90 protein-coding genes and 2 pseudogenes (1 of these 92 running past the window's edge) are annotated in these 115,343 nt (G+C 46.3%); 44 read left to right on the top strand and 48 right to left on the bottom strand.

From position 1 onward, the window contains the following. From QUA80_RS05605 to QUA80_RS05595, 3 genes are all read left to right on the top strand, one after another. A protein-coding gene (locus QUA80_RS05605; RefSeq protein WP_333422200.1) for an MASE1 domain-containing protein crosses the window boundary here: on the top strand, positions 1 to 245 show its end. The gene continues 2,971 nt to the left of window position 1, outside the view; only the last 245 of its 3,216 coding nucleotides appear in the window; the start codon falls outside the window, past its left edge; the stop codon is at positions 243 to 245. A gap of 399 nt (positions 246 to 644) precedes the next feature. After that, the gene (locus QUA80_RS05600; RefSeq protein WP_333422198.1) at positions 645 to 2,501 is read left to right on the top strand and encodes a PAS domain-containing sensor histidine kinase; all 1,857 of its coding nucleotides are present in this window, start codon (positions 645 to 647) and stop codon (positions 2,499 to 2,501) included. 220 nt (positions 2,502 to 2,721) lie between these two features. After that, complete coding sequence (locus tag QUA80_RS05595; RefSeq protein WP_333422196.1) at positions 2,722 to 3,207, top strand: hypothetical protein; 486 nt, start codon at positions 2,722 to 2,724, stop codon at positions 3,205 to 3,207. A 67-nt stretch (positions 3,208 to 3,274) separates the two neighbouring features. Here QUA80_RS05595 and QUA80_RS05590 read toward each other — a convergent pair whose 3' ends face one another. Beyond that, positions 3,275 to 3,766 carry a WbuC family cupin fold metalloprotein gene (locus QUA80_RS05590; RefSeq protein WP_333422194.1) on the bottom strand — a complete coding sequence of 164 codons (492 nt, stop codon included), beginning with the start codon at positions 3,764 to 3,766 and terminating at the stop codon, positions 3,275 to 3,277. Positions 3,767 to 3,842: 76 nt separating this feature from the next. Between QUA80_RS05590 and QUA80_RS05585 the strand changes: the two genes are divergently transcribed. Then, the gene (locus QUA80_RS05585) at positions 3,843 to 5,066 is read left to right on the top strand and encodes a tetratricopeptide repeat protein (protein WP_333422192.1); all 1,224 of its coding nucleotides are present in this window, start codon (positions 3,843 to 3,845) and stop codon (positions 5,064 to 5,066) included. A gap of 123 nt (positions 5,067 to 5,189) precedes the next feature. Here the strand turns inward: QUA80_RS05585 and QUA80_RS05580 are convergent, their stop codons facing one another. Continuing rightward, positions 5,190 to 6,062 (bottom strand): S-methyl-5'-thioadenosine phosphorylase, encoded by an 873-nt coding sequence (locus QUA80_RS05580; protein WP_333422190.1) that lies wholly within the window; start codon positions 6,060 to 6,062, stop codon positions 5,190 to 5,192. Between the two features lie 209 nt (positions 6,063 to 6,271). On the opposite strand from QUA80_RS05580, the gene QUA80_RS05575 reads away from it, so the two are divergent. Further along, a complete protein-coding gene (locus tag QUA80_RS05575) occupies positions 6,272 to 6,472 on the top strand; it encodes a hypothetical protein (protein ID WP_333422188.1) in 201 nt (66 codons plus the stop codon). Between the two features lie 145 nt (positions 6,473 to 6,617). On the opposite strand, the gene QUA80_RS05570 is transcribed toward QUA80_RS05575, so the two are convergent. The 3 genes from QUA80_RS05570 to QUA80_RS05560 form a co-directional block, all read right to left on the bottom strand. Continuing rightward, positions 6,618 to 7,457 (bottom strand): Tab2/Atab2 family RNA-binding protein, encoded by an 840-nt coding sequence (locus tag QUA80_RS05570; protein ID WP_333422186.1) that lies wholly within the window; start codon positions 7,455 to 7,457, stop codon positions 6,618 to 6,620. 305 nt (positions 7,458 to 7,762) lie between these two features. After that, positions 7,763 to 8,968 carry an adenylate/guanylate cyclase domain-containing protein gene (locus QUA80_RS05565; protein WP_333422184.1) on the bottom strand — a complete coding sequence of 402 codons (1,206 nt, stop codon included), beginning with the start codon at positions 8,966 to 8,968 and terminating at the stop codon, positions 7,763 to 7,765. A gap of 21 nt (positions 8,969 to 8,989) precedes the next feature. Then, positions 8,990 to 9,532, bottom strand: coding sequence for a carboxymuconolactone decarboxylase family protein (locus QUA80_RS05560; RefSeq protein WP_333422182.1), 543 nt, complete (start codon positions 9,530 to 9,532; stop codon positions 8,990 to 8,992). Positions 9,533 to 10,114: 582 nt separating this feature from the next. On the opposite strand from QUA80_RS05560, the gene QUA80_RS05555 reads away from it, so the two are divergent. After that, positions 10,115 to 11,446: a valine--pyruvate transaminase gene (locus QUA80_RS05555; protein ID WP_333422180.1), complete on the top strand. Its 1,332-nt coding sequence runs from the start codon at positions 10,115 to 10,117 to the stop codon at positions 11,444 to 11,446. 228 nt (positions 11,447 to 11,674) lie between these two features. Here the strand turns inward: QUA80_RS05555 and QUA80_RS05550 are convergent, their stop codons facing one another. The 4 genes from QUA80_RS05550 to QUA80_RS05535 form a co-directional block, all read right to left on the bottom strand. Further along, positions 11,675 to 13,846 carry a caspase family protein gene (locus QUA80_RS05550; RefSeq protein WP_333422178.1) on the bottom strand — a complete coding sequence of 724 codons (2,172 nt, stop codon included), beginning with the start codon at positions 13,844 to 13,846 and terminating at the stop codon, positions 11,675 to 11,677. Between the two features lie 430 nt (positions 13,847 to 14,276). Continuing rightward, a complete protein-coding gene (sat, locus tag QUA80_RS05545; protein ID WP_333422176.1) occupies positions 14,277 to 15,458 on the bottom strand; it encodes a sulfate adenylyltransferase in 1,182 nt (393 codons plus the stop codon). A gap of 163 nt (positions 15,459 to 15,621) precedes the next feature. Then, a complete protein-coding gene (locus tag QUA80_RS05540) occupies positions 15,622 to 16,695 on the bottom strand; it encodes a DUF6745 domain-containing protein (protein ID WP_333422174.1) in 1,074 nt (357 codons plus the stop codon). Positions 16,696 to 17,093: 398 nt separating this feature from the next. Continuing rightward, entirely contained in the window at positions 17,094 to 18,575 is a 1,482-nt protein-coding gene (locus QUA80_RS05535) for a site-2 protease family protein (RefSeq protein ID WP_333422172.1), read from the bottom strand. A gap of 31 nt (positions 18,576 to 18,606) precedes the next feature. On the opposite strand from QUA80_RS05535, the gene QUA80_RS05530 reads away from it, so the two are divergent. The 4 genes from QUA80_RS05530 (at position 18,607) to QUA80_RS05515 (ending at position 23,459) form a co-directional block, all read left to right on the top strand. Continuing rightward, a complete protein-coding gene (locus tag QUA80_RS05530; RefSeq protein ID WP_333422171.1) occupies positions 18,607 to 19,281 on the top strand; it encodes an MBL fold metallo-hydrolase in 675 nt (224 codons plus the stop codon). 142 nt (positions 19,282 to 19,423) lie between these two features. Continuing rightward, complete coding sequence (locus QUA80_RS05525; RefSeq protein WP_333422169.1) at positions 19,424 to 19,984, top strand: sugar O-acetyltransferase; 561 nt, start codon at positions 19,424 to 19,426, stop codon at positions 19,982 to 19,984. A 185-nt stretch (positions 19,985 to 20,169) separates the two neighbouring features. Beyond that, entirely contained in the window at positions 20,170 to 20,634 is a 465-nt protein-coding gene (locus QUA80_RS05520) for a hypothetical protein (protein WP_333422167.1), read from the top strand. Positions 20,635 to 21,065: 431 nt separating this feature from the next. Next, positions 21,066 to 23,459, top strand: a complete 2,394-nt coding sequence (locus QUA80_RS05515) for a cache domain-containing protein (protein ID WP_333422165.1) — start codon at positions 21,066 to 21,068, stop codon at positions 23,457 to 23,459. A 275-nt stretch (positions 23,460 to 23,734) separates the two neighbouring features. Here QUA80_RS05515 and QUA80_RS05510 read toward each other — a convergent pair whose 3' ends face one another. Further along, the gene (locus QUA80_RS05510; RefSeq protein ID WP_333422163.1) at positions 23,735 to 24,334 is read right to left on the bottom strand and encodes a cytochrome b/b6 domain-containing protein; all 600 of its coding nucleotides are present in this window, start codon (positions 24,332 to 24,334) and stop codon (positions 23,735 to 23,737) included. A gap of 197 nt (positions 24,335 to 24,531) precedes the next feature. Here QUA80_RS05510 and QUA80_RS05505 point away from each other — a divergent pair, with 197 nt between their 5' ends. Further along, a complete protein-coding gene (locus QUA80_RS05505) occupies positions 24,532 to 25,113 on the top strand; it encodes a manganese efflux pump MntP family protein (protein WP_333422161.1) in 582 nt (193 codons plus the stop codon). 133 nt (positions 25,114 to 25,246) lie between these two features. Then, complete coding sequence (locus QUA80_RS05500; RefSeq protein ID WP_333422159.1) at positions 25,247 to 25,801, top strand: glutathione S-transferase family protein; 555 nt, start codon at positions 25,247 to 25,249, stop codon at positions 25,799 to 25,801. Positions 25,802 to 25,885: 84 nt separating this feature from the next. On the opposite strand, the gene QUA80_RS05495 is transcribed toward QUA80_RS05500, so the two are convergent. From QUA80_RS05495 to QUA80_RS05485, 3 genes are all read right to left on the bottom strand, one after another. After that, on the bottom strand, positions 25,886 to 26,023 hold the full coding sequence (locus QUA80_RS05495) for a photosystem II reaction center protein K (RefSeq protein WP_006634808.1): 138 nt from the start codon (positions 26,021 to 26,023) through the stop codon (positions 25,886 to 25,888). Positions 26,024 to 26,083: 60 nt separating this feature from the next. Then, a complete protein-coding gene (gene tgt / locus QUA80_RS05490; RefSeq protein WP_333422157.1) occupies positions 26,084 to 27,214 on the bottom strand; it encodes a tRNA guanosine(34) transglycosylase Tgt in 1,131 nt (376 codons plus the stop codon). A gap of 366 nt (positions 27,215 to 27,580) precedes the next feature. Further along, positions 27,581 to 28,030 (bottom strand): hypothetical protein, encoded by a 450-nt coding sequence (locus tag QUA80_RS05485; protein ID WP_333422155.1) that lies wholly within the window; start codon positions 28,028 to 28,030, stop codon positions 27,581 to 27,583. A 259-nt stretch (positions 28,031 to 28,289) separates the two neighbouring features. Between QUA80_RS05485 and cobS the strand changes: the two genes are divergently transcribed. After that, complete coding sequence (gene cobS / locus QUA80_RS05480) at positions 28,290 to 29,087, top strand: adenosylcobinamide-GDP ribazoletransferase (RefSeq protein WP_333422154.1); 798 nt, start codon at positions 28,290 to 28,292, stop codon at positions 29,085 to 29,087. 172 nt (positions 29,088 to 29,259) lie between these two features. After that, positions 29,260 to 29,559 (top strand): hypothetical protein, encoded by a 300-nt coding sequence (locus QUA80_RS05475; protein WP_333422152.1) that lies wholly within the window; start codon positions 29,260 to 29,262, stop codon positions 29,557 to 29,559. A 60-nt stretch (positions 29,560 to 29,619) separates the two neighbouring features. Here QUA80_RS05475 and QUA80_RS05470 read toward each other — a convergent pair whose 3' ends face one another. From QUA80_RS05470 to QUA80_RS05455, 4 genes are all read right to left on the bottom strand, one after another. Then, positions 29,620 to 33,744, bottom strand: coding sequence for an amino acid adenylation domain-containing protein (locus tag QUA80_RS05470; RefSeq protein ID WP_333422150.1), 4,125 nt, complete (start codon positions 33,742 to 33,744; stop codon positions 29,620 to 29,622). A 271-nt stretch (positions 33,745 to 34,015) separates the two neighbouring features. Further along, positions 34,016 to 39,115 carry an aminotransferase class III-fold pyridoxal phosphate-dependent enzyme gene (locus QUA80_RS05465; protein ID WP_333422148.1) on the bottom strand — a complete coding sequence of 1,700 codons (5,100 nt, stop codon included), beginning with the start codon at positions 39,113 to 39,115 and terminating at the stop codon, positions 34,016 to 34,018. Then, entirely contained in the window at positions 39,112 to 42,531 is a 3,420-nt protein-coding gene (locus tag QUA80_RS05460; protein WP_333422146.1) for an amino acid adenylation domain-containing protein, read from the bottom strand. Before QUA80_RS05460 ends, QUA80_RS05465 begins: the two co-directional genes overlap by 4 nt. A 1,004-nt stretch (positions 42,532 to 43,535) precedes the next feature. After that, complete coding sequence (locus QUA80_RS05455) at positions 43,536 to 45,284, bottom strand: hypothetical protein (RefSeq protein WP_333422144.1); 1,749 nt, start codon at positions 45,282 to 45,284, stop codon at positions 43,536 to 43,538. Positions 45,285 to 45,638: 354 nt separating this feature from the next. On the opposite strand from QUA80_RS05455, the gene QUA80_RS05450 reads away from it, so the two are divergent. Beyond that, positions 45,639 to 45,869, top strand: a complete 231-nt coding sequence (locus QUA80_RS05450) for a hypothetical protein (RefSeq protein WP_333422142.1) — start codon at positions 45,639 to 45,641, stop codon at positions 45,867 to 45,869. A gap of 47 nt (positions 45,870 to 45,916) precedes the next feature. Next, positions 45,917 to 46,132, top strand: a complete 216-nt coding sequence (locus QUA80_RS05445; protein ID WP_333422251.1) for a hypothetical protein — start codon at positions 45,917 to 45,919, stop codon at positions 46,130 to 46,132. 596 nt (positions 46,133 to 46,728) lie between these two features. Here QUA80_RS05445 and QUA80_RS05440 read toward each other — a convergent pair. From QUA80_RS05440 to QUA80_RS05425, 4 genes are all read right to left on the bottom strand, one after another. Further along, positions 46,729 to 47,130, bottom strand: a complete 402-nt coding sequence (locus QUA80_RS05440) for an MgtC/SapB family protein (protein ID WP_333422140.1) — start codon at positions 47,128 to 47,130, stop codon at positions 46,729 to 46,731. Between the two features lie 107 nt (positions 47,131 to 47,237). Continuing rightward, positions 47,238 to 47,894, bottom strand: coding sequence for a hypothetical protein (locus tag QUA80_RS05435; RefSeq protein ID WP_333422138.1), 657 nt, complete (start codon positions 47,892 to 47,894; stop codon positions 47,238 to 47,240). Between the two features lie 280 nt (positions 47,895 to 48,174). Beyond that, positions 48,175 to 49,140 carry a BadF/BadG/BcrA/BcrD ATPase family protein gene (locus QUA80_RS05430; protein ID WP_333422137.1) on the bottom strand — a complete coding sequence of 322 codons (966 nt, stop codon included), beginning with the start codon at positions 49,138 to 49,140 and terminating at the stop codon, positions 48,175 to 48,177. Positions 49,141 to 49,212: 72 nt separating this feature from the next. Continuing rightward, entirely contained in the window at positions 49,213 to 49,569 is a 357-nt protein-coding gene (locus QUA80_RS05425) for a zinc ribbon domain-containing protein (RefSeq protein WP_333422135.1), read from the bottom strand. 216 nt (positions 49,570 to 49,785) lie between these two features. Here QUA80_RS05425 and QUA80_RS05420 point away from each other — a divergent pair, with 216 nt between their 5' ends. Both QUA80_RS05420 and QUA80_RS05415 read left to right on the top strand, forming a co-directional pair. After that, complete coding sequence (locus QUA80_RS05420) at positions 49,786 to 50,112, top strand: phasin family protein (protein ID WP_333422133.1); 327 nt, start codon at positions 49,786 to 49,788, stop codon at positions 50,110 to 50,112. 241 nt (positions 50,113 to 50,353) lie between these two features. Then, positions 50,354 to 50,941 carry an FKBP-type peptidyl-prolyl cis-trans isomerase gene (locus tag QUA80_RS05415; protein WP_333422131.1) on the top strand — a complete coding sequence of 196 codons (588 nt, stop codon included), beginning with the start codon at positions 50,354 to 50,356 and terminating at the stop codon, positions 50,939 to 50,941. A gap of 164 nt (positions 50,942 to 51,105) precedes the next feature. On the opposite strand, the gene topA is transcribed toward QUA80_RS05415, so the two are convergent. Next, positions 51,106 to 53,829, bottom strand: a complete 2,724-nt coding sequence (gene topA / locus QUA80_RS05410; RefSeq protein ID WP_333422130.1) for a type I DNA topoisomerase — start codon at positions 53,827 to 53,829, stop codon at positions 51,106 to 51,108. 305 nt (positions 53,830 to 54,134) lie between these two features. Here topA and QUA80_RS05405 point away from each other — a divergent pair, with 305 nt between their 5' ends. Genes QUA80_RS05405 through QUA80_RS05395 form a run of 3 tightly spaced genes read left to right on the top strand, consistent with a single transcriptional unit; the run spans position 54,135 to position 54,995 of the window. Beyond that, a complete protein-coding gene (locus QUA80_RS05405) occupies positions 54,135 to 54,290 on the top strand; it encodes a hypothetical protein (protein WP_333422128.1) in 156 nt (51 codons plus the stop codon). Between the two features lie 34 nt (positions 54,291 to 54,324). Further along, entirely contained in the window at positions 54,325 to 54,819 is a 495-nt protein-coding gene (locus tag QUA80_RS05400) for a hypothetical protein (protein ID WP_333422126.1), read from the top strand. Then, a complete protein-coding gene (locus QUA80_RS05395; RefSeq protein WP_333422124.1) occupies positions 54,798 to 54,995 on the top strand; it encodes a hypothetical protein in 198 nt (65 codons plus the stop codon). Before QUA80_RS05400 ends, QUA80_RS05395 begins: the two co-directional genes overlap by 22 nt. A gap of 282 nt (positions 54,996 to 55,277) precedes the next feature. Here QUA80_RS05395 and QUA80_RS05390 read toward each other — a convergent pair whose 3' ends face one another. Genes QUA80_RS05390 through QUA80_RS05375 form a run of 4 tightly spaced genes read right to left on the bottom strand, consistent with a single transcriptional unit; the run spans position 55,278 to position 59,627 of the window. Beyond that, positions 55,278 to 57,389 carry a SpoIIE family protein phosphatase gene (locus tag QUA80_RS05390; protein WP_333422122.1) on the bottom strand — a complete coding sequence of 704 codons (2,112 nt, stop codon included), beginning with the start codon at positions 57,387 to 57,389 and terminating at the stop codon, positions 55,278 to 55,280. Next, positions 57,386 to 58,387 carry an ABC transporter substrate-binding protein gene (locus QUA80_RS05385; protein WP_333422120.1) on the bottom strand — a complete coding sequence of 334 codons (1,002 nt, stop codon included), beginning with the start codon at positions 58,385 to 58,387 and terminating at the stop codon, positions 57,386 to 57,388. Before QUA80_RS05385 ends, QUA80_RS05390 begins: the two co-directional genes overlap by 4 nt. After that, complete coding sequence (locus QUA80_RS05380; protein ID WP_333422118.1) at positions 58,384 to 59,376, bottom strand: ABC transporter substrate-binding protein; 993 nt, start codon at positions 59,374 to 59,376, stop codon at positions 58,384 to 58,386. Before QUA80_RS05380 ends, QUA80_RS05385 begins: the two co-directional genes overlap by 4 nt. A 5-nt stretch (positions 59,377 to 59,381) precedes the next feature. After that, positions 59,382 to 59,627, bottom strand: a complete 246-nt coding sequence (locus tag QUA80_RS05375) for a hypothetical protein (RefSeq protein WP_333422116.1) — start codon at positions 59,625 to 59,627, stop codon at positions 59,382 to 59,384. 265 nt (positions 59,628 to 59,892) lie between these two features. On the opposite strand from QUA80_RS05375, the gene QUA80_RS05370 reads away from it, so the two are divergent. The 4 genes and pseudogenes from QUA80_RS05370 (at position 59,893) to QUA80_RS05355 (ending at position 64,388) form a co-directional block, all read left to right on the top strand. Continuing rightward, positions 59,893 to 61,464 carry an NAD(P)H-quinone oxidoreductase subunit N gene (locus tag QUA80_RS05370; RefSeq protein ID WP_333422249.1) on the top strand — a complete coding sequence of 524 codons (1,572 nt, stop codon included), beginning with the start codon at positions 59,893 to 59,895 and terminating at the stop codon, positions 61,462 to 61,464. A 149-nt stretch (positions 61,465 to 61,613) separates the two neighbouring features. Continuing rightward, a pseudogene (locus QUA80_RS05365) lies at positions 61,614 to 62,219 on the top strand (Uma2 family endonuclease). A gap of 140 nt (positions 62,220 to 62,359) precedes the next feature. After that, positions 62,360 to 63,970 (top strand): cyclic peptide export ABC transporter, encoded by a 1,611-nt coding sequence (locus QUA80_RS05360; protein ID WP_333422114.1) that lies wholly within the window; start codon positions 62,360 to 62,362, stop codon positions 63,968 to 63,970. Further along, positions 63,960 to 64,388: a GNAT family N-acetyltransferase gene (locus tag QUA80_RS05355; RefSeq protein WP_333422112.1), complete on the top strand. Its 429-nt coding sequence runs from the start codon at positions 63,960 to 63,962 to the stop codon at positions 64,386 to 64,388. Before QUA80_RS05360 ends, QUA80_RS05355 begins: the two co-directional genes overlap by 11 nt. Before the next feature lie 11 nt (positions 64,389 to 64,399). Here the strand turns inward: QUA80_RS05355 and QUA80_RS05350 are convergent, their stop codons facing one another. The 3 genes from QUA80_RS05350 to QUA80_RS05340 all read right to left on the bottom strand — a co-directional run bounded on the left by QUA80_RS05350 (position 64,400) and on the right by QUA80_RS05340 (position 65,516). Beyond that, on the bottom strand, positions 64,400 to 64,750 hold the full coding sequence (locus QUA80_RS05350) for a Spx/MgsR family RNA polymerase-binding regulatory protein (protein ID WP_333422111.1): 351 nt from the start codon (positions 64,748 to 64,750) through the stop codon (positions 64,400 to 64,402). A 73-nt stretch (positions 64,751 to 64,823) separates the two neighbouring features. Further along, positions 64,824 to 65,267 carry a DUF4332 domain-containing protein gene (locus tag QUA80_RS05345; RefSeq protein ID WP_333422109.1) on the bottom strand — a complete coding sequence of 148 codons (444 nt, stop codon included), beginning with the start codon at positions 65,265 to 65,267 and terminating at the stop codon, positions 64,824 to 64,826. Between the two features lie 81 nt (positions 65,268 to 65,348). Further along, on the bottom strand, positions 65,349 to 65,516 hold the full coding sequence (locus QUA80_RS05340; RefSeq protein WP_333422108.1) for a hypothetical protein: 168 nt from the start codon (positions 65,514 to 65,516) through the stop codon (positions 65,349 to 65,351). Positions 65,517 to 65,664: 148 nt separating this feature from the next. On the opposite strand from QUA80_RS05340, the gene QUA80_RS05335 reads away from it, so the two are divergent. The 7 genes from QUA80_RS05335 to QUA80_RS05305 all read left to right on the top strand — a co-directional run bounded on the left by QUA80_RS05335 (position 65,665) and on the right by QUA80_RS05305 (position 75,059). Next, positions 65,665 to 67,074 (top strand): aminopeptidase P family protein, encoded by a 1,410-nt coding sequence (locus QUA80_RS05335; RefSeq protein WP_333422106.1) that lies wholly within the window; start codon positions 65,665 to 65,667, stop codon positions 67,072 to 67,074. A gap of 162 nt (positions 67,075 to 67,236) precedes the next feature. Further along, positions 67,237 to 68,799: an adenylate/guanylate cyclase domain-containing protein gene (locus tag QUA80_RS05330; RefSeq protein ID WP_445302206.1), complete on the top strand. Its 1,563-nt coding sequence runs from the start codon at positions 67,237 to 67,239 to the stop codon at positions 68,797 to 68,799. A 208-nt stretch (positions 68,800 to 69,007) separates the two neighbouring features. Beyond that, positions 69,008 to 69,991, top strand: coding sequence for a GntR family transcriptional regulator (locus QUA80_RS05325; protein WP_333422102.1), 984 nt, complete (start codon positions 69,008 to 69,010; stop codon positions 69,989 to 69,991). 269 nt (positions 69,992 to 70,260) lie between these two features. After that, positions 70,261 to 70,935, top strand: a complete 675-nt coding sequence (locus tag QUA80_RS05320; RefSeq protein WP_333235537.1) for a nitroreductase family protein — start codon at positions 70,261 to 70,263, stop codon at positions 70,933 to 70,935. A gap of 159 nt (positions 70,936 to 71,094) precedes the next feature. Then, a complete protein-coding gene (locus tag QUA80_RS05315) occupies positions 71,095 to 72,987 on the top strand; it encodes a hypothetical protein (protein WP_333422100.1) in 1,893 nt (630 codons plus the stop codon). A gap of 169 nt (positions 72,988 to 73,156) precedes the next feature. Continuing rightward, on the top strand, positions 73,157 to 74,290 hold the full coding sequence (locus tag QUA80_RS05310) for an AAA family ATPase (protein ID WP_333422098.1): 1,134 nt from the start codon (positions 73,157 to 73,159) through the stop codon (positions 74,288 to 74,290). Then, positions 74,283 to 75,059, top strand: a complete 777-nt coding sequence (locus QUA80_RS05305; RefSeq protein WP_333422097.1) for a hypothetical protein — start codon at positions 74,283 to 74,285, stop codon at positions 75,057 to 75,059. Before QUA80_RS05310 ends, QUA80_RS05305 begins: the two co-directional genes overlap by 8 nt. Positions 75,060 to 75,172: 113 nt before the next feature. Here QUA80_RS05305 and QUA80_RS05300 read toward each other — a convergent pair whose 3' ends face one another. After that, on the bottom strand, positions 75,173 to 75,814 hold the full coding sequence (locus tag QUA80_RS05300; RefSeq protein WP_333422095.1) for a Uma2 family endonuclease: 642 nt from the start codon (positions 75,812 to 75,814) through the stop codon (positions 75,173 to 75,175). Between the two features lie 135 nt (positions 75,815 to 75,949). Beyond that, entirely contained in the window at positions 75,950 to 76,729 is a 780-nt protein-coding gene (locus QUA80_RS05295) for an ABC transporter permease (RefSeq protein ID WP_333422092.1), read from the bottom strand. Positions 76,730 to 76,856: 127 nt separating this feature from the next. Here QUA80_RS05295 and QUA80_RS05290 point away from each other — a divergent pair, with 127 nt between their 5' ends. The 5 genes and pseudogenes from QUA80_RS05290 (at position 76,857) to QUA80_RS05270 (ending at position 81,828) form a co-directional block, all read left to right on the top strand. Beyond that, positions 76,857 to 78,017, top strand: a complete 1,161-nt coding sequence (locus QUA80_RS05290; protein ID WP_333422090.1) for a DegT/DnrJ/EryC1/StrS family aminotransferase — start codon at positions 76,857 to 76,859, stop codon at positions 78,015 to 78,017. A gap of 99 nt (positions 78,018 to 78,116) precedes the next feature. Further along, positions 78,117 to 78,281, top strand: a complete 165-nt coding sequence (locus QUA80_RS05285) for a hypothetical protein (RefSeq protein ID WP_333422088.1) — start codon at positions 78,117 to 78,119, stop codon at positions 78,279 to 78,281. Between the two features lie 151 nt (positions 78,282 to 78,432). Further along, on the top strand, positions 78,433 to 80,109 hold the full coding sequence (locus tag QUA80_RS05280) for an AarF/ABC1/UbiB kinase family protein (protein ID WP_333422086.1): 1,677 nt from the start codon (positions 78,433 to 78,435) through the stop codon (positions 80,107 to 80,109). Between the two features lie 97 nt (positions 80,110 to 80,206). Continuing rightward, positions 80,207 to 80,695 carry a hypothetical protein gene (locus tag QUA80_RS05275; protein ID WP_333422084.1) on the top strand — a complete coding sequence of 163 codons (489 nt, stop codon included), beginning with the start codon at positions 80,207 to 80,209 and terminating at the stop codon, positions 80,693 to 80,695. A 245-nt stretch (positions 80,696 to 80,940) separates the two neighbouring features. After that, a pseudogene (locus tag QUA80_RS05270) lies at positions 80,941 to 81,828 on the top strand (NAD-dependent epimerase/dehydratase family protein). 3 nt (positions 81,829 to 81,831) lie between these two features. Here the strand turns inward: QUA80_RS05270 and QUA80_RS05265 are convergent. The 12 genes from QUA80_RS05265 to QUA80_RS05210 form a co-directional block, all read right to left on the bottom strand. Beyond that, positions 81,832 to 82,854: an Npun_R2821/Npun_R2822 family protein gene (locus tag QUA80_RS05265; RefSeq protein ID WP_333422082.1), complete on the bottom strand. Its 1,023-nt coding sequence runs from the start codon at positions 82,852 to 82,854 to the stop codon at positions 81,832 to 81,834. A gap of 158 nt (positions 82,855 to 83,012) precedes the next feature. Next, the gene (locus QUA80_RS05260) at positions 83,013 to 83,885 is read right to left on the bottom strand and encodes an Npun_R2821/Npun_R2822 family protein (protein ID WP_333422080.1); all 873 of its coding nucleotides are present in this window, start codon (positions 83,883 to 83,885) and stop codon (positions 83,013 to 83,015) included. After that, positions 83,882 to 84,856 carry an Npun_R2821/Npun_R2822 family protein gene (locus QUA80_RS05255; RefSeq protein ID WP_333422079.1) on the bottom strand — a complete coding sequence of 325 codons (975 nt, stop codon included), beginning with the start codon at positions 84,854 to 84,856 and terminating at the stop codon, positions 83,882 to 83,884. The genes QUA80_RS05260 and QUA80_RS05255 overlap by 4 nt, the downstream gene beginning before the upstream one ends. Positions 84,857 to 84,922: 66 nt before the next feature. Then, positions 84,923 to 86,050: a formylglycine-generating enzyme family protein gene (locus QUA80_RS05250; RefSeq protein ID WP_333422077.1), complete on the bottom strand. Its 1,128-nt coding sequence runs from the start codon at positions 86,048 to 86,050 to the stop codon at positions 84,923 to 84,925. Between the two features lie 126 nt (positions 86,051 to 86,176). Further along, on the bottom strand, positions 86,177 to 87,214 hold the full coding sequence (locus QUA80_RS05245) for a DUF2278 family protein (protein WP_333422075.1): 1,038 nt from the start codon (positions 87,212 to 87,214) through the stop codon (positions 86,177 to 86,179). 130 nt (positions 87,215 to 87,344) lie between these two features. Beyond that, positions 87,345 to 88,319, bottom strand: a complete 975-nt coding sequence (locus QUA80_RS05240; RefSeq protein ID WP_333422073.1) for a glycosyltransferase family 10 domain-containing protein — start codon at positions 88,317 to 88,319, stop codon at positions 87,345 to 87,347. A 118-nt stretch (positions 88,320 to 88,437) separates the two neighbouring features. After that, positions 88,438 to 89,709 carry a glycosyltransferase family 4 protein gene (locus QUA80_RS05235; protein ID WP_333422071.1) on the bottom strand — a complete coding sequence of 424 codons (1,272 nt, stop codon included), beginning with the start codon at positions 89,707 to 89,709 and terminating at the stop codon, positions 88,438 to 88,440. A gap of 110 nt (positions 89,710 to 89,819) precedes the next feature. Then, positions 89,820 to 91,823, bottom strand: a complete 2,004-nt coding sequence (locus QUA80_RS05230) for an ABC transporter ATP-binding protein (RefSeq protein ID WP_333422069.1) — start codon at positions 91,821 to 91,823, stop codon at positions 89,820 to 89,822. A gap of 92 nt (positions 91,824 to 91,915) precedes the next feature. Continuing rightward, positions 91,916 to 93,067 carry a glycosyltransferase family 4 protein gene (locus QUA80_RS05225; RefSeq protein WP_333422067.1) on the bottom strand — a complete coding sequence of 384 codons (1,152 nt, stop codon included), beginning with the start codon at positions 93,065 to 93,067 and terminating at the stop codon, positions 91,916 to 91,918. A 1,164-nt stretch (positions 93,068 to 94,231) separates the two neighbouring features. Next, a complete protein-coding gene (locus QUA80_RS05220) occupies positions 94,232 to 95,068 on the bottom strand; it encodes a hypothetical protein (protein ID WP_333422065.1) in 837 nt (278 codons plus the stop codon). Positions 95,069 to 95,263: 195 nt separating this feature from the next. Further along, the gene (galE, locus tag QUA80_RS05215) at positions 95,264 to 96,265 is read right to left on the bottom strand and encodes a UDP-glucose 4-epimerase GalE (protein ID WP_333422063.1); all 1,002 of its coding nucleotides are present in this window, start codon (positions 96,263 to 96,265) and stop codon (positions 95,264 to 95,266) included. Between the two features lie 54 nt (positions 96,266 to 96,319). Next, positions 96,320 to 96,523 (bottom strand): hypothetical protein, encoded by a 204-nt coding sequence (locus QUA80_RS05210; protein WP_333422061.1) that lies wholly within the window; start codon positions 96,521 to 96,523, stop codon positions 96,320 to 96,322. Positions 96,524 to 96,640: 117 nt separating this feature from the next. Here QUA80_RS05210 and gloB point away from each other — a divergent pair, with 117 nt between their 5' ends. From gloB to QUA80_RS05190, 4 genes are all read left to right on the top strand, one after another. Then, a complete protein-coding gene (gloB, locus tag QUA80_RS05205; protein WP_333422059.1) occupies positions 96,641 to 97,414 on the top strand; it encodes a hydroxyacylglutathione hydrolase in 774 nt (257 codons plus the stop codon). A gap of 376 nt (positions 97,415 to 97,790) precedes the next feature. Then, complete coding sequence (locus tag QUA80_RS05200) at positions 97,791 to 102,890, top strand: PAS domain-containing protein (protein WP_333422057.1); 5,100 nt, start codon at positions 97,791 to 97,793, stop codon at positions 102,888 to 102,890. 277 nt (positions 102,891 to 103,167) lie between these two features. Continuing rightward, positions 103,168 to 103,626 carry a 50S ribosomal protein L9 gene (rplI, locus tag QUA80_RS05195; protein WP_015177225.1) on the top strand — a complete coding sequence of 153 codons (459 nt, stop codon included), beginning with the start codon at positions 103,168 to 103,170 and terminating at the stop codon, positions 103,624 to 103,626. Between the two features lie 525 nt (positions 103,627 to 104,151). Continuing rightward, the gene (locus QUA80_RS05190; RefSeq protein WP_333422055.1) at positions 104,152 to 106,770 is read left to right on the top strand and encodes a replicative DNA helicase; all 2,619 of its coding nucleotides are present in this window, start codon (positions 104,152 to 104,154) and stop codon (positions 106,768 to 106,770) included. 596 nt (positions 106,771 to 107,366) lie between these two features. Here QUA80_RS05190 and QUA80_RS05185 read toward each other — a convergent pair. After that, positions 107,367 to 108,587, bottom strand: a complete 1,221-nt coding sequence (locus QUA80_RS05185; RefSeq protein ID WP_333422053.1) for an acetate kinase — start codon at positions 108,585 to 108,587, stop codon at positions 107,367 to 107,369. Between the two features lie 229 nt (positions 108,588 to 108,816). Here QUA80_RS05185 and psaK point away from each other — a divergent pair, with 229 nt between their 5' ends. Then, entirely contained in the window at positions 108,817 to 109,077 is a 261-nt protein-coding gene (psaK, locus tag QUA80_RS05180; protein WP_333422050.1) for a photosystem I reaction center subunit PsaK, read from the top strand. Positions 109,078 to 109,119: 42 nt separating this feature from the next. Here the strand turns inward: psaK and QUA80_RS05175 are convergent, their stop codons facing one another. From QUA80_RS05175 to QUA80_RS05160, 4 genes are all read right to left on the bottom strand, one after another. After that, positions 109,120 to 109,758 (bottom strand): histidine phosphatase family protein, encoded by a 639-nt coding sequence (locus tag QUA80_RS05175; protein WP_333422048.1) that lies wholly within the window; start codon positions 109,756 to 109,758, stop codon positions 109,120 to 109,122. Positions 109,759 to 109,786: 28 nt separating this feature from the next. Further along, on the bottom strand, positions 109,787 to 110,473 hold the full coding sequence (locus QUA80_RS05170; RefSeq protein WP_333422046.1) for a DUF3226 domain-containing protein: 687 nt from the start codon (positions 110,471 to 110,473) through the stop codon (positions 109,787 to 109,789). Then, entirely contained in the window at positions 110,466 to 111,470 is a 1,005-nt protein-coding gene (locus QUA80_RS05165) for an AAA family ATPase (protein WP_333422044.1), read from the bottom strand. Before QUA80_RS05165 ends, QUA80_RS05170 begins: the two co-directional genes overlap by 8 nt. A gap of 144 nt (positions 111,471 to 111,614) precedes the next feature. After that, positions 111,615 to 114,086 (bottom strand): phosphoketolase family protein, encoded by a 2,472-nt coding sequence (locus tag QUA80_RS05160; RefSeq protein ID WP_333422042.1) that lies wholly within the window; start codon positions 114,084 to 114,086, stop codon positions 111,615 to 111,617. A gap of 460 nt (positions 114,087 to 114,546) precedes the next feature. Between QUA80_RS05160 and QUA80_RS05155 the strand changes: the two genes are divergently transcribed. Beyond that, positions 114,547 to 114,954: a Tom37 metaxin N-terminal-like domain-containing protein gene (locus QUA80_RS05155; RefSeq protein WP_333422247.1), complete on the top strand. Its 408-nt coding sequence runs from the start codon at positions 114,547 to 114,549 to the stop codon at positions 114,952 to 114,954. Between the two features lie 56 nt (positions 114,955 to 115,010). After that, positions 115,011 to 115,328: a glutathione S-transferase C-terminal domain-containing protein gene (locus QUA80_RS05150; protein WP_333422245.1), complete on the top strand. Its 318-nt coding sequence runs from the start codon at positions 115,011 to 115,013 to the stop codon at positions 115,326 to 115,328. Positions 115,329 to 115,343: the final 15 nt, after the last annotated feature.

The raw sequence follows: 115,343 nt of genomic DNA, 5'->3' as shown, positions 1-115,343 counted from the left end.
GCTGTACTGTAACAGATAATGGAGTGGGAATCAGCGCCAAACAGCGGGAATCTCTGTTTGAACTTTACGTTCAAGACCCTAATAGCCGACAATTAACAGGGCTGGGTTTAGGACTGTACCTCTCCAAGCAAATTATCAAAGCTCACGGTGGCGAAATCGGCGTCGAAAGCACTCCCGGCGGTGGTTCGACTTTCTGGTTTTCGCTACCTGCTGTCAACTCGGACGAGCTCTCTTTCTCAATCTAAAATCTCAAATCTAAAATCTACAATGGATGGAGTGGGAATCAGCGCCAAACAGCGGGAATATCTGTTTGAACTTTACGTTCAAGACCCTAATAGCCGACAATTAAGCTGTCGCGCATTTAAATTGTATATTCTGGGCGGCCTTTCTGGCCCAACCCCTACTCCCCACAAGACGGGGAATGGTTTTTTAACAGACAATTTCAATGTAGAACAGCTTAACAGGGCTGGGTTTTGGACTGTACCTCTCCTTTGCAAATTATCAAAGCTCACGGCAGCTCATCGGCGTCGAAAGCTCTCCCGGCGGTGGTTTGACTTTCTGGTTTTCGGTACCTGCTGCCAACTCGGACGAGCTGTCTTTCTCAATCTAAAATCTAAAATCTAAAATCTAAAATCTAAAATGGTATGACCTATTTGGGCAATGCAAAATCAGTTCAGGCGTTAACGGTTTACGAGGTGTGGCGCGATCGCTTCCTCCGAGAGCGGCTGCGCCCTGCTGTCGGAATTGCCATCTTTTTTGCCTTCACAATAACGGTCTATTTTCTGGGCGAAAGATTCTTCGCTCGCCAGGAGTTTAAAAGTGTTTATTTGTACACGAGTGCTGCTGTAGAATTGGGTTTGTTGACCTGTTTTGTGTTGCAAAAAACCTCCTTCGGACAGCGCTATCCCGGTTTGCTATTTTTGGGTTCTTCGTGGTCGCTGACGGTGGTTGTACAGCTTGGGCTAGCTGTCGCACAAGCCGGGGAATTACCAATTTTTACCTGGAGTTTAGCGTTTCTGATCCAAGCTACGCTGATGCCCGTCCGCTGGCGCCTCCACCTGATTTCTCAACTCGGCGTTTTGTGCTGCCACGTCGGGATAAATTTGGCTTTAAATCTAAGTTTTGCTAAGTATACTCCTTTTAAGTTAACCGGGTTGTACTTATATTTGTTTTGGTTTTGTTTGATATGTGACTTATCTGTTTATTGGTACGAATGTCTGCAACGGAAAGAGTTTAGTACGAGGCGCGAGTTGGAATCTGCTTACCAGCAGTTGGAGGCGGCGGAGGCGAAGTACCGCAGCATTTTTGAGAATGCCGACGAGGGGATTTTTCAAAGCACTCCCGATGGCCGTTATATTACTGCAAATCCAGCTTTGGCGCGGATTTACGGCTGCGATTCCCCGGAAGAAGTGACGGCAAAGTTTACTGATATCGAGCGGCAGTTGTATGTCGATCCGGCTCGCAGAAATGAGTTTTTGCGGGCGATCGAGGAAAGCGGCACAGTGTCGGATTTTGAGTCTCAAATTTACCGCTCAGACGGCAGTATTGTCTGGATTTCCGAGAAGGCACGGGCAGTAAGGGACAGGAGTGGCTCCGTGCTTTATTATGAGGGTTTAATTGAGGATATCACGCAGCGCAAACAGGCACAAGAATCGCTGCGGCTGTTTATTCACGCTCTTTCTCACGACTTGCGAAACCCGGTGGCGGGAATGTTAATGGTGCTGAAAAATTGGCAGAGTAAAACAGGGGATTCGATCGCAATTCCCCGTTCTGTTTTGGATCGGATGATTCAAGGTAGCGAGCAGCAATTGCGTTTGATAAATTCGCTGTTGGAAGTTCACGCCGGGGAATTGCGCGGTTTGGTTTTGCACTGCGATGCGGTTAGTTTGAGGGCGATAGTTGAAGCTGCTGCAACCGATTTGGAGCCTTTAATAAATGATAGTAAAGCTACTTTTAAAAATTTGGTTTCTGATGACTTGCCAGCCGTGAATGCTGACAAAACTCAGTTGTGGCGAGTGTTCTCTAATTTAATAGCTAATGCTTTAAAACACAATCTGCCGGGACTGAATTTAACGGTTTCGGCTAAAGTAATCGAGGCGGAAGAATTCATTAGAAATCACAGCAAAGCGAAAGAGGATATCGATAAATTACCAATTATCAATACTTCGGCTACGCACTTCGGCTACGCTCAGCACCAGCTTAGTACAAGTTCCCAAATATCAATTACCAATCCCCAATCCCCAATCTCCAATTCCCCAAGTAGTATGATTCGCTGTACAGTTGAAGATGACGGGGTGGGAATATTGCCGGAACAGTGCGAACATCTTTTTGACCTTTACGTTAGGGGCGATCGATCCCGACACTCGGTTGGTTTGGGTTTGGGGCTCTATCTTTGTCGGCAAATTATTGGCGCTCACGGCGGGGAAATTGGGGTAATTAGCAGTGCCGGTGCTGGGGCAAGTTTTTGGTTTACTTTGCCGCTGGCTGACAATTCTCGGTGATTTTTTGTCGGTTTAACTACATTTGATACTTTGGCTGTACCGTTGCAGGTTGTTTTGAGTGGCTCCCGCCAAATTAGCGGATAGAACTATTGATATTAATTTAAAACCGTGCTATAATTACCGGAATGTTTTTCAATAAAAAAATCCCATATTCACATTTTATTTAGAAATACCATTTAATCTAGAAAATCTCTAAAACTAGATAAAAGACCTGCAATTTATGGTCCACAAAAGCTCAGAAAATATAGCTAAAGACGATGCAGCTAAGTACGACTCAGCTAAATACAACGAGCGGTCGTTCTCAACTTTAACTCGGACCCTCCGTCTTTCCCAAGGTTACTTTTCTTTTGTTTTAGTCAACTGCAACTCGCTGGCTTTGCGGCAGCAAATAGTCGATCGGCTGCAAGCAAATTGTGCCGTGAAACCGCAGCAACTGTTTTTGCCCAAATCGGCGACAACTCTCTACGCGACAATCGCAGCAGAACTAGATGGCGAACAGCCTCCAGCTTTAATGCTCCTCGGTTTGGAATCAGTGGAGACGATCGATCGATTGCTCGTTTCTACCAACCTACTATGTAGCGAATTCAGCAAAAAATTTTCCTTTCCCCTCGTCTTTTGGGTGACGGATGAACTTCTGAGAAAAATCATTCGCACCGCCCCGGATTTATACAATCGGATGACGACAATTAGATTCATCAGTAATTAGTAATCAATCGATCGATTTTAGATTTTAGATTTTAGATTTTAGATTTTTAACAGTCAACAGTCATTAGTCAATTGTTAAATTCCGCTTCCCAAATCAGGACTAATTCCCGCGCCGCCGCAGTTCCCTCAGCAGGAAAATCGGTCAAAAAGTCTTTATCCGCTGCCACGTCGTAAGGCCCTTCCTTGAACTCCAAAATCACAGTATCGGGTGCCAAAGCGACTAACGTGTGAATAGTGCCCTCTGGCAGTTCGACAGCGCGAGTCGGCCCCGCAGCGCTGACTAGCAAGGAGCGCAGGATTTGACCGTTTTCGTTCAAAATAATCATACCGAGTTCTCCTTGAATCACTACGAAAAACTCAAAACCGTTAATCGCAGGCGGGCGCAGGTGTCGGTGAGGGCGGACGTAAGTGCCCGGTTGCAGGACGTTGACAAACCGCTGCACTTTTTCAGACAAATCGTGGAAATTGTAGTTTTGTCGCTGGCGGGGACTGCGGCGGGAGGAAGCGGCAACTTCGTCTAGCAATTCTTGCGTCAGCAATTTGATCGGAGGGGGCTGCACAACAGATATCCTGTATTTAATAGTTTTTGAACAAATGGGCTAGTCTGGGATCATCTTTACCTGCATCTCTTGACATATGAAAATCGCAAATCAGGTGCTTATCACTAAGGCAATGCGTTTGTCAAGTATTTTTAGAACAAGTATTAGCCCGATCGCCCTTTCGACTATTCTAGTCTGCGGCAGTAACGTTTCTGCATCTGAACTGAAGCCTGCGGCACTGTTTGTTCAGCAGCAATTGCAACAACAGCAACAGAAAGAGGAAATTCGCGATCGAGTTCAAGAAGAAGTTGACATTGCTTTTGGACGCACGGCGGTACTGCTTAACGGACTGGTAATTGCCCTAACTGTGTTTCCGACAGCAGCCGGAGTAGGGGTTTGGTTTCTGTTTAGCAAATTGTCCAAGCAGACAACAATTGCTCGCCAAGAAATTGAAAGTCTCCATTACGATACAATCTCTCAATTAAAACTATTAATTTCCGATGCAGAAACTATCTTAGGCGAAATCCAACACCAAAGTCACCCGGATGCAGAAACAGACTTGTTATTTCCCGATGCTCAAATTCAAGAATTTGCTCCGGTTAACTACGGCAATTACCAACAGTTATTGACAGCCGCCGACTATGCCAAACAGGGAGATGCTTGTTTCTTTGAAAACCGTTATGAAGATGCGATCGCTGCTTACAATCTTGCCTTGCAAATTCAGCCCGATTTAGCCGATACTTGGAATAACCGGGGAGTAGTGCTCACGAGAATGCAGCGGTATCCAGAGGCGATCGCCTCTTACGAACAAGCTACTACAATTCGCCCCAATTATCCCGACGCTTGGAACAATCGAGGTGTGGTATTGTTGGAGTTGCAGAAGTACCAGGAGGCGATCGGCTGTTACGAACAGGCAATTCAAGCCAAACCCGATTATGCCGATGCTTGGAACAACCGAGGCGTTGCTTTTTCCAAAATGCAGGAGTACGAACAAGCAGTAATTTCTTACAATCAAGCCCTACAAATTAAAAACGATTATACTGACGCTTGGAACAATCGAGGCGTTGCACTCTCCAAATTGCAAAAATACGAAGCTGCCATTGATTCCTACGACAATGCTGCTAAAATCCGGCCGGATTTTTACAGAATTTGGTACAACAAAGCCCGATGTTATGCGCTACAAGGTAAAATTGAATTAGCAATTGAAAATTTAAAGCGCGCCCTCAATCTCAATCCGAATGTGTGTAAAGAGTTGGCAAAAAGTGAAGCTGATTTAGATAAAATTCGCGAATACGATGCGTTCAAGCAGTTGATAAATTAATCATTCAGAAACAATCGTAAACTATAGGATGATGAATAGGTCGTAAGATTAAATTAACCGAGAAGACGCTAAGGACGCGAAGGAAGAGAAAGAAGCGATGCAGTTCTTCCTTCGCAACTCGTCTTACAAATATTTCTGCAACAACAAACCCATTTTCTCCTTAGTTGCGGTCGGCACTCGATCCAGCCGAGTCAGAATTGCATATTTCAAAGCTGAATGTGCATCAGAGACTGGGGGATTTTCTGTTAGTCTACGGACTGTTTCTTGAATGACTTTTTGAGCATTCTCTGCATTGCGGTGCAAATTTGCTATTACCATTTCTACTGTTACGCTGTCGTGTTCGGTATGCCAGCAGTCGTAGTCTGTGACTAATGCTAAAGTTGCGTAGGCAATTTCAGCTTCTCTGGCTAATTTTGCTTCCGGCAAATTTGTCATCCCAATGACTGTGGCATCCCAACTGCGGTAAAGGTTTGATTCTGCTTTTGTGGAAAATGCGGGGCCTTCCATACAGACGTAAGTGCCGCCCCGGTGCAGCGAAACCTCGGGGAGGTTCAATGATTCGATCGCCCCAGCTAACACTTTTGCCAATTCGCCGCAAACCGGATCGCCGAATGTGATGTGACCGACTATTCCTTCTCCAAAAAAGGTAGAAACTCGATTTTTTGTGCGATCGATAAACTGATCCGGCACTACCATATCTAAAGGTTTCGCCTCTGTTTTCAGGGAACCAACCGCCGACGCTGAGATTAAATACTCAACTCCCAAACTCTTCATTGCATAAATATTTGCGCGATACGGCACTTCTGAGGGCAAAAAAGTGTGGTTGCGGCCGTGTCTGGCCAGAAATGCTACTGGCGTACCGTCCAATGTTCCCACAATTGCGGCATCCGATGGCGCTCCAAAAGGTGTATCAATTTTGACCTCTTCAATATCCTTGAGGGCCTCCATTTTATACAAACCGCTGCCGCCGATAATTCCGATTTTTGCTTGTGCCATTTTTACTTTCTGCTTGAGTTTTACAAGAGTGATTCTATCGGGCCATCGTTAAGTTGGGGTAAATATCGTTGAAGATTTGGTGACAACAGTCACCCGACATACACTATTTTGTCACACAATATATGTGATTGAAGTCACAAGAAAACTTCACGCAATCTTTAAAAATAAATGTACACAGTTCTGTTACCTACTTTTAGTGTGTTAAAACCATGACAGTCAGTTCTGCTAACCTCCCCAAAATCTCGATCGAGGCGATCGTCCAGCGGATCTTTGCTTTTCGTCAAATTACCCCCCTTGACAGACGGTTGCTGAAGTCAGCAGTCCTTGACGGGATCGATCAAAACGATCGTGTTCACATCAACCGAGTTTGTCAGGGCATCCAAAACGGATTAATTTTAGTTGTGGAATAACTTTGCTACACTATCTCTTGCTAGCTCAAGAAGCTGTTGGAAAATTTGGGGTTGAGTCTGTATTTGCAGGAACAGAGTTCGGGCGGTTTTTTACTATTTTTCGGCGCGCGATCGATGCGACATCATAAATAATGTTATTTACATCTTATCGATCAAAATTCAACAGCCAAAAGCCTGTATAAGTCATCCCACTATCATCGGGCTGCACTAACAAAAAATGCAATCCTTGACTTAATTGCTTGCGCTGTTGGTAAATTTGGGCCGCCGCTTTCACCTCACTATCTTCAAAAGTAGCTACAACCCACCTATCTACTAACCCAGCTTCCAATATCAATCCGTCGGGAGCTCCCGGGATATAATTCAAAGCGAAAGGTTTAGCATCCTGAAGCCATCTAGCCAACCGCATAGACTGGCGTCCGCCGTCAATCACAACTCCGGGTACGGGTACTGTAGATGCCAAGCCCAAATTCAGCGGTAACAGCAATTTTGGCATTTCCAAAATTGGCAGGGGACGCCCTTGGAAAGCATCTTCAACGTCGCCGGCGGGTAGGGAAGCAAAACGCCAGCTATCGCCCCAAAGTTTTTCGGGTAAAGGGATGGGCGGCGGCGAGTCTAGGGCGATCGGACTGTAAGCTTCCCCTGTATAATTAGGCATACTCGAATATTCTTTTGCGCGTTGTTGCAGCAGCAATTTCAGAGCCGCAGTGCGCCGAGTCGCTTCCACCTTGACGCCCAAAACTTTGCCCGCAGCTTCGATTAAGCTCAGAGACTGAGGTCTAAATACTTGAATCAAGTCCGGCAAATTCTGAGTTTGAACTTGCTGCTGCAACTGTGAGGCTAGCCAAGTGGAATTAGCGGCCCCCTGGCTGCAAACAGCGTTAAATTGAAAACTGCCTTCCGAGTCGCAAATTAAGAGTTCCCAGAGTGGTTTACCCGCCTCATCTTGGAGAGGGCGGCGGTAAAAATCGGCTTGCCAAATACGCATCAATAATAAAAAATTAAAATCTACAACTCGCTCATTTTACTATAGTCTGGGGACACTGCCATACAATACCTATCTCGCGATCGAAAACTTCGAGCGATATATTCTCAGTTCGTAGTTTAGTTTAATTTCAATATCTAATACCTGTCAACAAAAGCAAAACTATAGCAGCGACCCCAAACATGATAGTTATCAGTCATTCCCTATTCCCTATTCCCTATTCCCTATTCTAAAATCTAAAATCTAAAATCTAAAATCTAAAATCTAAAATTGGTTTGATTAGCCCTTCCCGATTCCTCTTCTCAAATTTATTTAAGATTGCGAACCAAATACATATCCAACTCGCCCTTATTTTTAGCAGAAATTTTTCCTCGATATTCGCAGTCACAAAAATCTCTAACTAATTCATACGTTGCGTGAGAGATATTGATATTTCCAGGTAAACCGGAAGATTCCATCCGAGATGCAGTATTCACGGTATCTCCCCAGACATCATAGGCAAACTTTTTATTGCCAATTACTCCAGCAAGTATGGGGCCTGAATGAATGCCAATGCGGATCTCCCAATAAGCAATATTTTCTTGAGCTTTCTGCCTTTTTCGCAGCTCCATGAACTGTTGAATTTCTAGGGCAGCAAGTACAGCGTCAAAGGCGTGTGTTGGGGTAGGCGTAGGAATTCCCGCCGCACACATATAGCTGTCACCAATAGTTTTCAATTTTTCCATAGAGTATTTATCCATCACGCGATCGAAATAAGAAAAACAATAGTCTAGTTCGTCAACTAACTCTCGCGGCGTCATTTTTTCTGATAACTGAGTAAAGTCTTTAAAGTCAGTAAATAAAACCGATACGCAATCATAATAAAGTGGTTCAACTTTGCCGTTATTTTTGAGTTCCTCGGCAATTTCAACTGGGAGCAGGTTTAACAGTAGCTGGTCAGATTTGTGCTTTTCGGCATCGAGTTCGGCATAAAGCCTATTTATCTCTTTAAAACGCTCAGCATTGCGGATGGCTGAGGATAGTTGCAAAGCCAAAAGATAGCCAATCCGCAAGTCTTCTTGAGTGTAAGCTCGCGGCTTAGTTGTTGCAAAATTAATTGTCCCTAAAACCTTACCTTCGCTTTCCAAGGGAATGATAATTTGGGAAGCGTAGGGGTATAAAATAACAGTAGCACCCGCTTCTTGAATTAATTGAGGTTGACGTGTTTTGAAAGCCTTGTTAATAGGGCTGCCCTCTGGGAGGGCTGCAATATCTATAGGGATATGCGGCCCAAATAAGGTTGTGCAAGCATTAGTGCTGTGCAGGCAAACGCTACAGTGTTCAAAGTCGAGCAGCCATTTGGCTTGCTTGCCTACTACCCGCAAAATCTCGTTAAGATCTAGGGTGCGGTTAATGGCTGTGGCAACTTCGTTGACGGCCGAAATGCGGATGGAAAGCGCTTGAGCTTCTGCTAACAAACGGCGGGCTGTCAACAGAAGTTCTTCTCGATCTAGATCTTCTAGCCGCTCGCCCATAATAGGGGTATAAAATATAGATTACAAAGCATCTATTTCAAGGGCAATGGAATCTGTATATCGGTTGACACAGCTAAACAAGTCTGCTGTCGCAATAATTTCAAAGATTTCAGAATCATCTAGCCCTAAATCCCGCAGGTTTTGGTAATCAGATTCTGTCATTTCTAGGGGTTTTGTAGCAGCCAGCAAGCCAAAGGTAATTACGGCTTTATCGCGTTTTGGCAACGGGCAGTTGGCAAAGTCAGAAACTAAGGTTCGCAGGATTTCTTCGCTCATCCCCAACGCTGACAATCCGTGCAGGTGAACTTGAAGAGCGTACTTGCTATTATTGGATTGGGAAATAGCGACGCCGACCATTTCTTTAAGCGTGCGCGGTAAGTCTCCTTGCAGGATTGTTCCCCGGAATTTTTTCCAATTTGCTTCTAATAAGTCAGGTTTGATTGCCATTGACTTGAACAGATTGGGGACGATGCCAAACCCCAATTCAGTTAAGATTTCTTCGTACACTGCTTTGGCTTTAGGATCGGTAAGTTGCTCGTATTCTGTAAGTGGAAAGTGCGTCATTGTTTTATTAAATTTTACCGCAGTTAATTTTGATGTGGATTTATAGTTTGTTGATGTAACGCAACTCAAAGGGTGACGTTACGAGCTATCTTGGGTTGAGTCGGATTGATGATGATAATGCACCGCTGCGAGCAAACCGCGAATCTTGAAGATGAGCTAGCAACAAATCAGATGCTTGAGCCTGGATTAAACCTGCAATTATAGCAGTAATCGGAGCTTATAAAATTCTGTTGCGATCGGTTCTTGCTGCTAATCTTAGATTTCGCAATGGCTGCTGTCAAGTATTGGCAATTCATCAGGCGCGGCGGCGCGAAATCCCTTCAAAACTCTTGAATTTGATAATACTGCCTGTGCGCGAATTTTCAGGCAAAAAACATTATTCGATCGATAGGACTCCACCAATGCTCAGAATCTTAGGGGCGGGGGCGCGCACAGGGAAAAAACAAATGCTGTTCGATCGAGTTTATTGAATTTGTCAGACGCTCGATCGACAACCCATGCCCCAGACAAGCTGGGCTAACGCCTGCGACTGGAGTTATCATGGGTAAACTGTAAACTTCTATCATTGTCGCTGCATTTGCTATGAACCCTGCCCTAACTCAATTTGGCGCTCAGATGTCCCACCTCACGGGAGTTCGGGCAATTATGAAAGATATTATTGAAACTCTTAGAGCCGGCAGCGGGCAGGAGTTTATCAATTTGAGCGCCGGAAATCCGGTGATTTTGCCGGAAGTCGAGCAGTTGTGGCGCGAGTGTACTGCGGAACTTTTGGCGAGCCCGGAATACGGCGAGGTGGTTTGTCGCTACGGTTCCAGTCAAGGTTATCAGCCGTTTATCAATGCGGTTTTGGCGGATTTCAACCAGCGTTACGGATTGAATTTGACCGATCGCAATATTCTAATTACTCCCGGCAGTCAATCTATTTACTTCTACGCAGCCAACGCTTTCGGCGGCTACACCGCACCCCCCCAATACCAAGGGGGGGAAACGGCCAATCAATCCCCCCCTTACCAAGGGGGGGCTAGGGGGGGTAGCCTTAAAAATATCGTCCTACCGCTGAGCCCAGACTACACGGGTTACGGCGGCGTTAGCTTGATTCCCGAAGCGGTTGTCGCCTGCAAACCCACCCTCGATATTGATGCGGGTGCTCACAGGTTCAAATACCGCCCGGATTTCAGCCAACTGTCGATCGGCGAAACCACCGGTTGCGTCATTTTTTCCCGTCCCTGCAACCCCACGGGCAACGTTCTCACCGACGACGAAGTTAAGAAAATTGCCGATTTAGCAGCCGCTTTCGACGTGCCGGTGTTCGTTGATTCCGCCTACGGCCCTCCCTTCCCGTCCTTGAATTTTACCGAAATGACGCCGCTTTTTGGCGGCAATATCGTACACTGCATGAGTTTGTCGAAAGCCGGATTGCCGGGAGAAAGAATCGGAATTGCGATCGGCGATGAACAAATCATTCAAATATTAGAATGTTTTCAGACCAATATGTGCATTCATTCGCCGAGATACGGACAGGCGATCGCAACTCTGGCCATTGCTTCCGGCGCTCTTGCCGATATTTCCATCAACGTAATTCGGCCGTACTATCAAAGCAAATTTGCGATCGTAGAAAGCACTCTAGAACAAGCAATGCCGAAAGATTTGCCGTGGTTTTTGCACCGGGGCGAAGGAGCAATGTTCGCGTGGTTGTGGCTGAAAGATTTGCCCATGACTGATTGGGAACTGTATCAAGAATTGAAGAAAGTCGGCGTAATCCTCGTGCCTGGAAGTTCTTTCTTCCCCGGTTTGCGGGAAGATTGGCAGCACAAGCACGAGTGTTTGCGGATCAGTTTGACTGCCACAAATGATGAGATTGAAACTGCAATGAAACGCTTGGCTCAAATGGTAGAAAAGGTTTATCAGTCTTGATTTCTTCTTATATCAAATCTGGGGAAATCCACATTTTTTCTGATTCTGCGGTTGAAACCGCTCTGCAAGTCAAACTTTCGTCCTAGCTCAGAGGGACAAGCGAGATCGAGGTGGTATTTAAGCCGGATTCGGTATGATTTCTCAGTCTCGCGTAGGTAGATTTCGTTTGTGTAGTTTGAGGTCAAAAGCAATTGCAATCGCCGACTATGAGCGGGGAGTTTTTAACAATTAAACCACCCGATAAACAAAACTCAGAGTTGCCCAAACATTCACATCCAAAGCCAAATCATCCGTCGATATCCCCACTTTCTGCACCCCCGGAATGCTAGCCGCGTGCAAATCTTCGAGTACCGCCCGCGCCACATTTAAAGGATTCAACAACACTCGAATTGGCTGGGCATCCCTCGTTTGCTGCATTTCGGCTTCTATTGCAGCCAGAGTTTGAGCGAAGGGACTCTCACTAAATATAATCAAAGTTTCCGCAAGTCCGATCGCCCCGGATACCGCCCACCCGCTCGCCCCAGCCACCGGCACGGTCAAATTCTCCCCGGGAGCGATCGCCCGGGACATCCCCCCCACAGAATCTTTGCCCTCAGCGCCGAGCACTGACAGCCGTCCCGCGCTATCGGAGCCAAACAGCGCAAAGTAAACCGGGCGATCGCTCTCGTTATACAAGCCGTACTGAAAGCGGTCGCCTTTTTTCACACTTAATATATAGCTGGTGACCGATTTCTCGCCTTTCCCCCTCAGCGGTTCCAGCAGATAATCACCGCCGGCCCGCACCGGCTCCCGCTGCACCACAGCCGGCGCTTGCGGTGCGAGAGTTTCCAGAACCGCCCGCACCTTCAGGCGCGAAGACCCCTCATTGACTGTCAGCCGCAGCAATTTCCCCGCATGCAGCGCTTTCAAATGCGGAGTCAAGCGCTGCACCGCCACCTTGACGGCTTCTCCCCCGTCGCCCTGAGTATCGGGAATCAGGATTTGAGCCACAGAAAACAAACCGTAACGGCTTTGTATCAAACCAGGCTCCTGAGCCGAGACTGTTTCGGCTAAAGTCGTTTCCGGGACTCTGCCGAACCGACAGTCAGCCGGTTGGTCGCTACCTACGGCCGCAACTTGCGGCACAGTCGCAAAAGCACTGGTAGCGTCCACGCGCTCGATGCGTTCCAAACCAGAGTCCAAAGCTACTGTCAAACCGATGTTTCGCGGCAATACCCGAATTTCTTCCCTCACCAGTTGGCCGGCTGTTAGTTGCCGATTTGTTATATCGAACCCGTCTAAAACTTGGGCTTTAGCAGAGAGGCCCGTGCGTCCCCGCAGCAAAAGCCGGTCGCCCTCCGAGGAATCCAAAGCAAACACAGAACCCCCACAGCACTCCAAAACCCCCGGCGACAACCCGCCCAGCCACAACTGCACAGTTTTGCCGCCTTCTTCCACCGCCGTCACAGCGCCGTCAGCAGCAGGGGAATCGAACATTAAATTTGAAAAATTTACCGCCAGCGGCGCTGTTAAATCGTGATTCAGAATTTGCGGTTGCTGCGATAACCCCGTGATTTGCTCGACATTACCCGCGGCGCGGCTGAAACTGACGCTGAAGCTGCTAGCCGGAGTGGCCCACCACAAAGTTTGAGTGAGGGCGTAGGTAAACAAACCTGCACTAAATCCGTTCCAATCTTGTTCGGCGGCGATTTGAGAATTGGCGGCCGCAGCAAGTACCGTGGCTGCAGGACGGAGATTTGGCCGGGATTTGAGACCTTCGGCGAACGTTAATTCTTCGAGGCTCGGCTCGCCGATGGTGGGGCGGGAGCGGGAGCGAATGCGAAAGTTGCCGTTTTTGGGGAAACCCGGATAGGTGTAGCTGGTGTCGAGGATGGCGATCGCATTTTCTGTTGCGAGCGATCGCACCAACAGCAGCAGCGTTTCCTCTAAGATATCGTTCACCGCCCGGTTTGCTAACAGCGGCAAAACATCATCCGCCGGCACCAAACTGTTTTGCATTATTCCGGAAGACTCAGGCAAACTGACTCGACTACCGCAACCGCTAAAGTGAAAAACTACCACGTCACCGGGTTTTGCTTGTTGAGTCAAGTGAGTCGCAAAAGCCGTCTCGATATTGTCCCTGGTAGCTTGAGCGTCAGTCAAAGTCAAAATGTCAGACGGCACAAACCCAAACCGATATGTCAGCAGTTCCCGCTGCAATTCCACATCCGTGAGGCAGCCGCGCATGGGCGAGTCTGGATATTTGTCAACCCCCACCAACAAAGCCAATTTGCGGGCTGTCGGCTGGGCTAAGGCTTGGAGGTAGCGCGAGCCCAACGGCAGCCACAGGGCCTCGCTGATTCCGATGGCGGCCAGCATCCGGCCAGCTTGCTGCAAAAATTCCCGCCGCTTCAGTCCCATTTTTAAATAGCTTTGAATTTTAAGTTCTGAATTTTAACAATACTTACGCAAAAACCCGGTTTATGCACGTAATTTGGTCGTATGCGCTCGATCGCGACAACGAGAAACCGGGTTGTTTTGGGTAGCGTGCGATCGCGAACTGTTTCAGTTAAATTCCCTCAATAATTTTAGGGGGCATTAATTAGATTGTGAGTGTTTAGTATTAAGAAAACTTTTAAGTTTTAACTTTTCACTTTTAACTTTTGTCCTGGACGCACTCGCCCACAAAGAAACCGGGTTTTTTAACCGAAATTGAGGGTTTTAAGCACGTATTTTTGTTCCAAAACCAGATTTCGACGCGCTTGGGCGTCCAGGACAAAAGTTGTAACTTGTCAACTCAAAACTCAAAATTCCCAACAATTCAGAATGCCGCCCAGACAAGGTTCAAGATTTAAATCTCGTAACTGAAAATATTCATTGCCTTGGCTAATTCTGCGGCGACTTCCGGCCGGGAAAACTGCGGCGGTGGCAATTTTCCAGCGCGCAGCATTTCCCGAACTTTGGTTCCCGACAAATGCACCCGTTGTTCGGGAGTGCTCGGGCTTGTTTTAGTTGTAGCCATTTGTTCCGTCAGCGTGCAATAGAAAGCGTGCTCGAATTTCATCGGCACAATTCCCAATTCTCCCGGCTCAAATTCATCAAAAATATGTTGGGCATCGTAAGTACCGTAATAATCGCCAACTCCAGCGTGATCGCGACCCACGATAAAGTGAGTGCAGCCGTAGTTTTTGCGAATTAAAGCATGAAAAATTGCTTCTCGCGGCCCGGCGTAGCGCATCGCCGCCGGATTAATTGCCAAAATTACGCGATCTTTTGGATAGTATTTTTCTAGCAGAATTTCGTAGCAGCGCATCCGCACATCAGCCGGGATGTCGTCTTCTTTTGTCGTCCCGACTAGCGGGTGCAGGAACAAGCCGTCTACTGTTTCTAAGGCGCATTTTTGGATGTATTCGTGGGCCCGGTGGATGGGGTTTCGGGTTTGGAAACCGACTATGGTTTTCCATCCTTTTTCTTTGAACAGCATTCTCGATTTCGCCGGGTCAATTTGGTATTGGGGGAAACGGGGATCTGGTTCGCGTTCTAACAGCCAAATGTCGCCTGCGAGGTTAACGGGCCCGGATTTGTCTAGTACGAGGACACCCGGGTGTTTGAGGTCGTCGGTGCGGTAGACGTTGAGGGCTTCTTCTTCTTTGCTGTAGTGATATTTTTCTGCAAGTTCCAAGAGTCCGACAAATTCGCCCGCCGGCGAGTCGAGGCGCACTAAAGTGCCTGCTTTCAGGGTGTCGGCGACTGCTTGTGTTACCGAGAGGGTGATGGGAACCGACCAAGGAAGGCCGTTGGAGAGGCGCATTTGTTTGACGACCGATCGATAATCAGCTTCGTTCATGAACCCTTTGAGGGGACTCAGGGCGCCGATGGCGATCATTTGCAGGTCGGAGATCGATCGATCCGAAAGCTGGACTCGCGGCAAAACTTCTGCTTTGTCGAAAAATTCTTGTCTTTGGTCTAGTGTGGCAATGCGGTTGACCAGGATGCCGCCGTGAGGGGCAATGCGGTCTAGATGCTGGCTCATGTCGATTTGAGTTATTTGGTTTTAGCTGCCAGAGTACATAGTATCAAGCGGTGGCTGCAATTCTACATTTTTTAATTGTTCTGGAATTGTACAGAACGCTGCTTTTGTGGCGCTGTAATTCTTTAACTGTAAACTCGCGCACTCAAAACTCTAAACTTTCCCTTCAAGTCTGCACTTGAAATTCTTCTGGATCGATTCCCCAATTTACCCAGCTAATCGCTTCTTTAGCAGAGCGCACTTTTGGCTGCACTCGCAAAACGTGAACGTGTCCCGTACTCGGACAAGTCATCTTTAACAAATAAATTGGCTCTAGGTCAATATTATTTTCAATTTTCAACAAAGTATATTCTTGCCAAGTATCCAATTTGGTTGCTTGCAATTCTTGACAAATTCTCCGATAGCCGATCGCCTGAATCAAAACTCGCCGCACTTCGGCATTCTGTTCTGTTAACAGCCATGAAGCTTGCCAAGAGTGGGGCGGAACTTGACCGATTGTTTCCGGCAGTCGGACGCCGCGATAAGAGTATACACTGAACTTGTCAGCAAATTCAACCGCTGGTTGACCTTCTGCGTGGAGCAAATATTCGCTGTCAAAATGAAGTTGGATCGGGCGATCGCACACAAAGCACATTTTCTCAAACGGGTAAATCCAGCCGCAGTTTTCCACTAAGGATTGAAAGGCTGAATATAAAGAGCGATCTATCTCCAATTTTAACACTGAAATGCAAAAATCCACCCAACTTCCGTGACAAGCGGAAAATTCTGAAACTATGCAGTTATTGTTGTAAAAAAATTGGCGGTTCAGGATGCTGTCACAACCGCTATCTAATTCGCCGATAAATCTGTTGAGAAGTTCATCTTTAATTCGATCGTGCAATTGACCTATCCATTGGTAGAACAGCGGGTCGTAAAGTTGGCTGTAAACTTGGTTTTGCAGTTCCATGCCGAGTTTATACCTCAATTGATTGTACAATCTAGTGTGAATTTTGTTGAGAATTTCCCTGCCCAGCTCGCTCCCCAAATCGCCTTCTATTAGCGGTTCAACTGCTTGCAAAGCTGTGTAAGGGCTGTCACAGAAAATAATTTCCGGTTCAGGAAAGCCGATGATGTTGTAGGCGGTGTGGATGGCGGCTGTCGCTTGCGGGCGATCGATCGGTTTTATCGAAAGTCCAATTAGCCGCCACTTCTCGCGATAAGTCGGAATTAGGGCTGTCTGTTCTGGAGTAATTGCGATCATTGGTACAGCTAGATTATTTGATTGGCGGTCAAACTTTTTAGAGTTCGCATCCGGTTAAAAAATCTACATTCCTGGAAACACGCTTCGCAAAACAACCCGGTTTCTCGTTGTCGCGATCGAGCGCATACGACCAAATTACCTGTATAAACCGGGTTTTTGCATCCAGGACGGTTTGAGATAGAAAGCGAGTGAAAATAAACTCAACTGGCTTGTATAAAAACTTACACAAAAAAAACGGTTTTCTGCGAATAATCTTGGTTTGGTAGCGAAGTATCTAGGAATAAACCCGGTTTCTTACCCCTGCGCAAGTCCTAATACAGCAAATCTTGCAGAATTTGTGAACCGCTCTTTTTTGACTTCTGACTTCTCTGGCGACGATAACTAAATCATTCTTGATTCTAAACATTTAACCACTGAAGCAGTACCCTGGGCGCAGGCAACAAAATAATTAACAAAAGCCCGATCGCCAGCAACCCCAAAAAATCCCGGCGGTCGTCCAATTCGCTAACATCATTGAGCGCCGGTTCGTCGTTTAGCGGCGTCAGAAACAAAATAATTGCCCACAGCAGCAAACCCTGTTCCAAAAACGCCAGCAGCAGCATACAAAGTCTAGCAAATTGCCCGATCGCCATACTCGCTCGCTGGCCGAACATCGCGTGCACGATGTGCCCGCCATCGAATTGCCCCACCGGCATCAAATTAAACGCCGTCACAATCAAACCCAAATAACCCGCCACCGCTACCGGATGCAAATTAATCGCAGTTTCCGCATTCAAAGCGCCCCCCAAAGTTAGCTTGCTCAACAAAGTCATCAGCAGCGAAAATTTGGGAGTAAAAGAGTCAAAATTTAACATTCCCGACTTGTCAGACAGCGGTACAAGAGTCGAATGATCCAAACCCCAAATCAACAACGGCACTGTCGCAACCAAACCCGCAAGCGGGCCGGCAATACTGATGTCAAATAAAGCTCGGCGGTGGGGAATTGGACTCCGCATTTGAATGAAGGCACCAAAAGTTCCCAAGAAAAAAGGAATCGGAATAAAATAAGGCAAAGTCGTGCGAATTTTGTAGAATCTGGCAGCTAAATAGTGACCGGATTCATGAATTCCCAAAATTGCAATCAGAGCCAGCGAGTAAGGCAAACCCTGGAGCAACATTGACGGGTTTGCCTGCAAAGCTTTTTCAGTAACTCCGGCCATTTGCGCCCCGACAATCGTAGTCGTAAACACCGTGATCAGCACCAAAGCTAATGCTAAAAACGGCCTGGTTAGAGATGGAGTTTTAAGGCCTGTCAGGGGAGTTTCCCCGGCTTTGCTGCTGGGATTGGGAACGAGGGCAAAAAAAGGTTGACCGCTCAAGCTGTTTTGAAATATTACTAAAAAGCGATCGCCAAAATGCCTCTCCACATTCTCCCGAATCGCCTGATAAGCTGCCTCTGGATTAGTGCGCAACTGTCCGCGACAAATTACAGCCTGCGGCCGAAATTCCAAATCTCGCAAAAAGTAAATTGACCAAGGAAAACAATCGCGCAAACTCGCTTCTTCTGCTTGATCTATCGGGCGCAGGGGAGGTTTTGGGTTTGCAGGTTCAGTCGCAGAGTCTGCTACTTGCTCAGCAGTTTCGCTGGTAATTTTCTTGCGCCCCAACTGTACCAAAAACCAGTACAAAAAAGGGCAAACCAGAAAAGGTATAATTACCAACTCCGGCGGTACTGTTTTGCTCGTACCGTTAACTAAAACCCAACCACTCCAAATCAGCGCCGGTGCCATCATTACCAGCCACAGCAGCCATACCGGAGTTCGGGTGATGCGGCTGGTGCCGTTGTGCAACAAGAAGTACGATATCAGTCCCAATACGAACAACCATAGTAAAAAGAACATAATATTTATTCCAGTCCTTCTCAATACTTCCTTGAAACAACAGAGTTCAGTCTCCAAACAACCCAGGCGCGTGCTCGACAATATCTTTGCTTTCCCGCCTAACCGGGATACCCTGGGTGCGACAGCCTATTTCATTGTAGAAAACCAAACTAACATCCTGGTGGATTGTCCCGCTTGGGATGAGATTAACCAAACATTTTTGCGGGAACACGGCGGCGTGCGAATGCTGTTTCTCACCCACCGCGGCGCTATCGCTAAGGCGCGGGAGATTCAGGAAGCCACCGGGTGCGATATCCTGATTCAAGAGCAGGAAGCTTATTTGCTGCCGGGTTTGAAGGTGACGGTTTTTGAGCGAGAATTTGCTTTGAACGATCGAACTTTTGGATTTTGGACTCCCGGCCACTCTCCCGGTTCCTCTTGCCTTTATGATAGTGGCAGCGGCGGAGTGCTTTTTTCGGGCAGACACTTGCTCCCCAACCGAGAAGCAGCCCCAGTACCGCTGTTGACGGCAAAAACTTTTCACTGGCCCAGGCAAATTAACAGCGTGAAGTCAATTATCGATCGATTTTCGCCCGAAACCTTACAGTATATTTGTCCCGGTGCAAATACTGGTTTTTTGCGGGGAAAAGGAGCGATGGATCGAGCTTTTGAGCAATTAGCCAATCTGGATTTAGCTGTTTGTTTGCAGTCAAAACCTGACCTCTAAATGTATGCTGCAACATCAAAAAAATCTTTGATGCGCTAATAATTATAGCCGTAAGGTGCGCACTGCGCACCCTACATTATTCTTCAGTCTCAAGCCAGAGGGACGAAAGTTTGTATAGTGGCGGTTGCAACCGCCGATTGTTATGGAAAAAACCGAAAAACAAAAAATGCTTGCCGGCGAATTGTATTTAGCTGCCGACGAGCAATTAATTTTAGATCGCCAGCGAGCCCGCCGCCTGGCCCGAACCTACAATTCTACCCGCGAAGACGAACCAGACAAACGGTTAGAAATTCTCGCAGAATTGTTCGGTGCAGTTGGCCCAAAAGTTGAAATCGAGCCACCTTTCTACTGCGACTACGGCAGCAATATTTATGCGGGAAACGGATTGTACATGAATTTTGGCTGCGTGATTCTCGACTGCAATCGAGTTAACATCGGCGAGAATTTGCTGTGCGGGCCCTACGTACAAATTTACACCGCTTTTCACCCCACAGACCCGGAAATCAGACTTTCAGGCCTAGAACTCGCCGCAGAAATTAATATTGGCAATCATGTTTGGATTGGCGGCGGCAGTATTATTTGTCCGGGAGTGACTATTGGCGACAATAGCACGATCGGCGCAGGCAGTGTTGTTGTCAAAGATATTCCCGCAAACGTCGTGGCGGCGGGCAATCCTTGCCGAATCATCCGGCATCTACCTTGATGTGGTACGATCGACACGCTGGGGCGATCGGCTCTTTGGAGCTGAACCCAGAAATTTTAGATATTAGAACAGCCCGTTTGAGATTTTCCAGGTAAAATCCCCCGGAAAAATCTGTGGAAAAAATCTAAAATCTCAAATCGCTTGATTTTTCGCTCCCAGTTTTCAATTCCTACTCAAAAGATTTTATGACGACTGCAACAGTTTATCCTAACGCTCCCGATCTCTCCACCGACGACTATATAGCAGTGGGTTTAGCCACCTGCTTCATCAAAGAAGAAGGCGAAGTTTTTGAAGTGCAAGTAATCGAAGCTATTCCATCAGCAGCTTTGGAAGCAATTGTCAAGGGAATTCCCACATCTTATCAAATGGCTTGGGGCACAACTTTAGGAGCTGTTCTCGACGGCGAATCACCCAAAATGCTGCCTGAGTTCCCGGCATCAGCTCAGTTTAGCGAAGAATTCGGCTTTCGGGCGATCGCTGCCGCCCGCACTTACAAAATTCGCCCCCAAGCTAAAGTTCACATTCCCTTGGGAACAGTTCGCAACGACTTTACTTATTCCTTAGAACGCAAAAGAGTGCTTAACTCAGAGCGCGTCATTCGCACTGAAGACAATGTGAAACAGCACGAACACACTCACAAGGTTCTTTAAATAAACCGCCTAACTGTGGCAATTTAGCACCGCCTCAGCCCGCGAATGCACCGAAAATAGTTTTGAGTTTTGAGATGTGAATTAAAGATGTAACAAGTTTTTCGTTCGTTCATTCATGAAGGAAAAACTTTTAATATTTCGTTATTAAGACAAACACCAAACATCTCAATATAGGGTGCACGCTGCTCGCATCACCTAATTAACATAGATTATTAACGACTGTTAAGAAAAGTCTTAAGTTGTTGATAAAATGTTTGAATCGGTCAAAAATATGGTAGAATTTCGTTCCAGTTTAACAAGGTGAGCGAGCAGGCGGGAAAAACTTAAAAAATCCCCGCAATTATTGAATGCTAGTAGCTTCAAACTACTGACAGAGGGGCGAGTGAATCGCAGATAAGCTGAGGATTTCAATTTCACAAATTGGTCAAACCATGCGAAGCTTTGCGAGAGTGAAGTGGTGGAAATTAACTCGACTATTGCCAGCAGGATTTAGGGGCGAATACCATGTTCGGTACAAAACTGCGCTCTTAATTTTGGGCGGAACAATTCTGGCAGCTAGCATCACTGGTTTTATCAGCTATCAAAGCGTTCGCCGCTTGACGATCGCCAATTTAGAGCGAAATGCTTTGTTAGAAGTTAGGGAGCGCGGTAACAAGATCGATCGCTGGATCGGCACTAGAAAGGCCGAGATCGAAATCCTCGCCAACACTCCTCCCGTTCGTTCGATGAATTGGCCCGTGGCACAGCCTTATTTAAAAGCTGAAGTAATTCGGCTCAAAGAATTCCAGCACTTTGCATTAATTGCACCCGACGGTTCTTATTTCACTACAAAAGTCGGCAGAGCCTTGATTAATGTCAGCGACCGCCAACACTTCAAACAGGCAATGGCTGGGAAAGTCTATGTTTCAGATCCTACCATTTCTCGCACGATCAAACGACAAAGTATTGTTCCCATTTCGGCTCCGGTGTGGTCAAATTCGGCAAATTCTCTTTATAAAAAAGCCGAAAAGCCGATCGGAGTAATGAACGGTGTCATTAATATCGACAGAATTGCTGAAGTAGTAGGAAAGCTGGAATATGGGGCAGGAACTTACGCTTTTGTTCTCAATTCTCAAGGAGTCCCGATTGTACATCCCAACGATCGGTTAATAGGAAATATCGACAAACCGGCTCCCAGTCTTTTAGAGTCGGCAGATGCTAATTTGGCGAATGTAGCCCGGGAGATGGTTTATCAAAAAACGGGCATTTTGCTGACTAAAATCAACGACGCCAGAGTTTATGTTGCCTATCTTCCTTTAGAACAAGCTGAATGGTCGATCGCTCTGGTAATTCCCCACAACAATCTCGAAAAAGAACTGCTCCCCTTAAATATACTCGCAGCAGCAGCCGGCGTACTCTTAACCGCAGCTATTTTCGCAGAAATTGCGGCACTCAAGTTGTTTGCCCTAAACTGCCTTCACACTCGCGCAGAAGCTTTTTTCCACCGCTTGACCAGTCGCATTCGCGCTTGCTTGCACCTCGATGGCATCCTCCAAACTACAGTAGACGAACTCGGTACTTTGCTGAAGCTCGATCGAGCAATTTTCGGATGGTACGATCCCCGACAAGATACTTTAGAATTTTGCTGGGAATATTGCCGGGAAGGTTTGCCGGGGCGCTTGGGAATATTCGGCGTTCCAGGAGGGCCCTCTGGAGATTTAGCTGCACGGCTTCACCGCTGCGAAACGATACTGCTACATAAAACCGCCGCCCTTGATGCCACAGCGTCTCAGGAAAACGCCCATATCGAACTCACAAACAGCCGCTACGCAGCACTACCGGTACTGACTCAGACTAATCGCCTCGGATATCTCTTCGCCTGCGCCAATCGGCGGTTTGCGACTCCCGAGGAGGTGGAAGTTTTGGAAGCAATTGCCGACTCGCTGGCGATCGCCTTTTCCCAATCCCAACTCCACGGGCAAATTCAAGAGGATCTCAAACTTGTGGAAGAAGTCTTAGCCACACTCAGAAACACCGAAGAGCATTTAGTACATAGCGAAAGAATGACAAGTGTCGGTCAACTAGCCGCCGAAGTTGCGCAGGAAATTAATAACCCGATTAACTTTATTTACGGCCGCTTGATTCACCTCAACGATTATATCAAATATTTGCTCCATATAATTCGCCTCTATCGCGAACAATATCCCGAACCTGTGCCGCGAATTGCCAAAAAAATAGAAGCCGGCGACCTAGATTTTATCAGCCAAGAGTTGCCGCAAATTCTCAACTTTTTGAAAAGAGGAGCCGATCGCGTTCGCCAGATAGTCCTGGCTTTGCAAAAATTTTCACTTCCTGACGAAGCTACCAAAGAACGCGCCAACGTTAATGAAAGCATCGACAATATTTTGCTGTTGCTCGCTCACCAACTGGAGGAAAAAATATTAGTAGTCAAGGAGTACAACAACCTGCCGCTAATTTTGTGTTATCCCGGTCAACTGAGCCATGTATTCGCGAGTCTGGTCTGCAATGCTATTGATGCTGTTAAAAGTATTGAAAACTCCGCTCAAATTATTACAATTACCACCGATATTGTCGAGGATTCTAGAGGCAGGTTTATTGTAGTAGCGATCGCCCACAACGCTTCTACAACTCCTCCGGAAATTCACCACAGAATATTTCACCACTTTTCACATACTAAATCCTTAAAAAATTTTACAGGATTGGGCCTGTCGGTTTGCTATAAAATTATTGTGGAATTGCACGGCGGCAGCCTTACAGTTCAATCTCCTGTTCAATCCAAAACGGGGGGTGGTGCTGAGTTTATAGTGGAATTGCCGATCGTTTGATATCGCATCTTGCCGCCAGGGAAACCCGTAGCAAATCTTGCCAAGCTGCGCGAAAAGCTTAATTTAGGTTTGTAGTGAGGAATTTAGCGGTCAGAAAACAGAGGGCTGAAGTCCTCACTACAAACCTAACGATCATTTGTTAACCCAAATTGCTATGATAGGATTAGGGAAATAATAAAGGTGCAACCACAGCAAACAACCAACCTCCCATTACCAAGACTTCCGCAACAATTAATAAAATATTTCTGTTCTTTTTCAAATTAAGCATTTTCACATTAAGAGCGATCGATCAAAGAGCGAATTTTCTTCCACCAAGCAGCCGGCGAATCTTCCGGGCGATATGCGGCATCAAACATCGACAAAATTAGCGGCAAACCCCCCACCTTCGCACTCATCAACAAGTGCATTGCCAGACAAAATACCAATACCACCCAACCAGAAGCGTGTAAATAATACCAAACCTGCGTCAATTCCCCAGCCGGCAGCCATTCTTCCTTAACCATACTGCCAGAAGCGATCGCCCAAGTCAGTGCCAGCAACATCAACGTATTCACAATCCGGTGCAAACTGTACCACCAAATCGGTTTTCCTAACTGCGTTAGTTTGCCAAAAGAATCCGCCTGCACCAAGCGTTTTTGACCTGCGTGGAAACTGTACAATGCAAAAGCCGGCATTATTCCTAACAGCAACATCTTGCCAAAAGTGCCGTGAATCCCGATAATATCTGCAATCTGAGGCACGGGGACTTTGCCAAACCGCCCATCGTAGGTGTTGTAAACCAGAAATGCGCTCAAAATTGCTAAAAGGGCGATCGCAGCGTTAACCCCATGCAGTAACCTGAGCAGCACTGGCTGGTACGGTCTAGATGGCGCCATAGTCGATTCTGCTACTTCATAAATAATCTTTTACACAATACAGCTAAGCGCCCATTTTTTCAACCTTCGCCAATTGTGAAATAAATCTGAGATAAAAATGAAAACCTTATGAAAAAAGCGCAATAATATCAAAGTTTAGTGTAAAATAAAATTGCTAAAATAAACACTTTATTTATAAGACCTAACACTTTACCAAAATGGATACAGCCACTACCATCTTACTTTCCTTGGGACTAGCTGCAGATGCTTTTGCTGTCGCTGTTTCGAGCGGTTTAGCCATCAAACACATGAAGGTCAATAAAGCTTTAAAAATTGCCTTGTTTTTCGGATTTTTTCAAGCTTTAATGCCCGTAATAGGATGGTTAATAGGTCTTAGTTTTAGTTTTTTGATAACACCGATAGACCATTGGATAGCTTTTGGGCTTTTGAGTTTCATTGGCGGGAGAATGATTTATGAATCGCTGCAAAGCGAAGAATGCGAGAAAAAGTTCAATCCCTTAGATACTGGGACTTTGATAACGCTGTCGGTGGCGACGAGTATCGATGCTCTCGCAGTTGGCCTCGGATTTGCAGTCCTGAAAGATTCTATTGCTCCTGCTGTGACTGCGATCGGATTTATTACTTTCTTTTTAGCCTTTGCAGGCGTGTTTATCGGACACAAGTGCGGCAACTTGTTTACTAATAAAATTGAGATATTGGGCGGAGCAATTTTGATTTTTATTGGCAGCAGAATCTTGTTTACGCACTTAACAGAAGTGCCTTTAGTTATCGGCAATTAGTCATTAGTCAGCAGTTATTAGTCAGCAGTCATGAGTCGAACAGTGACATCAAAGTCTCTGGTGGCTGCGATTTCCAATTACCAATTTCCCAAAAATGCTATAACAGCAATATTGCGTTAAAGGACAAAATTCTGTGCTGAAACTTTATGGCGGAGCCCGCAGCAGGGCCTCAATTGTCAAGTGGTATCTAGAAGAAATCGCGGTTCCCTACGAATTTGTGATGCTGGATATGCAAGCAGGTGCACACTTGCAGCCAGAGTATCTCGAAATTAACCCGATCGGCAAAGTACCGGCAATTGTTGACGGAGATTTGAAACTTTCGGAATCCGGCGCAATTTTGCTGTATTTAGCTCAAAAATATGGTAAAATGCCCGACACTTTGGAGGAGCAAGCTCAAATCGTGCAGTGGGTCGTGTTTGCTAACGCTACGCTGGCGCCGGGAATATTTACAGAATCAACTCGCGATCGCGAAACTCCCCGCTTGTTAACACCGCTTAATCAAATCTTCGAGAAACAGCCGTTTTTGATGGGCGATGAATTCGGCGTCGCCGACGCAGCAGTAGGGTCAGCTTTAGCCTACATTCCAATGATGCTAAAACTAGACCTCAGCCCTTATCCGGCTGTTGTAGATTACATCAAGCGGATCTCAGAAAGGCCGGCTTTCAAAAGTGCGATCGGCGGTATCTGAAGGCTGAAAGAAAAACGAAACAAAACTTAATAGCTAAAAGCAGGGGCAATTGGTGAATTGTCCCTGCTTTTGATGAAATCAAACTTATCTAAATCCCACAGCCGCCTGCCAAACAAAAGCCAGCAGCAAGAAAAATACGGGAATGACCGGCAAAACATTAACCAAAGGCTCAAAAATCGAATAAGCTTCGGGCAGTTTTGCTAAGAGTAATGCAGCTTCCATGAATCAACCTACCTATCCAACAGAATTTTCATAATTGTCGCATATCTTTACCCAAGGCAATCACGATCGATCGACTCTCGGTGCAAGCCAGTAGGCAAACTCTTCAGTAAATCGATCGGCCAAAATCGCCTCCCGCATCCTCCCCGTAAAGCGAATCAACTCCGTCACATTGTGAAGCGCCAGCAAAGTATACCCCAGCACTTCGTTAGCCCGCGCCAAATGGGCCAAATAAGCCCGACTGAATTTTTGGCAGGTATAACAAGGACAAGACTCATCCAGCGGAGCAAAATCTTCCCGAAACCGAGCATTTTTCAAATTCCAGCGTTCCCCGCCAACAAAAGCCGTCCCGTGGCGGGCCAGCCGAGTCGGAATCACGCAGTCAAACATATCTACTCCACTAGCCACCGCCAGCGCCATTTCCCGATAAGTCCCAATCCCCATCAAATAACGCGGTTTATTTGCCGGCAACAGAGGCGCAGTCACCTTCACAATCTCTGCGATCAAATCCCCCGATTCCCCCACACTAACCCCGCCGATGGCGTAGCCCGGTAAATCCAAATCTACCAACTGGTTCGCCGCGCGCGATCGCAAATCGGGGAAAACGCCCCCCTGGACGATTCCAAACAAAGCTTGATCCGGGCGCGAGTGAGCTTGAATGCAGCGTTGCAGCCAGCGGTAAGTGCGATTTGTGGCGGCCTCCACCTCCTCCCGCGTAGCGGGGTAAGGGGGACACTCGTCAAAGGCCATAATCACATCAGCGCCCAACTCATTCTGAATTTCGATCGATCGTTCCGGTGTCAAATTAATCATGCGGCCGTCGCGGGGAGAGCGAAAAGTCACCCCATCATCAGTAATCTTCCGCATTTGGCTCAAGCTAAACACCTGAAAGCCACCCGAATCCGTCAGCATCGGGCCCTGCCAAGCCATAAATTTATGCAATCCGCCCGCGCCTGCGACAATCGCTTCCCCGGGCTGCAAGTGCAAGTGATAAGTATTTGCCAAAACCATTTGAGAACCCGCCGCCTCAAGATGTGCCGGCGTCAAAGTTTTGACATTAGCTAGCGTCCCCACTGGCATAAACTTCGGCGTTTCCACAACACCGTGGGGAGTGGCAAAAACCCCTGCACGCGCTTGGGTATGGCTGCAATTAGCCTGACATTTAAAAGAAAATTTCGCCTTGTCCTCAGTCATTAGTCCCCGATGCTCGTTAACCGCTACTCGGCCGTCCGTGTTATTTAATCTATTGTTTATGACATCGCGACAAAAAACTCATGACCAAGAATTTCTAGATGGTACCCGCCACGTGATTTATCCGTGGAATCAATCCAAAATCGACAATCGAAAATCCTCAAGCCCCCGAATTTATCTCGCGCAAGCCAATCCAAAATCGACAATCGAAAATCTAAAATCGAATGACCCCGCCCAAAAACGGAGACAAGTTTCCGACAATCGCCGTGGAAGGCAAAAAATTTTAGACCTTAGTTCTACTTCCCAGATTCAAAGCTGCGAGTAAATCTAAAATCTAAAATCTAAAATCTAAAATCGACTGACTGACGATTAAAACGGGGAATCATCTTCGTCCAATTGCAGATCCCAGTTGCCTGAGAGTACCTGATCGACAACCGCATCCAAAGCCGCGGCATTTAAACTCCGCGCGACTTGCTCTTGCAAAGGATTGGAGAGAGGAATTAACCGCAACTGCCTCCCATCTTGAATCAGGTCAAAATAAGCACCATCTTCAGGGGACTGTTTCAGTTCTAGGTAATCAAAACTATACACGTTCAAATAAAGCGCATGGTTGGCAATTAGGGTAGAACGGTGGGGGTTGGCGAAGACTTCGAGTACATAACCTTCCCCTTCGCTGTAAATCTTGCCATCTTGTATGTGAAGGTAGCGGACACGTCCTAAATCAAACAGCAATCTTTTGATATCGCGCTTGTTGACGACAATGCCTGTATCGATGATGCAAGGAGCAACTACCCTGTTATTCAATTGGTCGTGACTCATGGAGTAAAAGCCTCTGTTGTAGTATGTTCCCCTCTAGGAAATCAGGGAGTTAGCTAGAATTCTTGGGAAGGGAAACGGGGATCTTGAGTTTAGTAATTTTAGATAGGGAGCTTTGGGAGCGCTGCCTGCAGAGGTTTTCCGGGGAAAAGAACTCGGACAGGAGGAATGCCCGATCCAAAAAACTAGGGTGTTACAGTTCCAATTCTGGCACAGGCTAATGGATTGACAACTGCATACCAGATGAAAAATTTTTTATCTTATGGTGCATGATAAATTGGTTCGCTCTACAATCGACTTTTTCCGGAATCAAGGCGCTGCCATCGCAGCCGCAGTCGCTTTTTATACTTGTTTGCCGGTACCGGTGTCTTGGACTTTGGAGTTTCGGGGCATTGCCCGCTTGGCACCGGCGATCGGGCTTTTAATTGGGGGAATGCTGGGACTGGCGGATGTTGGGTTGCAGTTGTTGGGGATGCCTGCTCTGACTCGATCGGCCTTGGTGGTAGTCTCGGGCATCGCCGTGACTGGCGGGCTGCACCTAGACGGGGCTATGGACGCGGCGGACGGGCTGGCTGTACCCGACCCCGTGCGCCGGCTGGAAGTCATGCGGGACAGCGTTACAGGAGCCTTTGGGGCGATGGCTGCGATCGCGATCGTGCTGCTGAAAACTGCCGCTCTCTCGGACTTGAATAACTATCGGTGGCTGGCTTTGATGGGTGTGGCGGGTTGGGGGAGGTGGGCCCAACTGGTGGCGATCGCCCGCTATCCCTATCTCCGGGCCGAGGGTAAGGGAGCTTTTCACAAAGAATCGATTTATTCTCCTTTTGATTTTATCCCCGGAGTGCTGTTGCTGCTGAGTTTGAGCGTGGTGCAAGTTGTTCTGGAGGGCGATCGGTGGCTGTTGGCGGTGGGGATGGCTTTGGGGGGAAGTGCGATCGGAATTTTTGCCGGAGCCTGGTTTAACCACCGTTTGGGCGGCCACACGGGCGATACTTACGGTGCCGTAGTCGAGTGGACTGAGGCTTTGTTGCTGTGTCTTTTGGCGGCTTTGGAAGGGTAAGTTATGCTATGTGATGCGATAGTTCGATCGTTCGGACTTTAGTCCTCAATTTACTAAATAACGAGGTTATAGCAGGTGGAAATCCGCACTCAACAGCAATGATTTTCATCCTGTCTGGCTTCAAATGCTGCGCTAGATTAGATACAGCCAACCTCACACTTTAAAGAAAGCTATGGGATACTTTATTGCTGCGATCGTCCTCGGAATGTTAATTTGGGCTGGGTTCGAGATTGTCCAAACAATCCGCAATTGGGAAACGCATCCCGAAAAAACCACCAGCAAAATTCAAGCTGAAATGCTCAAAGAAACATATCGCGGTCAATTTGGTGCCGATGCGTTGGAGGGAGGGAGTCAGGCTGTCGGAAACGCACTCCACGCCGGCCACTGCGCCGCCGAAGCTGCGACTTGCGAAGCTGCTGCAAGTGCGATCGCCCCTATCGTAGAAGGCTTGTTGCACGTAGGGCATCATTAAATTCGATCGACAAATACAGATAAAATCTGTGTTTATCTGTGTCGATCTGCGGTTAAAATCTCATAAGTTCTTACGCTGAAACCGATCGACCGCAGCCTGCAATTTTTCCCCCAGTATTTGAACGTGGGGCTCTTTTAACATCCCCAAGTGGTCGCTGGGAATGTCGTAAACCTCTATTCCTCCCTTCACTACCTCGCCCCAACCCAATTCGCGATCGGCACCAGACGCGGCCGCACTCTCAACTGCCTTGAAAATAGAAGCCCGACCCGGATAAACTCCCGCTACATAATGTCTCAATGCGTGATTATTTAATTCCGCATGACTGAAGTTTTCCAAATAAATTGGCAGAGGACGCCCGATCGCCCGGTACAACTTGCACAAAATTCTCCGCTGAATATCAGTAAGATCCTCGATTTTTCCGTTCAGATTGCTCTTGGCTTTATTGATAAATACACCAGGTGTGAGCCGTAAAATTTTCATCATGCCTTGACTCTTCTTAATCTGAGACAAATTTTTGAAAGTAGCCGGCCCGTAAGTGTCCAACAATCCCAGCAAAGCTACCTTCTCACCTAGATCGTGAAGTTGCCTGGCCATCTCAAAAGCTACCGTTCCGCCAAAAGATACTCCTAACAGAAAATAAGGGCCGTGCGGCTGAAAAGTTTGCATTTCTTTTATGTAATAAGCTGCCAATTCCTCAACTCGATTGGGGGGAGCCAATTTTTCATCCATAATCTGGGTTGACAGTCCCAAAACAGGCTGCGATCGATCGATATAATTCATTAAAGGACGGTAAAATTCCAATCCTCTGCCGAGCACGTGGATGCAGAACAGAGGCGGTTTGTAACTTCCGGTTCCCGGTTGAATCACCACCATTGACGGAGACGGTGACGACCATTCCGGTTCGCGGAGAATGTCAGCCAATTGTTCAACCGTTGGCGATTGGAAAATAGCAGACAGTGGCAGCTTTTTGTCGAAGACTTTCTCAATTTCAGCTAACAAGCGCGCTGCTAGCAGCGAATGTCCTCCCACCTCGAAGAAATTGTCCCTAATTCCCATTGAATTAATGCCTAAAACTTGTTCCCAAATTTCTGTCAGTTGGATCTCTAATTGGTCGCGCGGGGCAACAGCAATTGTTTGATTGGGCGCAGCGTCGCTAGATTGCCACTTTTGAGTTGCCAAAGCGCGGCGGTCTACTTTGCCGTTGGGGTTTAAGGGCAAAGCGTCGAGGAACACAAACCCAGCGGGTATCATGTAGTCTGGCAGTCTTTCTTGCAGGAAACTGCGCAGGGTACCGGCTGCGAGAATTTGACCTGGGCGGGAAACTGCATAAGCTGCAAGACATTTGTTGCCCGAAGCATCTAACTGAACTGCGATCGCAACTTGAGCGATATCTGGATGTCCGGCGAGCACTGCCTCAATTTCTCCCACTTCGATGCGGAAGCCGCGAATCTTTACCTGATTGTCGGTGCGTCCGAGGTATTCGATGTTACCGTCACTCAGGTAGCGCGCTAAATCCCCTGTTTTGTAAAGGCGATTTGAGGAAGGAAGAAGGAAGAAGGAAGAAGGAAGAAGGCTTGAAACCGACAGTGGATTTTCTGCGTTTTCCAATCCATTTTCTTGGTTTGTAAAAGGATTGAGGATGAACCTTTCGGCTGTCAAATCCGGGCGGTTGAGGTAGCCTCTGGCCAAGCCGGCGCCGCCTGCATACAATTCCCCCGGAACGCCGATCGGCACTGGCTGCAAATGCCGATCGAGTATGTAAACTTGAGTATTGGCGATCGGCCGCCCGATGGGCACAGAATTAGTAATTTGACTGTCAGGGGCGATCGCAAAACAGCAAGTAAAAGTGGTATTTTCGGTCGGCCCGTAACCGTTAATTAATTTGCAATTTGGAACTTCTCGCAGCAACTTCTGGACGTGGGGCACAGATAAAACGTCACCGCCTGCCAACAGTTGGCGCACGCCCTTTAAATCCTCAATGCGATCGTCCACCATCAAGTGAAACAGTCCGGCTGTCAGCCACAAAATTGTCACATTGTATAAGCGAATCGCCTCTCCCAACTCTGCCAAAGACGGGCTGCCGGGAGGGAATACCACCAGTTGCGCTCCGTTGAGCAGCGCTCCCCAAATTTCCAAGGTCGAGGCGTCGAAGGAAATCGGAGCAAGTTGCAGGAAGACTTCTGCTGCGGTGAGGCTGGCAAAATTAGTGTCTTTGACTAACCGCACTACGCCCCGGTGGACGACGCAAACGCCTTTGGGCTTGCCTGTCGAACCGGAAGTATACATTACATAAGCTAGATTGTCTGCATTAGCGAGATTGGCTGGGTTTATCTCACTTTGTGCGTCTATTTCCTCCCGCGCCGCATCCAGGCAAATGACTTTTGCTCCGCTGTCGGGAAGTCTTTCTACGAGGTTCTGTTGAGTCAAAAGCACCGATATTTGGGCGTCTGACAGCATGAAATCCAGCCGATCTTTGGGATAAGCTGGGTCTAAGGGCAAGTAAGCCGAGCCTGCTTTGAGAACAGCTAAAAGCGAGACGATCGCATCGATCGATCGATCCAAACAAATACCCGCTAAAACTTCCGGGCCAGCCCCCAAAGTTTGCAAGTAATGTGCGAGTTGATTGGCCCGACAATTTAGCTGTTGGTATGTTAGCTGTTGCTCTCCAAAAACTACGGCTACAGCGTCGGGAGTTTGTTGTGCTTGAATTTCAAATAGTTGGTGAATGCAGGCTGATTCGGGATAATTTGTTTGAGTGTTGTTCCACTCGACTAATAGCTGTTGTTGTTCCGCTGCTGTCAAAATTGGCAAGTTTTTCAGCGGGTGCTCTGGATTAGCAACTATCCCCTCTAACAGCACCTCAAATTCAGCCATGCGGCGGCGGATTGTCGCAGCATCAAATAAGTTGGTATTGTACTGGCACTCCAGCACGAGTTTGTTTTTTGTTTCGCTGGCATTCACTGCCCATTCAAAGTTTTCGCAAGTTCTCGGATTCGAGAAAACTTCAGCCTTAAAACCGTCAAAATTAAGTTGATCTTCTGCAAGCTGCACGTCCAGATTAAAAGTTACAGGCACTAGCGGAATGCGACTGAAATCCCGCGGCACTGCTAGTTTTTTCACGAGAGTACCGAAGGTAATCTGCTGGCAGTCGAGAGCATCTAAAATTGCCGTGCGGCGCGATCGCAAATAATCTCTAAAAGATTGTTCCTCGTTAATGCGGGTGCGGATCGGCAACAAGCTCACGCAGTGTCCCGCAAGCTTGTCTTTTCCCCCAACAAGTTGTCCTGCCGCCGGCATTCCGACAACCAAATCTTCTTGCCCGCACAAGCGGTACATAAAAGCTTCAAATCCAGCAAACAGAGTTGTAAAAAAACTGCATCCTGCTTTTTTTCCCAGACGTTTGAGGTTAACAACCAAATCTGGATTGAGTTCCCAATCTTCCCGCGAACCCTGGTAAGTTCTCAAAGCAGGTCGCGCTCTGTCTGTCGGTAAATCTAGCACCGGAATTGTGCCTGAAAACTGTTCTAACCAATACTTTTGGGCCTCAATAATTTCGGCTGTTGTTGAGTTTTCTTCTTGTGAAATTGCGTATTCTATAAAACTTTCTGGCTGTGGAAGATTGGCAGCTAACCCTTGCTGTCTGGCAGAATAAATTGCTCCCAAATCCGGGAATAGTATGCCCCAAGACCAGCCATCGCAAATGATGTGGTGGCCGGTGAGAATAACGATGTGTTCCTGTTCTTGCAGCTTAATAATTTGACTGCGAAACAGCGGCCCGCGCACTAGATTGAAAGGTCGATCGACTTCTTGACGGCGCACGTAGGCTAATTTCGATTCGCGATCGCGATCGTCCACAATTGACAAGTCGAGCACCGGAATGTCAAGTTCGATCGACGACGCAATACAAAGAGTCGATCCGTCAGGGCTAAATGTTGTCCGCAGCGCCTCGTGCCGCTGCACCAATTCCTGAATGGAAAATCGGAGAGATTCAACGTCGAGGTTTCCTTGCAACCGCAGACACATCGACTCGTTGTAAGCGCAATTTGCTTCGTCTCCCATTTGCACGGCAATCCAGATTTCTTTCTGCGATTCTGTCGCGGGTACGCAAGCAAAAAGTTCTCCGCCGGCGAAAGGATCGAAATCTACAGCAGTTAGTTTTGGTTGTAAATCTGCGGCTATTTTCATTGGCTATGCGTTGGTTAGTATCTACAGGTCGATCGCGAGGGAGCATCTCAATGAAAGCAGGCAAGCTAGAAATAGGAGTTTTGAGGCTCTCTTGCTGCGGGGAAACAGGAAGAATGAAGAAGCCAGAAGAAGTGTTTTTACAAATATGAGATGCTCCCTCGCGATCGATAGTTCGAGCGTTGGGAGGGGGCGGGTTTGCGAGATGATCTATCTTAGACAATTACGGTTGGTAAAACCCGCCCATACAGGATTTAATTACCAACCCTAACCGTCAATTTGATAAACTATCTCCTACTTGTAAATGTTTTCCCGGGCGCTCTGGATCTGCTATGTACCAAGCTGGATTTCCATTGGGGTCTCGCCCTAATTTTGCACCGGGTACGGGAGAATTGCTTGCGAAAACAGTTGACGATTTCGATCCATTTGTATTGCCATTTTTGTGGCAATCGATCGCCCGAACAGTCCCTCCAGACGGAGCGGCCAAAAATCCGGCTGACTGCAATTCGGCAATGCTATTTTTAAATGCTTCCTTGGCAAAAGCAATATCTGCGTCGGAATGCGCTAGCGTCAGAAAACACGGGCGGTGATCCCAAATGTGAATTCCTTTTTCGCGCAGCGAGTAAAACAGCAGTTCTCCATGAGTAAAATCTTGCGGGTAGGTGATTTTGAACAGGGAACCAAAGTTTTTAACTGTGAAAGGTGCTTGCTCTCGATCGAACATGGCGTTCAATTCTGCAACGAATTTGTCAGTTTTGGCATTGAGTTCGCGCTGCAATGAAGGCCCGCCGCGCTTCAAATATTCGAGAGATGCCTTGGCGGCTGCTAAAGTCAGGGGATGGCGCACAAAAGTCCCTGCAAAATAAGTGACGCCTACTTCCGGGAACGAGTCGTCGCCGAACTGCCAAAAACCGCCGTCTAGAGCGTCCATCCAGGCGGATTTGCCCGCGATTACCCCGATCGGCATCCCGCCGCCGACGACTTTGCCGTAGGTGCCGATATCCGCTTGTACGCCGAAATATTCTTGGGCGCCGCCCGGTGCAACTCGGAATCCGGTAATCACTTCGTCCATAATGAAGGCGCAACCGGCTTGTTCGGTAATTCGGCGCACTTCGTGGAGGAATTCTCGCGGCTGCAAGTCGGGACGGCGACTTTGTACCGGTTCTACCATGATGGCTGCGAACTCCCCCGCCCGCGCTTTGAGGATTTCCAGGGATTCGGGTTCGCCGTAGTCGAGGATTAAAGTATTGTCAACGGCGGATTGGGGAATGCCCGGTGCTGCGGGGAGCGATCGCAGTTTTTTGGTGCCGCGCACGATCACTTCGTCGAAAATTCCGTGATAGTCTCCGGTAAACATGACGATCGTACTGTTGCCGGTGACGGTGCGGGCCAGCCGCATTGCGCCCAAAACGGCTTCAGAACCCGTGTTGCAGAAGGCGGCGCGATCGTGTTTTGTCATCTCGCACACGAGTTCGGCAACTTCCCCGGCTAGCGGTGTTTGCGGGCCGATTTCATACCCGCGCTGCATTTGGGCTGCGATCGCTTCTGTAATAAATGCAGGCGAATATCCGAAAAAGTTCGACCCGAAACCGTTGGTTAAATCCACGTACTCGTTACCGTCTTCATCCCAAAGTTTAGAACCGGACGATCGCCCCACCACAATTGGATAAACTAACTCTTTCATCGTCCGGTTAAACCCCGAAACTACCCGCGGATCGGCGAGATGGTGGCGGTGAGTCTGAGTGTACTGTTTGGATTTCTGAGTTCGCGCCGTATATCGCTTGACAAATGTTTCTAAATATGCTGATTGCTGCAGAGTTAATCCGTCGCGATCGGAGGTGTCGATGCGGGCGGCGGCCCCGAACACCTTTTTCGGTTCTGCGGTTGGTTCCGCTGTTGGTGCTGCTGTTGGTGCGATCGCGCTGCCGTTAGTCTGGGATTGCGGGATATTTTGAACGGGTGCCGGCTGCGAGGGGGCAGGCACGGGGGCACTGCCCCTACCGTTAGTTGTCGGTGCCGGCTGTGCGGGAACAGAACCAGCGCCGCCCAACAGTTCTAGCTGTCGCGACATAATTTGCAACTGCTGCCCGATCAGGTATTCGAGATTGCCAGACTGTACGGGATTCAAAATTTGAGGCCCAGGGCTGGGTAAGGGCAGATTTACAGGGGCGCTTGCGGGAACGGGAATCGCAGTTTGTTCTGGAGGTGCGATCGGCGGTGCGGGTGCTGGTACGGGCGCGGCTTGTTGGACTGCTGGAGTTGCAGGCAAAACCTCCGGCGGCAGAGCACCGTCGATAAATTCAGATAAAGTGCCGAGAGTGGGGAAAGTTTCTAATAGCTGGCGAAAGGTAATTTTGATGCTAAATTCTTTTTGCAAATTCAGCGCTACTTGAGTCAAAGACAGAGAATCCAAACCCATTTCTAGGAAAGTTAAGTCCTCATCAACACTGCCTAAATCCTCGCCAGAAGTTTCTTCTAGGATGTTTTTGATTGCAGGAATTAGTCTGTACTTGCGCGCTGCAGTTTGGGTTTCAACCTGTGAATTTGGCATCGGTAATTGATTGTTGACAGTTGACAGTTGAGAGTTGACAGTTGATTGTTGGGAATTGGGAATTGGGAATTGGGAATCGGGCATCGGGAATTGGGAATTCTCCCACTCTCCCACTCTCCCACTCTCCCCATCTCCCCCTCTCCCACTCTTGTCCTCTGACACTTTTGGTTCGATCCAGAAACGCTTGCTCTCGAAGGGATAAGTCGGCAGGGGAAGGCGATCGCGCGTTTCCTCCTGATAAAAACTCTGCCAGTCGATCGATACTCCGCAAAGCCAAAGCTGTCCGGCTGCACTCAACAAAGCCGCCCATTCAGTTTGATTTTCATGGTTGTCGCTGAGGGAAGAAATGGCAACTTGTTTTTTCAAATCTTTGGCTTGTTTGCGAGCTAAAGTAGCAGCCGTTGTTCTCGGCCCGACTTCCAAAAGTATCCTGTTAGGATCTTGCCAAAGCTCTTTTATCCCGTCGGCAAAACGCACTGTCGCCCGCAAATGCCGCGCCCAATACATCGGATCGGTTGCTTGTTCCGCTGTTATCCAACTAGCAGTTACAGTAGAAACAAATGGGATAGTTGGCGCTGACAACTGCACTTTTTTGACATATTCGGCGAAAGGTTCGACGATCGAATCTACCATCGGCGAATGAAAAGCGTGGGAAGTGTGCAGTTGTTTGCAGACAACGCTTTCGCTTTCTAGTTGCTGCTGAAAAAGTGCGATCGCCTCCGTCGGCCCGGCAATTACCACAAGTTCCGGCGCATTCACCGCAGCCACTGCCAAATCCGCGCTCAACCGCCCTTCTACTTCGGCAGCAGGCAACCGCACCGACAGCATCGAACCCCCCGGCAATTCTTGCATCAAGCGCCCCCTCGCAGCCACCAGCATCAAGGCATCTTCCAGAGAAAACACGCCTGCGATAGTTGCCGCTGCAAATTCGCCGATGCTGTGCCCGATCGCACCTTGGGGAGTGACGCCCCAACTCTGCCACAGCTTGGAAAGCGCGTATTCTACGGTAAATATCGCAGGCTGAGTCAAGAAAGTTTGGCGCAGCGATTCGGCTGCTGTCGCTTCATCGCTGCCGGGATACAGCACTTTCCGCAAATCTCGGCCGAGGTGCGGCTGCAAAATTTCGGCGCAGCGATCGACTGTTTCGCGGAATAAAGGCTCGGATTCGTACAAATTCAAGCCCATATTGACGTATTGCGACCCTTGTCCCGGAAACATGAAGATTACTGCCGGATTTCTCGATTCGGTGCAGCGGGTTGCTGTACGCAGCGGCGGCAGGGATTCGAGTACCTGCACGGCATCGGCGCGATCGCTGCAAACGGCGAAACGTCGGTAATTGAAGGCTTGCCGCCCGATTTGCAGGGTGTAAGCAGCATCGGCGAGATCGATCTCCGGGTTTTGGGCCAGGTGCGATCGCAAATTTGCGGTAGCTGCGTCCAATGCAGATGGAGTTTTCGCCGACAGCAGCAGTAACTGCCGCGGGCGAGAAGGGCTTGACGGTTCTAGGGCGGGCGCTTCTTCGAGGACAACGTGAGCGTTGGTGCCGCCGACGCCAAACGAACTGACTCCGGCTCTTCTGGGCGTTTGGCCGGCTTTCCATTCCGAGAGTTCGGCGTTGACGTAGAAGGGGCTGTTGGCAAAATCAATGGCTGGATTCGGTTGCTCGAAGTGCAGAGTGGCGGGTATTTGCCGGTGTTTGAGGGCTAAAGCTGTTTTGATCGGCCCTGTGACTCCCGCCGCGGCGATCGTGTGTCCGAAGTTGCTTTTGACGGAGCCGATCGCGCAAAATTGTTTGGCTGCGGTTTTGAGGGAAAATGCCTGAGTCAGCGCTTCTATTTCGATCGGATCGCCCAGGGGGGTTGCCGTGCCGTGGGTTTCGACGTAAGATATCGTTTCGGGATGCACGTCTGCCATCGCGTGCGCCATCGCGATCGCGTCTGCTTGCCCGTCTACGCTGGGTGCCGCAAAGCTGACTTTGGCTGCCCCGTCGTTGTTGAGTCCGACTCCGCGAATTACGGCATAGATTGTATCTCTGTCGGCGATCGCTTCTTCCAAACGCTTGAGTACAACAGCCCCGGCAGCGTTGCCGAACACGGTTCCTTCAGCCTTGGCGTCGAAAGGTTTGCAGTGTCCGTCGCTGGAGAACATCCCCCCTTCTTGATACAAATAACCGCTATTTTGGGGCACCGTAATTGATATCCCGCCGGCCAGGGCTAAGTCGCATTGATAGCTCATCAAAGCATAAAAAGCTTGACAAACTGCAACTAATGATGTAGAGCAAGCGGTATGCACGCTGACGCTCGGCCCCTTGAGATTCAGCTTGTAGGAGGTGCGGGTAGCAATGTAGTCTTTTTCGTTGGCTACCATCACCTGAAACTCGCCCGCGCCGGAAATTACGTCCGATCGTCCGGCGATGTTGTTGGGAAAATAAGTATTGTTGCCCGTGCCGGCGTACACTCCGATCGAGCCGCTGAAGGTATTCGGATCGCAGCCTGCATTTTCTAGGGCGGCCCAAGCTATTTCTAAAAAAACGCGCTGCTGCGGGTCGGTAATTTCGGCTTCGCGGGTACTCACGCCGAAAAATGCTGCATCAAAGCGATCGGCCCCGTCAATAATTCCTCTAGCTTTGACGTAATTGGGATTTTGTCTGAGATTGGGGTCAATACTGGGGTCTAGTTCCGCGTCGCTGAAAAACGCTGTGGACTCCACCCCGCCGCACAAATTCTGCCACAGTTCACCGACACTGGCAGCACCGGGAAAGCGGCCGGCCATGCCAATAATCGCAATGCCGTCAAGTTCTGAGTTTTCCTGCGAATTTGTCATAAATTAGGTTTTTTGGTAGATTGCTTTTGCCGTTTAAAGGCAGCTTTTTGCCGATCGGCCCTGTCTTGAAATTTGTTGTTGGACTGGCTCGCGCTTTTTCCCTCGTTTAAATAATTTGCCAATTGGGCGATCGTCGGGTGCTGGAACAATTTCACCACCGGCAAGTCTTTACCTAACAGAGTCCGAACTTGGACTGCAACTTGCAGCGTCATCAAAGAATTGCCTCCAATCTCGAAGAAATTGTCGTGAATGCCGACGCGATCGATCTTCAGCAACTTAGACCAAACACCCGCCAGCAAAAGCTCCAACTCGCTTTGCGGTGCAGCGTAACTCTGGGACTGTTCTTGTCGTTGCGAGTCAGGTGCCGGCAGGGCGCGGCGGTCGATTTTCCCGCTGGGCGTCTTCGGCATCGCCTCAACATTCACAAACACCGCAGGCACCATGTAATCTGGGAGTTGCCCTTGCAGGTAACGGCGGAGGTCGGCTATTGCCAATTGATCCTCTGGATTCGCCACTATGTATGCAACCAGTCGTTTGTCTCCCGATGCGTCTTCCCGCGCCAGCACCACAGCTTGTTTGACGGCGCGATGTTTTGCCAGTGCGGTTTCGATTTCTCCCAACTCTATGCGGAAGCCGCGAATTTTGACTTGACCGTCAATCCGCCCGATGTATTCGATGTTACCGTCACTCAGGTAGCGAGCTAAATCTCCAGTTTTATAAAGGCGATCTTCTGAAGGCAGAAGGGTAATATCTGATTCCTGTTCGATCGCGCGTATTTCATTGTGTTTAAAAGGATTAGGAATAAATTTTTCAGCAGTCAAGTCCCGCCGGTTGAGATAGCCCCGGGCCAAACAGATACCCCCGATGTAGAGTTCTCCGGGGACGCCGATCGCTACAGGCTCACTATTCTGGTGTAACAAATATATCTGCGTGTTGGCAAGAGGGCGGCCGATCGGAGGCAGTGCGGGCCAATCTCCGGGCGGGCCTGCGAGGGTATAAGCTGTAACAACGTGGCTCTCGGAGGGGCCGTATTGATTGTGCAGGGTACAGTTTTCTAGCTGTTGAAAGAAACTGGCTATGTAACGGTTGACTTGCAACTGTTCGCCGGCGGTGATTACTTCGCGCAGCGATTTCGGTATTAGCTGATAAGTATCGGCTGCTTCGGCTAAGTGTTGCAGGGCGATGAAAGGGAGAAATAGTCTTTGAATCTTTTGTTTGTCGATTAGCTGCAACAAACTTTGGGCATCTCGCCGGATTTCTTCTGTGATGAAAACGAGGGTGCCGCCGGCACACCAAGTACAGAACATTTCTTGAAATGAGACATCGAAGCTGAGAGATGCAAATTGCAGGGTTTTGGCTGGGCCCTCAAGGGTCGAGTTTTGGAGTTGCCACGCAATTAGGTTGACTAGGGCGCGGTGCGGGAGGGGAACTCCTTTGGGTTTGCCTGTGGAACCTGATGTATATATTGTATAGGTTAAATTGTCGGGAGAGACGCTGCTAGCTGGGTTTTCCGTGCTGTGACTGCTGATTGTTTCCCAGTCTGCGTCCAAACAAACGGCGCGGGCTTGATGCGCTGGCATCCCAGACACTAAGTGAGAGTGAGTGAGTATAACGGGAGTTTGGGTGTCGGCTAACATGAAGGTCAGCCTTTCTTTGGGATAGGCGGGATCTAGGGGAACGTAAGCTGCGCCTGCTTTGAGAACGCCTAAAACGGCGATCGCAATTTCTAAGGAACGTTCCATGCAAATAGCTACTAAAACATCGGGCCCGACGCCTAATTGCTGCAAGTAACGGGCTAGTTGATTGGCTTTGGAATTGAGTTCGAGGTAGGTGAGTTGCTGTTGGAGATTTTGGGAAAAAACGGCGGCAATGGCATCGGGCGATCGCTCGACTTGTGCTTCAAATAATTGGTGAACGCATTTGTCTTGCGGATAATTTGCCTGAGTTTGATTCCACTCCTGCAACTGAGCGAGTTCGGCTGCTGTCAGCATTGACAATTTGCTGATTTTCCGATCGGGATTCGCGGCTATACTTTCTAGCAAAGTTTGCAGGTGTCCCAACATTCGGGTAATGGCGATCGGATCGAACCGCTGGCGATCGCCAGCAATTTTTAGCAGCAGTTCACTTCCCCCATATGCGTAAACTGTTAGCGGAAAACTCGTCTGTTCTAAAAGCTGAAATTCTCGGTTTTGCCAGTTGCCGCCCAGTGCTTGCAAGGCAGAGTTAATGTGATATTTTTCAACTACTAGCAGGCTTTCAAATAAAGCTTGGCTGCGGGGAATATCGCTCCATTCTTGAGTTTTTGCTAGCGGCACGTTCCCGTATTCTTGCAGTGAAGTCCACTGATTTTGCAGTTGTTTGAGCCAGTCGATCGCTGGTAAATCGGGAGATACAATTACTCGAACCGGCAAAGTATTTATAAATAATCCTACGGCTGATTCTGCGTTTTCTCGATTCTGCGATCGGCTGTTGCAAATTGCTCCAAATACTACATCTTCCGAACCGGAACAGCGGCTCAAAAGTAAAGCCCACGCTCCTTGCAGCAGGGTATTTAGGGTGATATTGTGGTCTTTAATTAGGGAGTTTAAGGTGGCGGTAACAGTCTTAGAAAGCAGGATTTCTGGTGGTGTCAGGAACAGGCAAGATGCCATTGGTGTAAACTTAGGGTCAAACCCGCAGTCCGGCAGGGAATTAATTCCCTGGCGGTCTTTCGGGTTAAGTATCTTGCCCGCCCTTGAAACAGCCCCAACCAAAGGGGTAGGATCGCTGAAACCGCTTAAGTATTGTCTCCAAAATGTTTCTGCTTTCAAGATGTCTGGCTGCTGCATCCACTCGATGCAATCTCGATCGCAGCGGGGCGGTTGTAATTCTAACGGTCGATCGGCACACAGGGATTCGTACAAGGTAAAAACTTCTTGCAAAACAATGACTGCCGAGGTACTGTCAAGCAAAATGTGGTGATAAGTCCAGATGAGTTTGTACTCGGTTTCCGCAACTCGGAACCAAGCCAAACGCATCAGCGGGGGTTGAGTTAGGTCAAAGCCTTGCAGGCGATCGGTTTGCAAATAGGTTTCGAGTTGGTTGGTGCGATCGCCCTCCGACAAATTGCGCCAGTCTTGTTCAACGCTTGGCAGTTCAACTTGGTGATGTACGGTTTGCAGGGGAACTTCTTCACCTGACCAACAAAAACTCGTTCTCAAGATAGGATGCCGCTGCACTATTTGCTGCCAAGCTTTGAAGAAAGCTGAAACATTCAAATTTTCCCGAATACTACAGATCGCTTGTTCGATATCTATCCCTGATTGTTGACCCGAAAGGCTGTCGAACAATATCCCCTGCTGTATCGGTGAAAGTTGATAGGAAGATTCACTATCAGTGGTTGCGGATTGCGGGCGATCGTCTGCTGGCAATGACATATTTATATGTAAGTATTGAACGAAAATACTTCTAAGCAAGTGTCACGGGATTTTTAAGACTTTTTTAAGTAACTATTTATCCCCAAGCACGGTAAAATCATTGATCGCGTGCATCTGACATAATATTTTGTTTTTGGCTGTAATATTTGATCGGCTCAGCCGATGTTAACTCGAACTCTACCGCCCTGTAAAGTATCTATGATACATTTTACGGATAGTGCCGCCAAAGAGCATTTCCCGCTCAGCAACCGTGTAATTCCACAGCCTGTAAATATGACAATTGCTTAATATTTTGTTGACAATCGACTTTCTTCTTTCAAGAATAACTAAAGCCTTCAACATCTGCTATAACAGGCTGACATCCGCACTCAACAGCAATAATTTGCATCCTGTCTGCTGGCAATCGCTGCGCTAGATGAGCTACAGCCAACCTCAACCTTTAAAGAAAGCTATAGGATAATTGATTGGTGCGATCGTCCTCGGAATGTTGATTTGGGCTAGATTATATCTGATCGTGCATACCATCCGCAACAGGGAACTGAATCGATCCGAAATCAACAAAAAAATTCAAGCTGAAATGGTCAAAGAGACATATTGCTGTCAATTTTATGATTCTGAATAACCGCAGAAAGTATAAAATATCGTTCTGACGCACCGTTTATTGCCTGGTGCGTCAGCCGTAGGATGCGTCAGATTAGAGATTCTCAAGAAGTATGAAAAGTCGAATTCTGACGCACCATTTATATCATGTCCGGTAAATTAGTTATAATTTGTCATTGCGAGCGGAACGCAGGCAGTGAAGCGAAGCAATCGCCACCATCTGAGATTGGTACACGAGCGCGAACAATTGCCTTGTGATTAGCAGAACATGATATTATCTAGCGGTGTATCAGCTTGGATATTGTTAGTTTGTGGTGCAAATAATGTGAATAGACACACCCTACTTATTCGAGTATTTAATGAATGGAAAATGCCATTTAAAATTTTCCATTCATTCTCAATTTTTACGCTTTCGGCTCAACCCAAATCGTCATCCCCTCAACCCTCAAACCTTTGCCGCGAGTGCCGCAATATTGACCGTTAGCAGTAACCGGAGTATCGCCTACATTCTGAATGTGAGCCGTATAAAATACGTCATACTTATCAGCTTGCGGCCCTGTCAGCCGCGCGGCAAATCCCTCAATGCGCTTGGCTTTGCCCCGGAAACCGGCTAGATCCCCTTCCGAGATCCAAGCAGTATCGCCAACTCCTTCAACGTGAGCCATGTACTCCAAATTTAAACCGGGAACGGGAGGCTCTATTTTAATTTGAAATCCTTCCACGCGGCGACCTTGAGCTTTAGTACCCGCATATTCTCGATCGCTAAAAGTTCGATCGCCAATTCCTTGAATGTGCGCCAACACTTTTAAACCCACAGGCGCCGCTGTTTGCGAACTCGCAGACGGCGCGATCCAAACTTTGATACCCTCTATTCTCAAAGCTTTGCCGCGAGTGCCGCAATATTCGCCGTTGGAGGACACGTCGGTGTCGCCGATATTCTGAATGTGAGCGCTATAAAATACGTCGTACTTATCAGCTTGCGGCCCGTTCAACCGCACGGCAAATCCCTCTATTCGTTTCGCTTGACCGCGAAAACCTGCCAATTCTCCTGCGCCGATCCAAGGAGTATCGCCAACACCTTCGACGTGAGCCATGTACTCGACATTTAAGCCGGGAATTGGGGGATCGATATTAATTTGAAATCCTTCGACGCGCCGCCCTTGACCCTTAGTACCCGCGTATTCTTGAGCACCGAAAGTTCGATCGCCAATTCCCTGAATGTGCACCAAAACTTTGATTCCCAAAGCGCCCTCTACGGGCACTTGTTGAATCTCCCGAGGTGCCCCAAAGACAATGTTCCCCGAACCGGTTGTCTTGAGGGACTGAGGTACTTCCACGCTGGGAACAATAATTACCTCGTGCATGGGGACGGAAGGTGCGGGGGATTCCAAAATCTGGATCTGTGGCGCAACTGCAACTTGTTTCGGTGCCACATTTCCCGACGGGATGATAATGACTTCTGGCAAAGGTTCGGCGCTGATTTTTGGTTCTGGCGCTGGTTTCAATGCGGGTTCGACTTTTGCAGGTGCTGCTTTTGCCATCTCAGCAATGGTTAATTTGCCTCTGGAAATGGCGACGGCGATTTGTTTGCCAAAAGCGGCGCTGACTGTTTCTTCAAGAAAGACCCACTGTTCGTCGTCTAATTTGTCTTGCTGTTCCACCAGGGCGAGCACTGCTGCAACTGGGTGTTTGCCGCTGACTAAGGATTCTGCGTCGGAATGCAGTTGAGTCGGGGTTGATTCGGAAATCGCGCGTTGCAGTTCGCGGGCTTTGGCATGAACTGATTGTAAGGGTGCGAAGTCGCTTTGTTCGCGGTGGGCGATCGCCAATACTCGATCTAGAACTTTCAAAGCCGCGTCGCGCATTTCTGCTATACCTTCGGAAGCTGCGGCAGTCTCGACTAAGTTTTGAATATCTTTGAGGGAAGCAATTTCCCCCGGCGCGATCGCGGATTTGTTGAGTTCGATAGCTTGTTTTTGGAGTGTGGCAAAGTTGCGGCTGTACGTGGCTACTTCTTGCAGCAAGCTGTCAGAGGGAGGAAGGCCCGAGTCTTGCAGTTGTTTGGCTGCTTGGGAAAGGCGATCGGCCAAATTACCATAAGTTTCCGATAGTCGGGCTATTTGTTGTAGCAAATCTTTATGAGCTGGTTCCATATGTCTTGCCGTAAATATTTAACTTGCTGATTATAGACGTTGAGCGTCTTCTGAAGGTAGAAAGCAGTAGTCATCAGCGATTAATCATTAATCATCAGTCAGATGTTTAAGAAAGATTTTCTCACTCTGTCGCGATCGCATTTTGCCACTCCCCCACTCCCCCTCCCGGGCTCCTCCTCTCCCATTCCCAGCGTGATCGCCGTCACATCCTTGCAAATACTTAATCACACTCTGCGACTCCGGCTGTCACGGCTGACCCATAAAAATATCACACCCATCGAGCAATAGCCGTCACTGTGGATTCTGTTAAAACGGTTGATACTGAAACTTCAACCAATACAATCCATAAGTATTATGATACTGATTCGTGACCTCGCCCAACAAGCTCTGATGCTCGGTTCTCTAACTATTGAAGCCGAAAATCAACTGCGCCGGATGTTAACTACCACCAAGTATGACTTGGAAGACTTAAATGCTTTTATGGCTTTGCAACTAGCAGTTATGTCTGGTTTGGTGAAACAAGAGTCTCGCGAGCTAAAAGAATTGGAAGTCTTTTGCGAGACTGCCTCCAAAACTTCCTCTTAGTAATTAGTTGACTTTTACCACATTCAACTGTAGTAAGGAAGATTTCGATTATGCGGATTCGTGAAGTTGTACAACAAGCTCTTGTCGCTGGATATCTGAGTTTGGAAGCCGAAAATCAAATGCAGCAGATTTTTGCCTCCGCTAAATGTGATTTGGAAGATTTGAATGCTTTTATGAGCTTGCAGTTAGCTGCGATGGCCGGTCGTGTGAGGCAAGAGTCTTGGGAATCGATAAATTTTTCAACATTTCCTCAAAGAAATTAATGATAATTTATTACTTGTAAAAATTAAATATTTTTTTATATTCTACCAAACAACTCCTGATAATTTAATTACCTAATTTTTTTATAGTGCTAAAGTTATTGCGAATTGCGATATATAGCAATCCTCGCATCATTTGTGAATTTCTTACTCCCTCCCCGATGCCTTGGCGAGGATTGGGGTGGGGTAAAAATTTACGACTCGTGCAAGGATTGCTATAGCTTTTCTCAGTAACATTAGTTGCACGATCGATAAGCGGGCATAGGGCATACCTCACCAAGATTGAGAAATGCTATAAGTAGGGAGTCAAACCACTTGTTGCGTATCGTGTATAAGGATCGTCAATTAAATAATTTCCTTTTTTTATTGTGGGATGGGCGTCCCACAACAGTCATGAAAAGTGGATTTTATTTAATTCTCATCCCTAAGTGATTAACTGGACTTGCTATGAAACCGCTAATATTATGTCACCTCGATCGACCGCAATCAAATTTGTTGGTAGTTAGGAATTCATTCCTCATAAAACTGACTCGGAACGATCTAGTTTTCACTGCAACGCTATAACGGTTATTTTACCAGAACTTATATAATCGCTGAGACTATTTCCTGCGACTCCGACGCTCTAACTCTTTAATTACTCTCAGAACAAACAGCGACATTGAAGCGCCAATTAATGCAAGTTGCCACAACCCGCATCCTGCCGCAGTTCCTAAAGCTGCTGACACCCAAATAGCTGCGGCAGACGTAAGCCCGCGAACTTCAACTTTGCCTATTTCCTGTTGACTTTGCCGCAGGATTTCTCCGCCTCCCAAAAACCCAACCCCGGCAGCAATGCCTTGAATTACGCGCTCGATCGCATCTCGTTCGTTTCCATTTTTACCCATTGCCAGCGGTATTAAAACAAACAGTGCAGAACCCATACTTACTAGCATATGAGTTCTCAATCCCGCTGGTTTGTGTCTGAGTTGGCGTTCCCATCCAATAATTCCTCCCACAAACATGGCTAGGCACAACCTTAATAGTATGCCTAGCCCATGATCGGGAGACCAAAAGTTAGCGATCGACAATGTTTTGCTGCAAATAATTAATCAATCGGAAGATTCCAATATTAGCGCAGCACGATATCCGATTGCAATCTCACTGCCAAATCTTGTTCCGGGCGAATCACGAGCACGTCAACGCTGCGCCGCCCCAACAACACTCCAGCTAAAGCGCCGATCCCAGCGCCTCCCAATACTTCTTCAGTGGCTATCGCTTTGTCGCCGGTAATGCCTGCTAGTGCTGCTGCTGCTGCTGCACCCAATGCTGCACCTTGGGCGATCGAACCTGTACCAGCACCTTTTTGAACTCTTTCGGTTCTGGTAATAACTCCCGAATAGCCGTCAATCCGATAGCGTTGGCGGCGGCTGATAATTAACTCTCTGGCAACAAATTGAGTACCGATTTGATTGCCTCTTCTGACAGGTTGCAGTGTCCCGACAATCTGACTGCCCGCAGGGATTAATACTCTGCCTTGAGCTGTGCGGATGTCTCGCGCTACTGTTAAAGTTAAAGGTGCTGTTTCTTCGCGGGTGACAATAATTTTGTCTTTTTCGTAGCTAACTGGAATTACACTGCCCGAGGGAATTCGGATGCTATCAAATTGGGAAATTCGCTGTTGGGCTTCTGCGGGGGTAGCTACCACTAGCGGCGCGCTGGTTCCAACTGTAATGCCCAGTGCGAGGATTGCTGCTGTTGCTGAACGCCATTTTTGAGAAGTAATCATATAAATTGTCTCCTTGCTTCGGTTTTGGTTTACTGAGGAACGCACTACTGCTAAATTTGTTTCTGGTTTCCGATTCATCTGATGTTTTAATTATGGCAGCCTGAAATTCTACAAGTTGGGAAGATAAGGTAGATAATCCAGAATTTTAAAATTTGGAAAAATCGAGAAAATCGGCAAGATTGGGAAGATAAGGAGGATAAAGGAGAGATTTCGATTCATCGTCCCCCTTAGCCTCCAACAGTTCAGGTGAAATCCGACCGCGAAGCGTCGGCGCACGAGTTTAATTGTTGAGAGCGTTTAAGGCTAACAACCCAGCACCGAAAGCTGGTTCGTATCGGGGCGAGATTACCTTAGCTTTTGGGGCGATCGCACTTATTGCCGCTTCAAACCGACCCCGGAAATTTGCCTCTGAGTCCCACACACCTCCTACGAGCACAATTTCAAATTCTTCTCTGGGGTTAAATAGGGCTGAAATGGCTATTTTTGTTGAAAAGGTTAATTCTGCCACGGCACTATCAATAATGCCGTCAGCGACGCGATCGCCCTCGGCTGCGAGTCGATCGACAATCGGCGCTAAAGCTGCAATTTCTTTCACTCCCCAACCCCGCCGGTAAAGGACTTCTACCAATTCTTCGAGGTGATTTAGGCCTAAATGGTTTTGAAATTTTTCCGCAAGTGCTGTAAATTCTCCGCGTCCGTCATAAAACTTCAAAGCCGCTTGCAAACCCTGAATGGCGATGTCATATCCGCTGCCTTCATCGCCTAAAAGATATCCCCAACCGCCGACTCGTTTCGTTTTTCCTTGACTGTTTTGCCCGAAAACAATCGAACCGGTTCCTGAAATAACGGTAATACCCACTGGATAGCCGGTACCCCCAACAAGTGCGATCGCGCAGTCGCTGCAAATTACGATATTCCGAGGCAAGAACGATCGGGTTACTGGTAAAGTATTCGTCAACTGCAAGTTCTGCACTAGAAATTGCACTATTTCAATATCTTTTTGACGCCCGACGCCTGCTAGTCCCAGACAAATAGCTTCTATGTTGAGATTGCTATTCGTCTCGATTTTAGCGGACAGAACTGCTCGTTCGATCGCCAATTGAATGGATTGTTTGGTTGTCTCAATTCCCAGCGTTTGATAATTTGACGGCCCTGCTTCGCCCCGTCCCAAAACAATGTGGTTTTCGTCCATTAAGAGGCAGATAGTTTTCGTGCCGCCCCCGTCGATGCCGAATACGTAGCTCATGAATAATTTAGAGAATAATAGAGCAACCCAGATTAACAGATATATCTCTATTCTACGCTTTGTACAATCCGATTAAATCGACAGAGCAATGCTAATAATAATTAAACCAACTAAAGCTAACCAAACGAGATGGCGCTGACACCAATTTTTGATCGATTGCGGCCAGCCGCCGCTGATGTAAGGGCTCGTCGGCGGCACAAGCGGCTCAGCTCGATCGTGATAAAGCGTGCATTCTTTGGCAAAAGGACGCTGCGGGTAGTTGCAAGTGTCGTCTTCGTGGTAAATACAGGTAGTGCACAGAAATTCTTCCGATTTCGATCGATAAAGGGGGATACCCGGATGACCGAAAGCTTTGAGAGGGATTTTGCAGTGCGCGCAGGCGATGGCTCGGGCGTCTACAGGTTGGTGGCAGCGGGGACAATCAGGCATTGACTTTGCTGGTGATAGGGTAATCTTGTCGGTAGCTCATTAGCGGGTTTTCCGAACGCCGAGAATGCGCGATCGACTCGCCATCAGGCGGCTGGATGCTCCAAAATAGAAAGGTAGGTCAGCGCTGATGTAACTTTAAGTTTACAGATGGTTTCACAGCGACCGCAGGCGACCTGAGCCGATCGGGTATGAAGGGGCAAACAGTAGGAAAAATTTATGGATAACAATAGCAACTTACTCAAACAACTGGTAATGCTGGGCATTGGTACTACCTCCTTGGTGGCCGAGAAATTGCAGGAAGTCAGCGAGCAATGGGTCAAAGATGGCAAAATCAATTCTGAGCAAGCCAAAACCTTTGTCGATGACATGACGGAGCACCTCAAGTCTGAACAGGGCAATTGGGATACGCAGTTGCAGCGGCAACTGCGGAATCTGATGCAAGATATGGGCGTTCCCCGACAGTCCGAAATGGATGAGTTGCGGGGCAGGCTCGATCGTTTGGAACGTCAGATGCGGGATTTAGAGAACCGAAACTGGCGCTGAGTTCGATCGCCCGGGAGCGGTTCGCTGTTATCTTGTGATAAAATTGTCACCCGAAGGCAGAAGGCTCAAGAAGGCACTTATGTAGAATTACAAACATTTTGACTTCATACTTTTGTCTTTAAAACTAGCTGACACCTGCCATCTTTTGGCGGAAAAGTTCAGATAAAATTTGGTGTTTTTGTTGTAATAGATGTCTTAGATATCTGAGATATCGCGGTTAAAAGTATCAGGAGGATTAATTTTGCGAGGAGTTCTAGTCAGCTTGGGGGTAATGCTGGTTTGCTTTTTGTTTTTGATAGTCGCTCAAATGAGCGGTTCTGGGCCTCAAGCAGTTGCCGCCGAATTAAATAATCCTTCACCCGAGACTGCTATTGAGAAGTTATCAGCGCAGTCTTTGAATGAAGATAGCTTGCTAGTAGCTGATGCTACTTTACCGGAAGTACCAGCTACTATCGCTGGCAATAACATGACTGATAATACTGAGAAAACTGTCACCACAGATTCAGGTCTGAAATATATTGAATTGAAAAATGGTAATGGGGCCACTCCAAAAAAAGGCCAGACGGTTGTGGTGCACTACACTGGAACTTTGGAAGATGGCACGAAGTTTGACAGTTCGCGCGATCGCAATTCTCCTTTTCAGTTTAAAATTGGCGTAGGTCAAGTAATTAAGGGTTGGGATGAAGGTGTCGGTACGATGAAAGTTGGAGACCGCCGCAAGTTGATTATTCCCCCTGAACTCGGTTACGGCGCTCGCGGTGCCCGCGGGGTAATTCCTCCTAATGCTACACTGATTTTTGATGTGGAATTGTTGAAAATTGCTGGCTAGTCAGCTCAACCTAATTAAACGTAAAACTTTGACAGTGTTTAGAAACCCGGTTTTTCAAATAAACCGGGTTTTTTGGGTTAGCGTGCGTCTAGGACTTGACAAATAAAAAAACCCGGTTTCTCAAATAAACCGGGTTTCTGGGATGATAGAAAAATAAACTAATTTTACTTGGTTTTCTTCTTCGTCGCAGTCGCAGTCGCCGTCTTTTTAGCAGTGGTTTTCTTCGCCGCAGTCTCCGTCTTTTTAGCAGTAGTTTTCTTCGCCGCCGTCTTCTCAGTTGCAGTCTCCGACTTCGCCGCTGTCTTAGTAGACTTCTTGGACTTGCTGCTAGTTTTTCCCCCGGCTGCTTCCTTGGTTGCTAACAATTCCAGTGCTCTTTGTAAGGTGAAATTCTCCACAGATTCATCCTTGGACAAAGAAGCATTGATATCGCCGTGTTTCACGTAGGGGCCGTAGCGGCCGTCGTAAACATTAATGGGTTCTCCCGACTCTGGATGCGCGCCCAATTCCTTCAAAGGTGTCGCGGCTTTGCTGTTGCGGCCGCGGGCGGCTTTCGGCTGGGCTAACAATTCTAATGCCCGATCGAGCTCGATCGTCAAAACATCATCCGGCGGTTTGATCGATCGATAATCTTTCCCAACCTTACCCTGGTCGTGCACCACATAAGGCCCGTACATCCCCAAATTAGCTTGCACCTTCGCCCCCGTCTCCGGGTGAGCACCCAACAACCGGGGTAAAGTCAACAAACTCACCGCCATATCCAGCGTCACGCTATCCTTATCCGTTCCCTTCGGTAAAGAAGCCCGCTTCGGTTTCTTGTTCGTTTCCGAAACATCCCCTAACTGAACGTATGGCCCGTAACTGCCAATCAGCACATAAATCGGTTCCCCGGTTTCCGGGTGAAGACCCAATTTTTCCGGGCCTTCCGTTTTTTGCTTTAACAGAAAGTCAACTTTTTCCGGGTCTAAATCTGCAGGCGTCAAATCTTGGGGAATCGATGCTTTTACCAGGCCTTCTTCGCTTTCAGATTCCAGGTATGCGCCGAATTTCCCAATGCAAACTTTGGCAGACAGATTTTCCAATACCACGGTTCGGGCAACTTTTGCATCAATCTGACTTTCCTGTTCTTTAACTTGGGTTGCGAGTCCGCTGTCCCCTGTATAAAACTTTTGCAAATACGGCAGCCATTTCGCCTCGCCGGTGGCAATTTCATCGAGGGTTTGTTCCATTCGGGAAGTAAAACCGGTGTCTACTAAATCGGGAAAATGTGTTTCCAATAAAGTCGTGACGGCGAAAGCAGTGAATGTCGGAATTAGGGCGTTAGCTATTAATTTGGCATATCCCCGATCGACAATTGTACCGATAATACTCGCGTAGGTACTCGGACGGCCCACACCTTCGCTTTCTAGCATTTTCACCAGAGAAGCTTCCGTGTAGCGGGCGGGAGGTTGAGTTTCGTGTCCAACTGCCTCTAAATCTTTACAATTAGGTTTATCGCCCACCTTCAGCGCCGGCAAAATCACCTCTTGGTCTTCCAACGCCGCATTCGGATCGTCGGAACCTTCCACGTAGGCGCGCAAAAAGCCTGGAAAATCAATGCGTTTGCCGCTGGAACGGAAACCGGCATCTTCTACCTGAGTTAATACAGTGACGTGAGTTTGGCGGGAATCGGCCATTTGAGAAGCCACAGTCCGCTTCCAAATCAAATCGTAGAGGCGGAAATCAATGCCGTCCAATCCGGTTTGCTGCGGAGTCCGAAAAGTGCTGCCTGCAGGACGGATAGCTTCGTGGGCTTCCTGCGCGCCTTTGCTTTTCGTGGTGTATTTGCGCGGTTGGGGGCTGAGGTATTCGCTGCCGTAAAGTTCTTGGACGCAAGTTCGGGCGGCGGCGATCGCCTGTTCGGACAAATGTACCGAATCCGTCCGCATATAGGTGATAAAACCGCGTTCGTAGAGACTTTGGGCAATTCGCATGGTTTCCCGCGCACCCAGCCGCAGCTTGCGGTTAGCTTCCTGCTGCAAAGTCGAGGTCGTAAACGGCGGCGAAGGTTTGCGGGTGACTGGCCGTTCTTCGAGATTTGTGACAGTCCAAGGTTTGTTTTGGATGCGTGAGAGTAAAGCCCGCGCCTGTTCTTCGTTCAGCAAAAGTACGCGGCGGCCTGCGATAATTTGCCCGGTATTTTCATCAAAATCGCTGCCGTTTGCAACTTTCACATTGCCGACTGTCACGAGTTTGGCATCAAAGGAAATTTTGCCCTTTTCCAAAAGGGCTTTTAAATCCCAGTAACTACCTTGGCGGAAAGCGCGGCGTTCCCGTTCCCGGCGCACCAACAGGCGTACAGCGACTGACTGTACTCTACCGGCCGACAAACCCCAAGCGATTTTTTTCCACAGTAGCGGGGAGAGTGTGTAACCGACGAGTCTGTCGAGAATTCGGCGAGTTTCTTGGGCTTGTACTACTCGATTGTCGATATCGCGGCAGTGAGTCAAAGCGTCGCGGATTGCTTCGCGGGTGATTTCGTGAAACACCATCCGCTTGATGGGAACTTTGGGTTTGAGGATTTGCAGCAAATGCCAGGAAATGCTTTCGCCTTCCCGGTCTTCGTCAGTGGCTAGAATCAGTTCTGTGGCTTCTTTGAGGGCGTCTTTGAGTTCTTTAACAATTTTCTTTTTATCTTTCGGGATGACGTAGAGGGGTTCAAAGTCTGCTTCCACGTTTACGCCCAGTTGCGCCCATTTTTCTCCTTTAACGGCTTCTGGTATTTCTTCTGCCGAGGATGGGAGGTCGCGGACATGGCCCATCGATGCCTCTACGCGGTAGGTGGAGGGCAGGAAGTTGCGAATGGTGCGGGCTTTGGTCGGAGATTCGACGATGACTAAGGTTGACATGGCATCTTTTAAATATGTATGGCAGCGCAGCTAGAGGGTCTAAGTTAGAGAGTTTAGGTCAGATGTCAAGGCTTCTTTCAACTTTGGGCGATTATTTTCAAACTACCTTAATTTTTAAGTTACTGCCGATCGGGTTGCAGGTGACAAGCTGATGGGATTTTACTGCTTTCGGGACAGAAGCTGCGAATCGCGTCTCTACAAGATGCACCGGATGATGACCTGACTTTACCAGAATAGTCGGTAACTGGATGTTGAGACTGCTGGATGCGGGCGGATGGTTCCTCAATCTAGTTGTAACTTGAACCTTGGGAAAGGTTGGGGCGATCGATTTTCGATTTTCGATTTTCGATTTTCGATTTTCGATTGGGAAAAATTGGCTGAGTAGAGGTTTGGGACTTTGGTACAGTACGCTGTGCAGCATCAGCGCGGCGATCCGAAGGAAAGCGATCGCACAAGGTTAAAATTACTGGAGCGATCGATTCTACGAACAATGCTATGACATTTGAATTCGACCATCTTTTCATCCTTACTGATATTGGTGCTTCCGAAGCTAATCGTTTATCATCATTCGGTTTAGTTGAGGGTTCATCTCGCATTCATCGCGGACAAGGTACAACCAATCGCTGTTTCTTTTTCCATAACGCAATGTTGGAATTGTTATGGATTCACGATCCAGAAGAGGCGCAGTCTGAGCCAATTAATCAGACTCGTCTTTGGGAGCGATCGACAAATCGAAATAATGGTGCGTGTCCGTTTGGCATCTGTTTGCGTTCAACCAAAGATTCTGATGACACAATTGCATTTTCTAGTTGGGCATATCGTCCACCTTATCTACCTGAAACAATCAGTATAGCGGTGGCTACAAATAGTGATGTGTTGACTGAACCCATGCTTTTTCAAATTCCCTTTGGTAAACGTCCCGATCGATACTCTGCCGAGAACTCAAAGCCTTTGAAGCATGGTGTTGTTTGCGCGAAATTACTCGTGTAGAATTAGTCAGTCCTGCTGCCAACAATCCGTCACCTGAACTGCAAGCTGTGATTGACACAAATCAGCTAAAGTTACGGATAGGAACCGAGTATTTTGTGGAGCTGGGTTTTGATGGAGAAGTGCAGGGACAACAGGTAGATTTTCGACCGGGATTGCCGCTTATTATCAGTTGGTAATCTCAAGCCGTCAGCTAACAATAATTTTTATAAACTGTAGAAGTCTTGGCATTGCACAATTTGAGGATGATGCTTGTGCGGAGTAGGAGTTAGCTCTGAAAATACACGCCTTCGGGCGGGAGGCCCGTCCCACAAAACAATCAAAATAAATAATCGCGCAATTATGCAAGGCAGAATTTTTTGTCGGTTAGCTATAGTTCACGGCGCTGCGACAGAATTATTTTTAAAGCGTCTGCCGTTAAATCAATTGTTTTTTAGTGATTTATTTTCATAAAGTATTCCTCAAACTCTCAGTGTCGCGGCAGTATTTTTTGGGGAATTTATATGTTTAACTAAAGTTCCGTTTTCAGTAAAGTCAGCCTCCCGCTTAAAGACTAGCAACGTAATATCATCAAATACTTTCTGCTTGCCGATATGTTGTCGCACATCTGCAATCACCGCATCCTTAATTTCGGCAGCAGACTTGTGCCAATTTTGACCGATCACTTGACACAATTGCTTCAGTCCATACTGTTTTTTTCCGATGTTATAGGCTTCTGGAATGCCATCAGTATAAAGCACCACGCCATCCCCAGGTTCTAGCTGAATCAGGATGTGACTGATGAAATCTGCGATATCATCATCTAAAGCGATCGGGAAGCCTAAATCCATCGTGTCGATGCGCTCAACCTCTCCATTTTTTCGCACTACTAGCGTTTCTTCATGTTGACCGCTGATGCTGATTCGTCCTTCGGAATAGTTCAAAATCGCCAGCGTCAAACTTTTCTCAGAATTCATCCGCTGCACGTTTTTGTAGAGGGTACGGTTGAGTACATCCAGGAATCGAACGGGGTCTAGTTCGCGAATCTCTTGCAGGGTGCGAACTGAGGTTTGCGTCATCAGCATTAGAATGCCACTCTCCAGGCCGTGTCCGGTGACATCGCCGATACCCAGTGTTACCACACCATCGATCTGTAACACGTCGTAGTAATCACCTCCTACTTCATCGGCGGATTCCATGTATGCGGCGATATCTAGTCCGTCAATTTCCAGTTCATCGGGGTTGGGCAAAATCATTTGCTGGATGTGACGCGCCACATTCAATTCTGCACCTAAACGGAGGTTGTCTTCTTTGAGTTTTGCGTTGAGGGCGATGATTTCCTCATTAGCATTAGCTAGTTCTGCTGTTCGTTCTTTAACTTTGTCTTCGAGGGTTTCAAAGGATTCTTGGATTTGCCTCGCCATACTGTTGAAGGATCGTGCCAGCAAACCGATTTCGTCTTGCGATCGCGTCTTGACACGCATATCTAAGCGACCGGCCGTAAACTGGGCAACCGCTTGGGTGAGGTCAATCACAGGCTTTGTTAATAGTTGTGCGATCGCAAAAGCGATGACAGTTACAATTGTGGCGATGATTGCTAATAAAAGAAGTGCATCGCGTATTTGTTTTTCTACAGGTGCTAGGGCAACGGCAATGGGCTGTGCGAAAACGACTGACCAAGGTTTATACTTCAGGTGGGCGATCGCTAAAAGGCTCAACTCATTTTTATTACCCCTAGCTGCCAACCGTGTGGTTAGATAGTGTTGTTTAGTATCTAATGCTTGCTTGAGATCGGACAAATTGATTGCAAGTTCTTGGGTTAAAGTCTTAGGCAAACGCCCTTCGCGTTGCAGTTTCGCTACAAGATTGGGCGACAAAGGCACAATGGATTTGAAAAGGAGTTCGGGTTTAGTGCTATGTGCCAAATGGATATAGTGTTCATCTAAAAGAACTGCTAACGATTTCGCACCTGCGTGTTCAGTTTCCCGAGTCACCAACTGCTGGACAGATGTGGCATTGTATGTCACCCGCAATACACCCAATATATTTCCCTTCGCATCGCGAACAGGACTGCTAAAGAACAGCGTAACGAGGTTGGGAATTGTCGGCGATTGTCTAATACTAGAAACAAAAGATAGTTGAGTTTTGAGCGGTTCTTGGAAGTAATCTTGACCGGATTCATCTCGTCCAACATCCGGTGGATTCGTATCGAGTACATTCTGTCCGTTTAAGTTGAGCAAGGCATAGGAGATAATATTAAGCGTATCTTTGCGACTGAGCCTGGTTAAGGTTTCAGTCGCCAATATCTCTTGGGGACTATCCTTTCGCCGTTCTGGAGGTAGGCTCAGATAGGCTGCCAAACCTGGTAAAATCGCTTCTACGCGCACGGCATTGAGATTCGCATCGATAAACCCATCTATTCTGTTAGCGGTTTCCTGAGCCTCAGCAGATAGGGCTTGTCGTGCGTTTTCGGTCAAGGCGTTTTCGGTTGTATGTTTGTCGATAAATGCTAACAACAGCAATGGAATCAGAGCAACGACGAGAAACGACAAGATTAACTTTGTACGAATGCTTTTCAAAAAATAGCGATTCATGGTTTCCGACTAGGAGGGGGAGTTAAGAAAGAAGAATTGAACAAGGTTTCTAGATTGGGAAGGCGCGTCACATTGCCCGTGCGAATAAAAAAATCCGCATATTTAGTGGCGGTTTTGTAGATATAATTAGGACTGTCTGATTGAAAGTATTTTTGATTTTCGGCCAAGTCAGTGAGGTTTATTCCCTCGAAAGATATTGTCTTGCTGGGAATATTCAACGCTTTGCTGGCGATCGCGTTTCCTTCGGGAATATTGGCTTCCCAATAGGACAAGCCTTGAAGCCAGCCTCGCACAAAGGCGCGAATATCTTGGGGGCGATCGCGTATGACCTCACCCCGAAACGCTACTACATCCAAAATTAAGCCTGGGGTTTGTTTGCTGGTAAACAAAATATTTGCCCCTAATTGTAATGCTTCAGAAAGATGCGGTTCCCAAGTGTGTCCTGCTTGGATAGCATTGTCTTGCAAGCGTTGGGGAACTTCTAAACCATCAACTTTAACTAGCCTAACATCATCGCTCGTCAGCTTAGAGATTTTCAACATCTCACTAACGAAGACCTCGCTAAAGCTTCCTAGATTGGCACCAAGCTTTTTTCCTTTCAAGTTAAGGATTGTTTTAATGTCGGATTGCGCGACTACCACATCTGCACCTGTCGATTCATCCACAACCATTACAGCTTGCATATCAGGATTTGTGGCACTCAAGATTATAAAATCGCCCAAGGTCAATCCGATCCCATCATACTTCCCTGCACTGAAATCTGCTTGTTGGAATTGTAAGTAGTCTACATAGCTGAGTTCCACGTCTATCCCTTGCGCTTTGAAGAATCCTTTCTCTTGAGCAATGATGCCCGGTCTATAGCCAACAAAAGAGATAGAACTTACTTTCAGGGAAGGACGTTTTACTTTTAGGGATTCCGGAGAATGACAAGCAAGCAGCAGCCAGCAGGTAATAATAATAATAATAATAAAGATGCTATTGAAAAACGAGCGTTTCATGGTTTCAGACTAGGAGGGGAGGTTAAGAAAGAAGAATTGAACAAGGTTTCTAGATTGGGAAGGCGCGTTACATTGCCCGTGCGAATAAAAAAATCCGCATATTTCTTGGCGGTTTTGTAGATATAATTAGGACTGTCTGATTGAAAGTATTTTTGATTTTCGGTCAAGTCAGTGAGGTCTATTCCCTCGAAAGAGATTGTCTTGATGGGAATATTCAACCCTTTGCTGGCGATCGCGTTTCCTTCGGGAATATTGGCTTCCCAATAGGACAAGGCTTGAAGCCAGCCTCGCACAAAGGCGCCAATATCTTGAGGGCGATCGCGTATTACCTCACCCCGAAACGCGATCAAATCCAAAATTAAGCCTGGGGTTTGCTTGCTGGTAAAGAGGATATGTGCACCTAATTTTAATGCTTCAGAAAGATGCGGTTCCCAAGTGTGCCCTGCTTGGATAGCATTGTTTTGCAAGCGCTGGGGAACTTCTAAAGCATCGACTTTAACCAGGCTCACATCATCGCTCGTCAGTTTAGAGATTTTCAACATCTCAGTAACGAAAACTTCGCTAAAGCCGCCTAGATTGGCACCAAGCTTTTTTCGTTTCAAGTTAAGAATTGTTTTAATGTCGGATTGCGCGACTACCACATCTGCACCTGTCGATTCATCCACAACCATCACAGCTTGCACATCAGGATTTTTGGCACTCAAGATAATCAAATTGCCCAAGGGCAATCCGATCCCATCATACTTCCCTGCAATGAAATCTGCTTGTTGGAATCTTGAGTAGTCTACATAGCTGAGTTCCACGTCTATCCCTTGCGCTTTGAAGAATCCTTTCTCTCGAGCAATGAGGAGAGGTGTATAGCCAACAAAAGGTACACAAGATACTTTCAGGGGAGGGCGTTTTACTTTTAGGGATTCCGGGGAATGACAAGCAAACAGCAGCCCGCCGGTAATAATAAAGATACAGATGTAATTGAGTAGTTTAGACATACTAGCTATAGCATTCCTGGTGTAGAAAAGGCGACTGATATTTTATTGAGTTCGATCGACCTAAGTGCATCCTCCGCAATTGCCGCTAAACCTGTGCCGGTGGCGATATCTAGAACTTGCTGCGCCGATCGCACTTTTGCCAATTCTACTAACCGAGTTGCAACTTGTTTGTGAAATTCATTTTCGCAGTCGGGACGGTTGTTGAAGTCATTGAGAATAAGTTGTTTGTACGCACTTAGCAAGTAAGCCATGCCGAATTACTGGTTTAACTTTCTATATTGTGGCAGTTATGGTCGATCGCGACGAAAGTCGCAGGTGACATCTGTTGGCAATCTCTACAATGCGCGCCAATGTATGCAAAACCCCTACCGAGTATCAACTCCCGGGCCGCAAACACCCGCAAAACTGGGAGCGCGAAGCTGTAATCAGCTACAATCTTTGTTTGGTAAAGAATTTTTACGAGTTCACTGCCCATTACAGCCTTTGCGGCTTGTACTACCCAACCTGCGTGAAAATATGGATTTTGCTACTCTTGCCGCCCAGCTAAATGCTGGAACTATCTTACCGGAGGGAATTGTCATCATCACCCTCTTGGTTGTTCTCGTCGGCGATTTAATCGTAGGCCGCAGTTCCTCGGGTTGGACTCCCTACGCTGCCGTTGCGGGTTTGCTGGCCGCCGTCGCTGCGTTGTGTTTGCAGTGGGATAACACGGATACTGTCTCGTTTCTAGGCGGCTTTAACAGCGATGCCTTGAGTTTAGTATTTCGCGGAATTATCGCTTTGAGTGCGGCTGTCACTATTTTGATCTCCGTCCGCTATGTACTGCAAACGGGTACAGCTTTAGCCGAATTTATCGGCATTTTACTCAGCGCTACTTTGGGAGGAATGTTCCTCAGCGGCGCTGATGAATTGGTGATGATTTTTATTTCCTTGGAAACTCTGAGTATCTCGTCTTATTTGCTGACGGGTTACACAAAACGCGACCCGCGTTCCAATGAAGCTGCTTTGAAATATTTGTTAATTGGTGCATCTTCTTCGGCGGTGTTTCTCTACGGTATTTCGCTGTTGTACGGGTTGTCTGGCGGCGAAACTAAGCTGAGTGCGATCGCGACTAGCCTTTCTACTGTGAATGAAGGTCAATCTCTCGGTTTGGTGATTGCTTTGGTTTTTGCGATCGCCGGAATCGCCTTCAAAATCTCTGCGGTTCCCTTTCACCAGTGGACTCCTGACGTTTACGAAGGTTCTCCTACACCCGTTGTTGCCTTCCTTTCTGTCGGTTCCAAAGCAGCGGGTTTTGCCCTAGCAATCCGCTTGTTAGCAACTGCTTTCCCCGCACTTACCGAACAGTGGCACTTCGTATTCACGGCCTTAGCTATTCTCAGCATGGTGTTGGGCAATGTGGTTGCCCTCGCCCAGACTAGCATGAAGCGGCTTTTGGCTTATTCGTCGATCGGGCAAGCCGGTTTTGTAATGATTGGTTTGGTTGCAGGAACAGAAGCCGGTTACTCCAGCATGATATTTTATATGTTGGTTTACCTGTTTATGAACTTGGGTGCTTTCGCCTGCATCATCCTGTTCTCGCTGCGGACTGGAACCGACCAAATTAGCGAATACTCGGGTTTGTATCAAAAAGACCCGCTGCTAACTTTAACCTTGAGTATTTGCCTGCTTTCTCTCGGCGGAATTCCGCCGCTGGCTGGATTTTTTGGCAAAATCTATCTGTTCTGGGCAGGCTGGCAAGCTGGACTTTACGGCTTAGTTATTCTGGGATTAATTACCAGCGTCGTTTCGATTTACTACTACATCCGCGTTGTCAAGATGATGGTAGTCAAGGAACCTCAAGAAATGTCAAATGCGGTGAAAACTTATCCCGAAGTTCGCTGGAACCTTCAGGGAATGCGGCCTTTGCAGGTCAGCGTTGTACTCGCCTTGGTTGCGACAAGCTTGGCAGGTATTTTGTCTAACCCTTTGTTTAATTTGGCTAATGATGCTGTTACCAAAAGTCCCATCTTGCAGTCGGCATTGAGTCAGGTGCAACCTGTTGTGGCTGCAAAAGTTGAATCGAATTTGTTGTCTGGCAGGGATTAATTTTTCCTGTTGGGAAATCTTGGAAAGCGCCTAACTATTGAAGTGGGCGCTTTTTTTTGTTGTGATATACTGTTAGTTATGATTTTTAACCGCAGATGCAGGCAGATTAACGCAGATAAACGTAGATAAAAGTTAGTACAGAGGTAACAATGTTAGTACAAAGTAAGAAAAAGTTTTATACTCCAGATGAGTACCGGGAGTTAGAGGAAAATGCTGAGTTTAGAAATGAATACCGCGATGGAGAAATTGTACAAATGAGTGGTGTTAGTATTAATCACAGCCGGATTATCCGAAATTTGAGTAGAGTCTTGGGAAATTTGCTTGAGGGGCAGCCCTATGAGCTTTTTCACAACGATTTGCGGTTGTGGATTCCTCGGTAGCGACGGGGAACTTACCCGGATGCGATGGTGATTGAAGGGGAACCCGTTTTTACCGAGGGACGCAGTGATGAGCTCCTCAATCCGATGCTCATCGTGGAAGTGCTTTCTAAGTCTACCAAGGATTTCGATCGAGAGGATAAGTTTCGGTTTTATCGATCTATCCCTGAATTCTGTGAATATGTGTTAGTCAATCAATCTGAGTTTTTAGTCGCACAATATATTAAAACAGAATCGAATGAATGGTTATTTCGGGAATATGAGGGAGAGACAGCAACAGTTTCTTTTGCTTCCTTGGCAGTGCAAATGTCGATGAGCGAGATTTATGCAAAAGTGGTATTTGAAAGCCAGGAAACGGAAGTACAAGAAGAAAATTAATGCTATTGGGGGATGCGAATATCAAGATCCCCGACTTCCAAATCAAATTTATTCAGTAGTAATCGAGATTCTCACCAAGAAGTCGGGGATTGGATTGGTTGGCACCAGAGTTTCAAAAGTTAAATTAAGAGTGAAATTAGATGAATGTAATTTGGTTACTGTTAAAGGCTTCTTGGCTAAATGTTTCCATTGCCATACTCACAGGTTTAATCAGCGGCGGTTGCAGCGCTATGTTAATTGCTCTAATCAACCGTGCAATCAACGACAATTCAAATCAGAATTTAGTCTGGTATTTTGCCGGATTAGCAGTTTTGGCTCTCGTCGCCGGAGTCATATCGCAATTTTTGTTAATCTACCTTTCTCAAGAAGCTGTTTACAATCTGCGGCTGAGTTTGAGTCGCGGGATTTTGTCTACTCCTTTGCGGAATTTGGAAGAGTTGGGCGCTAACCGCTTGCTGGCAACTCTCACCGATGATGTGGGAACGCTTTCTAATACTATATTTTTGATTCCTTTTCTCTGTGTTGATATCGCCGTTGTTGTCGGCTGCTTAACTTATTTAAGCACGATTTCGGGTACAGTTTTTGTTGTTGTATTTAGTTTTTTGGTGCTGACGATTGGCACGGTGCAGTTGTTGCTCAGCAAAATGCGGAAATTCTTCGATTTAGCCAGAGAAGAACAAGATATATTGTTTAAGCATTTTCGCAGTATTACTGATGGAATTAAGGAACTAAAACTGCATTCCTTGCGCCGCCAAGAGTTTTTTACAGAACAATTGCAGGTGAGTGCTGATGCTTCCCGCGATTATAACGTGACTGCTTTGAATACTGGTGCAGTTGCAATGGGAGTTGGGCAGTTGCTGTTTTTTATGCTGATGGGTTTGTTGTTATTTGTTTTACCCAAATTCCTGCCAGTTTCTACTCCGGTTTTGTCAGCTTACATTCTGACAAGTACCTATTTGATGTCTCCGTTTAACAATATTTTGCAAAGGTTGCCGGCGCTTTTTCGTGCTAATACTTCTGTGGAAAAGATAGAGAGAATGGGGTTGGCTTTGGCGAGTCAAGCTGAGATAAATTCAACGGTTAAACCGATTCAAACTGCTGAGTGGGAGACGCTGGAGTTAAATCGAGTAATTCACAGCTATCCGGGAGAAAAAGAAGACAGCAATTTTAGTTTGGGCGAGCTTAATTTGAAGTTTCATCCTGGTCAATTGGTGTTTATAATTGGCGGTAACGGCAGCGGCAAGTCTACTTTAGCTAAGTTAATCACTGGTTTGTACATTCCTGAATCGGGAAAAATTATCTTAGATGGCCAGCCAATTACTGATGAAAATCGAGAGTGGTACAGGCAGCATTTTTCTGTGATTTTTTCGGATTTCTATCTGTTTGAAAGGCTTTTGGGGATGACTAATCACGATTTGGACAAGCAGGCGGCTGAATATTTGCGAGAGTTTCATTTGGAGAATAAAGTTCAGGTGAAAGACGGAGTTTTGTCAACTACGGCTTTGTCTCAGGGACAGCGAAAGCGGCTGGCTTTGCTGACGGCGTATTTGGAAGATAGACCGATTTATTTGTTTGATGAATGGGCTTCGGATCAAGACCCGTTTTTCCGGGATATTTTTTACAAGCAGTTGCTACCGGAGTTGAAGCGGCGGGGGAAAACGGTTTTTGTGATTAGTCACGACGATCGCTATTTTGATTTAGCCGATCGCGCAATTAAACTAGATTACGGTAAAGTAGAGTATGACAGATAAAATGGATAACTACCGAATTGTCGAAACTTTGACCGAAAACCAGGTTTCTGACTTGATGGATTTGTACAAAAACGAGTTTTGGAGCGACAAGCGGACGCGGGAAGATGTTGTGAAAATGCTGGCGGCGACTGATGTTATCATTGGTTTTGTCGATGAGAGCGATCGGCTAATTGGCATTACCCGCGTCATTACCGATTTCGTATACAGAGCCATGATTTTTGATGTCATTATCAAGCCGACACACAGAAAGATGGGTCTGGGCGCGAAGTTGATGGATGCAGTTTTAACTCATCCCGAACTACAAGCTGTCGAGCATTTTTATCTTAATTGTTTGCCGAATATGATGCCGTTTTACGAGCGTTGGGGTTTTACGGATGATGTGGGCGAACTTAAGTTTTTGCGGCGAACAACAGGCTGAACTCAGCCATTTTAAAGCCCCAATTTTTCTTTAATTGCGTCTTGTTTGAAACCTACTAAGACAGCCGTTCCATCTTTAACAAAAAGAGGACGTTTCAATAGCATCGCATCCTTAGCAAAAGCCTCCACCCATTGTTCGCTCGTCCAATTTTTCTTGTCGTCGCCCAAAGCGCGGTAAGATTGACCGGAAGTATTTCGCATGGGTTGAAAACCCAAAGCAGCTACCCAGCTTTGAATTGTTTCGCGATTCGGCGGCTTTTCTTTTGTGTTAATGAACTCGTAATTAATGTCGCTATCTTGGAGCCACTGGAAAGCTTTTTTGCAGCTTCCGCAGTTCGGGATTCCGTAAACTTGAATTGACATACTTAATGACTGCTCATTGTTGATTGTTGACGGTTGACTGTTGACAGGAAAGCTAACAACCAATAACTAATGACTAGGAATTGCTGACTAATCTAGCTTGTTGAACCCATTTTTGCACGCGATCGACTGAAGGAGTCAAGTCATTGCGCTGCATTGTCGCTACGTGCAGCCTTAAAATTTGTTGGTGCAATCTCTCCACGGGCATTTGAGCCAATTGAGCCGGAGAAGCAACGCCGGCGTGCAGTAACAGCCCGCAATACTGACAGCCTACACTCGGAATTCGAGCCAAATTTGCCATGGCTACCCATTTATTAATATATTGAATGTTAATCTGTAATTGATGCGCTAGCAATGCTTTTGCAGCCTGCGTTTTCGTCATGCGAATTAGTTGTCCGGTTGTGGTGATGCTGCATTCTTCCAGTTGAGATTGGTTTTCCTTGCTCAATCCCGGTAAGTGTGCGATAGGCCAGTCGCGTAGTTGTACGGAAGTTTGATGAGCTTTGTGAGAAATTTTCATGTTTTTTCAGTGAATTTTACTTATACTTTAAAGTCTAAAATATCAAACCGTCAATACAGGCGATCGCGATCGCTCACCAAATCAACAAAAACCAGACAAACGAATTTCGCTAATGGCGGGTGTTGTGACATTTCTGCTAATTGGCTGCACAGTAGCATTTTCAGCATTTTTGTCCTCGCAGTCGGCAGGGTTCTTGCTTAACAAAATCATGCCGGCGATGACGACAAATACGATAAAAAATAGCGCCATAAAAATGATAGCAAAAAATCTGAGCAAGCTTAGACTTTTTCCAAAAATGGCTGCCAAGTTGGCAGTCAGGACTTTAGTGCTTTAATGCCGAAAATCAAACGACTTTCGTTGTATTGAAAACCAAACTCAAAATTATCAGTTTTTACTCATGAGAATTACAGCAGGTTGTGATTTGTTAACTAATACTTTACAGCAACGGCGGCAAAAACTGGCCAATTTAATTGATTTTCCGGTAATTCTCTGGTCTGGTCGCAGCATTCCTCGCAATTATCCGGCTCTTACTTTCCCTTTTCGCGCCAGCAGTCACTTTCTATATTTTGCTGGTTTGCCATTAGAAAATGCGGCCATTCGCTTAGAATCGGGAAAGTTAGAACTGTTCTTAGATGACGCACCTGCTAGCAACGCGCTTTGGCACGGAGAAATGCCAAAAAGAGCAGAAATTGCTGAACTAATTGGGGCTGATGCTGCTTTTCCAATGGCGCAATTAAAAGCGCGATCCTCTGCGAGGGCTGCGCTAACGACAAATGCAGCAACTATCGCCGTTCAGGATTATTTGACTCAGTTGGAACAGTCTCAAATTCTCGATCGCCCTCTGGCACTGCCCAAATCCCCAACCGGAATCGACCTAGAATTAACTCAGGCGATCGTATCTCTGCGCCTGAGCCACGATGCAGCCAGTTTGGCCGAATTGCGTCAAGCTGCGGCTGTCACCGTAGAAGCTCACAAAGCGGGAATGGCGGCAACTCGAAATGCTCAAATTGAAGCAGGGGTGCGCGCTGCAATGGAAAGTGTCATCATCTCCAAAAATATGACCTATGCCTATCCCAGTATCGTGACTGTACATGGAGAAGTCCTGCACAGCGAACATTATCACAATCCCCTACAAACAGGAGATTTGCTGTTAGCAGATGTCGGTGCGGAAACATCAATGGGATGGGCGGCTGATGTGACTCGCACTTGGCCTGTTTCTGGTAAGTTTTCTCCGACTCAAAAAGCGATATATGATGTGGTTTTGGCAGCGCACGATGCTTGTATCGATAAAATTAGTCCGGGCATGGAATATCAAGACATTCACTTGTTAGCTGCTCGAATTATGGCGGAAGGATTGGTCGATTTAGGTATTTTGCGGGGTCATGTTGAAGATTTGGTAGAAATAGACGCTCACGCGCTGTTTTTTGTCCACGGAATCGGACATTTAATCGGTTTAGATGTTCACGATATGGAAGATTTAGGAGATTTGGCTGGCTATCAAGAAGGAAGAACGAGAAGCAGTCGGTTTGGGTTGGGATTTTTGCGGCTGAATCGAGTTTTGCGATCGGGAATGCTGGTATCGATCGAACCGGGATTTTATCAAGTGCCGGCAATTTTGAATAACTCGGAAAATCGCGCTAAATATAAAGATTTCGTAAAGTGGGACGAGTTGGAAAAATTCGCAGATGTGCGGGGAATACGCATAGAAGATGATATACTTGTCAGCGAAGAGGGTAGAGAAGTATTGACAGGAAAACTGCCAACAAAAGCTCTGGAGATTGAGGAGTTAGTTGCGGTAAATACGTAAGTAGAGCCGAGTTCGATCGGGTATGAAAAAAGATAAATAAAGATGAATAAAGCTTGGCAAATAGGTCTTTTGATGCTCGTTGAAAAACTGGCCGCGCAAGTCCAAAAATTCGCAGCACAGAGACTTGCGCGGATTTTTCGGAAACCTGTATCCTCGCCGCCGATGCAAGCTGCACCTTTACCCAGCAACGAAGCAGAGAGGCTAGAAGCACTCTACCGCTACAACATTCTCGATACAGATGCCGAAGCAGCTTTTGATGACCTAACAGCTTTAGCATCCTATATTTGCGGCACTCCTATTGCTTTAGTCAGCTTAATCGATTCTAACCGACAGTGGTTTAAATCAAAAGTCGGTCTGGAAGTGCCAGAAACTCCGAGAGAGTTAGCTTTTTGCGCCCACGCTATTTTAAATCCCAACGAATTGCTAGTTGTACCAAATGCTCTAGAAGACGATCGCTTTGCCGGCAATCCGCTAGTAACTTCCGATCCCAATATTCGATTTTATGCTGGAGCCCCGCTAGTAACTGCTGACGGTTTCCCGATCGGCACTTTGTGCGCGATAGATACAGTTCCTCGCAATCTCACTCCAGAACAGCTAGAAGCGCTGCGGACTTTAGGACGGCAAATTATTAGCCAAATGGAGTTGCGAATTAATCTGACTAAATTAAAGCGCGCCAAGTTTCGGCAGAAACAAGTTGAAGGAAAACTCCGTTCAAGTGACGAGCAAATTGTCAATTTTTTAGAAGAAATGAGCGATGCTTTTTTTGCTCTCGACCCCCAGTGGCGATTTACTTACGTCAATTACAAAGCATCGCAATTTTTGCACCGCTCGCCGGAAGAACTTTTTGGTAAAATTTTTTGGGAAGAGTTTCCCGAGTTAGTAAATTCGGTATTTTATGAAGAGTGTCATGAAGCTGTAGCCAAACAAGTTGGAGTGAGTTTTGAAAAATATTCTCATCCCTTAAAAGTCTGGTTGGAAGTCCGGGCTTTTCCGAGTCACGACGGCATTTCAGTGTTTTTTCACGACATCACCAAGCGCAAGCAGATGGAATCTGCACTCAGAAAAGAACAGCAAAAAACTGAAAGTTTACTGCTAAATATTTTGCCAGAACCGATCGCCGACAGGTTGAAGTACCAACCTGGGGTAATTGCAGACAAGTTTGAAAAAGCAACAATTCTTTTTGCTGACTTGGTGAATTTTACGCAAATTTCTACCACGATGTCTGCCACTAAATTGGTATACTTGCTGAACGAAATTTTCTCAATTTTTGACGAACTGAGTGACAAGCACGGCTTAGAAAAAATCAAGACGATCGGTGACGCTTACATGGTAGCAGGCGGTATTCCGATTGAACGCCCAGACCACGCAGAGGCGATCGCCGAAATGGCGCTGGATATGCTAGCAGCAATTGATGAATTAAATCTGAAGCTAGACGCGAAATTTGACCTCCGAATCGGGATTAATAGCGGCCCGGTGGTAGCGGGGGTAATCGGCACTAAAAAATTTATTTACGATTTGTGGGGAGATGCCGTAAATACAGCTAGCCGCATGGAATCTCACGGCATACCAGGCCGAATTCAAGTTAGTTTCTATACTTACGAGTTGCTGCGGGATCAATATGAATTTGAAGAGCGCGGCTCGATCGAGATTAAAGGTAAAGGAGAAATGCGGACTTATTTTCTGACGGATATAAAAATAGCAAGGTCTCCCGAAATCGGAGTGTAAATAAAATTAAGAGTGGAAAGTACCTGATTGTTGAGGGAAATGCCGGAGGCTGTACTCATAGTCTCTTCGGCGCGCTCGCAAGGCAAGCAAAAGCGTCGGAGCAGATCGGTCAAATCAGATTATGCTATAGACAGAGATATCCGAGCAATCCTCTGTCCGGTACTCAACGTTATAAAAATACTAAGTTGAAGTCCTCGGAGCCTTTAAGATGGTTCAATTTCATATTCAAACAGATAGCGATATTCCAGCATCCACCCAACTATTCAATCAAATCAGGTTTGCGATCGCCTCGCGACAATTTCCGCCCGGACACCGCTTGCCCAGCACCAGGCAACTAGCCATGCAGACGGGTTTGCACCGCAACACCATCAGCAAAGTATACCGACAGCTAGAAAATACGGGACTCGTAGTAGCCCAAGCAGGATCTGGCATTTACGTCCGCGCTCAAGGCCACGAAGGCGGCAGTAAACTCAAATCCCCGATCCTCGAAGAATATCCCCTTGCCAACAAAATAGTGCAAGAAAGTATGGATCAACTGCTGGGACAGGGCTGTACGCTCAACCAAGCGAGGGAATTATTTTTGGCCGAAATTGACTGGCGGCTCAGATGCAGCGCCCGAGTGCTCGTCACAGCCCCCACAGAAGACATCGGCGTGGGCGAGCTGATGGCGAAAGAACTCGAACAAGCTCTGCGTATTCCCATACAGTTAGTGCCGATGGAACAGCTAGGTACTTTTTTGGATCAAATCTCTTCGGGAACTGTGATCACCAGCCGATATTTTATCGGAGAAGCAGAATCGATTTCGGCACCGCGTTCGGTGCGAGTCATTCCCGTAGATATCTACGACTACAGCCAGGAAATTCAGTTAGTGGGGAGTTTGCCGAAAGACAGTTATTTGGGTCTTGTCAGCCTGAGTCCGGGAATGTTGCGATCGACCGAAGTCATCATCCACAGCCTCCGGGGAGAGGATTTGCTGGTGATGACGGCATTGCTGTCAGACTCCTACAAGATTAACTCGATCGTGCGATCGGCCAGAACAATTCTCTGCGACCAACCGAGTTTTGCTACAGTAAAAGCTGCCATTAACGCGGTCAGAGAAGATATTATTCGTCCCCCTCAACTGGTATGCTGCGAAAATTACATCGGCTCTAAGTCGATTAATTTGCTCAAGCGCGAGTTGGGCTTGGGGTGATACGATTTTCGATTGTCGATTTTCGATTGTCGATTAAAAAATTGGGAATGACTTACTGCATAATGGTTGGGATATTCTTTAAAGTTGCATCCTTTTGGGAACTGGTATAATTCTCAATTCCTAATGGGCGTAAGGTGCTTAGGTAGGTTGCACCCTACAGAATTAGGTTATGCGTCTAGGACTGAACTCTTAACTTTCAACTTCCATTACCCAATACCGGATACCCAATTCTCAAATACCGATTACCAATTACCAATTACCAATCATTTATGACAATTGAAATCCAACCTTCTATTAATGTTAAAACTGCGATCGAAAGCCGGCGGGCCGCGCGCAGCTTCAAACCCGATCCGATTCCCCCAGCAATATTGGCAGAGATTTTGCGGTTGGGAGTGCGATCGCCCTCCGGTTACAACTTGCAGCCTTGGCGGTTTATCGTACTTCAAGACCCAGCCAGCAAACAAAAATTAAAAGCTTGCGCTTTCGACCAGCGCCAAGTGGTAGAAGCCCCAACAGTATTAATTTGCTGTGGCGACCGCCGCGCCGGTGAACCCGAAAACACCGAAGCCGTCATCGAGTTGGGCAAAGCCGCAGGCGCAATGAATGACAATTTAGCCGGTTACATGCGACAAGCAATCCCGCAATTGTTCGAGAACCGTCCCTGCTTCGAGTCCCTAGAAACTTGGACAAACAGGCATACAATGCTCGCAGTAGCCCACTTAATGATTGCAGCTAAAAGCTTTGGAGTAGACAGTTGTCCGATGGAAGGTTTTGTCAGCGCTAAGGTGAAAGAAGCCTTTCAAGTTCCCGAAGAAGTAGATGTTTGCTGTTTGCTGCCGCTTGGTTATGCAGCAGAACCTTTGAAACAATACGGCGGGCGTTTTGACGTGACTCAAGTTTATTACAGTGAAAGTTATGGAGAGACCTTGCAAATTGAGATTTGAGAGTTAAGATTTGAGAGTTAAGATTTAAGAATTGAGATTTGAATGAGTCGGTACAAGTTCAAACAAATCGGAAATACCGACAATTTCGCTATTTCGCAATCCGAAATCTAAAATCTAAAATCTAAAATTTCAAGTGGTGATATCAGACAGAGGAGAAATATGACAGTAGCAGCGCGACAAAGCAACGCCCAAATTCTAGAAGTAAAATTGCAGCAGCACTTACAAGCAGCCGGATTTAAAAAATTACCGCTTTATATCAGTTGCGATTTTCGAGATGAATCTTTAACTGTTGTGGGAGAACACCCCCGCAGTTTAGTTCTCAAGGCAAAACCGACTTTTGCAGTGTTAGAAGCAGCAATTCTCGAAATAAAACCAGAATCTATTCAACAGATCGGACTTTGCCTAAAAATCACCGGGCAAAAACAGCCTTATGCTTTCCATTCTTTTACCATGCACAACCCTGTTTTGTCAAGACCAAAAACAGTCCAGTTGTTCAAAAAAGCCGAGGATATCCCGGCAGCAGAAACGGGGATAGTCTTAACAGAAAATGCTACCCAGACGGCGGATGTAAAGGAGGAGATACCATTAGAAACGGATGGGAAAGATGCGTGGGCTGAAGAATATTTCCCCAATTTGTCTGAGAGTTCCAGCAATTCAGATCCGATCGCCTTTAGAGTAGCTGCAATACCTGCCGATAGTGGAGAAAATCCTTTCAATCCCCTGGATATGGAGCCAGCGGTAACAGTTCCCCAAACACCCAAGCATTCACCGTTTGCGATGCTGGCTGCAGCAGGAATGGTCAGCATGGCGGCGCTAATTTTGGCAGGCGGTTATTATATGCTGAGCCGCCCCTGCGTCATCGGAGAATGTACTGCATTAGCTAATGCCAAACAGTTGAGCGAGAATTCGACGAAGACGCTGAAAACTTCAAAAGTTGCCAACAGCCCTCAAGAAGCGCAGGAACAGTTAAAACAGGCGATCGCCCTTTTGGAACCGATTCCCTCTTGGTCAATTCATCGCGGTGAAGCTCAAACCGCCCTGGAAAACTACCGCCAGCAAAGTCAGAATTTAAACTCTGCGATCGATGCAGCGCGCTTCGCACAATCAGCAGCTCAAAAAAACAAGAATCCTCCTTATTCTGCTGAGAATTGGCAGGAAGCGCAAGCTCTGTGGCAAAGCGCGATCGCCGAACTCGGAGAAATCCCCACAGATAGCCCAGTTTATCCGTTTGCTCAGAGAAAGACAAAAGAATACCGGAAGAATTTAGCCAGGGGAAATCGGCAGTTAAGCACAGAAAAACAAGCTGAAAAAACGCTGCTCGCCGCCAAAAATACAGCCCAAATAGCAGAAGCTCGCGAAGCAGTAGCTCAGACAGCCGAGACTTGGGATCAAGTACAATCAGGTTGGGAAGAATCCCTAGAAATCCTATCAGAAATTCCCACGGGTACGACATCTTACCAACAAGCTAAACTGCTAGTTCCCAAATACGAAACCAAGCTTTCACAAGCTCGCGAGCGCAAAAATGTCGAAGGAATTTCTGAAGATGCCTACACTCAAGCAGTGACTTTAGCAGCTCAAGCTAAAATTTTTGAGGGGCAAAACTCCTGGTTTAAAGCATCAGAATACTGGCGGAGAGCTTTGAGTTACGCGGAGCAAGTGCCGGCGGCAACTGCCTATTCTCAGAAAGCCCAACCGCTGATCGCTTCCTACAAAACTTCATTGCAGCAAGCAGAAGTAAGGTTGCAGGAAGAAAGAAAACTGCAAAAAGCCCGCACGGATTTAGATAGAACTTGTAAAGGCAACCCGAAGATTTGCGACTATACTGTTAGCAAAGATTTGATTGCCGTGCAGATGACTCCTAATTACGTGCAGAAACTGCAACAAACTTTCATTCAAGCAAACAACAACAATGCTGTGAAGACTCGCCAAGCTGTAGAAAAGCACGTTCAAACATTGCAAAAAGCTTTGGAGGCGATCGCCGAAAACGCCAAAATCCCGATGCAGGTGTACGATGGCGAAGGCCAGCGGATTGCGAGTCACGAACCGAAGTAAGCTGTTACGGCATTTAATTTTAGTTTTTGGGGCGGGCTAGGAGCAACGCCCCACTAATTGTTTCAAGAAACAGGATTGTTAAAATTAGATGCGCGCCAACAACTTAGAACATCCGAACACACACTACAATTTCGGCAATCAAACTGTATAAAATAATATTAGCAATCAAATGCTAGAAAAGGTCAAACTTCATAACTTCAAAAGTCATCAAAATACAGAACTTAATTTTGATAATTCACGCCTACACGCACTCGTAGGACAAAACAGTTCTGGTAAAACATCAGTTTTGCAAGCATTGCATTATCTCAGTAGGCTTGCTAATTCATCATTTGCCAATATTTTTCAGTATGAAAGAGCGCCTCAATTTATTACAACAATTGGGCAAAATAATATGTCTGTTACTGCAAGTGGTTATTGGGGATACAATCCTCGGGCTGATTGGGAAGCTTCCTATAGCTGGACACAAAGCGTTAACCCTCCTTGGTCTCCGATAGCATCATGGAAAGTGGAGCGAGAACCTGGAAAGGTGCAAGGATGGTCAAGTTCACTAAGCGATGCTAAATATCCACTTCCTAAATCTTTGAGACACTCAGTTCATCTTAAGCTAGTAGCTACTAATCTTGCAAAAGCAGCTTACAGCGATGCAATTACCCCGCGAGTTGAGTTCGATGGTTCAGGGTTAGCACCTACCTTAGACTATCTTCGTGACGAAGCTCCAGATGAATTTCAATCTTTACAAGAAATGTTGAAACGGATTGTACCAGGTGTATGCGAGGTAGGGGTAAGGCGAGCTAAGGTTATGGTCAATCGCCAACGCTTAATCGAAGTCGATGGCAAATCTATCTCCTACGAAGAAAGTCAGGAAATGGCAGGGCAAGAAGTTGTCCTAGATATGAATACTGGTAAGCGTATTCCAGCCCATGCCATTAGCGAAGGAACAATGCTCGCTCTCGGATTATTAACTGTTTTGATGAATCCCAATCAACCTAATTTAGTGTTACTAGATGATGTCGAACAGGGACTCCACCCAAAAGCGCAACGAGAATTAATCGCTGTTTTTAAGGAAATTATTCAAGACAACAGCAATCTGCAAATTATTTTTTCTACCCATTCTCCTTACATTGTAGATGAACTTATTCCTTCTCAAGTTCATGTATTAAGTAACAACAATTTAGGTGTGACTCGTTGCAAACGATTGGATGAGCATCCTGATGTAGAATGGGCAAAACAAACTTTAACCACCGGAGAATTCTGGGATGCGGAGGGAGAAGATTGGGTGGTTGCAGGAGAAATAAATGATTGATGAGTTTGTGGTGATTGTAGAAAGTAGCGCAGATGCACGAACCGCTACTAAATTAGCCGATCGCCTTTTTGTGGATAAAATTGATTGGTTAGAATCTGGACAGCTTCAATATTTATTTCGTTGGAGTGGCTTACAAGAAAATACAGAACATTCCTGTTGGCAAGATATTAATCAAATTATAGAGAATTTGCAACAAAGCTTAGGATTCCGTCCTCCAAGGTATTTAGGTCATGGTAAAGATGGAGCATTAAAAGCTGATGGTGCCGCCTCTATAAAAATTATGAATTTAGTACGATTTATTCAAAAAACACGACAGATTAAAGCAGTTCTCCTGATCCGGGATTTAGACAATCAACCTCAGCGAAGAGAAGGTATTGAGCAAGCACGTTCTGAACACATCAATCGACAACCTAAATTAGAAATTATTATTGGTACAGCCGACAGAATGCGGGAAGCCTGGGTATTGAATGGGTTTATTCCATCTAATCAAGAGGAAGAACGAATTCTTCAAGAGATAACAACACAATTGAGGTTTAATCCTTGCGACGATTCACACAGACTACGCTCTAACTCATGGCAAGAACCCGATCGCATTAGAAATCCTAAAGTGGTTGTCGAAAAGCTAACAGGTGGTAAAATGCAACGCGAACAACAGTGCTGGGAAGAGACGAGTCTGGAACTTCTACGAAAAAAAGGTGTTCATACAGGCTTAACAGCCTATATTGATGAAATCGAGGAACGATTAATTCCTATTCTTTTATCTGATTAAAATAGTAACTCAGGATTTACGCATAACCTCTATCTTGCAGGTTTGCAATGCGCGCCTTACCGCTATGAGTAGGGCGTAAAATCACTTCTTCCCTAAGTCCTGTTAATTCAAAACTAATCGGTATCCCCAGCAATTTCACCCGCAGTCAATCCAGCTTGAAAAACTTGTTCCGCTGTCAATTTCAACTCAGGAAAAGTGGGCGACTCAATCCTATCATTTCCCCGAAACAAACTCACCTCATACTCGCCCTCAACCAACCGATAAATCGAAATAGTCGGTTGCTTGGGATTCCCGATAAACCTGCGGCCGCCCAAACCGAGATAATCCACAATCCAGTATTCAAGAATCCCGATTAGTTCGTATTCCCCTACTTTTTTTATGTAGTCATCTTGCCAATTCGTGCTAACGACTTCAACAACGAGTGGAATTGATGCCCCTTGAGTCACAGTTGAGAACTTTTTCCAGAAAGGTTCTGATGCTAAATTTGGGCGATTCAAGATCAGAATATCGGGCGAATAAGCTGATTCGTTTTCTGATGGCTTAACTAATGCTTGTTTGGGGATGAAGTAGGGAAGTTTTACCATCCTAAACTCAGCAGTTAACTCTGAGGCTAAAAAACCGATAACTTCTTCATGGTCTCCTAATGGCTGTGACATTTCAACAATCTCTCCATTGTGCAGTTCATAGCGTCCATTTTCGGGCTTCCATTCCGCAAATTCTTCAAAAGTTAGCGGTTTAGTTGCTATTTGAATCATGGCTATTCTCCTTAGTGATGGCTAGGGCGGTCTAGAAGCCCACCCCACAAAAAACTAAACTCTTGTGGAACAGGCATCTTTCCTGTTCCTAAAAATAGTGCAAAATGCAAGTTCATACCTACATGATGTTACCAATTACCATTTTATCAATTGTGCATCTTGATTGAAAAACTTCCGGGACAATCCCTCAGTCAACAGCAGAGTTGCGATTACAGTTGCCAGCGCTAACACAAACATAATTAAAATCTGGTAAGATGCTGCATCGAGAGGACTGACACCGCTCAGCATTTGACCTGTCATCATTCCGGGTAAAGTCACGATTCCTACCACGGTCATTGTATTTAAGAGGGGGATTAATCCAGCTTTGATCGCATCTTTGCGGTACTGTTTTACTGCTTGCTGCGGCGTGGAACCTAAACTTAAATGGGTTTCTATTTCTAACTGGCTGCTATTAACTGTACTGAGAAGTCTTTCGCCGGCGATCGCCCCGGAGTTCATGGCATTGCCCAATATCATACCCGCTAAAGGAATTAGGTATTGCGGTTCGTACCAAGGGTCAGGTTGCAAAATTAGCAAGTTTGTATAGGCGAGAGTCAAGGCCGTACTGATAAAAATCGAACCCCAAACTAAGGGCAGTAAGTTCTTGATTTTTTTGCTGATGCGGTTGCTGGCAACCATGCTAGCTGTTGTCAGCATGATTGCTAAAACTGCTAAAACCAGCCAAGGATTTTTCCCCTCGGGGTCAAATACGACTGCGAGCACGTACCCGACTAAGATTAGCTGGATCAGGGTGCGCCCCGCGGCGATCGCGATCGCCCCCTCCAATCCCAATCCCTGCCACGCCGAAAGCCCGATCGCGATCCCCACCATCCCCAAAGCCCAACCCAAATCTGTAAAATCTAGCTGAATTAACACCGGCCCACCCTTTCGATAATGTGATTGTTTGCCTGTCCAAATATAAGATATTGCAATAAAGGTTTCTGAGAAACAGTTTTGCTGTAAGAATTTGCTTTGATGATGGTTGCAATTTGTGGTGTGAAGAGTGAATAATGTTCCCCCCCTCGACTTAACCCGCCAGTACGCCTTAATAGGCGACGAGATAACTGCAGCGGTGCAAAAAGTGCTTGCCTCTGGAGGCTACGTAGGCGGCCCGGCCGTAAAGAATTTTGAACGAGAGTTCGCCGAGTACACGGGAGTTTCCGAGTGCGTTGGCTGCAACTCCGGCACAGATGCGCTAGTTTTGGCTTTGCGAGCTCTCAAAATTGGCCCTGGCGATGAAGTGATTACCACTCCTTTTACCTTTTTTGCTTCGGCTGAGACAATTAGCGCCGTCGGCGCAACTCCCGTGTTTGTCGATATTGACAGCGGGACTTTTAATATGGATGTCGAACTCCTCGAAGCGGCAATTACTGAAAAAACCAAGGCAATTATGCCCGTGCACATCTTCGGCCAACCGGTAGACATGACTCGGTTGATGGAAATTGCGACTCGACACAATTTAGCCGTAATTGAAGATTGCGCCCAGTCTGTCGGGGCCCAGTGGCAGTCTCGAAAAGTCGGCAGCATCGGCCATGTCGGCTGCTTCAGTTTTTATCCCACCAAAAATTTAGGCGCTTGCGGTGACGGTGGCGCGGTGACGACAAACGATCGAGCCCTCGCAGCTTCAATGAGAATGCTCAAAGAACACGGACAGTCTTCTAGGTATTTCTACGAAGAAATCGGCTACAACAGCCGTTTAGACGCCCTGCAAGCGGTGATTCTCAGCATTAAATTGCGGTATCTCGACACTTGGAACGCCCAGCGGCGGGAGAAAGCGGCATTTTACAGCGAATTTCTCTCCCGCGTGCCCGGAGTTGCCGTCCCCAAAGCATTGCCGGAAGCAAAAGGAGTTTGGAATCAATACACGATCCGGCTGACAACTTCAGAAGACGCGCAAAATCCCTCTGGCAATTTTCGAGATTGGATGCGGGCTCAGTTGCAGGAATGCGGCATCGGTTCGATGGTTTACTATCCGTTACCTTTGCACCTCCAACCTGTTTACAAATCGTTGGGCTATCAAGCAGGTCACTTGCCGCAGGCCGAGCAAGTTTGCCGCGAGGTCTTGTCTTTGCCGATGTTCCCGGAACTGTCGAGGGATCAACAAGAGCGGGCAATTTATGGTCTGAAAGATTGCTTGGCTCAGTCCGTGAAGTTTTTTGACTAAACAGTTGTACTTTTATGTACTATATTTAATGAAAAGAAACAAATTTAGGCTGGCAATCCGCCTTGAACGGGTGCATTTTCCGCTCGCCTAAAAATTGGAATGCGATCGGTCAATGATGAAGAAGGAAGAAGGAAGAAGGAAGAGGGAAGAAGGAAGAAGGAAGAAGGAAGAGGGAAGAAGGAAGAGGGAAGAAGGAAGAGGGAAGAAGGAAGAAGGCCGTTCGGCGAAGCTGAGCGGGTAAAAAGAAGGAAGAAGGAAGAATAAAGAATGTTTGAACTTTCGACTTCCCATCCCCGATGCCCGATGCCCGATGCCTGATGCCCGATGCCTGATGCCCGATGCCCGATGCCCGATGCCCAATTCTGAATTCTCAATTTAACCTGTAATTTTCATAAGATAAGAGGAAAATAAACGAGTGCCTCAGTATCAATTCACTCAGGCTAGACGCTACGATCCACAAGCGATCGCTCAGTATTACCGCAACCGTCCTTGGAAAGCAATTTGGCGAGCAATTACCGTTATTTGGTCTTTTGCCGGCTTTGTGCTGGGGATGCTGTGGGACAGTTGGCAGCACGAAGTCGCAGCACACCAGCCAGAACGCGCCGCCCACCTGCGACAAATACTCACTCGCTTGGGCCCAACTTTCATTAAAGTCGGCCAAGCCCTTTCTACCAGACCGGATTTGATCCGCAAAGACTTTCTCGAAGAACTGATCAAACTTCAGGATCAGTTGCCGCCTTTTGACTCGGTGCGCGCTTTCGAGATTATTGAATCGGAACTCGATCGCAAAATTAGCGAAACCTACAGCGAAATCTCCCCCGAACCTGTCGCTGCGGCAAGTCTCGGTCAAGTCTACCGAGCTCGCCTCCTCACCGGGGAAGCAGTAGCAGTCAAGGTTCAGCGACCGAATTTGCTGCCCGTCTTGAGCCTTGACCTTTACTTAATGCGTTGGGCGGCTGGATGGTTGGGCCCGTTGCTGCCGCTGAATCTCGGTCACGACCTTTGTTTAATAGTCGATGAATTCGGTATCAAATTGTTCGAGGAAATTGATTATATCAATGAAGGCCGCAACGCCGAGAAATTTGCTACAAATTTTGCCGACGACCCGACAGTAAAAGTTCCGAGCATTTACTGGCGTTATACTTCAAATTGCGTTCTCACTCTCGAATGGATTGACGGCATCAAGCTGACAGATATCGAAAGTGTTAAAGCCGCAGGTTTGGATACCGATAGCTTAATTGAAGTCGGAGTCCGCAGCGGTTTGCGGCAGTTGCTGGAACACGGATTTTTTCATGCTGACCCCCATCCGGGAAATCTGTTTGCCTTAGCGGACGGCCGCATGGCTTACATTGATTTTGGGATGATGGATCAGATGGAAGAAACAACTAAAGAAACTTTGGTTGATTCTGTCGTTCATTTGATCAACAAAGATTACTTAGAGTTAGCAAAGGATTTTGTCAAACTTGGCTTTTTGACGCCAGATACAGATATTATGCCGATCGTCCCGGCGCTGGAATCTGTACTGGGCGATATCGTCGGCGAAAAGGTGTCAGATTTTAACTTCAAGACGATTACAGACCAGTTTTCGGAGTTAATGTACGATTATCCTTTCCGAGTGCCGGCGAAATTTGCCTTAATTATTCGCTCTCTGGTTACAGAAGAAGGTTTGGCCCTGACGCTGAATCCCAATTTCAAGATAGTCGAGGTGGCGTATCCTTACGTAGCGCGGCGTTTGTTGAACGGAGAATCTCCAGCACTGCGGCGGCGTCTGATTGAGGTATTATTCAAAGATGGCAAATTCCAGTGGAACAGGTTAGAGGACATGATCGCGATCGCTAGGTCCGATCGCAGTTTCGACCTGCTACCGACAGCACAACTAGGCTTGCAATTTTTGCTGTCAGAGGAAGGGTCATTTTTGAGACGCCAATTGATATTGGCTTTGATTGAGGACGATCGCCTCCACACCGAAGAAGTTCGCAGCCTGTGGAACTTAGTCAAGGAAGACTTGCAACCCAGTCGCCTGTTCAACGTTGCTCTAGGCGCTTTGGCGGAGTTTTCCACAGAAGGAGCCGCTGCGCTGACTCTGTTTTAATTAGAAGGAAGAAGGAAGAAGGAAGAAGGAAGAAGGAAGAAGGAAGAAGGAAGAAGGAAGAAGGAAGAAGGAAGAAGGAAGAAAAATAATTCTACTCTTGCCAATTCCCAATTCCCCATTCCCCATTCCCAATTCCCCATTCCCAATTCCCAATTCCCCATTCCCCATTCCCCATTCCCAATTTCCAATTACCCAAATTAAGGAATTATTCGTGTATTATTTTCCCGAACCTCCGTATTTTTTAATGTCGGCTGGACTGCTAGCAGGTATGGCCTCCGGCCTAGCCTTTGAAGCAACTCTCAAACAATCCGTACAACTGTGGTCTAAAAATCGTTCTACTCGCACCTTGGCTAACCTGCCAAGGCTGCAATTGGTCATACCTTTTCTGGGAATGGCTGGCGGAATTTGCGTATTTTTAGCTTCGGGCATGGAGATTTTTGGCTTCCCAAAACTACTTTCTTATGCCCTAGCTTTGCCACTGACGCTGCTGACGGGCTGGTTAGTTTGGACTCAGCTAGGTAAGCTTTTGATCGAGTTAGAACGCGGAGGTTCCCAAGCGCTGGATTTAGATTCTTTTGAACAATGAAAGTTAACTGTCAACCTCTTTTCGGAGCAGGAAGGGGGTTGATAGTTATCTAGCGATCTAGGGTTATCCTAATTAGAGGCTTTTGGAACCGCCGAGAAGGCAGAGCAAGAGAAAGAAGAAAATGACAGCTCAGATAATAATTTGTGTAAAAATTTAAAAATCTAAAATCTAAAATCTAAAATCTAATAAGTATTTTTCTTGTTACGGGTGCGGCTGGATTTATTGGCTCTAACTTAGTATAAACTATTTTAAATCGAGGGTAGACGGCGATCGGTGTTGATGAGTTCAACGATTATTACGATCCGACCCTCAAGCGCAAGAATATTGAGCGATTTGAAAAGTATCCGGGTTTTGAATTGGTGGAAGGAGATATTTTGTCTTTAAATTGGCGAGGTCTTTTATCCGATGCTAAGCTAATATTTCATCAGGCGGCACAAGCGGGAGTTCGTGCTAGCTGGGGCGACGGTTTTCGCAGTTAGACGGAATGCAATATTAACAGCACCCAAATATTGTTAGAAGCGGCAAAAGATGCGCCCAATTTGCAGAAACTTGTCTATGCTTCTTCTTCAATTTACGGCAATGCTGAAGCTTTTGCCGCGAATGAAAACGCTTGTCCGCAGTCGGTTTCTCCCTACGGAATTACGAAATTAGCCGGTGAACGTTTGTGCGGACTTTATTACAAAAATTTTGGTGTTCCGACTACTTCGCAGCATTATTTTACTGTTTACAGGCCGAGACAGCGCCCCGATATGGCTGTTCACAAGTATTTTAAGTCGATTTTGTTTGACGGGGCGATTTCAATTTTCGGCGACGGATTGCAAACCCGGGATTTTACGTTTATCGGCGATTGCGTTGCAGCGAATTTAGGGGCGGCTGAGGTTGCGGAAGCTGCGGGGGAAGTTTTTAATATTGGTGGGGGCAGTCGGGTAGTTTTGAAAGAAGTTATTGATACAATAGAGAGAATTGTCGATCGACCTATTCGGATAGATTTTACCGAAGCTGCGAGGGGAGACGCGCCGCACACTAGCGCGGATGTGTCTAAAGCCCAGAAAATCTTAGGTTATCAGCCGCAGGTTCCTTTAGAAGAAGGATTAAGGCGCGAATGGGAGTGGATTCAGTCTTTGTACAGTTAAATCCTATCTATCCCAGAAATTCCGCAACTTAAATTGAACATTGTTAACTTTTTGAATTACCCAACTTTTGATATTTCTGTGCAAGCGAACCAACACATTTGGAGGCGCGAGTTTTGGCTGTGTTTCCGGCGAATTCAAATAGCGGTAGTGCAGAAATACGTCTCGGTAGGGAATCTCAACATCTTCGCCAGCACACAATCGAGTAAACTTTGCAGCCGAAATGCTCATGTAGTGCAAGTAAGTCAGCCGCCGCCCTTTGTCATATAGAACATAATCTATCACCTCAAATTGAGAAGACCAATGATTTCCCGTTACCCCGGCAGGTTGATGATAAGCAAAGTTATAAAAAGAGATGCCGCTACGGGCGACTAAATAGTTAAATAAAGGTTGGTCAGTTCCCCGCAAAGACAAAATTTCTGCTTCTCCTGAAATCAATTTATCTAACAATTGCTTTGAATTATTTCGATTTAAAATACCTTTTTTTGAAGCAAACCAACCAGCACAAAAAATATGAAATTGCAGTTGGTTAATGTTCAAAATATTGGGCAATTTCGCCGAGGATAAATCAAATACATAATTAAGGTCAGACTTATATTGAAAATCGTTGGCTACCCAATCAAACTCATCGAGTTTTTGATAGATGTAATCTAGAGAACCCATTAACAGAGTGTCGCAGTCAAAATAGACAAATTTGTCAAAAGGGCCGTCAAAACAGCAAAATTTTCGGTGCATTCCCAAACAGTGAACTTGCTGCCAACCTTTGGCTTGCCAAATTTTTTGAGCCTTGCGGTGAGATGTCCAAGCTTGAGTAGCAAATTCTTCCCAAAAATTGATGGAATTGGTATTGTCAAATAGGGTGACATTATGGCGAGTTGCAACTTCTACTCGCACTTTTTTCAGGTTATCATCGTAGGGAATGATGCAAACTGGAATATCTTTTGCCCCATTGACTTCGAGGCTGTTCAATAAAGCGACTAAGTGGTCGAAAACAACATCGTTTGCTAGAATATAAATGCCAGCGATCATAATTATTCCCTACAGATTATTTATATCGTGTGGATCTGATTTATTTTTGTATAATCTCCGAACTCGTAGGGGCGGGTTTTACCAACCATAATTGCCTAAAACCAACAATCTCGTAAACCCGCCCCCTCCCAACGGCAAATCGCTACAAACAATATTATTTATCCCTGCAAATATCTAAAAATTATTTGCACTAAATTTGGTTTAACTTCATTGAGATAACGATAATGTTTCCAAAGTTGCCAATAAGGACTGCCCGATTTAATTGGTATTCCAGCCCAGTGAAGATATTTTAACCTTTTTCCTTTGTCGTAAAGAACATAATCTATTTCTTGAAAATGCTTGGAACCAGCCCAGCTTCCGGGTTCTGTTGCTGAATCTTTAACAAGATTGCAGCGTTTGGGAATCAGTTTAAGAATGATATAATTTAGTATAGGTTGGTCTGTGACATTTTGAGTAAAGTCAAAATATTCTCGATGCTGCGAACATTCTCGCAAAATCTCATACATTTGCGATTCTGTAATAGTTCCTTTTCTGGAACCCCAAAAACCGCTGTTGAATACATCTTGAAGTTGTGAATCGGTAAAGATATTCTGTTCTTTGACAGCGGGTGAAAATACATTTCGCAGTTTTTCGCTGAGGTGGTGGTAGTCGCAGCAAAAAAAGTCTACTTCTGATAGTTTGTTGAGGTTGGCTGCGATGTCTTCAAAGACGATGATATCGGTATCGATGTACAGAAATTCGTTGAGGGGGCCAAACCAAACGGCGAGTTTTCGCATTTTGTTGGGAAGGGCTAAAAAGTTGCGATCGAACATTTGGCCAATTTCTCTGGTAAACTGTTCGACAAACTCCAGATTTGGGAACAGTTGAACCCCGTGGAGACTGCTGAGTGCGGCTGCGACTTGCTGATAATTGTCGTCGAAGGGAATCAAAAAAACAGGTACTTGACAATTGTACAGGCGTATGCTGTTTAGAAGGGCGATCGCACTTTCGATCACCTTATCATTCGCAACAATATAAATACCGCGATTCATACATTTATCCTCAACCTTCTCAACACTCTTTGTAGCAAATTCGGCGCAGAAACCTCAGTATAAGACTTTGGCGCTTGGGCAAAAATCGGACGCTTGGACGGTTCGCGGAGATAGCGGTAATGCAGGAACAAATCGCGATAGGGAAACTCAATATTTTCGCCCGCACAAACTCTCCGAATTAAATCCGGCTGCACGCCAATATAATGAATATAAGTAAGTCGGTTTCCTTTGTCGTACAAAATTTTATCTTGTTCTTCAAAATGTTTGGAAGTGACGCTGCACCCGGTTTTTTCGCCATCCGGTAGGCTGTAAGCAAAATTATAGCTATTCATCCCAGTTTTCATCACCATATAATTGAGCAGCGGCTGTTCTCCCGCACCTTCATAGAGAATTTCCGCATCGCCCGATTGCAGTTGAGATAACAGCCATTCCCTAGTATCTTGCTCAAACAATCCTTGCTTGCTGGCGTAAAATCCCGAACAAAATATTTCCGAGTCTATCCGATTTTGCTCAAAAACTTCGAGCAGTTTTGGTGACTGAATGTTGTATACTTTAGTTGGGTCGCGAAATTGAAAATCATAAACCACAAAATCCGATGACTCTAACTTCTGAAAAACCGCATCAAGGGAATTCATCACCAAAGTATCCGCATCCATGTAGATAAACTTTTCAAACGGGCCGTCGAAAGTGCAAAAGCGCCGGTGTGCGCCGTAAAGCCGGAATTTTTTGCGGTTCAAACGCTCTGGTGCGGCTGCTAGCATGAATTTATCCCATCGCTGAATAGAGGCGCTATCTTCATAAATAAAGACGTTGGGACGGTTAACAATTTCAGCTTTGATTTGCTCTATTTGGTCGTCGAAAGGATAAATGCAGACAGGAATATTTGAGCCTAAGATAACTTCAATACTGTTGAGCAAGGCAATTATTTGGTCATAAACTGTATCGTTGGCAAGCGTGCAAATTCCATTCATATATAGTAAAGAAAAAGTGTAGAGGGCTAAAGGGTAAAAGGATAGACAAGAGTTCTCGCGGAAAAACTATGCCGAGGGAGAAACCGACGCTACCGCTACGCGAAAACCCATCCAACTCCACCTACTGCTGTTGCCCCCCGAGTCCGACAAGCGAAAGGCACAGCGGCAATTGACCGCAAGGTGGAACCAAGAACCTCCACGCTGCACTCGGTTATTATCTGTGCCAGTTTCCCAGGAACTTCCGTCAGTTGGTGCGCCGTTATAGTTGCTGTGCCACCTATCGCTGCACCATTCCCAAACCTGACCGTGCATATCGTACAGCCCAAAGGCATTAGGAGGAAAACTCCCTACATAGGTTGTTTGTTCGGGGTAAAGTGACTTGGGTACATTTGCGTAGGGTCTGTTTCCGTCATAGTTAACATCGTTGACTAATTCCGGGGTAATGGTTTCCCCAAAATGAAATGGGGTTGTTGTTCCCGCGCGACAGGCGTATTCCCATTCTGCTTCACTAAGGAGACGATACTTTTTCCCGGTTTTTTGCGATAGTTTGCCACAGAATTCGACAGCATCGGGCCAGCATACACCTACCACAGGAAGTTTTTCACGTTTTAACAAACATGGGTTGTTTCCCATCACTTCTTGCCACTGTGCTTGGGTGATGGGATATTTGCCTGCATAAAAAGCGGGTACTGTTACTTGATGCTGCGGACTTTCACAATTGTCTCTACCTTCCTCTGTTGCTGGCGAGCCCATCATAAAAGTGCCGCCGGGAATCGATACCATTTCCAGCACAACTCCGTTCCCTAAGTCTTCTGCGAAGAAGTGAGCATAATGACGGCTGCGACGGTTTTCTTTTCCATACGAATCAACTGTTATTACATCAAAGTCAAAAATAGGCAAATATTTTTGTAACTCCTGTTTTATATTTGGTTCATCTCTATCCTTCAGCAGCGAATAGGCTGTAAATTTCACAGCCATTGATTTATCTTGCAGTACCCCAATTATTAAATCTAAAGCTGCATCTCCATATTTCAGCGCTTCAGACAGTGCAGCAATTTTTACCTCGACAATCGGTGAAGCCAAACGACTCTTAACGCCGGGAATCCCGCCTAAGACAGCAGCACCGAGGGGAGGAGGATTTTGACCGCCGAGTACGGCCTCGTATTCTCTGGGTTGATTTTGGTTTTCTGTCATTGCGCTATTTTCTGAGTTCCAAAATTACGGATAAAAACCAAAGAAACCGGGGTTTTTACTGTTGCTTCGGGCTGCTAATTATTCTCGCAAAAAACCCGGTTTCTGACCCGTGCGTAAGTCGTATAATTAAAACACGATCGTCCAACCTTCGCGCTGTGCTTGTTGCTCAGTGTACGACACGCCGTCAACTTTCAGACCTTCTTTATTCAGCAGCGTAATCAAGCCACCTTTTTTACTCAGTTGCACGTTTGGTGGCAAGGCAACGACCAGAGAAGCACCAGCAGCAACCGTACCGGAAAGGCTATGCTTGTTTTTTAACTTATCTGCGATCGACCATCCAGTCAAATCGATTGCATCCGGTGAAGCATTCAGCAGCGTTACGGTTTCCTTTCCAGCATCTTCACCCACAGGACTTACTAACGCCGCCACAATTCTGACAATATAGTCAGGTTCTAGAACTTTACCTCCTGTGACAGGTTTGACAGGAGGTTTGCCGATAATGGGTGAGGGTATCGTGTCGATAGGCTGTCCCGAATTGTCATCAGTGTGCCAAGTTTGCGATTGAAACTTGAGGAAAATGCCTACCCAGCGGTTCTCTGACGGGAAGTGTAACAGCATTCCGCCGTCTTGCCAAACGCCGTTATCTTTGGCAAACTTGCCGGCATTCCCTTGATTCATGTGGATGTCGTGAATGCCGTTACCGGGCAAAAAGCCGAAGATTTTGTCTTTGATTCTTTCGGGCCCCCATTTCTCGCCGAAAGCATAGATATAAGCTGATTCATCCGACATTGCCCGCTGCACGTATTTGTCAATTTTCTCGTTTAAGTCATTATCCGCACCAGGTACATCGAAGGGTAGAGGTATCATTTTAGTGCGATCGAACAAATTACCGCGAATAAAATCAAGTGCCAAACCACCGGGCTTTCTCTCCAGTTCCTTGAAGCCCAAAGGCAACTCTGCCAAATCTGCCAAAATGGGATAAGAGAAATTTTCATCAACCAAATACTCTAATTCCGACGGTTCTAGCTGCGATTTGACGTTGACGGCAATTCGGTAGTCTGTATCTTCCGAAACTAAGTGAACTTGGTAATGAGCATTAGACGTAATCGCCAAACGCCGTCCCACAGGACGACCTTTTAAAACACCGTAATTCTTTAAAGCCACAAGCTTCTCCTCGGTACTTCAAAATATACAACATACTCTACAGGAGCGATCGTACTGGTCAGTCAAGCCGCCCCTTCATCCTGTCACCCCTTCCCCCAAGAACTTATGATAAAAATCGGGGTTCTTGCTTTTACGAATTATTAAGATTTATTTCCTGAGATACAAACTTAGATAGCCAATTGAGCAAGTTCAATTCGTGGAGAATAATTTGTCTGGCTTCGGCAATTTTATCCCTCGCTTCATGCCAATAATCCGCAGTAGCCACAACTTCTTTAATAAATTCTACTCCTTTCTCATCCAAACTTGGCAGCCGCAGAAAACTCCCCGCCGGCAACAATTTATCTGCCGCCGAACCGCCGTAATAAATTGGCAAACACCAAGCTAACAAAGCATCCCAAAGCTTCTCGCTGACATACCAATCGTTTTCGGCATAATTTTCAATAGCTAAGTTGTAATAGTATGGCGCGACGGCGTGCCATTTATTGTTTACAGTGCCCTTTCCGCGCGCCCAAATTGGCAAGTTTCGCCCGTAAAGGTCAAAATATAATTCTCGTTCTTGCAGCAATTTGATAAAATCTAATCGGTGGCGGTGATTGGCGCTGCGGCTAACACCTGAAGTTATCCAAGAACAGGATTTAGTTTTAGTTGGTGGCGGCATTTCATCCAGTTCTCGAAACGAGTTAGAGTGATACCAAATCGCGGGCATATAATCGGGTTTTGGTGCGAAGTCGTCGGGACCAGAAATGTAACCGCAGTAAAGTTTTGCTTGTTCGTAATTGGCTTTGGTAATTTCAATTACTTCTGGTAATGGTGGCTCGCGGATCAGGTAAATTATGCGTTCTTTGGGGACACCGCGAAATTTTTCTCGAATGTCGTTTTCGGGATTTTTGGGGCTGGGACGGCGAATTTTATCGAGCCAGGATTGCTGTTTTGGCGATCGGGGAAAGTCAAATTGATACATGAGTAAAAACTCTGGCTCTGGGTGATTTGCTAGCATTTGAATGTTGCCCCATTCGCCGAAGTTGTGGGGGGTTTGTTGCCACAGCCAGTCGCTTTGACTCATGCCTGGATATGTGGTGATTGTGCCGATGATTTTTTGGTTCATATCTAATAATAAGTCTGGTTTTTGCGTGTGGGCGGGGCGGGTTTATGAGATTGTTTATTTGAGGCGATGATTGTTGGTAAAACCTGCCCCTACCGATTTTAAAATTATCGGAAGAGGATTAATTAATGATTTGCGATCGCACACCTTCATCTATATAGCCCATAATTCTCTCTATCCTATTTTCCCAGGAAAATTGCTTGACAAAATCCATTGTTTCTGCATAGCCTTCGCTTTTCCTCGGATATTTGGTTAAACAATCTCGAATGCTTTGCGCGAAATGGTGCGGGTTATCCGGTTCGCACCAAGTTGCTGCTATGTTTCCCGATTTAAATTCCATTAAAGATGCAATCTCCGTCGCCACAATCGGAGTTCCCGATGCCATGTAATCAAAGAATTTTAAAGGAGATGTGAACGTCGCGGCTTCTGTCAAACAGTGCGGGTGAGTCAAAACATCGGCTGCTTGCAGCAAGCTAGCCAGTTGATTTTGAGGCAGGTAGCCGAGAAATTTAATGTTGTTAACTTGCTTGGATTGGGCTAATTTCTGGTAGGCTGTTACTTGGGATGAATCACCGCCTGCGATCGCAAATTGAACCAGCGGCAATTCCTGAGCCACATCCACCAACATATCAACACCTTTAAACGGGTACAGTCCCCCTGCATAAACTGCTAAATACTGTCTTCCATCTGTTAATAATTGCTGTCGCCAATTACGAGCAGCTTCTGTTTGTCTCGCGAGAAAAAAATGGTTAAAACCGTTGTGCAGCGTAATTACTTTTTCGGGTGGCATCCCGTTCTTAATCATGCTGTCTCTGACAGTATCTGCAACAGTTACAGAAATTTGAAATAGAGGATTGCGAACGACTTCAGGTTGAAAATCTTTGTCTTCGTGGTGGTGCTGTTCGTAGATAGCGGGAATACCGTTTTTAATGGCAGCTTTGACAAAGTTCCAGTCGCGGGTGTGGACAATTTTAGTGGATTTAACCAGGTGAATCGGTAAATAGTATTTTGAGACGATCGTACTCGCACTCGTCCACTTGCTGTCCCAAAGGTCGATCGGCCAGGGCATGGGCAAATCTGCTACTTTTAATTTATCTTGAATATTGTAAATTTTGGCAAGTTGGTCATCCGGTTTCCTCGGTTGAAAAGGACGAAGTAAATCAACCGGATTCAAAGTATTCCATCCTTTGCGGAGGTATACCAAAACTGCTGGATAACCGAGATTTGCTGCGGCATTTGCAGAGTGGGCAACTTGAACTAAGCTCGCTACGTTGGATTGCGGCAAGACATTTCTGGTAAAAAATACATAATATTTAGACATGGTAATTGGTAATTGCGAATTGGTAATTGGGAATTGGTAAGGGATGAGAATTAAATAAAATCGACTTTTCATGGCTGTTGTGGGACGGGCGGGACGCCCATCCCACAAGAAAAAAGGGAAATTATTTAATTGACGATCCTAACTGGGAAAATAACAACTGCCAACTGCCAACTGACTACTTACTATTTTTTAACAGCTTGACGCTTAATAGTTTTTTCTATAAATTCTAAAGTCGTGAAAATATTAGCAGCCGAGTGAAAGGATTCTCTGATTAACTCGTCTCTTTCTTCGGGAGAGTCTACCATTTCATCTACTAGCAATTTGAGGTAAGCTATCATGGGAGTCAAGCGAGTGCGAATTTCGTAAGAACCTCTAATTAGAGCTTCATCGCGAGCGGTTTCTTCGGCAAATTGCACTGAATACAAGCGAGTGTAGTAACCTCCTTTTGCTAGCAATTCTTCGTGGGAGCCAATTTCTACTACTTGTCCGCGATCGATCACGGCGATTTTGTCGGCTTTTTGGACTGTGGAGAGGCGGTGGGCGATTACCAAGGTTGTGCGATCGCAACTCAATTTCTCGATCGCCGCTTGCACGTACCTTTCCGAAACCGTATCCAGCGAACTCGTTGCCTCATCCAAAATTAAGATTTCCGGGTTTTGCAGCAGGGCTCTAGCAATTGAAATTCTCTGACGCTGACCTCCCGATAATATCACCCCCCGATCGCCAATTTGAGTATCCAACCCCTCCGGCAACAGTTGGATAAACTCGTAAGCATTCGCTCCCTTCGCCGCTTCCACAATTTCTTCCTCAGTCGCTTCGGGCCTAGCGTAAGCAATATTTTCGCGCACAGAAGCATTAAACAAAAACGTATCTTGGCTAACAATACCCATCGCTTGTCTGAGACTTTTCAGCTCAAATTCGCGCAAATCCCTGCCATCGATCGAGATATGACCTTCAGTAGGATCGTAAAATCTCGGCAGTAAATCTGCCAAAGTTGACTTGCCAGAACCCGACGCTCCTACCAAAGCCAAAGTAGTTCCATGAGGTAGAAATAAATCAACTCCTTGAAGAACTAAATTTTTGTGATTTGGATAACTAAAAGATATTTTATTAAAATGAATACCCGATTGCAAATGATTATAAGGCACAGAACCGTTTAGCATAAACGGCTTATCATCACAGCGCAAAAACTCATTTACCACCTCTACACTAGCCGACGTATTAGCAAACTGACTCCGCCCGTTATTCAACTGAGAAATGAAAGGAATTAACCGAAAAAGCACCAATAAATATGTCAACAAAACTGTAGAAATAGACTCTATTTCATTGGCAAATATTGTGCGTCCTATAAAGACAATCAAAATAATAACTATCAAATTAACAACTTCGTTTATTGGAGCGATCGCCGCATAATTGACCTGAGCCTGAAAATCCGCTTGTTCTCGCCTGTGAATCAAATACTTGATCCGCTCATACTCCCTTTCCTCGTTCCCGGTTGACTTGACCAGCCGAATCCCAGTCATGGTTTCGAGGACTCTAACCGAATAATCTTTCGACATTTCAGAAAGCAGGTGTCCAAAATGCTTGGAACGGTTAATAATATATTGATTTGTCCAAGCAACTAACGCCAGCAAAACTGTAGATGTCACCGTCAATTTCCACGAGATAGAAAGCAGCAAACCCACAAACACCAAAACCGTGATTGAGGTAGTAAACATTCCGATCGCCGTGCCAACTGCACTAGCAGTCCGGCCAATCTCTCCGCCCAATCTATTAATTAAATCCCCGACTTTAGTTTTAGAATAAAAATCTAAATCTACTTCTAACAACAAGCGCAAACCTGCTTCTCGCAAATCAAAAGTCAGAGATCGCGTCAGAGAAGTAGCTACTAAAGTATTAATATAACTCGCAACATTTTTCAAAATAATTGCCAGAACAATCGTCACTGTTATCAACATTAAACGCTTATTTGGCGGCATTCCCTCAAAGGGATACATCAAAGTTTTAATTACAGGTGGAGCGCCGCGCAGCTCGATAGCTTCGTCTAAAAAACTTAAAAGCACTGGTACAATCAGAGTAGTGCTGATACCGTTGAATAAAGCCCCGGAAAAGCCCAGCATTACAGTTAACAGAATCCTGCCGGGATATCGTCTGGCAAATTTTAGGAGTAGCTTATTGGCAGACATGAAGCATTCCCAGCTAAACAGTACGGCATCTCAAAATATTCTTTAATTACAACCAGTGTTTCCTCCTCCATTCAGTCGCTTGAAATTTAGCTCTATATACCTGAAATTATATCTGAAAGTATCGGTGCCATTGCTTGAATGCTATATTTTTTTACGCATCTTTCCCGAGCTTTCATTCCTTGCAAATTTGCGGCTGTCAAATTTTGAAATATCCATTGAATTTTTTGGGAAATTTGAGCGGGAGAACTCGGCTCGACTAAATAACCGGTTTCCCCTAAAATTGCTGGAATATCCCCCACTCGCGTAGACAAAACAGGCTTAGCCATTGCCATGCCATCTGTCAGCTTGAGCGGAAACTGAGCCACGGCTGTGAGAGTTTCTCGCTGAGGAACAACGACAACATGAGCTGCCGCGACGACGGACGGCATCGTCTCGACTGGAAACCTGGGCAGTTTAACAATCCAACGCCCCCATTGTTTCACAAGTTTATCATCATAATCATCATAAGGACTCCCACCGACGATCGCTAATTTTAAATCGGGCTCGTTTAACTGTTCGAGGGCCATCAAAACATCCTCAACACCTTTATGAGGTCGCGGTGCCCCGGGAAACATCAGAACCCTATACCCCGACAAGCCGTAACGCTGCCTGCTCAATTCAGGATTGTATTTAGCGGGGTCGAACATTTCAGTATCTTTGCCGTTAGGCAAATATATACCACCAAAACGCTGTTTTAAAAACTCAGTATGAACGGTGACTGCATCAGCGCGGGAAACTAAACTTTCCATCCACTTGACATATAGCGGATGATCTGGTTCTCTCAATTGACCGTTTTGTTGGAAAATATCTCGATAAAGTTGTTTGAAAGAGGGACGGTATTTCCATTCACCTCCACCGAACCAGCTAAGTTCCCAGTCATCTATATCTAAAATGACAGGGCGGCGAGTATCCAGTATTTTTAGCAGCGATAAACCAAAGCTTGTAGGTTTAGGTTTGACTGCATAAATAATATCTCCATCTATTTTTTTTAAAACTTTTTGAGCATCCATCAAAAACCCCGGATATTTTTTACCCGGTATCGCACATACCGGGATGCCTCGCGGAGGAATAGCATACAATTCCTTGCCAAACAGAAATCCGATAACTTCTACCTCGCAGTTAAGCTCTATCAGGACTTGAGCTAAGAGAAAAGCACGGATTGCACCTGCTCCCGACAAATCGCTCACCACTAATGAAACTTTCACTTGGTAATTTTTTTTAAAAAAGTTGCTTTATTTTCGTACTTAACCGAGCTTTTGTCAAGGGTAGCAAAGCAAACAATATTTTTTTATGGAAAGTTTCGGATCTTTTAAGGCTAAAGCATCTTTGATTTCTTGTCTAAAATTGGTTGCTCCTGATGCTTTTGGCAAATAAAGCTGCGGATGAATTAAGGAAAGCTGAAAAATGTTAGTTCGATCGGGAGCTTTTTGCAAGACTGGATTGGTTGTTAAATATCCCCCCTGGCAAATATAAGTATATTCTGGGCGCAGTACGATTTAAGTCGATCGTTTTGCCATATCAGTCCTGAACGCAAAAACCCGGTTCTTCACGCAATTTCGTCATATACGCTCGCGACAACGAGAAACCTGGTTTTTTTGGGGAACCGTGCATAAGTCCTGCATATTTTATGTTTCACGCAGCCAATTGCCAGATATCCTTGCTATTGGAATAGTTTTGCTCAACAGTCGGGCAACTGTTCATTTACGCGATTTTTTCTTCTTTAAAATGGTACTGTGGCAGAGAATAAAATAACTGCGATCGGCTTCACTAAAGACTCTACCAATATCTGGACACACTCAGGGGGCTAGTGTTTGGCAACTTCTCAGGAAGAAATTAAATCAAATTGTTTTTTAATCGGCAAATCCTGGTTTAAATTTCATGCTAAAAAGTTAGCATTAGACTTATAGCCTTTTTGAGTAAACCCAATTACCCAATTTAAAAATATCCTCAACAACAAATTATTTGAATGTTTACAGCCTAGTCCCCGTACCACAACCAGATAAATTACTCGCTTTTGCTGCACGAATTACCAAATAATATGAATAATTTTTATGGTTGATTATTGGGATATTTTTTGCAAATACAGGACTTACGCACAGACTCTAGTTGTAGCTTGCGGACTGCTCACCTTACCAGTACAGATAGTATAAAAAATGCTTCCTTGCATAAGTGCTAAAGTATTGATATAGTTCTTCCGTATAAGGTTGCAGAATAGCTAGATTAGTTATAATTTCATTTGTTATGAATAATATTTTTTAAATCAAAAGCAGAGGGGGCAGATAACAGAAAGAGAAAGAAACAAAGAGATAGATGTTCAGTAATTGGCAGCGGTTGCTATAATATAGAAATTTTGAATACGTTACTCAAGTTTATTTTAAACGCCAGGGATTGTTAAGTTGATTTGGTAAAAATATTTTAGCCATACGATCGACTATTCTAGTAAAGATCGATCGCGTCACGTTCTTCGCGTACTGAGGGCGGTAAGGATAAGTGCAGTGCATTACTTTAATCGGTTTGTCGATCGCATAAACATCTTTCCACTTATCCAAGTAGTTGTAAACAGCAGACAAAGTTTTCATTTTCGGTTTGACAGATTCAACCGCAGCGGCAAAAGCACCTTGATCCTTTAATAATAGCACATTTTGATTGGCAACTACTATCTCAAAATATTTCAAAAAATTGTGGAACAATTCGTGATTTTTAGTGCTTTTAGTAAAAGCGATAAATCCGCCATTGTATTGAATGCTATTTTCGTTTAACGGCAATCCGACAGACTGTAAAGTTGATAGAATATCCTGCTTGACTCTTAATAAATTTGCAGCTTTAGCAATTGCAGGCTGCACGTCTTCTGTCACCAGTAAGTCTACTTCATCAAGAAAATCAAAAACCTCATCAATTGGCGACAGCAAACAAATATCGCAATCCATATAAATAGTCTTGTCAAACAGAGATTCTCCGTACAAAGCCAGCTTAGCTTGCCGCGACGCTAAAACAGGATTTTTATTAGAGGGTGCAGGTTTCAATATGACATTTCCAAACACCTGAAGTAAGGGATATAAAATTATAGGTACTCTATCTATTAAGATAATAATTGGTTCCCGGTGAAATTTCCTGACCGAGGCCAGAAAATGAACGCAATCTTGGAAAGAGTAAAGACCCGTTAAAATAGTAATAAATCCCTTAGCTGCTAATTTATCTGAATTCATTATTTTTTTACTGCTTAATTTACTAATTCTTTTAGTTATTTAAATAGGTAATTACAAATAAACATTAAATGAGAGTGGCGGGTTTTTCACTTATCTTAATCGCGTAAAGTACGGTCGAATATGGTCAGCCTACTTCCGCAAATTGGGCGTATTTTCTAAAGTTAAGGGGAAGGTGCGGAAGGCGCACCTTAAAGACTAAGAGTTGTGACGTTTTTGATGCCACTGCCAAGCATGGGAGATAATGTTCTCAATGTCGGGATATTCTGGAGACCAACCCAAGGTTTTGATGGCTTTCTCGCTGCTGCCAACCAAAGAAGGCGGGTCTCCCGGACGCCGATCGCACTCAACCGCCTTAATCTCTTTTCCGGTCACTTGGCGAGCCGTTTCTATCACCTCTTTCACCGAAAACCCGCCGCCGTTGCCCAAATTAAAGAAATCTGATTTGCCACCATTTAGCAAATATTCTAATCCCAAAATGTGAGCCGACGCCAAATCGTTAACGTGAATGTAATCCCGAATGCAAGTACCGTCAGGAGTATCGTAATCCGTGCCAAAAATTGCGATCGAATCTCGTTTCCCCAAAGCAGCGAACAACACCAGCGGAATCAAGTGAGTTTCTGGATTGTGATCCTCTCCTAACAACCCGTTAGGGTCAGCCCCAGCCGCGTTAAAATAGCGGAAACAAACAGACTTCAAATTGTACGCAGCGTCAAAATCCGACAAAATCCGTTCTACCATTAACTTAGTAGCACCGTAGGGATTGATCGGGTTTTGCGGGTGGTCTTCTGTAAGCGGAATTTTCTGCGGTACGCCGTAAGTCGCGCAAGTAGAAGAAAACACAAATTTCTTCACGTCAGCAGCTAGCATTGCTTCCAAAAGGGTAATAGTGCCGATGACATTGTTTCGGTAATATTTAGCTGGGTCTGTAACAGATTCGCCCACGTAAGCGTAAGCAGAAAAGTGCATTACCGCATCTATTTTGTGCGCGGCGAACAAGTTGTCGAGAAGAGAGCGATCGTTCGTATCGCCAACTACCAAATCCACCTGCAAAACCTGCTCTACTAGATCTCTGTGGCCGTAAACTAAATTATCCAAAATCACCACACCGTAACCGGCGTTTTTCAGTGCTAATACCGCGTGAGAGCCAATATATCCAGCTCCGCCCGTCACTAAAATAGTTGGTTTTTCTGCACTCATTTTATTAGGCCTTTTTTTTACTGCAACTGTCGATTATCTGGTGAATTTACAAGTTCAATCGATAAACTTGATGCGACCAATTTGGAGATAATCAAAGATCCGATTGATTTGATGTCGCTCCTCCTCTGTAATTTTATCATCAGAGAGGATAGCCGAAGTCAAAACTAAATGTTCCCGGCGAGAGATTTTGCCAGACGCGACAATCCGATCGACCATTTGAAATATTGTTAAGTTCGATTTGTTTTGAGACGTTCGCATAAGTCATCGCGCTTTTATGTCAGAATAATCATAGCAGCTTGCAGTTCTTGACGAACTAGCTCAGTGTTTACATTCATTGATTGTAAGTAAAAAATTACTGTTGAGAGGCAGTTTTCTATGCAGGTTTATCGGCTTCCCGTACTGTCCGACAACTACATTTTCTTGCTGCACGACCCCGATCGCGGCACAGCAGCCGTCGTCGATCCAGCGCAAGCAGAGCCGGTCTTGCAGCAACTGCGATCGCTCGGAGCCGAATTAACCGCAATTTTCAACACGCACCACCACAGCGACCACGTAGGCGGCAATCAAGAACTGATCGATCGCTTTGGCAACATTAAAGTTTACGGCGGCGCAGAAGACAGAGGCAGAATTCCGGGACAGCAAGTGTTTTTACAAGCGGGCGATCGAGTTTCTTTCGCCAACAGAACTGCCGAAATTTTCTTCGTACCCGGTCACACAAAAGCTCACATCGCCTACTATTTCCCCCCCAGCAACCCAGGCGAAACCGGCGAATTGTTCTGCGGCGACACTTTATTTGCTGGAGGCTGCGGCAGACTGTTTGAAGGCACTCCCGCTCAAATGGTAGCTTCCCTCGGGCAACTGCGAAACTTGCCCGACAATACAAGAGTTTGGTGCGCCCACGAATACACGCTCAAAAACCTGCAATTTGCCTTGAGTGTGGATGGCGACAATCCCGATTTACAGCACCGCTTCGCCGAAGTCAAGGAAGCGCGCAGCCGATCGCAACCTACAATACCATCATCGATCGGCATCGAAAAAAGCACAAACCCATTTTTGCGCTGGGATTGTCCCAACCTCCAATCAGCCGTCAACACCCGCGATCCAGTGCAAACCTTCGCTCGATTGCGCGGCATGAAAGACCGATTTTGAGCATTACGAACAATCAAGATCGCTAGATCGAGCCATAATTGATTGGGGCGGAGCTTTCGCACGGTTTCGGTATTGATAGAAAGCGCATCACTTTAGTTGACATATTTTGAGTATGGTAGTTTTTCCCTACTCGATCGCATTTGCAACAACCAGAAAACTGCCCGTCGCCTGTGCTGAATCTCGCAACTTGTTAAGAGGTGGGATTTTCATATAAAATAAATTGTCTAGAGCTTGATATTCCAGCAGGACGATCGACATCCCTCTGAGGTTTGAATTGTCACCCGGATTAAATCAAAAGTTCCTGTGAATTATTTCCCTATTCATTGACGAGCGCGATTGGCTTGGCCAAAAGTAAAATGAGCGTTGTTAGAAACCGATGCAAAATCCAGGCAATACCGAACCCCAACCGAAAATCGACCCCTCTGTTTCAACGAATTCTAACAAAACGTTCTACCCAGCCGCGCCTTTGCCCGCAGATGTAGGGATGGTTCTGCAATTGGCAGATGGTAGCATTCAGGGGTGCAATTTTCACGCCCAGAATCTGTTGGGGATGACAGCACAACAGATGCAGGGCTGCACTTCCATAAATAGTCTGTGGCAGACAGTGCGCGAAGATGGCTCGGATTTTCCCGGCCAGACGCATCCGGCGATGGTGTCGCTGCAAACAGGGAGACCGTCCTCAAATGTCATCATGCGCTTTTATCGACCACAGGGAGAATTGATTTGGTTGACGTTCAATTCTCAACCTTTATTTCAGGGAGATCGATCGACTCCCTATGCGGTAGTAACAACCTTCACCGAGATCTCTCAACCTCAGCCACAAGCCTTGACTCACGCGCGGGCCCAACAACTGTCAGACACCCTCGAAAGTATTTCGGATGGGTTCTTTGCTTTGGATCGAGACTGGCGATTTACCTACCTCAATTTGCAAGCGGCGCGGTGGCTGAATCGACTCCCGAAAGAGTTGATTGGCAACATCATTTGGGAAGAGTTTCCCGAATCTGTGGGCAGTTTGTTTGAAAAGGAATATCGCCACGCCGCGAGCTTCCAAGTTACGGTTAGTTTTGAATCTTTTTATCCGCCGCTCAATGCTTGGTATGCGGTACGAGCCTATCCGATCGCCTCGGGACTTGCCGTTTATTTTCAAGATGTGACCGAGGAGAAAGCGGCGAGGGCTGCTTTTATTAAACAAGCGCAAACTGTGCAGCAACAACTCGCAGAAATCGAGGCGATTTATGCTAGCGCGCCGATCGGACTTTGCTTTATCGATACCGAGTTGCGGTTTGTCCGCATCAACGATCGCCTAGCAGAAATTAACGGAGTTCCAGCCGCCGCCCACATCGGCAAAACATGGCGCGAAATCTTGCCCGAAATGGCAGATGATTTAGAGCCGCTTTACCGACAAGTTATTGAAACTAAAGTTCCTCTCAAACAGCTCGAAGTTCGCAGGACAAACTCAGCACAGCCAGAACTAGAACAGGATTGGCTGTTGAGTCTCTATCCGCTCAGGGGCGAGGACGATCGCCTCCTGGGCGTGAATGTGACGGTGCATGAAATTACCGAACGCAAAGCCAGCAAAAAAGAAATTCAACGGCTCAACCAAGAACTAGAGCGACGAGTTAATGAACTGCAATCGATACTTGATGCTGTACCCGTCGGCATTACGATCGCCGACGACCCAGAGTGTCAAGTAATTCGCGCTAATCGGTTTGCCCAGTCGATGTTGAAAGTGCTGCCCGATACCAATGTTTCTGGAACCGGAGAGCCAGCCGCAGTCCTTCCGTTCAGACGACTCCCCAACGGACAGCAAATTCCGGGAGAACAACTCCCCATGCAAATATCCGTGGCTTCCGGCGTCGCAGTGCGAGATATGGAAATTCAAATGGTGCGCGAGGACGGCACGACCTTGGATTGGTTGGTAAATGCGGTGCCGTTATTGGACGAACAAGGCGGAGTTCGCGGCTGTGTGGCGGCGTTTATGGATATTAGCGACCGCAAACAAGCTCTTGCTGCTTTGCGCCGTTCTGAGGAACGCTACCGCACTTTGTTTGAGTCGCTAGACGAAGGTTTTTGCGTCATCGAAATGCTGTTTGACGCCAACGAAAAGCCGATCGATTACCGCTTTTTGGAAGTCAATCCGGCCTTTGTCAAACAAAGCGGACTCGAACAAGCTGCGGGTAAAACGGCGCGACAACTGCTTCCGGATATCGAAGATTATTGGTTTGAGATTTACGGGAAAGTCGTGCTGACAGGGGAACCCGTGCGCTTCGAGCAGGGTTCGGAAGTGATGAACCGCTGGTTTGAGGTTTCGGCGTTCCGCACTCCTGAGCCGGACAGCCGAAAAGTCGCCATACTTTTCAAAGAAATCAGCGCCCGCAAACAGTCGGAGAATCTTTTGCGGCAACAGGAAGAGCAACTGCGGCTGTTCGTAAAACATTCGCCTGCGGGGGTGGCGATGTTTGACCGCCAGATGCGGTATATGCTGGTGAGCGACCGCTGGCTCGCAAGTTACGGGCTCGGCACTCAAAACATTGTGGGCCGATCGCACTACGAAATCTTTCCCAATTTGCCCGATCGTTTCAAACAAATCCACCAGCGCTGTCTGGCGGGATCGGTCGAAACCTGCCAAGAAGATCGGTTGCGCCGCGCTGATGGATCGATAGACTGGGTGCGCTGGGAAATTTACCCTTGGCGAACCAACACCAACGAGATTGGCGGCATCATGATTTTTTCCGAAATCATCACCGAGCGCAAAAACGCTGAACTCGCGGTGCAAGCGGCCTCCCAGCAAGTCAGCAATATTCTAGAAAGTATTACCGATGCCTTTATGGCGATCGATGCACAATGGCGCTATACCTACGTTAATTCCACTGCTGAAAAACTGCTTTCTCGATCGAGAAACGACTTGTTAGGTCGATCGATCTGGGAGCTATTCCCCGCCGAGGGAGAATCGAATTCGAGGGTATATCAAGAATTTCATCGAGTCGTTAACGAGCAAGTTTCTGTCAAATTTGAAGAGTTTTCGCCGTCTCTCCAAATATACATAGAAGTGAGCGCCTATCCTGCGGCCGAAGGACTTACCGCTTATTGGAGCGATATTAGCGATCGCAAACGCACTGAAGAAGAACTGCGGCAAAAGAATGCGATTTTGAATCTGATTAACGAGTCAGCCCCCACGCCAATTTTTGTCAAAGATCGAGAAGGACGGATTATTTATGCAAATCCAGCCACGCTGGACGTACTGGGCAAACCTGCTGCTGAAGTAATTGGCCGGCGCGATCGCGATTTCTACCCAATAGCAGAACTTGGAGCCACAGTCTCGGAAAACGATCGGCGCATTATGGAATCCGGACAAACAGAAGTCGTCGAAGAATCTCCCGATGGCATTCGGACATTCGTGTCAATGAAAGCTCCCTACCGCGATCGGGCGGGAGAAGTCATCGGCTTGATTGGCATCTCCAGCGACATCACAAATCGCAAACGAGCAGAAGTCGTCCGGGAAGAACAAACTAAGTTACTGCAAGTAATTATTGACAGCATTGGTGACGGTTTGATTTTGGCCAACCAACAAGGGGAGTTTGTGCTGTTTAACAGAGCTGCCGTGGGGATATTCGGTCAGCTATCGAATCAAAAATCTTGTGAGGAATGGTCGAGCACTTACGGGCTATTTTTGGCAGATAAAAACACTCTTTTCCCCGACGCTGAACTACCTCTAGCCAAAGCAATCAAAGGTGAATATGTCAATGATGTAGAGGCATTTGTCCGCCGCGAAGATTCCGAAGATCGCTGGATCAGTATCAGCGGTTATCCAGTAGTTGATGCTAGCAGCAAAATCAAAGGCGGAGTGATTGTCTGTCGGGATATCACAGAACGCAAACAAGCAGAAGCCGCGTTGCAAGAAAGCGAAGAACGATTCCGCAATATGGCTAACAACACTCCCTTTATGGTATGGGTAACAAACTCCACAGGCTACTGCAGTTTCCTGAGCCAAACCTGGTATGACTTTACAGGTCAAACTGAGGAAACAGGTTTGGGATTGGGTTGGGTAAACGCGCTGCATCCAGAAGACCGAGAACAGGCCAAGAACGCATTTTTGACCGCCAACGAACGCCAGGAATCTTTCCGCGTGGAATACCGCATCAGGCGTAAGGATGGCGGATATTCTTGGGCGATCGATGCGGCTGCTCCCAGATTTTCCAAAAGCGGACAATTTGAGGGTTATATCGGCTCTGTGATCGACATTACAGAGCGCAAACAAGTGGAAACCGAGCGCGATATGGTTCTGCAATTAGAACAAACTGCCCGCGCGGAAGCCGAGCGAGCTAACCGCATTAAAGACGAGTTTCTGGCGGTGCTTTCTCACGAGTTGCGATCGCCCCTGAATCCGATTTTAGGCTGGTCGCAACTGCTCGTCGGCGGCAAGCTGAACGCGAATCAAAGTGCCAAGGCTTTTGAGACGATCGAGCGCAACGCGAGACTGCAATCTCAATTAATCGAAGACTTGCTTGACGTGTCTCGGATTCTGCAAGGAAAACTCAGATTGAATGTTGCTCCGGTGAATCTGGCAAACATTATTCCATCTGCAGTGGAAACCGTGCAATTAGCAGCCGCAGCAAAAAAAATTCAAATCCAAACAATCTTAAATCCCGATGTGGGGAAAGTTGTAGGCGATACAAGTCGCTTGCAGCAAATTGTGTGGAATTTGTTATCAAACGCGGTGAAATTCACTCCCGAAGGCGGTAGAGTTGAAGTTCGATTAGCGCAAATCGAACGCCAAGCTCAAATTCAAGTCACAGACACTGGTAAAGGTATTACTCCCGATTTCTTGCCTTATGTTTTCGACCATTTCCGGCAAGAAGATGGCGCTACAACTCGCAAATTTGGCGGCTTGGGATTGGGATTGGCGATCGTCCGCCAACTGATCGAACTTCACGGCGGAACGGTGTTGGCAGAAAGCGCAGGAGTTGGTCAAGGAGCGACGTTTACGGTGAGATTACCGCTATTAAATGATGATTCTAGAAGGCAGGAGGAGGAAGCTGTCAATGGGGCTGTTAGTCCCGCTCTCTCATCCTTGCCGCTAGCTGGATTGAGAATTTTGGTGGTAGATGATGAACTCGACTCGCGAGATTTTGTCGCTTTCGTGCTTGAGGAAGCGGGTGCAGAGGTGATTTCCCTGTCATCTGGTGCTGAGGCGCTAGAGTCGATAGGACAAATTGCACCGGATTTGCTCGTCAGCGACATCGGAATGCCGCAGATGGATGGGTATATGTTGATAAATCGCATCCGCACTCAGCTTGCGCCTGAGTATCGGCAGTTGTTGGCGATCGCCTTAACGGCCTATGCTGGAGAAGGAAACCAGCGCCAAGTTTTGCAAGCAGGATTTGACCAACACTTAGCCAAGCCGATCGATCCGACTGAGTTAGTTGCTACTGTAATGCGATCGATCGTCGCCCAGCGCGTGAAAAATAAAGCCTGAGTTCTCGGTAAGACATTGCACGGTAGTTGATTTGGCTCATTACAGCAGCCCGGTTTGGCCTAATTTCAAACTGAATTTGCCCGTTAAAAATATTATCCCTGTTTCTTCCGTCCAACCTCGAATCTCGAACCTCACAATCTCAACATCCATGCGTTAAATCCCTTACATCCCTTACATTCGTTAAATAATCCGTTGCCGAACTTTCTTCTGGCTTGCGATCGCCGCTCAAACTTCGCTATTATAAAAAGTTGCAGTTAAAACCCCACAACCAACGATCATGGCCAAGCGCGTCCAATTAGTTTTAAATAAAGATGTCAGCAAACTCGGCAAAGCTGGCGACGTAGTAGAAGTAGCCCCAGGCTACGCCCGCAACTACCTAGTACCCCAAGGAATGGGATTTAGAGCCACTCCGGGCATTCTCAAGCAAGCAGAGCGCCGCCGTGAAGAAGAAAGACTGCGCCAGCTAGAGCTCAAGCAGCAAGCTGAAGTCCGCAAAACCGCCCTCGAATCAGCCGGGCCTTTCATTATCTCCAAGCAAGTCGGCGAAGGAGACGCGATTTTTGGTACGGTCACCAACCAAGAAGTAGCAGAACTGATTTTCAACTCTACCAGTCAAGAAGTCGATCGGCGCGGCATCACTCTGCCCGAAATTCGCCAAACTGGTACTTACAAAGCTGAAATCAAACTACACGCAGAAGTTACCGCCGAAGTTGATATTCAAGTTGTTCCAATGTAATTAAGAGTCATCAGTCATCAGTCATCAGTCATTAGTTGTTAGTCATTAGTCATTAGCTAACAACTAAGCACTGTTAAGTAAGGATTCAGTAACGCTAACTTGCAGAGTGAGCACGGGAGCATCTCTGCAGAGATTAAGAAGAAGCATTTTTTCAGGAGTGCGAGTTCGAGAGAGCATGAGTCAGGTATAAACGCGAGTTCGCGACCGATCGCACTCCTACAAAAGCTTACACTGATAATAATTAATGACCCCGCCGGACAAACGGACACAAGCCCCGACGCTCCTGAGGGTCGAACCTAAAATTTTAGGATATTGTTCAACCTCCCAGATTCATCTTTAGAGTAAACCTAAAATCTAAAATCTCAAACCTAAAATCTAAAATCTCAAACCTAAAATCTAAAACCTCAAACCTAAAATCTAAAATCTCAAACCTAAAATCTAAAATCTCAAACCTAAAATCTCAAACCTAAAATCTAAAATCTAAAATCTAAAATCTAAAATCGACTGGCTGAGGATTATTGACTAATGAGCGATTTGATGCCGACCAATATAGAAGCAGAAGAAGCAATTTTGGGCGGTATTTTAATTGACCCCGAAGCTATTTCCCGAATTGCCGAACTTCTGCGACCGGAGTTTTTTGCCATCACCGCTCATCAAGTCATTTATCGATCGGCATTAGGGTTATTTTTACAGGGTCAACCTACCGATTTAATGACGGTAACAACTGCGCTAACCGACCGCAACCAGTTAGAGCAAGTAGGAGGACTAACTAAATTAGCACAATTAGTCGATCGCACAGTTTCAGCCGTCAACATCGACCAATATGCAGTTTTAGTTGAAGACAAATATCAGCGCCGGAAATTAATCGAAGCTGGTAACAACATAGTACAATTAGGTTACGAGACAGCAGTACCGCTAGAAACAGTCTTAGACCGCGCCGAACAAGAAATTTTCAGCATAACTCAAGAACGTCCGCAACAGGATTTAGTGTCGATCGGCGAAACGCTAAACCAAACATTTCAAGACCTAGAAAATCGCAATGAAGGCCTCACGCTTCCCGGTATTCCGTGCGGTTTCTATGACTTAGATGCTATGACAGGAGGCTTTCAGCGATCGGATTTAATCATCGTTGCGGCCAGGCCGGCCATGGGCAAAACGGCCTTTTGTACCAACATCGCCCACCACATCGCCGCCGGACAGCAGAAATTACCGGTTGCCGTTTTCAGCTTAGAAATGTCGAAAGAACAGCTAGTGCAGCGCATCCTGTCGAGTGAAGCCAAAATAGAAAGTAACCGGTTGCGATCGGGTAGAATCAGTCAAAACGAATGGGAACCCATCAGTACAGCCATTGGCAACTTATCAGAACTTCCGCTATTTATTGACGATACTCCGAATATTACCGTCACAGAAATACGATCGAAAGTCCGCCGCCTCCAAGCAGAACAAGGCGGAACCCTAGGATTAGTCTTGCTAGATTACCTGCAATTAATGGAAGGTACCAGCGACAACCGCGTGCAAGAACTATCTCGAATTACCAGAAGTCTTAAAGGTTTAGCCCGCGAACTCAACGTGCCGATTATTGCCTTATCTCAGTTGAGTCGGGGTGTGGAAGCGAGGACAAACAAGCGGCCGATGATGTCTGATTTACGCGAAAGCGGCTGTCTCGGTGGCGATAGTTTAATTACCCTGGCGGATAGTGGATTAGAAGTCCCGATTCGTGATTTAGTCGGCAAATCTGGCTTTGCTGTTTGGGGATTAAATTCAGATACCCTGAAACAGGAAAAAGCGATGGTGACTAATGCTTTTTGTACTGGAGTAAAGCCCGTCTGGGAGATGACGACTTGCTTGGGAAATTCGATTACAGCAACAGGCAATCATAAGTTCTTTACATCAGATGGTTGGAAGCGGTTAGATGAATTAAAAATAGGCGATCGAATTGCTACACCTCGCTCAATTCCTTGTACAGAAGTGCAGACGATGGGTAATGCTGAATTAGCTTTACTAGGACATTTAATTGGTGATGGTTGTACTTTATCCCGACATACGATTCAGTACACGACGCGAGAATTAGATTTAGCTGAATTAGTTGCACAGTTGGCTAGAGAAGTATTTGGCGATCAAATTAATCCCCGCATTAAACGCGAACGCGATTGGTATCAAGTTTATCTCTGCGCTAGTTATTGTCTCGCTCCCAATATTAAAAATCCGATTACTAAATGGCTCGAACAATTAGAAATATTTGGTTTACGTTCCCATGAAAAATTTATTCCCAGTTTAGTATTTACCCAACCGCAAGAATCGATCGCTCTTTTCCTTCGACACCTATGGGCAACTAATGGTTGTATCAAACCGACTAAAGGGAAGAAATGTCTTTATCCAGCTATTTATTATGCTTCTAGTAGCGAGAAGTTAGCCAGAGGAGTCCGTTCTCTGTTGCTTAGACTGAACATCAATGCGGCTGTCAGAGTTATTTCTCAAGGTAAAAAAGGGCGCGCACAATATCAAGTTTGGTTAGGAGGGAAATCAGACATAGAAATATTTGCGAATGTAATTGGTGCAGTTGGTAATTATAAAAAATCTAGTTTGGAAGAGGTAAAAATATATTTAAATAATGCTGATAGTGGGAAGACTAATCGGGATTTAATTCCGAATGAACTTTGGCGAACTCAAGTCAATCTTGCCCAAAAGCGCCTTGGTTTAACCGTCAAACAGATGCAAGATTGCTTAGGTATGCGTTATTCAGCCACAACGGATTACAAATGTGATATTGGTCGAGAACGCGCATATCAGTTGGGGAATATTTTGGATGCCGAAGAGATATTCAAGCTAGCTGTTAGCGATATCTATTGGGATAAGGTGAAAGAAATCAATTTTTGTGGCGAAGAAATGGTTTACGATATGACAGTAGAAAATATTGAAAGCTTTGCCACACAAGGTTTGTATGCCCATAATTCTATAGAGCAAGACGCAGATTTAGTAATTATGCTCTACCGCGATGAATATTACAACCCTGATTCGCCCGATCGCGGAATTGCAGAAGTAATTATTACCAAACACAGAAACGGCCCCACAGGAATCATCAAACTATTATTCGACGCCCAATTTACCTGCTTCCGCAATCTGGCATCTCCGAAGCGATCGTAAATCAACCCTGGTGGGGGTGACAACCGGCCCCAAACCCAGATCGACTAAAGATTTAGACCACTTATGCTAAAAAAAGATAGGCAGCCAATTGTTACACGCTTGCCTATCCAAAAACATAATGTTACCAAAATTCTATTAGACTCACTTACAAAAACAAGTGATGCACACTCAGTTTGTTCTGCGAACAATCTTACTGAATCTGCTATATTCCGAGAAACGAGTGAGGGGAGGATAACTGTATTCATCGCGGTGGCAAAGCACCAGCTTGCTTTGACCCTGGTTAGACAATTTTTAGTATTTTTGGCTTGGATGAGTGCAATGAATACTCTTCCACAAGCTTGAAGATTGAAGGTTAACCAACTTGAAAATATCGGTGAGTTGCTTTTCGGTTGTTCTAACCGAGACAAACCAGTTAAATTCTTCACGTAGCATCAACAAATAGCCCAATCAGCTTAGTTTATTTGTTTGACAATTAATCCACCCTGTTTGTTAACCAGGGCTACGATAGATCAGACCTCTTGCAAAAATAGATGGGACGGGATCTCCGACCCGTCCGAAAATTTGAGCTAAAGGACTTTTGCAAGAAGTCTATCGAATTAGGGCAAATGCGAGTAAAGTTTCCAGCATTCTCGCGCAATTTCCCAGTCTTCCTGCGTGTGAATTACCAAAATTCTCGCCGCTGAATCGACTGCCGCAATATCTTCATCAACTGGCGAGTGTTGATTCTTTTCCCCATCCAATTTCAAATCCATAAATCCAAAAGCTTCGCAAGCGGCCGCCCGCACAACAGCCGAATTTTCCCCAACTCCCGCCGTAAAAATCAAAGCATCCAATCCTCCCAAACTAGCCAGCATCGCCCCAATTCCGGCGCGCAAACGGTGGATGTAAATATCTAATGCAAGTTGAGCTCTCTGATTACTTTGTGCGATCGCCTCTCCAATCTGCCGCATATCGCTAGATACCCCAGAAATCCCTTTTAAACCTGAATTACGATTGAGAATATTATCTAATTTTTCCGAAGTTAAATCCCCTCGCTTTAATAAATGAATGATAATCCCCGGATCGATCGCACCCGATCGACTTCCCATCATCAAACCATCCAAAGGAGTAAAACCCATCGTCGTGTCAACACTCCAGCCCCCGCGAATTGCGGCCAGAGAACACCCGTTGCCCAAATGACAGCTAATCAGCCGCAAATGGGCCAAATCGCGGTTCAGAATTTGAGCCGCCCTGCGAGAGCAATATTGATGGCTAATGCCGTGAAAACCGTAGCGGCGAATCCCGTTTTCCAGCCATTCGTAGGGGCCGGGATAAACAAACGCAGCAGGTGGCAATTGCGCGTGAAAAGCTGTATCAAATACTGCTACTTGCGGCACATTTCCGAGGGTTTTTTCAAGGACTTCGATACCTTCGAGGTTAACCGGATTGTGGACGGGAGCAAACACAGATAAACGGGCGATCGCCTGTTTAACCTCCGGCGAAATTAACGTACTTTGCTGATAATCTTCTCCGCCATGTACGACGCGGTGGCCGACAATATCAATCTCCTTTAAATCATTAATTGTTTGAGTTTTTCCCCTCCAAAGAGTTTCCAGCATTCGAGAAATAGCATCTTTGCGAGAGTCTGAGGCAAATTCCTCTTCAAGCCGATCGCCTTTTGCTGTTTTGACTTTCAACTCTGCTATACCCTGCTGGTGAGTCCAGTCTATTTGAGCCTCCCAGAGGGGTTGCAAAGGTCGATCGGGCAGGACATCGTTTAACTCGTAAAGACAGCTCTTTTGACTGCTAGAACCCGCATTTAACACCAGTATTTTCATGCTTTATTATGTCCTGTTGATTCGTTTTTTCGATCGCTAGGCGATTGAAATCGCGTCTTGTCAAACTTTCATCCGCCTGCACAGACTAAGAAATCTTGAGATTCTGGGAAATTTATTAAGAAAAGTGTCGAAAAATTAACTCTTAATGCAATGTGTAGCTAACAGTTGCATTTTTTTGATATATATTCTGAGGCAGATTTTCATTTACTAAAGTTTAAGGAGCAGATCGATGTTTACACCAATTTTACTTGCGACTGTCGCCAGAACCGTAGAGTGGAGCCCCACGACTGGTTTGATTATGATTATTTGCAATATTTTAGCTATTGCGATCGGCAAATCAACCATCCAAAATCCTCACACAGGCCCAGCCGCGCCCTCATCGGATATGTTGGGCGGCTTGAGTTTGGGTGCAGTTGTGGGAAGTCTCTGCTTCGGTCATATTTTGGGAACGGGTACGATTTTAGGATTGTCTTACATCGGTGCGATTTAGTGGCAGACTGTAGGGTGCGCCCAGCGCACCTTACCCGCAATTTCAAGTACCGGGTAAATTGCGGAGGTTTTCATCCATGTACGATCGATCGCCCAAAACCTCCAGCAGCGGCCCGCGCACGTCAAACTTGACAATACTCACAGAAGCTGCTAAAGCACTAATGCGATCGCGGTAACGTCCCAAATCAATCCCCAACAGACTGCACAGAATAATCCGAATAGTGGCTTTGTGGGAGACAACCAACACATTACCGCTCTTGTATTTTTCCTCAATTTCTGCAATAACTAAGGAAGCTCTACTGGCAATTTGCACCGAAGTTTCGCCACCATTCGGTGCATTCCAAGCAGGTTCAGTCAGCCAGTTAATATAATCTTCTGTATATTCTTGTTTGACAGATTCTAATGTTTTTCCTTCCCACTCACCGTACTTAATTTCCCTCAATCCGTCCCGGACTTGCATTTCAATTCCCACAGCATCGCACAAAGGTTTTGCAGTAGCAATCGTTCGTTTCATGGGACTCACATAAACAGCATTCCAAGGCAATGTCGCGTAAGTTGTGGCAAACTGTGCTGCCATTTGAGAACCTTCGGCTGTTAATTCTGGGTCGAGGTCGCCACAGAAACCGCCTGTTTTGCTGTAAGTCGTTTCACCGTGTCGTAGAAAGTAGATTTTTAAGCTCATGAGTTAATTGTACGTGAATTTTACTATGTTAGCAAAATAGTTTAAAAAATTCCTTCAAATCATCGAGAGCAGGATTATCCCAATCCCAAATATTTTTTTTGTGTTTCATAACATAATCAAACCCAGACATAGTGCATTTTCTGCCAGCTTGTTGCTGTTCGTTATCTGAGCAAGTATCATACCTGAGATAGATGCTCACCCAGAATTTATCAAAACCTTTCTGGTTAATTTGCTGTCCCTGGCTTTCTATGCAAGTTTTCCAGCTATTCAAACAATCAGCATGAGGTGATTCTCTATCCTTTATTGCCTTTAAAAGCGTTTCCAGTTCACCTTTACCTTCAAAATTTGTAAAGTAACAAGCCAATTTGGCTTTTGTTCCATTATCTCCACAAATATCGATAAATTGTTTAGTGCTTGACAAAGTTTCAGATTCAAACACTTGTTGTATACATTTATTTACCCATTCTAACCGATCTGCCTCTGAATAGTTATCAATATCAATAATAATCCCAATTTTTTCTATATCTCTTTTTTGCAGGTCAGCTTCTAAAGCTTTTAAAGTAGTGATTAACTTTGTTTCGCTCAAGCCTTCCAAACTTTCATAATCATCTATATAAATAGGTGGTTCTACCTGGATATCGCAGTTGAGTTTCTCAACCATTGCCTTCATAAAAATTGCATCATTTTTACTTTCTACTATGACAATATTACTCACCTCTCACTCCTTTTTGGTGCTCTAGTGCGTAATTCAAAGTTTCTAAATCGCGCCGGATTCCGATTATTTGATCTGTTTTCGGTTTCTTGGCTAGTTCAAAATATGCGCTGCTACATTCCTGATTGGTTTCTAAACCAACATCAGCAAATGCTTGAAGCATCTCTAAACTGTGCGTTGCCGCAAAAATCTGCGTATCCAGTTCCACCGCCAACCGAAATAACACTCTCCAAAACTCCCGCTGACTTGTATAATGTATGCCATTTTCTATCTCATCGACTAGCAAGATTTTGTATTCACTGTTTACCAGTTTAAGGATTATTTCTGCAACTCTGTTAATGGCATCTCCAAACAATGATAAAGGCAAACGCTTTTCGCCCTTTCTTCTTAAGTATAGCGTGGGTTCCCCAATCGAAAAACTCTCTACTGATTCGATTGTAGGATCGAGAATTTGAAAAGCTTTCAAAACTTCGCTATCTTTGTCATCCAAACGCGCATTATCGTATGCTTCTGTGAGTTTTTTTCCCGAAATCCTGAGCCAGGAGGGAATGATTGGTACTTCGTCAAGAGAAATGCGAAAATTGAGTAAACCTCCGGCAGAAACCGGTGATAATGACCAAGTAGATTGGTCTTCGTTTCTCATGAACTCAAAATTTATCTTATTTTTAATTGAATTGATTTCTACTTTAATTTCTAATCGATCGGTGTTATTGTTGTCGTCTTTGCCAATAATTACTATAAATCTATCTTTTTTTAGTGCATAAAATAAGTTGTCCCAGGCTCTATCGGGCATAGCTTCTAGGGCTTTTGATGGCTCTCTTCTCAGATCTCTTAGGATTACGAGACTGCTAGCATCGGGAGCAAAATTGAGAAAAATTGCTTCTAGCAAGGCTGTCTTGCCAGCATTATTTTTACCGCCGATTAAATTGACTCTTTCAAACCCAGAAATTTTGATTTGCTCAAAACACCTAAAATTTTGGATTTCTATTTCTTTCAGCATTACAGCTCCTGTTGAATTAATCTAACTCATCTGCGTTAATCTGTGTTAATCTGCCTGTATCTGCGGTTAAAAAAAGAGAATTTGTTAACCGCAGATGACAATGGATTAACGCGGATTCACGCAGAGGTCGAGAAGCGATCGCACCTAGGCCGGTGCACCCGATCGCACGCCCTGTTCTCCTACCTCGGGATCTTTCGTTTCCTTCGGCGTTTCCGACTGAACCGCGCCACCGTGTGGCCACTTCCAGTCGCGGATTTCCGGCATATCATCGCCGTGTTTGGTAATGTATTGCCTGTGTTCGATCAGCTTGTCACGGATAGCCTGTTTGCCATAAGCCGCAGCATAACCGAGTTTCGGTACGCGATCGAGTACATCAGCAACCAAGTGGAATCGATCGAGATCGTTAATTACCACCATATCAAACGGCGTAGTAGTCGTGCCTTCCTCTTTGTAACCGCGAACGTGAATATTCGGGTGATTCGTCCGGCGGTAAGTCAACCGGTGAATCAGCCAAGGATAGCCGTGAAAAGCAAAAATCACGGGTTTATCTTTCGTGAACAAACTATCAAACTCCTTGTCAGACAAACCGTGGGGATGTTCGTTAGACGGCTGAAGTGTCATCAAGTCCACCACATTCACCACCCGCACTTTTAAATCGGGATAATCTCGGCGGAGAATGTCAACCGCAGCCAAAGTTTCCAGCGTCGGAATATCACCCGCGCAAGCCATCACCACATCCGGTTCGCCGCCTTTATCGTTGCTAGCCCACTCCCAAATGCCGATGCCGGCGGTACAGTGTTTAACCGCAGCATCCATATCCAAATACTGCAATGCCGGCTGCTTCCCTGCAATAATCACGTTGACATAGTGGCGGCTGCGGAGACAGTGATCGGTAACAGACAGCAAAGTGTTCGCATCCGGCGGCAAATAAATCCGCACAACTTCCGCTTTCTTGTTAATTACGTGGTCGATAAAGCCCGGATCTTGGTGAGAAAAGCCGTTGTGATCTTGCCGCCAAACGTGAGAAGTTAATAAGTAATTCAGAGAGGCGATCGGTCTGCGCCAAGGAATGTGGCGAGTAGTTTTCAACCACTTAGCGTGTTGGTTGAACATCGAATCGATGATGTGAATAAACGCTTCGTAGCAGGAAAAAAAGCCGTGGCGTCCCGTCAGCAAATAGCCTTCCAGCCATCCCTGACACATATGTTCGCTGAGGATTTCCATCACGCGGCCGTCGGGAGAGATGCGATCGTCCTCCGGCAAAATACTACCAGTCCACACCCGGTTTGTGACATCTAACACCGGATCGAGGCGGTTTGATGCAGTTTCGTCAGGCCCGACAATGCGGAAATTCTGGTTTTCCTGATTGAGTTTCATCACATCCCGCAAGAAACGACCAGTGACGCGGGTCGCTTCGGCCGTCACAGTGGCTGGTTTTGGCACGTCTACGGCGTAGTCCTCAAATTTTGGCATTTTCAAGTCTTTTAGCAAGATGCCGCCGTTAGCGTGCGGATTTGCCCCCATCCGCCGATCGCCCTTGGGCGCGAGTTCCGCCAATTCTGCAATTAGTTTGCCCTTGTCGTCGAAGAGTTCTTCGGGCTTGTAGCTTTTCATCCAATCCTCTAGGAGTTGGACGTGTTCCGGCTGAGAAGCCATTTCAGCTAATGGGACTTGGTGCGATCGCCAATAATCCTCAGTTTTCTTACCGTCAACATCCTTCGGCCCCGTCCAGCCTTTGGGAGTCTTCATCACAATCATCGGCCACTGGGGACGGCCGGAATATCCCTCAGTCCGGGCTTTTTCCTGAATCGCCTTAATTTCGCCAATGACTGTATCCATAGTTGCAGCCATCAACCGGTGCATGGTTTCCGGGTCTGAACCTTCCACCCAATAAGGTTTGTAGCCGTAACCGACCATCAAACTTTCCAATTCCTCCTGCGGAATGCGGGCCAACAGCGTCGGATTGGCAATTTTGTAGCCGTTCAAGTGCAAAATCGGCAACACGGCCCCGTCCCGAACCGGGTTGAGAAACTTGTTAGAATGCCAGCTAGCAGCCAATGGGCCCGTTTCCGCTTCCCCGTCACCGACAACGGCCGCCACAATCAAATCGGGATTGTCGAATGCCGCCCCGTAAGCGTGGACGAGGGCGTAGCCGAGTTCCCCGCCTTCGTGAATCGAGCCCGGAGTTTCCGGGGCGACGTGGCTGGGGATACCGCCGGGAAAGGAAAACTGTTTGAACAGCCGTCTCATCCCCTCTTCATCTTGGGAAATATGCGCGTAATATTCGCTGTAAGTTCCTTCTAAGTAAGTGTTTGCCACCAAGCCCGGCCCGCCGTGTCCCGGGCCTGCGATGTAGATAGCGTTGATGTCTTGGGCTTTGATGATGCGGTTGAGGTGAACGTAGATGAAGTTGAGACCTGGAGTGGTGCCCCAGTGTCCGAGGAGTCTCGGTTTGACGTGTTCGATTTTGAGGGGTTCTTTGAGTAGCGGGTTGTCGAGGAGATAGATTTGTCCGACGGATAGGTAGTTTGCCGCCCGCCAGTAGGCATTCATTTTGTGTAGTTCTGAGTCGGAAAGCGGCTTTAATTGCGGGCTCTCGGTTGTTCCCAGTATCATAAGCTACTCGCTCCTATGTTTTGGTTATTTGTTTGGTAAACTTTTTCGGGAAATGCGATCGATCTTGTAACCGCTCCGGGATATTATGTTATTACTTGTGACACTGTTTATTTTTACTCCATGTTTTCCAAGTAAACTATTGAATTGTAGCTCGCTTTTGTCTAAATCAAAGTTTAAATTAACGTGAAATTTTTGCTCGATCGCACCATTATAACGTCAGAAAATCTGAAGGCGGTGGGGGTGAAAGCCAGCGGGAATCAAAAAGATACTTCTCACGGTAGAGGTGAGAATGATTTATAAGTGAAAATTGTGTTTTTGGATGGTTGCAGATGACCTCCTGACTCTTTTATTGCTAGAGTTTTGTATATTCGCTTCAGCTTTAGAACTGAGAATCATCCGTGAGTTGTAGTGAGAAAACATCTCAAAGTATGTATGAAGGAGTAGGAAAAATCATTGCCTTATACACACTGCACCATCTTTTGAGGAACTACCTAGCATTAGTCCACCCTGTCTAGAGCTTGAAACTTGGCTCCGTATGACAAAGCTGCCCTACAAAAAGGTTATCGTCACAGCACAAAGTTTCGAGCTTGCTCCCAAGGGTAAAATTCCCTTCATCGAGTATCAGGAAAAACCGATCGGTGATGTCTTTCTAATCATTGAGATGTTGAAGCAAACAGAAGGTATCGGTCTCGATGCTAATTTGACTTCTGCTGAGCGATCGATCTTTCTAGCATTCCGCCGCACGATCGAAGAAAACACTTACTGGGGATCGACCCAAATTCGCTTCGACATAGAAGAAAACTGGCAGCGCTATCGAGTCTTGGTAGCGCGGGCGCTCTTCCCTGATGCCCCTCTAGAGGTATCATAACTGTTTGCTGAACAGTTTCGTAAAACCGCGATCTCTCAGATCCACTACGTCATGGAATCGGTCGTCACACTCAGGAAGAAATCAGTCAGATTATCTGTGCAGATTTTCAAGCCATCTCAGATTTTCTGGCAGAAAAACCCTTGTTTGTGGGAGGTAAACCCACCAGATTAGATGCGACTGCCTGCGGTTACATTGGTAACTTCCTGCTGCCACGACGCTACAAAGGTGCGATCGTTGACGATCTTCTTGGGCGATCGCATCTTTGCCAGCACTACGAGCGAATGAATCAGGAGTTTTTCAGCAAGCAGTTGTTCTTACTTTTCCCGTTAAGTGTGATTTGTAGCAAGAAGCCAGCCCTGGCACAGATCACGTAAATTTGACCAACCTCG

It is taken from the genome of Microcoleus sp. F4-D5, from assembly GCF_036704885.1.
Classification (GTDB): domain Bacteria; phylum Cyanobacteriota; class Cyanobacteriia; order Cyanobacteriales; family Microcoleaceae; genus Microcoleus.
Note: the sequence above shows the minus strand (reverse complement) of the source record. Positions and strands in the feature narration are given on the sequence as shown.

What these genes read in the sequence shown, in the direction of transcription:
- QUA80_RS05600 (WP_333422198.1), top strand. Translation starts at nt 645, where the DNA reads ATGACCTATTTGGGCAATGCAAAATCAGTTCAGGCGTTAACGGTTTAC.
- QUA80_RS05595 (WP_333422196.1), top strand. Translation starts at nt 2,722, where the DNA reads ATGGTCCACAAAAGCTCAGAAAATATAGCTAAAGACGATGCAGCTAAG.
- QUA80_RS05585 (WP_333422192.1), top strand. Translation starts at nt 3,843, where the DNA reads ATGAAAATCGCAAATCAGGTGCTTATCACTAAGGCAATGCGTTTGTCA.
- QUA80_RS05580 (WP_333422190.1), bottom strand. Translation starts at nt 6,062, where the DNA reads ATGGCACAAGCAAAAATCGGAATTATCGGCGGCAGCGGTTTGTATAAA.
- QUA80_RS05575 (WP_333422188.1), top strand. Translation starts at nt 6,272, where the DNA reads ATGACAGTCAGTTCTGCTAACCTCCCCAAAATCTCGATCGAGGCGATC.
- QUA80_RS05570 (WP_333422186.1), bottom strand. Translation starts at nt 7,457, where the DNA reads ATGCGTATTTGGCAAGCCGATTTTTACCGCCGCCCTCTCCAAGATGAG.
- QUA80_RS05565 (WP_333422184.1), bottom strand. Translation starts at nt 8,968, where the DNA reads ATGGGCGAGCGGCTAGAAGATCTAGATCGAGAAGAACTTCTGTTGACA.
- QUA80_RS05560 (WP_333422182.1), bottom strand. Translation starts at nt 9,532, where the DNA reads ATGACGCACTTTCCACTTACAGAATACGAGCAACTTACCGATCCTAAA.
- QUA80_RS05555 (WP_333422180.1), top strand. Translation starts at nt 10,115, where the DNA reads ATGAACCCTGCCCTAACTCAATTTGGCGCTCAGATGTCCCACCTCACG.
- QUA80_RS05550 (WP_333422178.1), bottom strand. Translation starts at nt 13,846, where the DNA reads ATGGGACTGAAGCGGCGGGAATTTTTGCAGCAAGCTGGCCGGATGCTG.
- sat (WP_333422176.1), bottom strand. Translation starts at nt 15,458, where the DNA reads ATGAGCCAGCATCTAGACCGCATTGCCCCTCACGGCGGCATCCTGGTC.
- QUA80_RS05540 (WP_333422174.1), bottom strand. Translation starts at nt 16,695, where the DNA reads ATGATCGCAATTACTCCAGAACAGACAGCCCTAATTCCGACTTATCGC.
- QUA80_RS05535 (WP_333422172.1), bottom strand. Translation starts at nt 18,575, where the DNA reads ATGTTCTTTTTACTATGGTTGTTCGTATTGGGACTGATATCGTACTTC.
- QUA80_RS05525 (WP_333422169.1), top strand. Translation starts at nt 19,424, where the DNA reads ATGGAAAAAACCGAAAAACAAAAAATGCTTGCCGGCGAATTGTATTTA.
- QUA80_RS05520 (WP_333422167.1), top strand. Translation starts at nt 20,170, where the DNA reads ATGACGACTGCAACAGTTTATCCTAACGCTCCCGATCTCTCCACCGAC.
- QUA80_RS05515 (WP_333422165.1), top strand. Translation starts at nt 21,066, where the DNA reads ATGCGAAGCTTTGCGAGAGTGAAGTGGTGGAAATTAACTCGACTATTG.
- QUA80_RS05510 (WP_333422163.1), bottom strand. Translation starts at nt 24,334, where the DNA reads ATGGCGCCATCTAGACCGTACCAGCCAGTGCTGCTCAGGTTACTGCAT.
- QUA80_RS05505 (WP_333422161.1), top strand. Translation starts at nt 24,532, where the DNA reads ATGGATACAGCCACTACCATCTTACTTTCCTTGGGACTAGCTGCAGAT.
- QUA80_RS05495 (WP_006634808.1), bottom strand. Translation starts at nt 26,023, where the DNA reads ATGGAAGCTGCATTACTCTTAGCAAAACTGCCCGAAGCTTATTCGATT.
- tgt (WP_333422157.1), bottom strand. Translation starts at nt 27,214, where the DNA reads ATGACTGAGGACAAGGCGAAATTTTCTTTTAAATGTCAGGCTAATTGC.
- QUA80_RS05485 (WP_333422155.1), bottom strand. Translation starts at nt 28,030, where the DNA reads ATGAGTCACGACCAATTGAATAACAGGGTAGTTGCTCCTTGCATCATC.
- cobS (WP_333422154.1), top strand. Translation starts at nt 28,290, where the DNA reads ATGGTGCATGATAAATTGGTTCGCTCTACAATCGACTTTTTCCGGAAT.
- QUA80_RS05475 (WP_333422152.1), top strand. Translation starts at nt 29,260, where the DNA reads ATGGGATACTTTATTGCTGCGATCGTCCTCGGAATGTTAATTTGGGCT.
- QUA80_RS05470 (WP_333422150.1), bottom strand. Translation starts at nt 33,744, where the DNA reads ATGAAAATAGCCGCAGATTTACAACCAAAACTAACTGCTGTAGATTTC.
- QUA80_RS05465 (WP_333422148.1), bottom strand. Translation starts at nt 39,115, where the DNA reads ATGACAAATTCGCAGGAAAACTCAGAACTTGACGGCATTGCGATTATT.
- QUA80_RS05460 (WP_333422146.1), bottom strand. Translation starts at nt 42,531, where the DNA reads ATGTCATTGCCAGCAGACGATCGCCCGCAATCCGCAACCACTGATAGT.
- QUA80_RS05455 (WP_333422144.1), bottom strand. Translation starts at nt 45,284, where the DNA reads ATGGAACCAGCTCATAAAGATTTGCTACAACAAATAGCCCGACTATCG.
- QUA80_RS05450 (WP_333422142.1), top strand. Translation starts at nt 45,639, where the DNA reads ATGATACTGATTCGTGACCTCGCCCAACAAGCTCTGATGCTCGGTTCT.
- QUA80_RS05440 (WP_333422140.1), bottom strand. Translation starts at nt 47,130, where the DNA reads ATGTTTGTGGGAGGAATTATTGGATGGGAACGCCAACTCAGACACAAA.
- QUA80_RS05435 (WP_333422138.1), bottom strand. Translation starts at nt 47,894, where the DNA reads ATGATTACTTCTCAAAAATGGCGTTCAGCAACAGCAGCAATCCTCGCA.
- QUA80_RS05430 (WP_333422137.1), bottom strand. Translation starts at nt 49,140, where the DNA reads ATGAGCTACGTATTCGGCATCGACGGGGGCGGCACGAAAACTATCTGC.
- QUA80_RS05425 (WP_333422135.1), bottom strand. Translation starts at nt 49,569, where the DNA reads ATGCCTGATTGTCCCCGCTGCCACCAACCTGTAGACGCCCGAGCCATC.
- QUA80_RS05420 (WP_333422133.1), top strand. Translation starts at nt 49,786, where the DNA reads ATGGATAACAATAGCAACTTACTCAAACAACTGGTAATGCTGGGCATT.
- topA (WP_333422130.1), bottom strand. Translation starts at nt 53,829, where the DNA reads ATGTCAACCTTAGTCATCGTCGAATCTCCGACCAAAGCCCGCACCATT.
- QUA80_RS05400 (WP_333422126.1), top strand. Translation starts at nt 54,325, where the DNA reads ATGACATTTGAATTCGACCATCTTTTCATCCTTACTGATATTGGTGCT.
- QUA80_RS05390 (WP_333422122.1), bottom strand. Translation starts at nt 57,389, where the DNA reads ATGAATCGCTATTTTTTGAAAAGCATTCGTACAAAGTTAATCTTGTCG.
- QUA80_RS05385 (WP_333422120.1), bottom strand. Translation starts at nt 58,387, where the DNA reads ATGAAACGCTCGTTTTTCAATAGCATCTTTATTATTATTATTATTATT.
- QUA80_RS05380 (WP_333422118.1), bottom strand. Translation starts at nt 59,376, where the DNA reads ATGTCTAAACTACTCAATTACATCTGTATCTTTATTATTACCGGCGGG.
- QUA80_RS05375 (WP_333422116.1), bottom strand. Translation starts at nt 59,627, where the DNA reads ATGGCTTACTTGCTAAGTGCGTACAAACAACTTATTCTCAATGACTTC.
- QUA80_RS05370 (WP_333422249.1), top strand. Translation starts at nt 59,893, where the DNA reads ATGGATTTTGCTACTCTTGCCGCCCAGCTAAATGCTGGAACTATCTTA.
- QUA80_RS05360 (WP_333422114.1), top strand. Translation starts at nt 62,360, where the DNA reads ATGAATGTAATTTGGTTACTGTTAAAGGCTTCTTGGCTAAATGTTTCC.
- QUA80_RS05355 (WP_333422112.1), top strand. Translation starts at nt 63,960, where the DNA reads ATGACAGATAAAATGGATAACTACCGAATTGTCGAAACTTTGACCGAA.
- QUA80_RS05350 (WP_333422111.1), bottom strand. Translation starts at nt 64,750, where the DNA reads ATGTCAATTCAAGTTTACGGAATCCCGAACTGCGGAAGCTGCAAAAAA.
- QUA80_RS05345 (WP_333422109.1), bottom strand. Translation starts at nt 65,267, where the DNA reads ATGAAAATTTCTCACAAAGCTCATCAAACTTCCGTACAACTACGCGAC.
- QUA80_RS05340 (WP_333422108.1), bottom strand. Translation starts at nt 65,516, where the DNA reads ATGGCGCTATTTTTTATCGTATTTGTCGTCATCGCCGGCATGATTTTG.
- QUA80_RS05335 (WP_333422106.1), top strand. Translation starts at nt 65,665, where the DNA reads ATGAGAATTACAGCAGGTTGTGATTTGTTAACTAATACTTTACAGCAA.
- QUA80_RS05330 (WP_445302206.1), top strand. Translation starts at nt 67,237, where the DNA reads ATGCAAGCTGCACCTTTACCCAGCAACGAAGCAGAGAGGCTAGAAGCA.
- QUA80_RS05325 (WP_333422102.1), top strand. Translation starts at nt 69,008, where the DNA reads ATGGTTCAATTTCATATTCAAACAGATAGCGATATTCCAGCATCCACC.
- QUA80_RS05320 (WP_333235537.1), top strand. Translation starts at nt 70,261, where the DNA reads ATGACAATTGAAATCCAACCTTCTATTAATGTTAAAACTGCGATCGAA.
- QUA80_RS05315 (WP_333422100.1), top strand. Translation starts at nt 71,095, where the DNA reads ATGACAGTAGCAGCGCGACAAAGCAACGCCCAAATTCTAGAAGTAAAA.
- QUA80_RS05310 (WP_333422098.1), top strand. Translation starts at nt 73,157, where the DNA reads ATGCTAGAAAAGGTCAAACTTCATAACTTCAAAAGTCATCAAAATACA.
- QUA80_RS05305 (WP_333422097.1), top strand. Translation starts at nt 74,283, where the DNA reads ATGATTGATGAGTTTGTGGTGATTGTAGAAAGTAGCGCAGATGCACGA.
- QUA80_RS05300 (WP_333422095.1), bottom strand. Translation starts at nt 75,814, where the DNA reads ATGATTCAAATAGCAACTAAACCGCTAACTTTTGAAGAATTTGCGGAA.
- QUA80_RS05285 (WP_333422088.1), top strand. Translation starts at nt 78,117, where the DNA reads ATGCGATCGGTCAATGATGAAGAAGGAAGAAGGAAGAAGGAAGAGGGA.
- QUA80_RS05265 (WP_333422082.1), bottom strand. Translation starts at nt 82,854, where the DNA reads ATGATCGCTGGCATTTATATTCTAGCAAACGATGTTGTTTTCGACCAC.
- QUA80_RS05260 (WP_333422080.1), bottom strand. Translation starts at nt 83,885, where the DNA reads ATGAATCGCGGTATTTATATTGTTGCGAATGATAAGGTGATCGAAAGT.
- QUA80_RS05255 (WP_333422079.1), bottom strand. Translation starts at nt 84,856, where the DNA reads ATGAATGGAATTTGCACGCTTGCCAACGATACAGTTTATGACCAAATA.
- QUA80_RS05250 (WP_333422077.1), bottom strand. Translation starts at nt 86,050, where the DNA reads ATGACAGAAAACCAAAATCAACCCAGAGAATACGAGGCCGTACTCGGC.
- QUA80_RS05240 (WP_333422073.1), bottom strand. Translation starts at nt 88,319, where the DNA reads ATGAACCAAAAAATCATCGGCACAATCACCACATATCCAGGCATGAGT.
- QUA80_RS05235 (WP_333422071.1), bottom strand. Translation starts at nt 89,709, where the DNA reads ATGAAAAGTCGATTTTATTTAATTCTCATCCCTTACCAATTCCCAATT.
- QUA80_RS05230 (WP_333422069.1), bottom strand. Translation starts at nt 91,823, where the DNA reads ATGTCTGCCAATAAGCTACTCCTAAAATTTGCCAGACGATATCCCGGC.
- QUA80_RS05220 (WP_333422065.1), bottom strand. Translation starts at nt 95,068, where the DNA reads ATGAATTCAGATAAATTAGCAGCTAAGGGATTTATTACTATTTTAACG.
- galE (WP_333422063.1), bottom strand. Translation starts at nt 96,265, where the DNA reads ATGAGTGCAGAAAAACCAACTATTTTAGTGACGGGCGGAGCTGGATAT.
- QUA80_RS05210 (WP_333422061.1), bottom strand. Translation starts at nt 96,523, where the DNA reads ATGCGAACGTCTCAAAACAAATCGAACTTAACAATATTTCAAATGGTC.
- gloB (WP_333422059.1), top strand. Translation starts at nt 96,641, where the DNA reads ATGCAGGTTTATCGGCTTCCCGTACTGTCCGACAACTACATTTTCTTG.
- QUA80_RS05200 (WP_333422057.1), top strand. Translation starts at nt 97,791, where the DNA reads ATGCAAAATCCAGGCAATACCGAACCCCAACCGAAAATCGACCCCTCT.
- rplI (WP_015177225.1), top strand. Translation starts at nt 103,168, where the DNA reads ATGGCCAAGCGCGTCCAATTAGTTTTAAATAAAGATGTCAGCAAACTC.
- QUA80_RS05190 (WP_333422055.1), top strand. Translation starts at nt 104,152, where the DNA reads ATGAGCGATTTGATGCCGACCAATATAGAAGCAGAAGAAGCAATTTTG.
- QUA80_RS05185 (WP_333422053.1), bottom strand. Translation starts at nt 108,587, where the DNA reads ATGAAAATACTGGTGTTAAATGCGGGTTCTAGCAGTCAAAAGAGCTGT.
- psaK (WP_333422050.1), top strand. Translation starts at nt 108,817, where the DNA reads ATGTTTACACCAATTTTACTTGCGACTGTCGCCAGAACCGTAGAGTGG.
- QUA80_RS05175 (WP_333422048.1), bottom strand. Translation starts at nt 109,758, where the DNA reads ATGAGCTTAAAAATCTACTTTCTACGACACGGTGAAACGACTTACAGC.
- QUA80_RS05165 (WP_333422044.1), bottom strand. Translation starts at nt 111,470, where the DNA reads ATGCTGAAAGAAATAGAAATCCAAAATTTTAGGTGTTTTGAGCAAATC.
- QUA80_RS05160 (WP_333422042.1), bottom strand. Translation starts at nt 114,086, where the DNA reads ATGATACTGGGAACAACCGAGAGCCCGCAATTAAAGCCGCTTTCCGAC.